Raw genomic sequence first — 114038 nt, 5'->3', positions numbered from 1 at the left:
GTCAGGCCCTGGTGTTCCGTCACACCTATAAAGTCAGCTACCCGGACGGCAAGAAAACCATCTCGCCAGCCGTCGAATACCCGTACGGCGAAACCCCGATTGCGCTGAACGAAGCGGGCGGTGCGCTGGAACACGTCAGCCTCAACGCCACCGACACCACCTTGATGCTGGTCGGCTCCTCCGGTGCGCAACTCAATGTTTTGTCGCTGACCAGCGAAGAAAACATGATGACCGGCGAAGTCACCAACGAGCAGAAGCGTATCGATCTGCCGCAGATGACCGAGCCGGTGAAGAACATCTTCGTCGATCCGCGTCAGCAATGGCTGTACGTGATCAACGGTCGTGCTCAGGCCGACGTGTTCAGCCTGCGCGACAAGAGCCTCAACGGTCGCTACAAGTTGTTGGAAAACGGTGAGACCGAAATCACCGCGGCCACCCAACTGGTAGGCGGCATCTCGCTGATCCTCGGCGACTCCAAAGGTGGTCTGGCCCAGTGGTTCATGGCTCGCGACCCGGACGGCGAACTGCGTCTGAAGCAGATTCGTACCTTCCAGATGGGCACCACGCCGATTGTTGAAATCAGCGCCGAAGAGCGTCGCAAAGGCTTCGTAGCCCTCGACGCGTCCGGCAAGCTCGGCGTGTTCCATAGCACCGCCCACCGCACCTTGCTGGTGGATCAGGTGGTCGACGGCCAAGGCATCTTCGGCCTGTCGCCAAGGGCCAACCGCCTGATCGTCGAAGCCGGCGGCAAGATTCAACCGCTGCTGCTCGACAACCCGCACCCGGAAGTGTCGTGGAGCGCGTTGTGGAGCAAAGTCTGGTACGAGAACTACGACGAGCCCAAATACGTCTGGCAATCGACCGCCGCCAACACCGACTTCGAACCCAAACTGAGCCTGTCGCCACTGACCTTCGGCACCCTGAAAGCCGCGTTCTACGCCATGCTGCTGGCCGCGCCACTCGCCGTCGCCGCTGCAATCTACACCGCTTACTTCATGGCCCCGGGCATGCGCCGCAAGGTCAAACCGGTGATCGAGCTGATGGAAGCAATGCCGACGGTGATCCTCGGTTTCTTCGCCGGCCTGTTCCTCGCGCCTTATGTGGAAGGGCATTTGCCGGGCATCTTCAGCCTGCTGATGCTGTTGCCGATTGGCATCCTGGTGGCCGGTTTCGTCTTCAGCCGCCTGCCTGAGTCCATCCGCCTGAAAGTGCCGGACGGCTGGGAAAGCGCGATCCTGATTCCGGTGATCCTGTTTGTGGGCTGGTTGTCGCTGTACATGAGCCCGTACATGGAAACCTGGTTCTTCGGCGGCGACATGCGCATGTGGATCTCCCACGACCTGGGCATCACCTACGACCAGCGCAACGCACTGGTGGTCGGTCTGGCCATGGGCTTCGCGGTGATCCCGAACATTTACTCCATCGCCGAAGACGCCGTGTTCAGCGTACCTCGCGGTTTGACCCTCGGCTCCCTGGCCCTCGGTGCCACGCCGTGGCAGACCATGACCCGTGTGGTGATCCTCACCGCCAGCCCGGGCATCTTCTCGGCATTGATGATCGGCATGGGCCGTGCGGTCGGTGAAACGATGATCGTGCTGATGGCCACCGGTAACACCCCGGTCATGGAAATGAACCTGTTCGAAGGTCTGCGCACCCTGGCCGCCAACGTTGCCGTGGAAATGCCCGAATCGGAAGTCGGCGGCAGCCACTACCGCGTGCTGTTCCTCTCGGCGCTGGTGCTGCTGTTGTTCACCTTCGTCATGAACACCCTCGCGGAACTGATTCGTCAGCGTCTGCGCAAGAAATACTCGTCGCTTTAAGAAAGGTAGAAGTCTGTGAAACAGAACTCCCTGAAAGGATGGTTCAAGAGCGGCGCCCCGGGCGTCTGGATCAGCGGTGGCGCGGTGTCCATCTCGGTCATCATGACCATTGGCTTGCTGGCGGTGATTGCCGTGCGCGGTCTGGGCCACTTCTGGCCGGCGGACCTGGTGCACGCCAGTTACGACGTGCCGGGCCAGGCCAACCACCTCGTCATCGGCGAAGTGGTGCAGAAAGAACAAGTACCCCGCGAGCGCCTGAAAAGCGCCGGCCTGCCGGTGCCCGACCAGGGCCCGGAGTTCATGACCCGCGAGCTGATCAAGGTCGGCAACCGTGACCTGAACGGCAACGACTTCACCTGGATCGTCGGCGAGTGGCTGACCAATCAGAAGACGCCACCCGAGCTGATGGCCGTCGAGCGTCGCGAGTGGGGCAACTTCTACGGCTACCTGGTCAACGTCAAGCAGGACGGCAAGGTCATTGCTGAAGGCGAAGCCGCATGGCCTGAGTTGCAGGCCCGCGTCGCTCGCGTCAACCAGCTCGCGGCCCAGCTCAAGACCCTGGAAAAGGTCGACATCGGCGCAATCAACGCCGGTCTGGAACGTGTGCGTCTGCACGGTCGCAAACTGGAACTGGCCGGCCAGCTCGACGCCGCCGCGCAAGCGGACATGGAGTCCGAGCGCGCCGAGCTCAATGCCCGTTATCAGGACATCGAAGCCCGACTGAACGACCTGCACGCCCAGTTCAACCGCGACAGCCTGACGGCCCGCGATGCGAACGGCAAAGAGATCGAGATCGGCATCGGCAAAGTGGTCCACGCCTATCAGCCGAACGCCATGGGCACCTTCACCAAGATCGGCTTCTACATCAGCAAGGTCTGGGAATTCCTCAGCGATGACCCTCGTGAAGCGAACACCGAGGGCGGGATCTTCCCGGCCATTTTCGGCACCGTCATGATGACGCTGATCATGGCGATGATCGTGACGCCGTTCGGTGTGTTGGCCGCGGTCTACCTGCGTGAATACGCCAAGCAGAACGCGTTGACCCGGATTATCCGTATCGCGGTGAACAACCTTGCAGGCGTTCCGGCCATCGTTTACGGCGTGTTCGGCCTGGGCTTCTTCGTCTATGTACTCGGTGGTTCCGTTGACCGGTTGTTCTTCCCTGAAGCGTTGCCGGCACCAACCTTTGGTACTCCGGGTCTGCTCTGGGCGTCCCTGACCCTGGCGCTGCTGGCAGTGCCGGTGGTGATCGTGGCTACCGAAGAAGGCCTGGCGCGGATTCCTCGCACCGTGCGTGAAGGCTCGTTGGCCCTCGGCGCAACCAAGGCTGAAACCTTGTGGAAGATCGTGCTGCCGATGGCCAGCCCGGCGATGATGACCGGCATGATCCTCGCCGTGGCACGCGCCGCCGGTGAAGTGGCGCCGCTGATGCTGGTGGGTGTGGTGAAACTGGCACCGTCGCTGCCGCTGGACGGCAACTACCCGTACCTTCACCTGGACCAGAAGATCATGCACTTGGGCTTCCACATCTATGACGTTGGTTTCCAGAGCCCGAACGTAGAAGCTGCGCGACCGCTGGTGTACGCCACGGCGCTGCTGCTGGTGCTGGTGATCGCGACGCTCAACCTGTCGGCCGTCTATATCCGTAACCATCTGCGCGAAAAATACAAAGCGCTGGATAGCTAATCAACGCCGCTCCCTGTAGGAGCCAGGCTAGCCGGCGAAGGCGATCTCAAGGACGCCTTCGCGGGCAAGCCTCGCTCCTACAGAACGGCAACACCGCTGGCCCATTCTGTGAGGCCAGCGGATAACCGAACCGAATTTGTCAGCACAGGGAGCCTCCCATGCAGCACGAAGCACATACCCACGGCATCAACATGTCTGCCCTGGGCCGCGACAAGCAGAGCCTGAACCTTGCGCAGGAAACCGTGGCCATCGAAGTACCGGGCCTGAACCTGTTCTACGGCGACAAACAAGCGCTGTACGACGTCAGCCTGAACATCCCGAAACAGCGCGTGACCGCCTTCATCGGTCCGTCCGGCTGTGGCAAGTCCACGCTGCTGCGGACCTTCAACCGCATGAACGATTTGGTCGATGGTTGCCGCGTAGAAGGTGAAATCAACCTGTACGGCCACAACATCTACCGTAAGGGCGAAGACGTGGCCGAACTGCGACGTCGCGTCGGCATGGTGTTCCAGAAGCCGAACCCGTTCCCGAAAACCATCTACGAAAACGTGGTTTACGGCCTGCGCATCCAGGGCATCAACAAAAAGCGCGTGCTCGACGAAGCGGTCGAGTGGGCATTGAAAGGCGCGGCGCTGTGGGACGAAGTCAAAGATCGCCTGCATGAATCGGCACTCGGCCTGTCCGGTGGTCAGCAGCAACGTCTGGTGATCGCTCGTACCATCGCCGTGGAACCGGAAGTGCTGCTGCTCGACGAACCGTGTTCGGCACTCGACCCGATCTCGACGCTGAAAGTCGAAGAGCTGATCTACGAACTGAAATCGAAGTTCACCATCGTCATCGTGACCCACAACATGCAACAGGCCGCGCGGGTTTCCGACTACACGGCGTTCATGTACATGGGCAAACTGGTGGAATTCGGCGACACCGACACTCTGTTCACCAATCCGGCGAAGAAGCAGACTGAAGACTACATCACCGGTCGTTACGGCTAGGAAGCTGTGGTTGCTCACTGAATTGACGCTGCGGTCCACCGCACCTAACCGGACGCTCCAAGGACGCCAACATGATTAGCAAAGAAGGCCTTACCCATCACATCTCCGCGCAGTTCAACGCCGAGCTCGAGGAAGTGCGCAGCCACCTCCTGGCCATGGGCGGTCTGGTGGAAAAGCAGGTCAACGACGCGGTGACCGCGCTGATCGAGGCCGACTCCGGCCTGGCCCAGCAGGTTCGCGAGATCGACGACCAGATCAACCAGATGGAACGCAACATCGACGAAGAATGCCTGCGCATTCTGGCCCGTCGTCAGCCGGCGGCGTCGGACTTGCGTTTGATCATCAGCATCTCCAAGTCGGTGATCGACCTTGAGCGCATCGGTGACGAAGCGACCAAGATCGCCCGCCGCGCCATTCAGTTGTGCGAAGAAGGCGAGGCCCCACGCGGTTACGTCGAGGTTCGCCACATCGGCGACCAGGTGCGCAACATGGTTCGCGATGCGCTGGACGCCTTTGCCCGCTTCGACGCCGACTTGGCGTTATCGGTGGCCCAGTACGACAAGATCATCGACCGTGAATACAAGACTGCCCTGCGTGAACTTGCCACCTACATGATGGAAGACCCGCGCTCTATCTCGCGGGTCTTGAGCATTATCTGGGTGCTGCGTTCGCTGGAGCGCATCGGCGACCACGCGCGCAACATCTCGGAACTGGTGATTTACCTGGTGCGCGGCACAGACGTGCGTCACCTGGGCCTCAAGCGCATGAAAGAAGAAGTTGAAGGCACAAGTGGCGAAACCGCTAATGTTCCGGGCAAAGCTGACGATAAGTAAGACTGCCCAAGAAAAACGCCCGGTCCTTTGGCCGGGCGTTTTTTTGTGTGGTTTTCGACTTCAAAAGCAGCACCCGCGAACGAAAAGTCCCGGCGTGACTGAAGGTTTTTGGCAATGTGCCATCAGCAAAACGGTATGCTTGCCGGGATTTTTTCGAGGGGTGATGGATGAGCAAGATCAGTGTGTTGGTGGTGGACGATGCGGCGTTCATTCGTGACCTGGTAAAGAAGTGCCTGCGTAACTACTTCCCGGGTATCCGGACCGAAGATGCCATCAACGGCAAAAAGGCTCAGGCCATGCTGGCCAAGGAAGCGTTCGACCTGGTGCTGTGCGACTGGGAAATGCCGGAAATGTCTGGCCTGGAACTGCTGACCTGGTGCCGCGAGCAGGACAACCTCAAGACCATGCCCTTCGTGATGGTGACCAGCCGTGGCGACAAGGAGAACGTGGTCCAGGCGATTCAGGCCGGCGTTTCCGGCTACGTCAGCAAGCCCTTCACCAACGAACAACTGTTGACCAAGGTCAAGCAAGCGCTGAACAAGGTCGGCAAGCTCGACGCCTTGATGAACGGTGCACCGACCAAAATGAACTCGGCCTTCGGCAACGATTCCCTGAGCGCGTTGACCGGCGGCAAGGCAGCCGTGATCGCAGCTCCCGCACCGGCGGCAGCCCCTTCGCGCGGTTTGCTCAACAGCCCACCGGTCAAGGCACCGGTCGCTGCTTCCGCTCCTGCCAGCGGGCGGGGTCAAGGCCAGTTGCGTTTGCCAAGCGGCATTCAGCAATGCGTGATCAAGGCCTTGAGCATCAAGGAAGCGCTGCTGGTGGTGAAGCGCACCGACACATTGCCGCAAGTGCTCGACAGCGCCGTGCTCGACCTGGAGCAGGGCGACAACGCCGAAGTCGCGCGCCTCAATGGCTACCTGCACGCCATCGTCGCGTTTGAACCGAAACCCGACAGCGACTGGTTGCAACTGACTTTCCGCTTTGTGGATCAGGACGCGCAGAAACTCGACTACATCTCCCGCCTGATTGCTCGTGGTACGGCGCAGAAGCACTTCGTTCCAGGCGCGTAACGTGTACCGCTGATCGTTCCCACGCTCTGCGTGGGAATGCCTCCCCGGACGCTCCGCGTCCGCTTCGGTGGGACGCAGAGCGTCCCTTGCTGCATTCCCACGCAGAGCGTGGGAACGATCATTTGAAACATCTGCCGACTACCCGGGTCCATTGCAGCTGCTAGGCTCCTCCCCAGGCCTTACTCGACAGACTCTTGCCCATGCTCGCGCGCCTGCTGTTTTTCTGTGGTCTTTTCATGGCCTCCACTTCGGCTGTGGCCATGACGATCTACAAGTCCAAAGACGCCAATGGCGTGGTCTCCTACAGCGACCGCCCCACCAAAGGCTCCCAGGTGTTCGTTTTTCGTGATCGCATGGTCGAGCACCTTGAGCGCCAGGTGTACCTGGAGATCAAGAAGCAGAAGGGCGTGGACAACGTGTACGTGCGCAACGACCTGTATGCGCCGGTCGAGATCGAGTTGAGCTTTGCCGGTCTGAGCAATGTCAGCGGCGCACCGAGCCGACCGATCCGCCGGGTCATGCCGGCCCGCAGCAACATCCGTCTGGCGCTGCTCACGGCGACGAAGGCCGGAATTCCGCTGGCGTACACCCCAAGGTTCGAATATTCCCTGGGCGACCCTTCAGGGGCTGCCATGGCCTATCGGTATCCGCTGCCATGGCGTGGCGGGCCGTTTCGCTTGAGTCAGGGCGCCAACGGCCAATACAGCCATTTCGGCGCCAAGAACCGCTACGCCATGGACATTGCCATGCCCGAAGGCACGCCGATCATTGCGGCGCGTGGCGGGGTGGTGGTGAAAACCGAAAATGCCCAGACCGGGCGCGGCACCGATCCGTCGGGTAATTTCGTGCGGGTGCTGCACGATGACGGAACCATGGGCGTGTACCTGCACCTCAAGCAAGGTTCGGTGGGCGTTCGCGAGGGGCAACGGATAGCGGTGGGGAATGCGCTGGCCCTGTCGGGCAATACCGGCAACAGCAGTGGGCCGCACCTGCACTTCGTGGTGCAGCGCAATACCGGGTTGGGGCTGGTGTCGATTCCGTACCAGTTCAATCAACCGGTCGGGGCGTTGCCCAACTTTGCGTTGGGCAAGCAATGAAGGCTACGCAGATCACCTGTAAACAAGGGGATCTATCTGTGGCGAGGGGATTTATCTGTGGCGAGGGGATTTATCCCCGTTGGACGGCGAAGCCGTCCCAAAGCTTCCAGATAAAGCGGGGCCGCTTCGCGACCCAACGGGGATAAATCCCCTCGCCACAAAAGCCCCCTCGCCGCCGGTATTGCGTTTAATCCAGCATCAACACCTTGGCCAGAATGATCTTCGGCCCTTTCATCTTCTTGATGATGATCCGCAAGCCTTCGACTTCCAGCACTTCTTCCTCTTCCGGTACCCGTTTCAGGGTTTCGTAGACCAGTCCGGCGAGGGTTTCGGCTTCGATGTGGTCCAGGTCGATGCCCAGCAGGCGTTCAACCTTGAACAATGGCGTGTCGCCCCGTACCAGCAGCTTGCCCGGCTGGTAAGCGAGGATGCCGCGCTCAGCCTTGCGGTGTTCGTCCTGAATGTCGCCGACCAGCACCTCAAGCACGTCTTCCATGGTCAGGTAGCCGATGATGTTGCCATCGGCTTCTTCGACCACGGCGAAGTGCGAGCCACCCTTGCGGAACTGTTCCAGCAGCTGCGACAGCGGCATGTGCCGCGATACGCGCTCCAGCGGCCGGGTCAGTTCGGCCAGGTTGAACGACTCGGGGATGTGGTCCAGGGCCGCCAGTTCCAGCAGCAAGTCCTTGATGTGCAGCAGGCCGACGAACTCCTGGCTTTCGCTGTCGTACACCGGATAACGGCTGAACTTGTGGCGACGGAACATCGCCAGGATTTCCTTGAGCGGTGCGTTGAACTCCAGCGTCACCAGGTCTTCCCGGGAATTGGCCCAGTCGACCACTTCCAGCTCGCCCATTTCCACGGCGGAAGCCAAAACACGCATGCCTTGGTCGCTCGGGTCCTGACCACGGCTGGAGTGCAGGATCAGTTTCAGTTCTTCACGGCTGTAATGGTGCTCGTGATGCGGGCCGGGTTCACCCTGGCCGGCGATCCGCAGGATCGTGTTGGCGCTGGCGTTGAGCAGGTAAATCGCCGGGTACATGGCCCAGTAGAACAGATACAGCGGCACCGCGGTCCACAGCGACAGCAGCTCGGGTTTGCGAATGGCCCAGGATTTCGGGGCCAGCTCACCGACGACGATGTGCAGGTACGAAATGATAAAGAACGCCGTGAAGAACGACACGCCTTTGACCACTTCGGCGGACTCGACGCCAACGGCGCTCAGCACCGGTTCGAGGATGTGCGCGAACGCCGGTTCACCGACCCAGCCAAGGCCCAGGGAGGCGAGGGTGATACCCAATTGGCACGCCGAGAGGTACGCATCGAGCTGACTGTGAACGGTGCGCAGGATGTGTCCGCGCCAGCCGTTTTTTTCAGCGATGGCCTCGACCCGGGTCGAGCGCAATTTGACCATGGCAAATTCCGCCGCAACGAAAAAACCGTTGAGCAAAACCAGGATCAGAGCAAAAAGAATCATGCCGAAATCGGCGAAGAGTGTCGCGAGGGTCAAGCCAGGGGAAGGGTCCATGATGGAGTTTTGCGGGTTCCGTGTATTCGAATAGGGGGTTAATGCGGTGCCTGAAGGGCAGGCACAAGTCAGCCAATGTAGCGGCTGACCGGGCGATTGCCTAGTGGCGAGTGCTGGCCGGTATCAGTCAGCGGTGCTGATGACCCGGGTTTTCGTGACCTGAGCGGGCGCGAAATGGCAGATAAACGTGCTGCCATGCCCCGGCACACTGCTGATTTCCATCCGTGCGCGGTGGCGCAGCAGCACGTGTTTGACGATCGCCAGACCGAGGCCGGTGCCGCCGGTGTTGGAGTTGCGGCTGGAGTCGACGCGGTAGAAACGCTCGGTCAGGCGCGGCAGGTGTTTGCTGTCGATGCCGATCCCGGAATCCTGCACGCTCAGGTGTGCGCCTTGCTCATCGCCCCACCAGCGAATGCGGATATTGCCTTCGGCCGGGGTGTATTTCACCGCGTTGAACACCAGGTTGGAAAACGCGCTGCGCAATTCGGCTTCGCTGCCCTTGAGCAGAATCGTCGGATCGGCTTCCAGGGTGATGCGTTGGTTTTTCTGGCCGGATAACTGCTGGGCGTCGCTCGTGATCGATTGCAGCAAGCCGTCGATGGCCACGGGCTGGTTGTCCGAGGGGTAATCGGTGGCCTCCAGTTTGGCCAGCAGCAGCAAGTCGTTGAGCAAGGTCTGCATGCGCCCGCCTTGCTGCTGCATTTGCTGCAAGGCACGGGTCCAGCGCGGGTTCACTTCCTCGACGTTGTCGAGCAGGGTTTCCAGGTAGCCGCAGATCACTGTCAGCGGGGTGCGCAATTCGTGGGACACGTTGGCGATGAAGTCTTTGCGCATCTGTTCCAACTGATGGATACGCGTCACGTCGCGCACCAGCATCAGGTGTTCGTTGTTGCCGTAGCGGGTGATGTACAGCTGAATGCGTACGCGATCATTGGTCGGCGAAGGGATTTCCAGCGGTTCGGCGTAGCTGTCCTGCTCGAAATACTCCTTGAAGCGTGGATGGCGCACCAGGTTGGTCACCGGCTGGCCGCTGTCTTGCGGCGTCTTGAGGCCGAGCAGGGTTTCGGCGGCGCGGTTCCACCATTCCAGGTTGCCGTCGCTGTCGAGCATGATGACGGCGTCTTTCAGCGCTGCAGTGGATTCTTGGACACGATCGATCACCGCTTGCAGGCGTCCGCGCACGCGTTGGTCGCGGCGTTGCAGGTGGTAGATGCTGTCGAACACTTCGCCCCACAGGCCATAGCCGTCGGGTGGTGCTTCGTCGGGTTTGTGCAGCCGCAGCCATTCGTGCAGACGCAGCAATTGCTTGAGGGTCCAGGCCAGGTAAAGGCCCAGGCCCACGGCGAGACTCCAGCCGTAATAGCCGGTAATCAGGCCGATCACCAAACAGCCGGTCACCAGCAACAGCATGTGGCGAATCAGGGTGCCATGCCAGTTTTGGTTCAATTGAACACGCGTCCTTGTCAGCTTGTCGGGCGGGAACGGTCTTGGTCAGGCTTTGGTAGAAAAGCGGTAACCGGTGCCGCGCACGGTTTGTACCAGATTCTCATAGGCATCACCGAGGGCTTTGCGCAGACGGCGGATGTGCACGTCGACGGTGCGTTCTTCAACATATACGTTGCCACCCCAGACCTGATCCAGCAACTGGCCACGGGTGTAGGCACGTTCCTGGTGAGTCATGAAAAACTGCAACAGGCGGTATTCGGTCGGGCCCATCTCGGCGGGTTTGCCATCGATGGTCACGCGGTGGCTGATCGGGTCGAGCAGCAGGCCGCCGACTTCGATCGGTGCCTCGCCGTCGGTAGGGCCGGCACGGCGCAGCACGGCTTTGAGGCGCGCCACCAGCTCACGGGGGGAAAACGGTTTGGTGATGTAATCGTCAGCGCCGACTTCCAGGCCCTGGATTTTGTTGTCCTCTTCGCCCTTGGCGGTGAGCATGATGATCGGGATGTCCCCGGTCAGCTCATCGCGCTTGAGGCGACGGGCCAGCTCGATGCCGGACGTGCCGGGCAACATCCAGTCGAGCAGGATCAGGTCTGGCTTGCGGTCGACGATGATGGCATGGGCCTGCTGGGAGTTCTCAGCCTCCAGGCAGTCATAGCCGGCCATTTCCAACGCAACGGCGATCATTTCGCGAATGGGCGCTTCGTCGTCGACGATCAGAATGCTCCTGCCAACCATGCCTTAATCCTCTTGTCATTTAACTGTCTTGCGCCGCATTAGATAACGGAATTATTGCAGTCGTGTGACAGTATTTTAGTCGACCGGCGATTGTCATGATCCTGAACTAAGCTCTAAGTCCGAATCCTGACAACCACAAAAGGAAGGTTTCCATGAAGCAATACTCGCAATCCTTCAAAGCTTTGATGCTGACGGCGGTCATGGCTTTACCATCAATGGCCTTCGCGGCTGAGCCTGCAATGATGAAAGGCGATGTGATGGTCGATCAAAAGGGCATGACGGTGTACATGTACGACAAGGATGCTGACGGCAAGTCAATGTGTAACGATGAGTGCGCCAAAAACTGGCCGCCAATGATGGCTCCGGCGGGTGCCAAGGCCGAGGGCAAATGGAGTGTCATTAAGCGTGATGACGGCAAGATGCAATACGCTTACGACGGCATGCCGCTGTATACCTTTGTGAAGGACGAAAAGCCTGGAGAAATGAAAGGTGACGGCATGAAAGATGTCTGGCACGTCATCACCAATTCCGGACCTAAGAAGTAAGCGAGTCCAGAACCACAAACCTGCCCCCGTGCCGGGAGCAGGTTTGATTCAGCGCATCCCATAATCCAGCACAATCCCCACAAAAATCGCCAACCCGGCCCAGTGGTTGTGCAAAAACGCCTTGAAGCAGCGCATCCGGTCCTTGCCGCGGGTGTACCAGAACTCCCACGCGAAACAGCCCGCCGCCGCCAACAGTCCCAAGTGGAACCAGCCACCCAGCTCGAATTTCGATCCCGCCAGCAATAGGCAACCCAGCGCCAGGCCTTGCAACGTCAGAATGATGGCCCGGTCTGCGTCGCCAAACAAAATGGCGGTGGATTTCACGCCGATCTTCAAGTCGTCGTCGCGGTCGGTCATCGCATAGTAAGTGTCGTAGCCCACGGTCCACAGCAGGTTAGCGATCCACAGCAACCATGCCGCTGCCGGTAGCTCTCCGGTTTCGGCGGTGAACGCCATCGGCATGCCCCAGGAGAACGCCGCGCCGAGCACCACTTGCGGGTAATAGGTGTAGCGCTTCATGAACGGGTAGGTGAAGGCCAGTGCCAAACCGCCGAACGACAGCCAGACCGTTGCCGCATTGGTGCTCAACACCAGCAGGAAACTCACGCCCATCAGCAATGCGAAGAACACCAAGGCTTCTTTGGAGCTGATTTTGCCGCTCACCAAAGGGCGCTGTTCGGTTCGCTTCACGTGGCCGTCGACCTTGCGATCCGCCCAGTCGTTGATCACGCAGCCGCCGGCGCGCGTCAGCACCACGCCAAGGACGAAAATCACAATGTTGGCCAGGGATGGCGAACCTTTGCCGGCAATCCACAGCGCCCACAGCGTCGGCCACAGCAGCAGATAAATGCCGATCGGCTTGTCCATGCGGGTCAGCTGAATGAAATCCCAAGCCCGAGGATTCAAGCGGTTCAGGGACTTGAGCAGGCTTTGGTACATCAGCAGTTCTCCGGGTGGGCGCGGGTGGCGAGCCACAAGGTCGGCAGGAAAATCTCGGCCACCAGCACGCTCAGGGCGCCACGGTCAAAACGCGAACGACGGCCCCACAGTTCGGGGGCCCGGGACGCCAGCGGCAGCCATTCCTGAGGATAGTGACAAACCTCGATGGCGCGCCGCTGGAACGCCTGATCGCAAAACAGCAATTCGCCCAGGGAGCGGCTGCCCAGTTCGTCCATGTGCAAGCCGTCGCCCTGCAAGGCGCTGCGCGCCGCTACGCTGCGGGCAAACACCCACGCTTCGCCGTGCCCACGCAAATACACCTCGCGCACCCAGCCTTCGCTGCCTTCGGCCAGATCCAGCGCGGCACATTCGTCGGCGCGCAGCGGTTGCCAGCCTTCAAACAGCGGCGTGACGCTGAAACCGTCATTCGACAAGCGGATCAGCCGTCGGGTCAAAGAGCCTTCGTCGAACAGCCAGTCGAGGGTAGACGTGTCGGGGAGGGGCGTCAGTTGGCTTTGAGGGAGCCAGAGCGGGGTTGCAGAGGGGGATTTTGAGTGCGGCACAGTGAGTCATTATTGGCAGCAAATGAGGCGGCGAGCTTACCATGTCAGCCAGCGATTTTGATTGATCCGGGCCGCCGTTGCGCCGAACACGCTTGCATCTGCCGGGCCCGATCAGTACAAAACGCCCCTGAGCCGGACGGCATCGCTCCACCTGGTGACCGTCCGCGCCGCAATAAGCCTGAATCCTGAGGAAATACCTGAATGAAAAAGTGGCAATGTGTGGTCTGCGGCCTGATCTATAACGAAGCCGACGGCTGGCCGGACGACGGCATTGCGCCGGGCACGCTGTGGCAAGACGTACCGGAAGACTGGCTGTGCCCGGACTGCGGCGTAGGCAAAATGGATTTCGAAATGATCGAAATCAACTAAGACATTTAGAGGAGTAGGGAATGAACGCACCTGTCGTGATCGTCGGCACCGGGCTGGCTGGCTACAACCTGGCCCGGGAGTTTCGCAAACTCGATGGCGAAACCCCGCTGCTGCTGATTACCGCCGATGACGGACGCTCCTACTCCAAGCCGATGCTCTCCACCGGCTTCGGCAAAAACAAAGACGCCGACGGCCTGAGCATGGCCGAACCGGGTGCCATGGCCGAGCAATTGAAGGCCGAAGTGCGTACCCACACGCGCATAAGCGGCATCGATCCGGGCCACAAACGCCTGTGGATCGGTGAGGAAGCGGTGATATATCGCGACCTGATCCTGGCTTGGGGCGCAGAAACCGTGCGGGTGCCCATCGAAGGCGACGCGGCTGATGTGGTTTTCCCGATCAACGACCTGGAAGACTACGCCCGCTTTCGCGCGGCAGCGGCGGGCAAGCGCCGGGTGTTGCTGCTCGGCGCCGGCTTGATCGGTTGCGAGTTTGCCAATGACCTGATCCTCGGCGGCTACGAGGTGCAACTGGTTGCACCCTGCGAGCAAGTCATGCCGACCCTGCTGCACCCGGCGGCAGCCGCTGCGGTGCAGGCCGGGCTGGAAAGCCTGGGCGCGCGTTTCCACCTTGGGCCGGTGCTCAACCGCTTGCAGCGCGTCGCAGACGGCGTGGAAGCGCATCTGTCCGATGGCCAGGTGATTCCTTGCGACGTGGTGGTCTCGGCCATTGGCCTGCGTCCGCGCATCGATCTGGCGGCGGCAGCCGGTGTGCAGGTCAATCGCGGCGTGGTGGTCGACCGCCATCTGAAAACCTCCCACGCCAATATCTACGCCCTGGGCGACTGCGCCGAGGTCGATGGGCTGAATTTGTTGTACGTCATGCCCCTCATGAGCTGTGCGAGAGCGCTGGCGCAAACCCTCGCCGGCAACCCTACCGCCGTGAGTTACGGCCCGATGCCGATCACCGTGAAAACCCCGGTCTGCCCGTTGGTGGTTTCACCGCCGCCGCGGGGTGTGGAGGGCGTCTGGACGGTCGAAGGGCAGGGCGCGGACGTCAAAGCTTTATGCCGCGATGCCAGGGGAAAACTGCTCGGCTATGCCCTCACAGGCGCGGCCGTGATGGAAAAACTGGCCCTCAACAAAGAGCTTCCGGCACTGCTGGCGTAAATACCGGTCGTTCTGTCGGAATCACCCCGCTTTTGCCCCTACAAAGGTCGCGCCGAGACTGGCGCGGCTCTTCCGTGCGTGCCATTCTCACTCCCGTCTGCCGCAGAGTAGAGCACCTGCGGCGCCTTGGGCGCTGTTCCAACGAGAACAGCACGGACATAACAACAAAAAACCGTCAAAGGGGCTTCACTAATGCGTAAACCAGAACTCGCCGCTGCAATCGCTGAAAAAGCAGATCTCACCAAAGAGCAGGCCAACCGCGTTCTCAACGCCGTTCTCGAAGAAATCACCGGCGCTCTGCACCGCAAAGACAGCGTCACGCTGGTGGGCTTCGGTACCTTCCTGCAACGCCACCGCGGTGCCCGCACCGGTAAAAACCCGCAAACCGGTGAGCCTGTCAAAATCAAGGCCAGCAACACCGTTGCGTTCAAGCCAGGCAAGTCGTTGAAAGACAGCGTTAATCCATAATTGCGGCGAACTCCCTCAATAACGGGGAGAACCGTATTGAAAAATGGGCATACCGATTGAGTCGGGTGCCCATTTTTTATGGTTGGTAGCAATGCATTAGTCAGCGACCGGACACCGCGAGTCATCGGAACCCGAAGTGATGTGCCCGTGAGGCAATACAGTCTCACGGGTGCTCATTTTTATGGATTGCGGATCAACTGGCTCGGGTGTGTTTTCTGGCGAGAATCGCCGCCATTTCCGGCTCATCGAGGTCATCCAGCGCTCGTTCTACCAACAAATGCACGCCATCGGCCATGCGGCTGAGCGCCAAGGCTATGGAGCGTTGTGGGCCGTTCACATCGTCGGCGAGTTCGGCGGCGATGGCGCTGATGGACCGTGAGTCTTCCGAAGCGTTGGCAAGCAGCGCATCAGTATTGATGTCCGGGCAGACGCTGAAGAGTTGGCCGTTGCGTTTCGGTGGTTTCTGTTCGGCTGGCGGGAAGTGATGGTCGAGGGCGCGCTCGGCGGCGTCGTTGAGTTTTTTTGAATCAGGGCTTTCGTAAGGAGAGACCGGATCGGTGTCCGGCGGATTTGGAGTTACCTTGAACATGATCTTCAATTCCATAAGTGATGCTGACACCACTTCGCCGACTAAACGAAGGGGTGGCGGCTGTACGCAGGTTAGTCGGACCGGGGAATTGAAGAAGCCGGCGCACCCGAAGGTGCCCTGCGCACAGCCACCATCAAATACAGGTAGGAGATACCTGTCTGACGGAAGCTTGTGCAACTTCAATTACCAGCGGGCGACTAAACCCGTCCACTGACGATCAGTGACAGGAACCAAGTTACCGGCCGGCCAAAAGGCGCACAAGCCGGCGGATTCTGGCGTAGCCGTAGGTAACGGCGCAAGGTGTTGTAGCTTGCAGGACGTAACCTTGAGGCGTTTTAAACGGGCGCTGTCGGGCGGCGTTTAAGTCGCAGAGAAGCAACACCTGAACATCCATAAAATCCTCACCAGACCGAGAATGTTAACGACGGCGAAAGCACGCTTTGCCGTTGCCAAAATCCACCGCGAGGCAGTCAGGCTCGATGGCGAGTCGTAGGTCCTGAAACAATAGGGACAACTCACCATTGGCGGGCACGGTGTAATCCTTCCAATCCACACGCATCCATCTCATATCAGGCAGGGTAGGAAGCCACTCGATTTCGTCCTTTGAGCCTTGAGTGTGCAAGCCGATCTTCTCCAAGGTTCTCGTGGGAGAGTAGGGCAGGGATAATCTCTCTTGCTTCGAATCCGCCCACACCTGTTGCTCGGTAGAACCATCGTCAAACCTCCAGTACACATCGACAGGCGATATGGCTGGCGTGCTGATTGGATCGAAGTGATAAACCGTGATGAGGTAATTCTTCAGAATACGACCTTGTTCGTCATCGTTCAGATCACGTTGAATTTCGGCCAGCACCTTTTCTTTACGCGGGCTAAACGCGATTGGCTGGCTCTTCTCTTTTTTCCAGCCGATACCGAACCAGCGGCTATCCGGCGAAACGTCGAACCATTGAATTGGGCCGGAATTGCGGGATGTCCCGAAGCCTATTCTTGTTAGCGTTCTTTGTGGGTCGTAAGGCAGCCAAAGGTCTGTTGTTTCATTTGACTCCAGTAACTGCTGGCTCCCGGCGCCTTCGGAAAACTCGAAATAAAGGTACACGGGGTCGATGGCTGGGGGGGGTGGGTGCCGGTCGTACTGCATCTGCAAAATGTAGTGAGTCTGGGCGTAGTTAGCCGTGTCGTTATCGATCTCGTCGTAATTGCCGTGCTGGATTCGATAACTCTCCTCCAATTCAGCCAGGTTTCTTGTTCTGGGCATTTCGAAAACTAGCTTTTTAGCTGCGTGAGGGTCAGCTTCACTCGTGAGCTTCAGCTTATTGCTCTCGATACTCCACGTTCCCATCGCAGTACCGTTGGCACTCCCGTACGCAGCGGCTGCTGCAAAAGATCCGTCTTTTTTAAGAACCAGCCTGGCGGCCATTTCCATAGCCCCGTACAAGTAATAATCCCCCTCTATTGGGCGGGGCTGCTCTGCGGCGTTAGCACAAGGCAGCCACACAAACGCTGCGAAAAATATTGTTCTTAATTCCATTGATTTTCTCTCCTTACCAGCTTCCGAACGGGATACCGAATTTGTCGATGTAGGCTTTGGACTCCTCCGTAAGTGGGTAATAGGCGCCGCCTGACTGTCCCCTATATGGGCCTTCTGGACTGATCGTGCCTTGGACACGGGTTACTTCGGTAGACTGAAGGCAGGGCCCACCCAGCCACACCTTGGCGATTCCTCCTGGCGCCAGGCCGACAATCAGTAGCTTTCGGTAATCGGTTTTCCATTTGCCTACCGCACCGCAAAAAGCTTTTTCGTCCTTAAGCATGGTGTTCCTGGCAGATTGGGGAATCTCGATATAGGCCTCGTAGGTCTGCGGTTCTGCTATGGACTGCCAGCGTACATAGACCAAACGAGGCAGGTCGGCACCCGTTACATATCGCCCTTTTCCTCCTGGATCTTTAAACCATCCTTTTGCATCGCCCTTGAAGTGAGCCGGTATGCCTTTACTTAGCCCTCGGGGATAACCAGTCGCGGGAATTCCGCGACCCGCACCCCGGAATAGACGATCGTTGATATCAACGACATCGGCCGTTTCGATCCAGACTTCCATATAGTCGGGCGCAAAAAAATTGAGGCTCCAAGCGTCGTAAGGTAATGATCTGCTCTCGTAAGAGGCACATCCTCCCAACAACGCAAAAAGCAGCGTAAAGCCGGCCTTAAGCCGGGATGAGCCCTCACGCATTAGGATGCACCACGCGTTTATAGTTTTCGGCGGGTCGATCGATAAATATGATGTTCAGGTCGCTATTGTTCCATCCTTTGGCAGCGTTCCACTTCGCAGACAGATGGATGAAACGTTGATAGAGCAACTCCTCCTCAAACACGCTCAAGCCCGCCCTGCGAGTTTCGCCCAGTGCATAAGCCATCAGTTTTTGCGCGATGGTTTGTAGCTCGCCGGGTAAAGCAAACATTGGCTCTTTATCGTTGATAACGCGAAAAGGCACGTCATTCCTCGCTGCCAACTCACGCATGATGCGCAGGTAAATCAACGCCAGATCGTTTTGTACAGTCCGCTTGCTATGGACTGCCGCATAGACACTTTTCGATTTGGACCTATCGCCTTTAACGTTGCTTGTAGTCTCTACCGTCCAGGTTTTTACCTCCAGAGTCAGCCCATTCAGATTGAGCTGGTCCTGAAGACGACCGAGTTCTTGCTGAGCCAAGCGAAAGGCGGTTGACTCTGTAGAAGGCACGTACAGTTCCATGTCGCGGCTACAGCGCGGCTTGCTAAGCAGAACTTGTTCAATGATGTTCGGAAGATATCCGCCACCCAAGTCAGAGTGAGCGCCGGGCAGCACGATATCAGCGGCACCGGCACTGTTGAGTGAGAAGTTGTGGCGGCGTTCGTCCCGTGCAACTAAATGCACGACTTTTTTTGCGATATCGGGCGCCAGATACAAATTGACGCCGGGGTTTATAGCATCATGGACGCTCAAATCGGCTTCGGAAATACTCGCAACTGCGGCAGCGGTGTCGAATATGCCGATAAAGTTGATGGAGTCATCAGTGTTGGTGCGCCAGGAAAACTCCTTGGTAAACAACGTCGCATTGGCTGGTAGCAGCACCGCCAACGGACTCTTCTCTCCTTTCTGTACTTCATTGGCAAAATGCCGCGCCGCCGCCGCCCCCCGACTGAATCCGAAAATATCGAACTCAATACCCTCAACTTTTCGGTCTGGATTCATCCGTTGAAACCTTTCTATCCCTTCAAGAATGAGTGAAGGGCTTTGCTTAACCCTTGCCAATACACCGTGTGCACCCATGCCGGTTGCTAGTGAAAAAAGTGAATCCTGTTCACCACTGCTGGTACCGATGCCGTCCAGATAGACGGGTATGTACCCTATGGTTTCGTCATCAGCCAACAGCCGCTCACTGTCATTGGTGTACAGCTCATACAGCTTCGCCACATTACTCGTGTCATTCCCATAACTATCATCCGGCGTATTCCCCAAACCGTCATACCCATACGCCTTACAAAACCGCTGAATATCCTCAGCCTCCTCCAGCAGATTTACATCCCGCGCATAACATCCAGCCGCCATCTCACTGTTGGACCGGTTATTCCCGGTCCCATCAAAAAACACCCCAATCCGCAAAGTAATCCCTTCCTCTTCGACTTCTTCCTCCTCTTCCTCCAGCTCATCCGACACATCTTCTTCCAACGGCGCAGGCACAACGGACGCCAACAACCCCGCCACCGTACCCGGCACCAATGCATGCGCCGCCATTCCTTCCACTGGTGAACCGTCTTCCTCAATCTCGCTACTGCTAAAAACCCCATCAGCATCGATCACGATATGGTGACCACCCGCCTTCAAGGTAATGCTGGCGCCCCCGTCCAGCACCAGACTGGCCCCGGCCTTGATATGAACGTGCTCACCGGCCTCGACCACGAACGCTTCGCCGATCTGTGTATGGCTGCTCCCGACTATCTGTAGATAGTCACTGGCCTTGAGCTGAACCTTTCGATCCGCCGTAACCGTGCGATGTTCTTCAGCCCCGAGCACCGCGATGCTATTGCCCTTGATGGTTTCACGGCGTTCATTGCCCACGTCCAGATGGCTGTCGTTCTCGACCTTCTGCGCCATATCTCTTTGTGCGCGCAGGTAGATCAACTCCTGCCCGGCGCGGTCCTCAATCGACAGTTCGTTGTAACCGCCTGTGCTGGGGGAACTGTGGCTGCGCAGTACGGTTCTGGTTTTGTTCTCGGGCAAGGGGTAGGGCGGCGGCGCGACCTTGTTGATGAGGCAACCGGTTATCAATGGATTATCGGGATTGCCTTCGAGGTAGGTGACGAGGACTTCCATGCCGATACGCGGAATGATCACCGCACCAAAGTTGTCCCCGGCCCAGCTTGAGGCTACCCGCAGCCAGCAACTGCTGTTTTCACTGTTGCGCTCAGCGCGGTCCCAATGAAATTCGACTTTGACGCGGCCATATTCATCGCAGTAGATCTCTTCGCCGGCAGGCCCGGTGACGCGGGCGGTCTGGCAGACGAGCGGGGTTCGTTGTGCCGGCATCGGTGGTCGAAAAAACACATCCCATGGAATCGCACTGAAACTGTTGCGGTAGCCCTGGGTAAATCCGTCCTTGGATTCGGTAGTGGTGACTGACTCTTCGAGCACCTGAGGCTGCTTTCCAGAGTGGGTGACACTGAGCAGCAGCCATAGATCGTTGTACGTATCGCGTGGGTGATCCGTCAGACTGAAAAAGTGCCCGCAGCGCAGACTGGGCTGATCGCTTTCGCCCTCGGCCAATTGGTAATCGGCACGGTGTCGTTCCAGCGCCTGCCGGGCGAGTTGCTGGCCGAGTTTTTCACTCTCGAAGAATAGTGGGTAACGATAGTCTTCAAGCTCCGGGCTGAACTCAGCAGTGAAGCGACTTTCCAGTAAAAGGCTCGGGCGCTCCAGGTCGTAGTGTCGCCGGGTAACCCTGCAGGGGCGGGTGCTGAAACCCATGGATAACTGGCTGACGACGGGATGCTCCGCCACCATTCCGGAGTCTTGCTGATAGGAAGTTTCGCCCAGTTTGGGGAAGAAAGTCTGGTCGTCAGTGAACACCAGCACATGGCCTTCCCGCGAATGCTGGTGATGCCAGGAAATGCCGTCCTCGGCGCACAACCTCTGGACGAATTCAAAATCATTTTCGCGGTATTGCGTGCAGTATTCGCGCTCGGGACTCGTTTTGACGTGGAAGGTAAACGCATCGGCCTGGATGCCATGTCCCTTGAGTACCTTTTCGATGATTTGCGGCGCTGTCTGGTGCTGGAAAATCCGTTGGTCATGGCTGAACTGCAAGAAGTGCAGGGCCGGTACCAGGTTTATGCGATAGCGGGTCAGGCGCTTACCGACATCGCCTGTGGACACCGCCGCGATATGGCCATGAATGCCTTCGCCTTTGAGGCCGAATTGGAGAAATGCAGGTTGGTTGAGCAGACTCTCCAAATCGAAGTCGGGGTCTTCGCTGACCAGATCAATGTGAATTGAGTACAAGGCGCTGATGGTTTCAGTGCCATCGAAGGCCAGTACTTTGAAGTCGTTGCGAACCGTCGGGATCACGAGAGTGAATTGAGCGGCATTAGCCGGTGCGAACATGCGCTTATCCTTTTGCTTCGTAGTCGCTCGTCCTTGAGCGCAGAGAAGTGAAGATCGCGGCGTGCAGCCATGACTTGGCCTGAGCGCGCGATGATGCTCTGCACGCTAACAAGGCAAGGCAGAGCGGTATGTAAGACCGGGCTTGAAACTCGGTCAGATATTTCTGGATGTCAGAATGTTGCGTCAGTGTCAGCGAAGTTCATGCAACCACAGGGCGTATTGCCGAAGTTGAGCATTTATTCAAAATGAAAGTGCCATCAGCTTGATGGCACTTTTTTACATCTCAATTGTCGGAATCTGTTTTTTTAAAATTTCGGAAACATTTCGGAGGTTTCCTACATTCATGCTTGAAAATTATTGGCATGCTGCGCACCTGTCGCTGGGGGTGAGGCTCATTATCCCTGTCGAATTTTACGGGTGGGTCTAGGTCGATGGTTTCAGGGTGATCAGGTGAAGAGGTGATTATTAATGCGACATCAGGGAATCCCCTTACACATATAGGGATATCTCCTACACGTAATAAACAACAGTTCGTCTTGTTGTTTAATCGGATGCTTGCTAGTGGCCATCATTGTGATTACGATGCGCCCACTTGAAAGAGCACGACCTCAATTGGATGAGATTCATCGCAGCTCTTTGATACTGTCCCGCGCCGCTGCAACTGCAATTGGCGTTCGACCGTAATCCTAATTAAAGGCCATGGATGTCCTACTCAAGCAAACTTTCCGCTCATTACCTCGAACTCGCAAAAGCCTCTGTTTCCAAAGAGAAATTCGCGGGCGAGGACGTTCGTTTTTCGAGCGAATATGAGGCACTGGAAAGCGAGCTGGCGAAAGCCTCGTCCATGCACGAAAGCGGTCAGATCGACTGGCTGAAAATCCGTGAAAACAGCGAAAACCTGCTGCGCACCCAGTCCAAGGATTTGCGAGTCGGCGCCTGGCTGACGTGGGCCTTGTACCAGCGCGAATCGTTCCAGGGCCTGTTGGCCGGCCTCGGTTTGTTGCACCACCTGTGCGAGAACCACTGGGCCGAAGTCCATCCGAACAAGGCCCGTACCCGCTCGGCTGCGATCAGTTGGCTGGTGCCGCGTCTCGAGCAGGTGCTGACCGAAAACGTTGCGATCAAAGAGCAGTTGCCGATGTTCCGGCGGCTGGTCGAACACCTTGAAGGGCTCGATGCCGCTTGCACCGAGCACCTGGGCGACGACGCGCCGCTGCTGCTGCCGATCTCCCGCCGCCTGAAAAACATGGTGCAACGCGCCGCCGACAACCAGCCGGAACCCGGCGTGGTGGGCGCTGCGGTGGCCCAAGTCAAACAGGCCGCCACGCAGCTGTTCACCCCCGGCGCACCGATCGACAACGAAAAAGAAGCCCACAAGGCCCTGCGCGCCCAGCAGGAAAGCGCCCGTCCGTTGTGTGCCTGGTGGCTCAAGCAGAAAGCCACCGACCTGCGCGCCTTGCGCCTCAATCGCACGCTGCTGTGGCTGCCCATCGACGCGGTGCCTGAGCGCAACGCCGAGCAAATCACCGTGTTGCGCGGCTTGCCCGCGGACAAGCTAAAGGCCTATCAGGACCGTTACGATCAGGCCAAATACGCCGACCTGCTGGTGGAACTGGAGGCGAGCCTGGCGAAGGCGCCGTTCTGGTTCGATGGCCAGCGAATGGTCTGGGAATGCCTCCAGGGCCTGAACGCCGAGATGGCAATGCGCGAAGTGGAAATCCACTTCGCGCTTTTGATTCAGCGCCTGCCCGGCATCGTCGAATTGCGTTTCCACGACGGCGCGCCGTTCGCCGATCCTGCCACCCGCGCCTGGATCAGCGCCAACGTCATGCCGCACCTGCAAAGCGCCAGTGCGCCGCGCAAGGTCGAAGTCGCCGACACCCAGCCAGCCTGGGAAGTGGCCCTCGAAGAAGTCTTGCCGATTTTGCGCAAGGACGGCCTCAAGGCCGCCGTGCAGATCCTCAAGCAGGGCCTGCAAAGTGCCCACGGCGGACGCGTCCGATTCTTCTGGCAGTTCGCCCTCGCGCGGCTGTGCTTCATGGCCAAGAAATACGAACTGGCCAAGACCCAACTCGAAACCCTCGACCAAACATTACAGGACTCAGGCCTGAACGCCTGGGAGCCCGATCTTGCGCTGGAAGTGCTGCATTTACTGCATAGCTGCTGCGAGTTGTTGCCGCAGAACCATGCCGTACGTGAACGCAAGGAAGAGATTTATCGCAGGCTGTGCCACCTCGACCTCGAAGTGGTACTCGAATAGGCCCCAGGGCCACAACCGCAAGGAGAAAAGCCATGGCCAAAGAAGGCTCGGTAGCCCCCAAGGAACGCATCAACGTCACCTTCAAACCTGCCACCGGTGGTGCACAGGAAGAGATCGAACTGCCGTTGAAACTACTGGCAATCGGTGACTACACCCACCGCAAGGACGAACGCAAAGTCGAAGATCGCAAGCCGATCAGCATCGACAAAATGACGTTTGACGAAGTGCTGGCCAAGCAAGAGCTGACCCTGACACTGAGCGTGCCGAACCGTCTTCAGGAAGAAGGTGACACTGAAGAACTGGCCGTGAAACTGCGCGTCAACTCGATGAAGGACTTCAACCCGGCCTCGCTGGTCGAGCAAGTGCCTGAGCTGAAAAAACTGATGGAACTGCGCGACGCGCTGGTGGCCCTCAAAGGCCCGCTGGGTAACGCGCCTGCGTTCCGCAAAGCCATCGAAGGCGTTCTCGCCGACGACGAATCCCGCGGTCGCGTACTGGGTGAGCTGGGCTTGAACGCCGCAGCCCAGGACGCCTGAGTCTCCATCAGCCAAGGAAGCCAACACCATGAGCACTAGCGCAGCACAGCAAAAGAGCAAAGAGAACGGCGAATACAGCATTCTCGACAGCATCATCGCCGAAACCCGCCTGACGCCGGACGACGAAGCCTACGACATCGCCAAACGCGGTGTGTCGGCCTTCATTGAAGAACTGCTCAAGCCCCAGAACAACGGTGAGCCGGTCAAGAAAGCCATGGTTGACCGCATGATCGCCGAGATCGATGCCAAGCTCAGCCGCCAGATGGACGAAATCCTGCACCACCCTGACTTCCAGTCCCTGGAATCGTCGTGGCGTGGTCTGCAGTTGCTGGTCGACCGCACCAACTTTCGCGAAAACATCAAGATTGAAATCCTCAACGTCTCCAAAGAAGACCTGCTGGACGATTTCGACGATTCGCCGGAAGTGATGCAGTCGGGCCTGTACAAGCACATCTACACCGCTGAATACGGTCAGTTCGGTGGTCAGCCTGTGGGCGCGATCATCGCCAACTACTTCATGTCCCCAAGCTCGCCGGACGTGAAACTGATGCAATACGTGTCCAGCGTTGCCTGCATGTCGCACGCACCATTCATTGCTGCTGCCGGCCCGAAATTCTTCGGCCTGGAAAGCTTCACCGGCCTGCCGGACCTGAAGGATCTGAAAGATCACTTCGAAGGCCCGCAATTCGCCAAATGGCAGAGCTTCCGCCAGTCGGAAGACTCCCGTTACGTTGGCCTGACCGTGCCGCGTTTCCTGCTGCGTAACCCGTACGACCCGGAAGAAAACCCGGTCAAATCGTTCGTGTACAAAGAAACCGTCGCCAACAGCCACGAGCATTACCTGTGGGGCAACACGGCCTACGCGTTTGGCACCAAGCTGACCGACAGCTTCGCCAAATTCCGCTGGTGCCCGAACATCATCGGCCCGCAGAGCGGTGGCGCAGTTGAAGACCTGCCGTTGCACCACTTCGAAAGCATGGGCGAAATCGAAACCAAGATTCCTACGGAAGTTCTGGTTAGCGACCGTCGTGAATACGAACTGGCCGAGGAAGGCTTCATCTCCCTGACCATGCGCAACGGCTCCGACAACGCGGCGTTCTTCTCCGCCAGCTCGGTGCAGAAGCCGTAGTTCTTCGGCATCAGCGCAGTAGGCAAGGCAGCAGAGCTGAACTACAAGCTCGGCACCCAACTGCCGTACATGATGATCGTCAACCGCCTGGCTCACTACTTGAAAGTGCTGCAGCGCGAGCAACTCGGTTCGTGGAAAGAACGTACCGACCTCGAGCTGGAACTCAACAAGTGGATCCGCCAGTACGTGGCCGACCAGGAAAACCCAAGCGCCGAAGTCCGTGGCCGCCGTCCACTGCGCGCTGCCCAGATCATCGTCAGCGATGTTGAAGGCGAGCCTGGCTGGTACCGCGTCAGCCTGAACGTGCGTCCGCACTTCAAGTACATGGGTGCCGATTTCACCCTGTCGCTGGTTGGCAAGCTGGACAAAGAGTAAGCGGAGCTAACTCATGACTGGATACGGCAGCCTTTTCGAACGCCTGGGTGGCGACGCGGACAAACGCGTCGGCTGGAGCCGCGAGGTCTCCGCCATGGCGTCCGTGGCTGCCCATCTGGCCAAGATGCTCAGCACCCGTGCGGGCAGCGTGCAAACGCTGTCCGATTACGGGCTACCCGATCTCAATGACATGCGTCTGAGCCTGCACGACTCCCTGAGTCAGGCCCGTCTGGCCATCGAAAATTTCATCGAAGCCTACGAGCCACGCCTGAGCAATGTGCGTGTCATCTCCCTGCCGCGTGATCACGATCAGCTTCGCCTGTCCTTCAGCATCGAAGGCCTGCTGGAAGTTGATGGTTTCAAGCGCCAGGTCAGTTTCGCCGCGCGCCTGGATGGCAGCGGTCAAGTCAAGGTCAACTAAGGAGATTCGTATGTCCGGCAAACCAGCAGCCCGCGTATCCGACCCCACCGCTTGCCCGCTCCCCGGCCACGGCACCAACCCGATCGCCGCCGGTTCCGGCGACGTCTTCTTCGACGGCCTCGCGGCCGCCCGCCAAGGCGATGCCTCGGCGTGTGGTGGTGCGATGGTTGGCGATCTTGCGACGACGGTTTTGATTAATGGGAAACCGGCGGCCACCGTGGGTTCTGTTGGCACTCATGGCAACAAGGTTACGGCTGGGTCCGGGACGGTGATTATCGGGAATTCGCATTCGCCGGTGCCGTTTGTGCCTCCTGTTCCAATGCCAGGTTACTTCAACGATTTTTTTGTGTTGCGGGATGAAGAGGGGAATCCAGTTGCAAATTATGGCTACCGATTAGAAACCGAGTCGGGTGAGGTCTATGAAGGGGTAACAGACGCCAGCGGCCATACCAAAGCTGTCAGTACTGGCAAAGCTTCTCAGATACTTAAAGTCTCTCTTCTCACTCCAGCAGGTGTTGCGAATGTCTAATGCGACGCCTTTGGCTCAAGCTTCCTCAACCCCTTCGACTAATCGTGACGGACAAGTCGCGACCGTAAAACTAGCGAAGCTATCAACGTATGAGTTCAACGTCAGGTCGTTTCATCCGGGGAAAACATTTGGCTGGAGCGGCTTTAATTTTGAAGGGGATGCGCGCGGCTTTTCGTTAAAGCCCAGCGGGCTGTCTGGTGTTCAGGGAACGCTAATAACTTCACGTGTATGGCATAAGTTTTTTGTAAAGCTGGCAACGAACGAAGTTACTGATACGCAAACGGAGTCGAATGACTCCGGAAAAGCGGGTGCTGAGCATACTCACTATGATGCAGAGCTGAAACCGAAGGGTGGAAGCTGGCCGTCAATTAAAACCGAAAAGGGTGCGGTTACTACTGTGTGGGTAGACGGTGGCTACGCGGGTGAGAATCACGCCTTTCCGTTTTCTGCGGAAACTAAGAAACTCACAGGTATGACGTTCGTACCAAGTCTAGATGTTAGTTACAAAATTATAATGACACTCGACCGAGTAGCTAAACATTTGGATGTCGTAACGTATATCACGGGTGATGGTTTTCCAAATTGTGAGGCGTTTATTTCTGATCCGTCTGGGAAGTCTATCTTTCTCGGCGTACATGTCCGAAAGGCGGCGGCCCTGATTGCCTTGTTTGGTGACAAGAAGTACCCAATGATTTCTTCGGCGATTCGCATAGAGGTTGATGGTGATGGGAACTTCAAAGAAAAGCTGGGAAATGAGATGAGAAGGCGAAAACTGAAAAAGGAACAGCTGGAAATGCGGCCGATTGAAGAGTGGAACGACTTTTTCATCAATCTCAGCCCCAACGATGGTCGTTGGATGGGTATTTGGGAGGAGCCTATGCCGGACTCCAATACCGAGTCGACATTGAAATGACATATAGGAGTTATTTCAAATTGGCAATCTGGTCGCCAGCAGTTTTGTTGCCAATTCTGTTGATGCTTGATGCTTTCTATTTTTCCAAACCCCTGCAAGGTGGAGTGGAGCAGTTCTTTCTTCTCTACGTGCTCGGTTTTGGTCTCGCCGCATATGTTTTGTTTGCAGTTTTTTCTTTACGTGTGATTTCTAAAAAAACCGAGTTGGAAGTTTTGCGGCTTGCGCGGTGGGCCCCAGTAATTTTTATTCCGTTTTATGGTGTTCCCTGGATTTTGTATGGCGTTGGATGTTTGATATTTGGCAGGCTTGCTGGTTTTGGAATGATGTTTTTGTGGTTGGCTTATACCCCCTATGTTTTAGTTGTTGGAGTGTTTTTTTCGTTTGTTACTATTTTTCTTTTTAAGGTGATGCGCAAATTTTCTCTGTTTTCCGAGAGGCACTAAAAATGTTTGTAGTAGTTTCTGCGGATGGCGTGCGGGACGCCTATGGATTGAATGGTTTCTCATTTTTCAAAAAAATGGGACTGTCCCCGCCCCCATTTTTCCTACGCCCTGCAAGCCGTCAAATGTGAGCGCAATGGTTATCAGCGCAGCTGGACCCTCAGGATGGAGCCTTTTGCCCATGATCGACGTATCAGACGAGATGCGCATGTATCTGATGTTCATCGCCGACAGCAATCTGTTCGGCGGCATCGCGATCTTGAGTTTTCTGCTGATTGTCACGGCGATCAGCAGGCGACTGCGCCAGTCATGGCTGCATCGCGCGCTGACTTTCATGGTCCTGATTTCATTGGTGGCCATCGAAATCGCGGGCAGCTGTTACTCCTCGGTGCCTCCCGCATAAACATGCTGGCCCGCATCGTCTGCGCCGGTGTGACAGTCGCGCTCTACAGGACAGTTTTTTCATGAGATCCACCACCAGGAAGGTACCCCGTGTCCTTTAACCACTACTACCAAAGCGAACTCACCGCACTTCGCCAGTTAGGTCGTCGATTCGCCGAGCGTAGCCCGGCATTGGCGCCTTTCCTTGGCCAGGCCGGGCGGGATCCAGACGTGGAGCGGTTGCTTGAGGGCTTCGCTTTCCTGACCGGCCGCCTGCGCCAGAAGCTTGATGACGAACTGCCAGAACTCAGCCATTCCCTGATGCACCTGCTGTGGCCCAACTACATGCGGCCGCTGCCGGCGTTCAGCATTTTGCAGTTCGATCCGTTGAAGCGTTCGGGGCCTGCGTTGATGGTCGAACGCGACACGCCGATTGAAAGTGTGCCGATCGATGACGTGCGTTGCCGCTTCCGCACCTGCTACCCGACCGAAGTCTTGCCGCTGGATCTGGCCGCGCTGAATTACTCGGTGAAGGGCGACGGTTCGCTGTTGAGCCTGCGTCTGGAGATGAGCGCTGACGGTCACCTCGGTGAACTGGAGTTGAGTCGCCTGCGCCTGCACTTCGCCGGTGAGCGCTACATCAGCCAGATGCTTTACCTCAGTCTGCTGCGCAATCTGGAAGGCATCGAGCTGATCCCGCTGGACGGCGCCGGCAAACCCATCAATGGCGTCAACGGCATGCCGATGGCGTTCAAGATGCCCGGCGACCGCGTGCAGCCGGTGGGTTTTGCCGAAGAAGAGGCGTTGATCCCGTATCCGCTGAACACCTTCCGTGGCTACCGCTACTTGCAGGAATATTTCGCCTTCCAGGACAAGTTCCTGTTCGTCGACGTCAACGGTCTGGACATGCTCAAGGCATTGCCGGAAGACACGCTCAAGCAAATGCGCGGTCTCGAATTGCGCTTCGACATTCGCAAGAGCGGCATCATGCGGATGCGTCCGACCCTGGACAACGTGAAGCTCTACTGCACGCCGATCGTGAACCTGTTCAAGCACGACGCCTTGCCGATCCGCCTCGACGGCAAGCAAGACGAATACCTGCTGCTGCCGGCGGAATTCGATCTGCAAAACTGCGGCGTGTTCTCGGTGGAAACCGTGACGGGATGGAAGCCCGGCGGCCTCGGTTATCAGGAATACGTGCCGTTCGAATCGTTCGAGCACGACCCGAGTTTCGACGTGCCCAACAGCCGTCCGCATTACAGCATCCGCCAGCGTTCGTCCCTGTTGCACGACGGCCTCGACACCTACCTGAGCTTCGGCATCCGTCACACCGAAGCGCACGAAACCCTGTCGATCGAGCTGATGTGCACCAACCAGAACCTGCCTAAAAAGCTCAAGCTCGGCGACATCAGCCAAGCCTGTGAAGAGACGCCGGAGTTCCTGAGTTTCCGCAACATCACCCCGGCCACGCCCAGTTATGCGCCGCCGCTGAACCGTGACTTCCTCTGGAAGCTGATCAGCAACATGTCGCTCAACTACCTGTCGCTGGCAGACGTCAATGCGTTGAAGGTGATTCTGGAAACCTACGACCTGCCGCGCTACTACGACCAACACGCTGAAAAAGTCAGCAAACGCCTGCTGGGCGGGCTCAAGTCGATCAAGCATCAACACGTCGACCGGTTGCACCGAGGGTTGCCGGTTCGCGGGTTGCGCACCGAGCTGACCATCGACCCGGAAGGGTATATCGGCGAGGGCGACCTGTTCGTTTTCGCCTCGGTTCTTAACGAGTTTTTCGCGCTTTACGCCAGTCTCAATTCGTACCACGAGCTGCGGGTAAAAAGCACACAGGGAGAGGTGTACCAATGGACACCACGTATGGGCCTTCAGCCGCTTCTCTAAGCGGACTGACCCGAGGAATACGCGAGTACTCGCTGTTTCAGGCCGTGCTGCTGGTGGTTGACCGGCTGCGCGAGGCCCACCCGCACCTGAGCCAGGACGATCTGTACGACCAGCTCGAATTCCAGGCCAACCCGAGCCTGGGCTTCCCGGGCAGTGACGTCGATCGCGTGGAGTTTTTCCACGAGCACGGGCACATGCGCGCGCGCCTGCGTTTCAACCTGATCGGCCTGGTCGGCTCCGGTTCGCCGCTGCCGGCGTTCTACGGTGAACAGGCCCTGGGCGACAGCGAAGACGGCAACCCGACCCGCAACTTCCTCGACCTGTTCCACCATCGCCTGCAACGGCTGATGCTGCCGATCTGGCGCAAGTACCGCTACCGCGCCAGTTTCGAGAGCGGCGCCCTCGACCCGTTCTCGGCGCAACTGTTTGCCTTGATCGGCCTCGGTGGCGAAGAGATCCGCAAGGCCCAGGAACTGAACTGGAAACGCCTGCTGCCGTACCTCGGTTTGCTCAGCTTGCGGGCGCACTCGGCGGCGCTGATCGAAGCGGTGCTGCGTTACTACTTCAAGCATGCCGAACTGACCATCGAGCAGTGCATCGAGCGCCGCGTGGAAATTCTCGACGAGCAGCGCAATCGTTTGGGCCGCGCCAACAGCCTGCTCGGCGAAGACCTGGTGCTGGGCGAACACGTGCGCGACCGCAGCGGCAAATTCCGCATCCACATCCGCGAGCTCGACTGGCAACGCTTCCACGAATTTCTGCCGATCGGTTTCGGCTACCAGCCGCTCTGCGCGCTGGTGCGGTTCACCCTGCGTGACCCGCTTGATTACGACATTCGCCTGGTGTTGCGCCAGGAAGAAATCCGCGAACTGCGCATCGGTGAGCAAAACGCCTGTCGCCTGGGATGGACCAGTTGGCTGGGCCGCGAAAAAGCGGACGGCGTGGTGACCCTGGGCAGCAAAATTCATTAAGGACAGATGACCAATGATCAACGTAGACCTGCAACAACTTATCCAGGCGCTGGACGCCGAAACCCGTCGTGATCTGGAAAGTTCTGCCGAGCGTTGCGTCGCCCGTGGCGGCAGCAAAATCCTCGTCGAAGACTTGCTGCTCGGCCTGCTGGAGCGTCCGCAAGGCCTGCTCGCACGCGCGCTGCAAGACGCCGAAGTGGATGCCGGCGAACTGAGCGCCGCGTTGCAATCGCGGGTCGAACACAGCGCCTCGCGCAACCCGGTGTTCGCCCCGGAACTGGTGCAGTGGCTGCAAGATGCGTTGCTGGTGGCCAACCTTGAACTGGGCCAGAGCCAGGTCGAGCAAGCCGCGTTGATCCTCGCGCTGCTGCGCAACCCGATGCGCTACGCCGGCAGCCGCTACCAGTCGTTGCTGGCCAAGCTGAACATCGAACGCCTGAAAGAATTCGCCCTGTCGCAAAAAGAGCAACCGGCCACCGGCAAACCGGCGGTACCGGGTGAATCGCTGCTGGAGCGCTTCACGCATAACCTGACGCAACAGGCCCGCGACGGCAAACTCGACCCGGTGCTGTGCCGCGATGGCGCGATCCGCCAGATGGTCGACATCCTCGCCCGTCGCCGCAAAAACAACCCGATCGTGGTCGGTGAGGCCGGCGTCGGTAAAACCGCCATCGTCGAAGGCCTGGCCTCGCGCATCGCCGCCGGTGAGGTGCCGCAAGTGCTGAAAGGCGTGGAGCTGCTGTCGCTGGACATGGGCTTGCTGCAAGCGGGCGCCAGCGTCAAAGGTGAATTCGAACGTCGCCTCAAAGGCGTGATCGACGAAGTCAAAGCCTCGCCGAAACCGATCATTCTGTTCATCGACGAAGCGCATACGCTGATCGGCGCGGGCGGCAATGCCGGCGGTTCCGACGCGGCCAACCTGCTCAAGCCAGCCCTGGCCCGAGGCGAGTTGCGCACCATCGCCGCCACCACGTGGGCGGAGTACAAAAAATACTTCGAAAAAGACCCGGCCCTGGCCCGTCGTTTCCAGCCGGTGCAACTGCACGAACCGACCGTCAGCGAAGCGGTGACCATCCTCCGTGGCTTGGCTCAGGTCTACGAGAAGAGCCACGGCATCTACCTGCGCGATGACGCGGTGGTTGCGGCGGCCGAACTGTCTGCGCGTTACCTCGCGGGCCGTCAGCTGCCGGACAAAGCCGTCGACGTGCTGGACACCGCCTGCGCCCGTGTGCGCATCAGCCTCGCCGCTGCTCCGGAAAGCCTGGAGCGCTTGCGTGGCGAACTGGCTGAAGGTGGACGTCAGCGTCAGGCCCTGCGCCGTGATGCCGAAGCCGGTTTGCTGATCGATCACGAAGCGCTGGACGCTTTGGAAGATCGTCTGGCTGCCGCTGAAGACGAGATGGTCGCGCTGGAAACCCTCTGGACCGAACAGAAAGAACTGGCCGAACGCCTGCTGGACCTGCGTCAGCAACTGGCCAAGGCCCGTGAAGTGGCTGCTGTCGAGCCAATCGTCACGGTTGAAGAAGATGCCGAAGGCACCGTGATCGAAACGCTGCCGGTGGACGAAGCGCACAGCGTCGAAACGTTGGAAACAGCACTCAACGAAACGCACAAAGCGCTGACCGAACTTCAGGTCAAAGAACGTCTGGTGAGCTTCGAAGTGTGCCCGCGTCTGGTCGCCGAAGTAATCAGCGCCTGGACAGGCGTGCCATTGGCGCAACTGGCCCGCGAGCACAACGCCAAGGTCGCGAGCTTCGCCACCGACCTGCGCACGCGCATTCGTGGTCAGGAACAAGCTGTTCACGCCCTGGACCGCTCGATGCGCGCCACCGCTGCCGGCCTGAACAAACCGGATGCGCCAGTGGGCGTGTTCCTGCTGGTCGGCCCGAGCGGCGTCGGCAAGACCGAAACCGCGCTGGCCCTGGCCGACTTGCTGTACGGCGGTGACCGTTTCATCACCACCATCAACATGTCCGAGTTCCAGGAGAAGCACACCGTGTCTCGCCTGATCGGTGCGCCACCGGGCTACGTCGGTTACGGCGAGGGTGGCATGCTCACTGAGGCCGTGCGCCAGAAACCGTACTCGGTCGTTCTGCTCGATGAGGTCGAGAAAGCCGACCCGGATGTGCTCAACCTGTTCTACCAAATCTTCGACAAAGGCGTGGCCAACGACGGCGAAGGGCGCGAGATCGACTTCCGCAACACGTTGATTCTGATGACCTCGAACCTGGGCAGTGATCGCATCAGCGAGCTCTGCGAAAACGGCGCACGGCCGACCGCCGAAGTGCTCGAAGAAACCATTCGCCCGGTCCTCAGCAAACACTTCAAACCGGCCCTGCTGGCGCGTATGCGCGTGGTGCCTTACTACCCGGTCGGCGGCCCGGTGCTGCGCGAGCTGATCGAAATCAAACTCGGTCGTCTGGGCGAGCGCCTGAACCGTCGTCAGTTGGATTTCACTTTCTCCCAGGATCTCGTCGATCACTTGGCCGAGCGTTGCACCCAAAGCGACAGCGGCGCGCGTTTGATCGATCATTTGCTCGACCTGCACGTGCTGCCGTTGGTAGCCGACCGCTTGCTCGACGCGATGGCCACCGGTGAAAGCCTCAAGCGTGTCCACGCGACGCTCGACGGCAACGCCAGCGTGACGTGCGAGTTCGCCTGAGGTGGGTGTGATGTTCACTCAAGTGCCGCAACCGCTGGTCTATGCCGAAGCCTTGCTGGCGCAATTCGCCAGCCTGTCGCGCGCGGCGGACGGTGCTGCGCTGCTGGGTGACTTCGTGCGTGGGTTGGCCGAGCTCAGTGGTTGCGAATTGACTCAGCTGTATTTGCTGGACGCAACTCACACGTGCCTGGGGATGAACGCCGAGTGCCTCAACGGCATCCTGCAACCCCGGGAAGCGGCGAGCCTGCCGGCGGATTACAACGGTGAACAACTGCTGCAATTCGCCTTGTGCCAGAACCGCGTGGTGAGCCTCAGTGAGTTGAGCGGCAGCCTGCACGAAACCAGTTTCCTGCCGCCGCAGGCCACGCCTTGGCAGTCGCTGCTGTGCGTGCCGCTGGTCAATCAGCAGAAGGCCGTCGAAGGCTTGCTGCTGTGCGCCAGTCGCCGGCACATCGACCTGCAAGGCTTCGCCGATTCCCTCGGGCAACTGGGTTCGTTCGTGCTGGGCCAACTGCATTTGCTCCAGCGTTTGCGTCAGCCCACCGGTGACGTACGTCCGATGAAGGTCAGTGTCCCAAGCGCCAGCGGTTACGGTCTGATCGGCAAGAGCAAGGCCATGCGCCAGACCTATTCGCTGATCAGCAAAGTCCTGCACAGCCCATACACCGTGCTGCTGCGCGGCGAAACCGGCACCGGCAAGGAAGTGGTCGCGCGGGCGATTCACGACTGCGGTCCGCGCCGTTCCCAGGCGTTCATCGTGCAGAACTGCGCGGCGTTCCCGGAGAACCTGCTGGAGAGCGAACTGTTCGGCTACCGCAAAGGCGCATTCACCGGCGCGGACCGCGACCGCGCCGGGCTGTTCGATGCGGCCAATGGCGGCACCTTGCTGCTCGATGAAATTGGCGACATGCCGTTGTCCCTGCAAGCCAAGCTGCTGCGCGTGTTGCAGGAAGGCGAGATTCGTCCGCTGGGGTCCAACGACACCCACAAGATCGACGTGCGCATCATCGCCGCGACCCACCGGGATTTGTCGGTGCTGGTCAGCGAAGGCAAATTCCGCGAGGACTTGTACTACCGCCTCGCGCAATTCCCGATCGAGCTACCGGCCCTGCGTCAACGCGAAGGCGACATCCTCGACCTGGCCCGGCATTTCGCCGACAAGGCGTGCTCGTTCTTGCAGCGCGATGCGGTGCGCTGGTCCGATGCGGCGCTGGATCACCTGTCCGGTTATGCGTTCCCCGGCAATGTGCGTGAACTCAAAGGCCTGGTCGAACGCGCGGTGCTGCTGTGCGAGGGCGGCGAGTTGCTGGCTGAGCATTTCTCCCTGCGCATGGAAGCCATGCCGGAAGACAACAGCCTGAACCTGCGCGAACGCCTGGAGCAGGTCGAACGCACTCTGCTGCTCGATTGCCTGCGCAAAAACGACGGCAACCAGACCCTCGCCGCCCGCGAACTCGGCCTGCCACGCCGCACGCTGCTGTATCGCCTCGGGCGCCTGAATATCAATTTGGGTGATTTCGATGGTTAACCCAAAAAAACTCCCCGAGATGAGCGGAATTCCTGTGGTGAGCGAAGTCTCTGTGGCGAGGGGATTTATCCCCGTTCGGCTGCGCAGCAGTTGCAATCCAGCCAACTCGGTCTGCCTGAATAAACGGGGTAGCCGGTTTTGGGGCCGCTTCGCGACCCAACGGGGTGGTGCGGCATTCCGACAAGTCCCCTCGCCACAGGGGATCACCATTTCCCCGGTGATTGGCTGCAGGCCCTGGAATAGAGCCTTCCAATCAACCTCATCCGCTTCTAACAGCGCCGCCCAACCGGGTCGGCGCTTTGTGCTTTGTCTACCCATGGAGACCCTCTGATGCCTGTTCGTCACTGGCAAGCCGTCCTGCTGACCCTCGTCGTTCTATGCGGCCTCGGCGGCTGTAGCGGCAATTACAAATACAACGACAACACCTATCGCCCATTGGGTGATCCGCAGGCGGTCAATCGCGGCAAGTGACCGCAAGGAGTATCACCATGGAACTGGTTTTCGAAATGCTGAACACCAAGCAGTTCGTGCCCACGGATTTGTGCCAGAAGACCTTCAAGCAGGCCGGTGGCGTGATTGGCCGGGGCGAGGACTGCGACTGGATCATTCCCGACCGCAAGCGTCACCTGTCCAACCACCACGCGTTGATCAGCTACCGCGAAGGCACGTTTTTCCTGACCGATACCAGCAGCAACGGTATCCAGGACAGTGAAAGCGGCGCGCGCCTGCGCAAGGGCGAAGCGATGCGCATCGAACACGGCAGCGTGTATGTGCTGGGTGATTTCGAGATCCGTGCGCGGCTGGTGCGCGACCCGGCGACCTTCGACGTGGAAGTCGGCCGTCCGCAAGCGGCGGGCAGCATCATTCCGGACGATGCGTTTCTCGATCTCGACCCGCTCAATGCCCTCGATCAGCAAGAGCGCGTGTACTCGGAAATCGACGAGCTGATCTCCCCGAGCACCACCATCGAGGACACCCGTCAGCGCGCCGACTATGCGCGCATCGATATGGAAAGCCTGATGGTGCCGGAGCTGATCAACGCCCCGGCCGAGCCAACACCCGCGCCACCGCCGAAAGCGGTCGAGCGTCAGAGCGAAGGTTTCTGGGAGCACTTCGGCGCGGCACTGGGCGTGGACCTCATAGGCCTCGACCACGACGCCCGCGAAGCGCTGGCGCTGAACGCTGCACGCCTGCTCAAGCAAAGCGTCGGCGGTTTGCAGCAGAGCCTGCGCACCCGCAGCGAACTGAAAAACGAACTGCGCCTGGCCCAGACCACGGTGCAAGGCACCCACAAGAACCCGCTGAAATTCGCCGTCGATGCCGGTGAAGCGCTGGGCATTTTGTTGCAGCCGAACAAACCGGGTCAGTTGCCGGCCGAGCAGGCGATCTCTCGCTCGTTCCGTGATTTGCAGGCGCACCAAGTGGCCTTGCTCACCGCCAGCCGCGCCGCCGTTCGCGGCACGCTGGAGCACTTCTCGCCAGAGCAATTGACCCTGCGTTTCGAGCGCGACAACAAGCCGATCATGGCCACGTCCGGCAGCCGCTGGAGAGCCTACGGCCGTTATCACCAGGCCCTGCGTCAGGACGATGACTGGAGCGAGCGTCTGTTGGCCCGCGACTTTGCCCAGGCCTACGAAGAACAGATCCGCCTGATTTCCACCCTTCACACCGACCACCAAGGATGATGCGCATGTCTCGCTGCTCGACCGCTTTTTTCAAGACGCTGACGGCGTTCGCGGCCCTGGTGCTGCTGGCTGGCTGCTCGTCGCTGTCGCCGTATTCCCACGTCACCAAACTCAACCTGAAGCTGACCGCCAGCGATCAGCTGAACCCGGACCTCAACGGTCGTCCGTCGCCGATCGTCGTGCGCCTGTTCGAGCTCAAGCACCCGGTGACCTTCGAGAACGCTGACTTCTTCAGCCTGTACGAGCGCGCCAAGGAATCCCTGGCCCCGGACCTGGTGGCCAGCGAAGAAATTGAACTGCGTCCAGGTGAAACCGTAGAGATGAAACTCAGCGTGGAGGAGGGCAGCCGCTACGTCGGCATCCTCGCCGCCTACCGCGACCTGCCGGAAACCAAATGGCGCTACACGGTGCAAGTCACCCCGGTGGAAGTCACCAACGCTGATCTGACCCTCGACCAGGCCGGTATTCGCAATAGCAACGAAACGCTCGCCAAGGCGGATGACTGAACATGAATTCCCATAAAGTCATTTGGCAGGAAGGCATGCTGCTGCGTCCGCAGCACTTCCAGCATAACGACCGCTATTACGATCACCAGATGAAGACCCGCACCCAGTTGCTGGGCAGCTACACCTGGGGCTTCCTGAACCTGGACATCGACTTGCAGTTCCTCAACATGGGCAAACTGGTGATCAGCCAGGCCTCGGGGATTCTGCCGGACGGCAGCCTGTTCGAACTCGGCGGCAACACCGAGCCGCTGGCGCTGGACGTGCCGCCGAACACCGGCAACACGCCGATCTACCTGGCGTTGCCGCTGGTCACCGGCAACCACATCGAGTCCCGCCGCCCGGAGCAATCCGACGTGCTGGCGCGCTACACCGCGTATGAAGCGGAAGTGGCCGACTCCAACGCCGGCGACGATTCCGCCAGCCAGGTCAGCTGCGGCCGCCCGGACTTCAAACTGTTGCTCGGCGAGCAACAGAGCGACCAGGCCTACGTGAAACTGAAGATCTGCGAAGTGCTCGACACCACGCCCGACGGCGTGATCAGCCTCGATCCGGACTTCGTGCCGACCTACATTCAGGCGCATGCCTCCAGCTACTTGCTGTCGTGCCTGAAAGAAGTGATCAGCATGCTCGGTCACCGGGGCGACACCATCGCCGAGCGCATCCGTTCCAACGGCAAGGTCGGTGGCGCGGAAGTCGGCGACTTCATGATGCTGCAACTGATCAACCGCACCGAACTGCTGCTGCGCCACTACCTCGGTCTGGAACAGGTTCACCCGGAAGAGTTGTACCGCACGCTGCTGACCATGCTCGGCGACTTGGCGACCTTCTCCAGCGACAGCAAACGCCCGCGTCTGGACAGCCGTTACCAGCACAGCGACCAGGGCGCGAGTTTCCGCAAACTGATGGAAGCGATTCGTCAGGTGCTGTCGATGGTGCTCGAACAGCACGCCATCGAACTGGTGCTGCAAGCGCGTCAGTACGGGATCATCGTCTCGCCGTTGCACGACCACAAACTGCTGGGCTCGGCGTCGTTCGTGCTCGCCGCCAGTGCCAACTGCGACTCCGAAGAACTGCGCCACCGCTTGCCGGCGCACCTCAAGGTCGGCCCGGTGGAGCGCATCCGCCAACTGGTCAACCTGCATCTGCCGGGCATCAAGGTCAAACCGTTACCGGTGGCCCCGCGGCAGATCGCGTTCCACTCCAACAAAACCTATTTCATTCTCGAACTCAGTTCCGAAGACCTGGCACAACTCGAGCGCTCCGGCGGCTTCGCGTTCCACGTGTCCGGCGAATTCGCCGAGCTTGAACTGAAATTCTGGGCCATCAGGAACTGACCGACATGATCAAGGACATGGAACACAACCAGGACGATAAAACCGTCCTGCTCGACCGCCAGGGCCACGGCCCGGCGCAGAGTCCGCTCACCGATTTCGCCGCACCGCCGCGTTTCGAACAGCTTGAAGAACGGATGATTTATGCCGCGCGCCTGCGCCCGGCCGAAGCGTTCAACATCAGCCTCAATTCGCTGGTGGCCGCCGCCTCCGACCTGTTGTCGGAAGTGGTGCGCCTCAAGCACAGCGACACTCGCGAAGACATGTACGCGCTCAACGAGCGACTGACTGCGGGGTTGAAACTGTTTGAAGTGCGCGCGCTGCACAACGGCGCCGAAAGCAGCCAGGTGATGGCCGCGCGTTACGTGCTCTGCACCGTGGTCGACGAAGCCGTCGTCACCACGCCGTGGGGCAACGAAAGCGAGTGGTCGCAAATGAGCCTGCTCAGCAGCTTCCACAACGAAACTTTCGGTGGCGAGAAGTTCTTCCAGCTGCTGGATCGCCTGTCGAAAAACCCGGTCAAGCACCTGCCGATGCTGGAGCTGATGTACCTGTGCCTGTCCCTCGGTTTCGAAGGCAAGTACCGCGTGCAAGCCCGCGGCATGCTCGAACTCGAAGGCATCCGCGACGCCTTGTATCGCCAGATTCGTCAGCTGCGCGGCGACGTGCCACGCGAACTGTCGCCGCACTGGGAAGGCTTGAACGATCAGCGCCGCAGCCTGGTGCGCATCGTCCCGGCGTGGATGGTGGTGCTGTTCACCGTGGTGTGCCTGGTAGTGATGTATTCGGGTTTCGCCTGGGTCTTGGGCGAGCAACGCGAAACCGTTCTGCAACCTTTCCAGCAGCTAGATCCGGCCGCGGTCCAGCCGCAGTCGCAGCCGTAAACAGGGACGTGTGATGAAAAAGTTTTTCAAGAAAGTCGGCGCATTCTTGCGCAAGACCTGGGTCTGGACCTTGCTGGTGGTGCTGTTTGTCGCGCTGCTGGTGTGGTTCGTCGGGCCGCTGCTGGCGGTGGATGACTACAAGTTCTGGGAAGGTTCGACCTCCCGCTTGCTGACCATCAGTGTGCTGTTCCTGATCTGGGGCCTGACCATGGTCTTCGTCAGCTGGCGCGCTGGCGTGCGCAAGAAAGCCGTCGAAGACACCGAAGACGGCCAGGACCGCATCCGCCGTGAAGAGCTGATCGACGAAGAGCAGAAAGAACTTCGCGTACGCTTCAAGGATGCGTTGAAAACCCTGAAGACCTCGAGCCTGTATCGCGGTCGCAGCGAACGTTGGCGCAGCGATTTGCCGTGGTACTTGCTGATCGGCCCGCAGGGCAGTGGCAAGACCAGCCTGCTGGACTTCTCGGGCCTTGAGTTTCCGATCAACAAGATCGACCGCAAGCTGACCCGCGACACCCTCGGCACCCGGCATTGCGACTGGTATTTCGCCGACCACGGTGTGCTGATCGACACCGCTGGCCGCTACCTGACCCAGCCGGATGCCGAAGTCGATGGCAGCGCCTGGAGCACCTTGCTCGACCTGCTGCGCAAGCGTCGCCGCAACCATCCGTTGAACGGCGTGCTGGTGACCATCCCGGTTGAACTGCTGCTGGGCAACACCGAGCAGGACCTCGACACGTTGGCTCGCCAGGTGCGTGCTCGCTTGCAGGATGTGCATCAGAAATTGCACGTCGATGTGCCGGTTTATCTGGTGCTGAGCAAGGCTGACAAGCTGCTCGGTTTCGACGAGTTCTTCGATCAACTGACCCGCGAAGAAAGCGATCAGGTGCTCGGCACCAGCTTCCGCAAAGAGCAGAGCGGCACCGACGTCGCCGTCCTGCGCGCCGAGTTCGAAGAGCTGCTGCGTCGCCTGAACAGCCAAGTGATCATGCGCATGCACCAGGAGCGCGACACCCAGCGCCGTGGCCGCATCCTCGACTTCCCGCATCAACTGGGGCAGATCGGCGAGCGCCTGTGCCTGTTCGTCGACATGGCGTTCACCGGTAACCGCTACCAGCGTGTCAGCCAGTTGCGTGGTTTCTACCTGACCAGCGCACCGCATTTGACCCAGGAAATGGACCAGACCACCGCCGGCATCGGCGCCAGTCTGGGCATGAGTGCCGGCATGCTGCCGACCTTGCGCAGTGGCCGTTCGCGGTTCATTCACCATTTGCTCAGCCGGGTGATTTTCCCCGAGGCTGATCTGGCCGGTCTGGACAAGCGCGAACGCAGCCGCATCCATTGGGGCCAACGTGCGCTTTACGTGGGCGCACTGGCTGCGTTGGCACTGTTCGGCATGCTGTGGGCGGGCGGATTCTCGGCCAACTACGAGCGTCTGGAAAACCTGCGCAACCTGGCCACCAACTGGACTCAACAGCGCTCAGCCCTGACCGCGCGTGATGATTCCATGGCGGTGCTCAAGACCCTCGACACCAGCTACGCGGCGACTCAAGTCTTCCCGAAAAAAGGTGACGTGTCGTACCACGAGCGTGGCGGCCTGTACCAAGGTGAAGAGGTCAACCCGGTGGTCAAGGACGCGTACGAGCGTGAGCTCGAAGCGCAATTGCTGCCGAAGGTCGCGACCCTGCTGGAAGGGCAGATCCGCGCCAACATGAAGGACCGCGAACGCCTGCTCAACAGCCTGCGTGCGTACCTGATGCTGAACATGAAAGATCGTCGCGATGCTGCGTGGCTCAAGGATTGGGTCGCCACTGACTGGTCTCAGCGTTACGCCGGCAACACGTCGGTACAGAACGGCTTGAACACGCACTTCGAGCGTTTGCTCAAGCAGCCGTTTATCTACCCGCTGAACGATCAACTGGTGGCCCAGGCGCGTCAGGTGTTGCGCAGCGAGTCGCTGGCCAACGTGGTTTACCGGATGCTGCGCGAGCAGGCCCGCAACCTCCCGGAGTACCGCTTGAGCCAACACATCGGCCCGCAGGCTTCGCTGTTTGTCGGCACCGATTACGTGATCCCGGGCTTCTACACCCAGCAGGGTTATCAGCAGTACTTCTCGGTTCAGGGCTCTGCGCTGGTTACCGACATCCTGCGTGACAACTGGGTGCTGGGCGAAGGCTCGGGCATCAGCGGCATGGACTTGCGTCGCCTGATGGTCGAACTGGAGCAACTGTACTTCCGCGACTACGCCAACTTCTGGAGTGAAGCGGTCGGCCAGGTTGCCCTGCCACCGATCAACGATGCGGGCGAGGGCGCCGAGCAACTGGCGGGCCTGACTTCCGCCAACTCCCCAGTGCTGCAACTGCTGGTGGAAGTGCGCGAGAACACCCGGTTCCCGGCAGAAGCCGAACCGGCTGATCAAGCGGCTGATGCCGCTGGCGCACTGGCGGATCAGAAAGGCAAGTTGGGCAAGCTGGGTAAACTGGCGTCTGCCGCAGCGGACCAGGCCTCGGAAATGGCGGCGATGAAAAACCTGCCGGACACCGCGAAGAAATCCCTGCAACGTCGCTTCGAACCGCTGCACCGTCTGCTGGATGACAACAACGGCCCGGCCGCTGATTTGACCCCGGCACTCGCAGCGCTCAACGACCTGCAACTGCAACTGGCGAGCCTGGCGCGTGCCAGTTCCCCGGATCAGGCCGCGTTCGAAATGGCCAAAACCCGCATGAGCGGCCAGCGTGATGCGCTGAGCAACTTGCGCAATGCCTCCAACCGTCTGCCGCGTCCGGTCAGCGTGTGGTTCAACGTGCTGGCCGAAGACACCTGGCGTCTGGTGCTGAACGATTCCTACCAGTACCTGAACCAGCGTTATCAGAGCGAGCTGTACAGCTTCTACGGCAAGGCGATCAACAAGCGTTACCCGTTCAGCGCCCACAGCACCAGCGACGTCGCGATCAGCGATTTCCGCGAGTTCTTCAAGGCGCAGGGCATCAACGATCGCTTCTTCGAGACCTACATGCGTCCATTCGTCAGTGGCGATCCAGGCAACTACCGCCTGCGCACCATCGACGGTCACAGCATGCCGATCTCCAAGGTCTACCTCGACCAGATGGCCGCGGCCCAAGTGATTCGCCAGAGCTTCTTCTCGGTCAACCCGGCCGAACCGCAAGTGCAGTTCAAGCTGGAGCCGTACACCCTCGACCCGGCCGTCAGCCGTTCCGAGTTCAAGTTTGGCGACAAGACCATCGAATACCGTCACGGCCCGATCGTGCCGGTGTCGTTCAAATGGCCGACTGACGCTGAAGACGGTCGCACCAGCCTGGTCCTCGACAAAATGGCCGGCCGCCCGATCGGTATCGAAAAGAACACCGGCCCATGGTCGCTGTTCCGTCTGTTCGACCTGATGCAGACCGAGTACCTGAGCGGTCGCGACGTGCTGGTGCTGAAAGCTGATGTGGGTGGCCTGCGCGCCAATTACCTGCTTAGCAGCCAGCGCACGCCGAACCCGTTCGACATGGGCGTGCTACGCACCTTCCGTATGCCGGTGCAGCTCTGATGCTGGTTGCCAGTCCCTGGCGCAGCGCTGCGCGTACCGATCCGGGCAAGGTTCGGGCGCGCAACGAAGATGCCTTCCTCGACTGTCCACAGCAGGGGCTGTGGGTGGTCGCGGACGGCATGGGCGGTCATCAGGGTGGCGACATCGCCAGCCAGTTGATCGTCGCCAGCCTGGCGGAATTGCCGGTGCAGGACGACTTCGACGAACGACTCAAAGGCATTCGCCAGTGCCTGCACTGGTTAAATCGCCGCTTGGGCCAGGAGTTGACCGTCACCGCCGGGCGCCATGACAGCATCATGGGCAGCACCGTCGTGGCGCTGCTGGTGGAAGGCAATCGCGCGGCCTGCATTTGGGCCGGTGACAGCCGTTGCTACCTGTGGCGCGGCCAGCGTTTGTATCAGCTGTCCAAGGACCATTCGCTGCAACAGCAACTGATCGACGAGCAAAACATGAGCGTCGAAGACGCCCGTGCGCATCCGTCGGCCCATGCCCTGACCCGTGCGGTCGGGGCCGCCGATGTGCTGACGCTGGACGTGCTCGAACTCGAGGTTTACCCCGGCGATACGTTTCTGTTGTGCAGCGACGGTTTGTACCAAGGGCTCAGCAGCGATGCCTTGGGCAACGCCCTGAGCCTGACCGCGCCGCACGTTGCGCTGGAGCGTCTGTTCGACGGCGCCCTGCGTGGCTCGGCCCGGGACAACCTGACCGCCGTGGTGATCCGACAATGACCCAACTCATGCCGCCGCTCGACGACCTGCTGGTGACCGACGAGGAAGCCAATAACCTGACTTACTTTGCGTTTGCCAAATCGCACAAGGCTGAGCCCGCACTGGCGCCAACCAAGGCCAGCATCGGCGAAATGCCCGACGTGCTCGCAGGCCGTTACCGCATCGAGCGCCTGCTCGGTGCCGGCGGCATGGGCGCGGTTTACCGCGCACGGGACTTGCTGAGCGAACAGTTCGGCGATCCCGACCCTTACATCGCGCTGAAAATCCTCAGCGAAGAATTTGCCGAATCGCCGGACGCCAGCGCCTTGCTCTACAGCGAGTTCGCCCTGACCCGACGCCTGCGCCACGACAACGTGCTGCGACCGCACACCTTTGAAGTGGACACCGACTGCCAGCGCGCCTTCATCACCATGGAACTCATGCGTGGGCTGACCCTGGATAAATTACTTTGCGAGCGCCCCTTGGGCCTGCCGTGGAAAGAACTGCGTGACATCGCGCTGCCGCTGCTCGACGCGCTGGCCTACGCCCACGCTCGCGGCGTGCTGCACGGTGACATGAAGCCGAGCAACGTGATGCTCAGCGAAGAAGGCGTGCGCCTGTTCGACTTCGGCCTCGGCCAGGCCGAAGAGGGCATCTTGCCCGGCCTGCCACACCTGAGCCGCGACCGCTTCAACGCCTGGACCCCGGGCTACGCCGCCGCGGAACTGCTCGAAGGCCAACCGCTGTCGGCCAGTGCCGATGTGTACGGCGTGGCCTGCGTGCTCTACGAACTGGCGGGCGGCAAACACCCGTTCCGCCGCTTGTCGTCGGTCGAGGCCCGCGACGCGCAGCTCGATCGCGAGCTGCACGCTCCACGGAATCTACCGAAACACTGCTGGCCAGCCCTGCGAACGGCGCTGGCTTTCGATGCGGCCAAGCGCACCATCACCGCCGCCCAATTGCGTGACGCCCTGGGCGCCACTTCGTCTTTGCTGCAACGCCTGCGACTGCGGGCGTAACGGATGACTACCGAACAGGGAGCAAGCAATGTTCAACCTCGCTAACGAAACCCACTTCAGCCTGACCGTCGACGGTTCTCAAGGCGATCAGGTGGGCGACCTGCAAGTGCTGTCGTTCACCGGCACTGAAGGCATCAGCCAGCCGTATCGCTTCGACCTGGAACTGGTCAGCGAAAACCCCGATCTGGACCTGGAAAAGCTCCTGCACAAACAGGCGTTCCTGGCGTTCGATCCGCAAGGCTCCGGCATTCACGGCCAGATCTACCGCGTCGCCCAAGGCGATGCCGGCAAGCGCCTGACCCGCTACAAAGTCTCGTTGGTGCCGCAGCTGCAATACCTGCATCACCGCACCAACCAGCGCATCTACCAGCAGATGTCCGCACCGAAAATCATCGCGCTGATCCTCGACGAACACGGCATCAAGGGCAACGCCTACCGCTTCCAGCTCAGCCAGCCCTGCCCGGACCGCGACTACTGCGTGCAGTACGACGAAACCGACCTGCACTTCGTCCAGCGCCTGTGCGAAGAGGAAGGCATTCACTACCACTTCCAGCACAGCGAGAAAGGTCACCTGCTGGTGTTCGGTGATGACCAGACCGTGTTCCCGAAACTCGGCCAGCCAACGGCCTACGTACAAGGCAGCGGCATGGTCGCTGACGAACCGGTGATCAAAGGCTTCAAACTGCGCCTCGAAACCCGCACCGGCCGCGTCACCCGTCGCGACTACGACTTCGAAAAACCACGTCTGCAACTCGAAGCCGCCTACAAGCCCGACGGCGAAAGCACCGAACCGGATCTGGAAGACTACGACTACCCCGGTCGTTTCCTCGACCGCGCGCGCGGAAAATTCCTCAGCCAACGCGCCCTCGAACGCCACCGCGCCGACTACCAGCAAGCCGAAGGCAAAAGCGATCAGACCACCCTGGTCAGCGGCCACTTCCTGGAAATGTCCGACCACCCGCGCACCGAGTGGAACGACCTCTGGCTGCTCACCGAAATCGTCCACGAAGGCAAACAACCGCAAGTCCTCGAAGAGTCCGTGACCAGCGACACCACCGACAACAAAGACGACTTCCACCAGGGCTACCGCAACCGCTTCCTCGCCACCCCATGGACCGTGTTCTACCGCCCCGCGCTGCAACACCCGAAACCGCGTGTGCTCGGCAGTCAGACCGCCATGGTCACCGGGCCTAAAGGTGAAGAGATTCACTGCGATCAGTACGGCCGCATCAAGGTGCAGTTCCACTGGGACCGCGAAGGGTTGGCGGATGACAAAACCAGCTGCTGGATGCGCGTTTCGTCGAGTTGGGCTGGCGACCGTTATGGCGCCATCGCCATTCCGCGGATCGGTATGGAAGTGCTCGTCACCTTCCTCGAAGGGGATCCTGATCAGCCGTTGGTGACGGGGTGCCTGTACCACAAGGAAAACCAGGTTCCCTACGAATTGCCGGCGAACAAGACTCGCACTGTGTTCAAAACCCTTAGCTCACCGGGGGGCGGTGGGTTCAATGAACTGCGGATTGAAGACAAGAAGGGAGCCGAGCAGATCTTTATTCATGCCCAGCGGGATTGGGATGAAAACATTGAGCATGATCAGAAGATTCGCGTGGGTAACGAACGCCACGATACGGTGGTCAAGAACACCTACACCGAACTCAAGGCTGAAGAGCATCGCACCACGATTGCCGATCGCAAGGTTGAAACGCGGCTGGATGATCACCTGACGATTGGGCAGAACCAGCATGTGAAGCTGGGGACTGCGCAGCTGACGAGTGTCGGGAAAGAGATTCATCTGAAGGCTGGGGCGAAGATTGTTATTGAAGCTGGTACTGAGCTGACCATTTTGGGGGGTGGCAGCTTTATCAAGCTGGATGGCGGCGGGGTGACGGTTGTTGGGCCGGTGGTGAAGATTAATGCCGGCGGTTCGGCGGGCAGCGGCACCGGGATTGGCATCAAGCCACCGCGTCTGCCGGGCGCTGCAGATTCAGACATCGCTGGCGCGGTGCCGCCACAGGCGCTCGGCAATGCGCCGATGCCGCCACCGCCAGTCTGCAAGGAATGTCTGGCCCGAGCCAAACGTAACGCCCAAGCTCTGGCCGCGAGATAAAGGACGACTTTATGTACACAAGCAACGTGCACTGGCTCGACGAGTTATGGGTCAACGCCCAGCAACTGCAACACCAGCACCTCGACCTGCTGATCGACGCCACCAGCCTCGACTACCCGCTGCTGCAAGAACTGGCGGAGCAACCCGAAGCGGCCAAACTGGCCAAGCTGTTCGAAAACACCCCGGAAGTCGCCATCGCCGATTTCGGTCCGCTGCTGCTGCGCGTAGACAACGCCCAACGGCCCTGGCTGAAAACCTTCATCAGCGCCGTCGACTGCAACAAACACGTCGTCGCCCTGTTCAGCCCTTGGGCATTCGAAGCGCTGGCCGATCATCTGCGAGGCTTCCTCCAGGCGCAATGGAATCAGGGCCGCTCCGAAGGCGTTTTGCGTTACTACGACCCGCGCATGCTGCTGCCAGTCGCCGAAACTTTGACCCCCGCGCAAAGCAACGCCTTCCACGCCGCCGTGATTTCCTGGCACTGGCTCGACCGCGACCAACACCCACAAAGCCTGCCCGGCAACTACGTGCGCCACGCACCGACACCGGCCAGCGGCCCCGTAATGTTCGACCACCCGCAAGTGGCCAACCTGCTTGCCTGGACAGAGGCTGATGCTTACCGGGTTGATCGCTGCGCCGTGCCGCAGAACTATGGTTTGAGCCGTAATGAGAGCCTTATTCGTCATTTGTATCGCAGCCAATTGGCGGCGAATCAGAAGGGATTGAAAGAGCCGGAGGAACGGGAGCCGTTTATTGAACAGTGGTTGGTGGAGAACTCGCCGTTTGTGATTGATGAGCCACCGAAGGCGTTGATTTGATGGGGGTGAGTGCTCGTAGCCCGACGGAATTTTCAGGGAAGGTGATGTTTTCCTGGCTGGTTCGTGAGTGGATTAAACCCGGCTCTCCGGGTGTTTTATTAATTGCCCGATGAACATGGAGGAACCGAAGGTATGTCAATATTAACAGGCGTTATTAAGTCAGTTCGCTGCTGCGCGACGTTGATGGTAGAGCTGTTTGTAGGAAGGCAGTATTTAGAGCGGAAAAATATTAACTCTAATAGGCTTGGAAAATTATTAATCCTATCAGTCGGAATGCTTTGCGTAAGCGCGTGCAACGCTGGTCCGGAAATGGTGTCTGCACCGGTTACTGGTTATAACCATACCTCCGCAGAAATTATAAGATTTAGTATTAACGGTGCCGGTGGTCCACGGATTCCAGCAAATCAAGGTGGAGGTGAAGTTTGCTGTGGCGCACTACCCGTTCAGTGGAATCCTGGAATTAGAGCGATTATCGAGTGGGACAAAGATCCAAAGCCATACCAATCCCTCAAACGTGATCAGTATGGGCAAATTGTTAAAGAGGCTGCAGTTCGTCACTCCTCTGGTTACTCTCACCATACAGCTACGGTTGAGATTCCCAAGTACGCCGAAAAACTATGTGCGTTACAGGTTCACTTTCTTCCCTGCGACCAGGTAAAAGTATCCACGACTTGCTTCACACCCGGCAATCCAAATTATCCAGATAAAGCGTACTTTCAAGCTAAGGAGCCGACCTCATGTTCGAATCATTGATGGCAAATGGTGCTCCTCCGCCGGAGGGAGCACTAATTGCCCCAAGCTTTCCTCTTACGCGTCGGTTGCCAAATGATCCGGGACAGTTGTCGAAGAACATACAACAGCAGAAAAAAGACGAAAGAGTATTTGGTAATAATCAACGCAAGCTTGCTCAAACTAAGGGGCAGGCGAATAGCGGGACGCCTTGCTGTAAAACATTACATATCACATTGGCTTTTGATGGCACCAATAACAACGACCAAGCAGACGGCTCGTCAACGCCCAATTCTCGAAGCAATATCGCTCGGCTTTTTCACGCAAGTTTAGGGGCAAACCCTGATACGCAGAGTGAGGGGTTTCTAAAATATTATTGTCCCGGTGTCGGGACAGTTTTTCCTGACGTCGACGAATACACTCCAGATCAAAATGGCCTTGTTGGAGCTAGCGGTGGCGAAAACCGTATTAATTGGGCTCTAACGAGGCTGCTTGATGCATTAAAACGAAATTTAGGAGAAGAAAGGTTAGATATCGTTGAAGCGAAAACGATGTTAAAAGCCATGGCCACTAACTGGTTTGGCAACGTTCTTAGTGCAGGAATACTCCAGAATGGAGAAAAAATGCGCGAAGCAACGTTGCGCCCGGAAATAGAAAAGTTGGAGGGTGAGCTAAAACAGAAGCTCGACGCTGATGAAAAGCCGAACATATTGGCCATGCGACTTTATGTTTATGGGTTCTCTCGAGGAGCCGCAGAAGCTAGGACTTTCGTTAATTGGTTACAGGCACTGGTTCGCTGTAACGGGGCGAGTGGCGAAGTTGAGTATCGCTTCGCCGGACTGCCGATTTCCGTAAATTTTCTAGGTGTATTTGATACCGTTGCGGCGGTTGGTCTTGCCGACAGTGCTCCATTTGCGGCAGGGCATATGGACTGGGCTGATGGGACCATGCGATTACCTGATGAGGCTGCATCCATTTGCCAGAACACGGCGTTGCCCGACGACTGTTCTTTTCTAAAACGTTGTGTGCATCTTGTTTCTGGCCATGAACAGCGAGCAAGTTTTCCACTGGATTCTATCCGACGGCGCCCCAAATCGCCTGATGGTAACCGTGACAAAAGTAAAGCATCAGGTTATCGGCAAGGAACGGCCGAATACATATATCCAGGCGTTCACTCGGACGTAGGTGGGGGGTATTCTCCGAACGATCAGGGTAAGGCCACAGCCGGCTCCGATCATGTGTTGTCGCAAATTTCTTTACAGCACATGTATGCGGAGGCATTCATGGCAGGTGCGCCATTATTGGTGCCGGAGCCAGCGGTGCAAAAAGAGGTTCACGACCAATGGAGAGCAATGAGTGCGGATCTTGAACTTGAATTTTCAGTCTCTGAAACTCTCATCAAACGTTTCAATGCCTGGCAAGCACAGGGCCAAAGTGGGCCATTAGAAGAAATGATGAAGCGTGAGCACGCTCTCATTACTGCTTGGCGAATCGATCGATATGCTGGCGGTGTAGAAAAACAATCGTTCTTTAAAAATGCTGCTCCGGATATGCCTAAAGCCAAAATAGATGCTTGGCAGGCCATCGAAAAACGTAACAATGCCGATGTAACCGCCGCTTCCAAGGGGCTTCCTAAGCCGGTTTACACTGAAGCTCAAGAGAAAGAGCATCAACTAAATATACAAATTGTTGGTGGGCAGGAAAAAGTCGACAAGATGCGCGGGGAGAAGGTATTCGAACCACCTTTGGACCATAGACAACTGAGTGGAGCGGCGGCTGAGTTTCGTCATGACTACCGACAAGAATGGGGCATGGTAGACGATGGCCTCACCGTTGGTGGCGTCGCCGATATGTTGCTGGGCGGCACGGTCTACCTGATCAACGAGGAAGACGAAGCCGAGGAATATGCATACCTTCATACAGAGGGAACCAAGCGCTACAACAAGATGTTCAGTGCGCCTAATAAGCCTAGGCAGGGAGAAGAGGACCTCGTGGCATTGTTCGATGAACAGGTTCATGACTCTCGAGCCTGGTTCATGAACTTTTCTGCCATTGGCCCACGTGAACCCTTTACTGACTATTTCCGCATTCGACTGGTCCATTTCGATACCGAATCGAACAAGCAATTGTCCCTTCTGGTTAGCGCCGGGCGAGTGATCGGACTTGGTATTGCCCTGGCGAGCGTCGGGCTCAGTATCAAGAAAAAAGATCCGCGTATGTTGCTAGGCCTGTTCTTGCCATCCTTGGCTCGTCCTGTTCTGAGTGGAAAAGTAGGTCTGCCGGAAATCAGCGCTTTCGACCCGCTTACTGGCATTGCGCTTCCAGTAGCAAGCAATCTGGATGCTCTGCGAGCATTCACTAAGACTCCGGGCGACATGGTGGCCAAAGTTGCTGCCTTGCCACCGCTGAAGCCGTTGACTACAGCCACCGCTAACACCCCGGCTCTGCAGAAAATCCTGGTAGCCCATCAGGCGCTTGAAGCAGTCGAAGCTGCTCGCAAGAAGGACGCTGGTGCTTTGGCCAGTATGGTGGCGAAAGCGGCTAACGATGAAGAAAAGCCCGGTGGCTGGCTCGACTTGGTAGCCGATCAGGCCAGCAACTTGAAGTCGTCTGAAAAGAACGTGTAATTGCAAAACGATAAAAAGGGCGATTCTGAAATGAGCCGCCCTTTTCGTGATTCGCCTACACCTTAGCGAAATGGGGCTAGCGAAACTGGTGCGAAATGGGAACGGATTTATTTTTTTGGGTTTATTTTTTGGCTGTAGCGGTTCGAAAACTGGTAATCAGTCCGTGGATCGAGAGTCAACCGTGATAACGAAGCTTAGGAGGTTCGCCGTAGCAGTGGCGAGCGTCGCTTCAGCGGCGTCGATGGTTTCGGCTCATGCACAGGAAACCTGCAACCACGACAGCTTTACCAATCCTGATTTGATCATCTGCGGCCAGCAAAGCTTCGAAAAAGTCGACGCTGTGTTGAATGAGCAATACAAGAAAACCCTGGCCAGCTTGTCTCCCGCAGACAAGAAGCAACTGACCGATCTGCAAAGAAGGTGGGTGCGCTTCAAAGAAGCGTATTGCGAGGATCTGTATCAAGCGATTTTGCCGGGAGCGGAGGCGCCCATCGAGAAGCTCGCGTGTTTGGCGCAGACAACCACTGCCCGGTTGGGTGAGCTCATTTATCTACAGACAGGTATGCCGAATGATGGCTTTTACAAAGCTGCTTCGTTGATGGCAGGGCAGGATCGTGAAAGCGGTCTGAAGGCCTCGATCAATCTGCTCGGAGGGGGTGACTTCGACGATCCGGTTTGGAAGCAATATGCGGACGGACAGTGCGAGATGAGTTTTCGTTTGTTTCGTGAAGACCTCGCTTATTGCGCTGTGCGAATGCGCTTTCAGTTACCTATGAACCGCTAAAGGAATGACCGGTTTGAAATTTTTTTCTTCGTTTTTTGTAGCTTTGCTGCTCCTCTGTCCGATGGCGGCTCACAGCGAAGTCACCACTGAGGTTTCTTGTTTCCGTTCGCTGGAAGGCAAAAACATCAATTTCGAATTCAGAACCTATTACGACTCGGTCACCAAATGGAGCGGCGCGGGGGTTAGGTATAGCAAGTCGAAGAAGGCCATTCCTCTCGTTTATCGGAACACGGAGGAAGAAGTCATGACGGAAGACGGGCCGTATCAGTTCACGACGACTTGGGTGGAGGTTTCTGACGGTGTGATGACGGGGGAGTATGAAAGGGCAACTCAGGGGGCTCGGGTAAACTCGATGTACTACACGAATTACAAATCCGGTAAGAAGTATTCGTTCGATCAAGATATCAGCATGGAAGCGTCACCAGAGACAGGTTGTCAGTGGTGAGTCGAGATCATCAAGAAAGGGGACTCAACGTCCCCTTTTTTATCCCGTGGCTCCGTTACACCTTCGCCCGATGTTCCGCCGGATTGGGCGAATCAATGTGATCCAGCGCTCGCTCCACCAACAACCGAACCCCATCCGCCAATCTGCTTAGCGCCAAGGCTAAGGAGCGTCGTGCACCGTCCACGTCGTCGGCCAGGTTAGCGGCGATGGCGCTGATGGACAGCAGGTCTTCCGAGGCGTTGGCCAGGAGGGCTTCGGTGTCGATGTCGGGGGAGACGGCGAAGAGGTTGCCTTTGCGAGGCTTGGGTTTATCGCCGGGTGGTGGGGCGAAATGGTGGTTGAGCGCGCGTTCGGCGGCTTCGTGGAGTTTCTTCGAATCGAAGGATTCGTAGGGGGATGTGGCTTCGTTTTCGGGTGGATTCGGTGTTGGCTTGATCATTCAGTATCTTCCGGAAATTGGAGCTGACACCGTTTCGCTCGCACTTCGAAAGAGGTGGCAACTGTGTATAGGTGTGCAAGACCGGTCCGGAACTCCGGCAGACCCGAAGGTCTCCCACACACAGCCGCCATAACGATTCGCGAGCATAAGAAAATGCTCGTTCAATAGCCATAACGAATGTGTTCCAGATCGGACTTGCACGTCCGTGTCACCGATTTTGCGGCGACGAACAAAGCCTATCGGTGAAGCCCAGGCCTGCCTAGTTCACGAACAGCACCACGTATCGAAGGAAATATCCGACGAAGTCGAACGTAGAAAGATCAAAATCTTCACGCTTTTAAACACCCTCGTTTCGTCAATGACTTGGTAGTCATCAGCGTCAAAAACCACGGCATCTTCTTCCATCACTGCACAACAGTGGCGTTCTCGCTTGAAGCCGCTACACTGCGCCGGCCGTTCACTTTTCTCTTGAGGCTGTGCGCATGAAATTTCGTTTTCTTCTGTGGATGCTGGGTTTGTTGATGGGTAAGGCCAGTCGGACTAATCCTGCGTTTCAGCAGCAGTTGGGTGACAAGGAATTGGTGTTCCAGCTACAGACCCTGGACGGGAAAGTGGCGCGGCATTTCTTTGTGAAGGATCAGCGTATTACCAGCAAGTCGGGCGTGTATGCCGAGCCGGCGTTTGCGATTGCCTTTAAAGACGCGGCGTATGGCTTTGCCACGATGCAGGCGAAGAACAAGCAGTTGGCGTTTATGACGGGGATTCAGGACAAGTCGATTCAGATCAAGGGCAATCCGGCGTTGGTGATCTGGTTTCAGGGGTTGACCAAGTATTTGAAGCCGCGGAAGGCTAAGCCGAAGGCATAAGTCTTTCAGGTAGCTCGCCGGGACTCTTCGAGAGCAAGCTAGCCTTTACTGCCATTCGACTGAGAAGGTTCGCGGGCGTCGCGTGGCTGTGCCGCTAAGTCGCTGAACGGATCAAGTGTCATGCGCTACGTTTCTGTGCACGCCTTTCCTGTAGATAGCGTCCTTGCAGCGCCAGGATCTCAGTCTTGCTTAGAACACCTTTTCTCTTGAGATTGACGAGCAACTGTTCAATACCATCCAACTCGACGACGTCACCAGCCAGACGGGTAATGCTCACGGCCATACGACTCATGCCGTCCCGTTCAGCTGTAACCTTGTGACTTTTAGCAAGCGTGCGGATTTGACTGGCAACACTGGCAGCCGCTATTCGGGTCATTGGAAAGCCCTCTATTTGTAATCGAATCATAGTGGGGGCAGGTTTGAAGTGGTCAGTCAGACCGAGTTGGATTCATCGCGGGCAAGCCTCGCTCCCACAGGGATTGCGTAAATCCTGTGGGAGTGGGCTTGCCCGTAGTGCTTTAGGCCTGGCTGAATTGCGAAGCGAGTTCACGCAGCAGCACTTCAGCTTCAAGCACTTTGCTGACGACGTCGTTGGCTTTGTCGCGGGTCAGGCCGACGCGTTCCAGCAATGCGTCGGGGATGTCTTCATCCGGCCCGGAGCCGATGCCGCGGCTGCGCAGCAGGCGTACGGATAGGCAGACGAGGTTCGGGTATTCGGCGTAGTCGCCGTCGTAGTGCGGGTCGTGCTGGAAGCGCAGCGCGGTGGCGAGTTCGTCGGGCATGTCCCAGTAGCGCATCAGCCAGGAGCCGATCTGTTCGCGGCTGATGCCGAGCAGGTGTTGCTCGACGTAGCTGTGGCACAGGTGTGGGTTGACCTCCAAATGGCGGCAGATCAGCGAGAAGTGCGGCGGGAACACGTGGGCCAGCAGCAAGTAGCCGAAGTTGTGCAGCAGGCCGGCGAGGTAGGTCAGGCCGGCTTCCGGGCGCTGGGCGCGGGGCATGGCGCGGGTCAGGCCTTCGATGACGGCGGCGGTGTAGATCGATTGCTGCCAGTACGGCGTGGTGTGTTGCGGGTGGTCTTTGGGCAGGCTCAGGGTTTTGCCCAAGGCCAGGCCCAGCGCGAGGTTGATCACCAGGTCGAAACCCAGCACGCGCACGATCGCATCTTCCACTGAACGAATCTTGCCCGGCGAGGCGTAGTACGGCGACGCGGCCCAGCTGACGACCTGGGCGGCCAGCGCCGGGTCGGTTTCGACCACGCCGGTGATGTCGTCGATGGTGGCGTTGGGGTCGACGCGCAGTTTGATGATTTTCTGCGCGGTCTCGGCCAGCGGCGGAATTTCGATGGTGGCTTCCAGGCGTTGCTGGATGCGCCGCGCGGTGAACGCCTGGACGGCCTGGGTGATTTCCTCGCGGTCATCGTCGGGGCGGTCGAGGTTCGGGCGGATGCTGGTCAGGTTCTCGCCGAAGTTCGCGGCACTGGCCTTGGTCAGCATGGTCTTGAAATCTTCGCTGGTGATTTCCAGCAGCAGGCCCGGCTCGCCCGAGTTGATCAGCAACTTCGGTTCGCGCAGCAGGCTTTCTTCGTACAGGCACGGCGAACTGGTCAGCGCCGGCAGGCCGGGCAGCAGGCTCAGGTTGTGCTTGCCGAGCATTTTAACCAGGCGTTCGGTGGGCACGGCGGTGAGGCGGCGGCCGGTCAGTTCGGCGAGGCGATTGAGGTCCAGCAACTGGCTTTGCGGGAACAGCACCATCAGGGCGCCGACCGCGTCGTCCACCAGAACCGCCTGCACTTTGCGCGAGGCGTTGAGGCCGTGGTGGTCGAGCACTTCTTCGTAGGCAATGCCCAACTTGCCCAGCAGCAGCCGAATAACAGACGGAGCGTGCAGGGGTTCCGGGGCGAGGGCAGCTTCAGTCATGGTCTGTATCCGTATTCAAACAATTGCAGGAGTATAACCAGCTTGTTTCAAAGCTTCGTCCACAAACTGCGACGGTGCTCACACTTGGCCGTATTGCTGCCCATGGCGGAGCCAGCGGTCGAGCAACGGGCTGACGTGGTCCGGCCAGCGCTCCAGCAAAGCCTGGGCGGCGTCGCGCACGGCGGGTAGCAAATCGGCGTCGCGCATCAGGTCGGCGACCTTGAATTGCAGCAGACCGGTCTGGCGCGTGCCAAGCATTTCGCCGGGGCCGCGCAGTTCGAGGTCTTTTTCGGCGATGACAAAACCGTCGTTGGTTTCGCGCATGATGCCCAGGCGCTGACGGCCGATCTGCGACAACGGCGGATGGTAAAGCAACACGCAATGGCTGGCGGCGCTGCCTCGACCGACACGTCCGCGCAATTGGTGCAGCTGCGCGAGGCCAAGGCGCTCGGGGTTTTCGATGATCATCAGGCTGGCGTTCGGTACGTCGACGCCTACTTCGATCACGGTGGTGGCGACCAGCAGTTGCAGGTTGCCGGCCTTGAATTCGGCCATGACGGCGGCTTTTTCGGCAGGCTTCATGCGGCCGTGGATCAAGCCGACCTTCAGCTCGCCGAGGGCGGCGGTGAGGTCTTCGTAAGTGGTTTCGGCGGCCTGACAGGTCAGCTCTTCCGATTCTTCAATCAGCGTGCACACCCAATAGGCCTGACGACCTTCGGCACAGGCGCCGCGCACCCGCTCGATGACTTCCACGCGCCGGGTGTCGGTGACCAATACCGTATTGACCGGGGTTCGGCCGGGCGGCAATTCATCGAGGATCGAGGTGTCGAGGTCGGCGTAGGCGCTCATGGCCAGTGTTCGCGGAATCGGCGTGGCAGTCATGATCAGCTGATGCGGGCACATCCGCCCGCCGACGCCTTTCTGCCGTAACGCCAAGCGCTGCTGCACGCCGAAGCGGTGCTGTTCGTCGATGATCGCCAGTGCGAGGTTTTTGAACTGCACTTCGTCCTGGAACAGCGCGTGCGTGCCGACTACCATCGGTGCGCCATTGGCGATCTGCTCCAGCGCGGCCACGCGGTTTTTGCCCTTGAGCTTGCCGGCCAGCCACGCGACTTCAATGCCCAGCGGTTCGAGCCAGCGCTTGAAGGTGATGAAGTGCTGTTCGGCGAGGATTTCGGTGGGCGCCATCAACGCGACTTGATAACCGGCCTCCAGCGCCTGAAGCGCGGCGAGGGCGGCGACCACGGTTTTGCCCGCGCCGACGTCGCCCTGAATCAGGCGCAACATCGGTTCGTGCTGGCTGAGGTCGTAGGCGATTTCGTTACCGACCCGTTGCTGTGCACCGGTTGGGGTAAAGCCCAGATTGGCGAGGTATTGCGCTGGCAGTTTGGTGGCTTTCGGCATCGCCGGCGCGCGCAGGGAGCGCATGCTTTCGCGCAGACGCTGCTGAGACAGTTGATGGGTCAGCAGTTCTTCGAAGGCCAGACGGTGCTGCGCCCAGTGATGGCCGAGGGCGAGTTCGTCGACATCGGCATCGGCGGGCGGGTGATGCAGGTAGCGGATCGCGTCGGCCAGCGGCGCCAGTTGGTAGTCCCGGGCCAGTTCAGTCGGCAGCCAGTCGGGCAGGCTGGTCGGGCCGAGCATGGTCAGGGTTTGCATGCACAACTGGCGCAAGCGCTGCTGGGTCAGGCCTTCGGTGAGCGGGTAGACCGGGGTCAGGGTTTCATCCACGGGCGGTGGCTCGTCACCGGTGATGGCGCGGTATTCCGGGTGATAGATTTCCAGCCCGGAGGCACCGGGCCGGGCTTCGCCGTAGCAGCGAATCCGCGTGCCGCGTTTGAGGCCTTCTTTCTGCGCGTTGCTGAAATGGTAGAAGCGCAGGCTGAGCCCGCCGGTGCCGTCTTGCAGACGCACGACGAGGCTGCGGCGACGGCCCATGACCACGTCGGCGCCGCTGACGGTGCCTTCGATCACGGCGTCTTGCCCCGGTCGCAAATGGCCGATCGGGACCACGCGAGTGCGGTCCTGATAACGCAGCGGCAGGTGGAACAGCACGTCCTGGAGATTCTCCAGGCCGACCTTGGCCAACTTCTCGGCCATGGCCTCGCCGACACCCTTGAGTGCCGTGACCGACACTTGCGACAACTCGGTCATGGCAGCGACTTAGGCCGCAACCACCGGTGCTTGCGGCTTGGCCACCGAGCACAGGCGAATGGAGTCAGCGAGGATTTCAATCGCCTTCGGCCGCGGGAAGCTCGCGCGCCAGGCGATGGCCACGGTGCGGAACGGCACCGGAGGCGTCAGTGGACGCACTTCGATCACGCCGGGGGCGTAGTGATGGCTGTCGACTGCCGACAGCGGCAGGATCGAGATGCCGAGGCCGGACGCGACCATGTGGCGGATGGTCTCCAGGGAGCTGGATTCCACGGTGGTGTGCTTGGCGCCGTCGTTGCCTTTGGCCAGGGTCGGGCAGGCTTCCAGCACTTGATCGCGGAAGCAGTGGCCTTCGCCGAGCAGCAGCAGGCTCTTGTCGTTGAGCAGCGCGGCGTCGATGGATTCTTTTTGCGTCCACGGGTGCTGGGCCGGCATCAGGACATAGAACGGCTCGTCGTAGAGCTGCAGGGTCAGAACGTCGGCTTCGTTGAACGGCAGGGCGATGATGATCGCGTCGAGCTCGCCGTTGCGCAGTTTGTCGCGCAGCACGTGGGTGAAGTTTTCTTCGATGTACAACGGCATCTGCGGGGCGACCCGGTGCAGTTGCGGAATCAGGTGCGGAAACAGGTATGGGCCGACGGTGTAGATCGCGCCGACTTTCAGCGGGGCGGTCAGCTGGTTTTTGCCGGCCTGGGCCAGTTCACGGATGCCTTGGGCCTGCTCCAGGACTTTCTGCGCCTGGGCAACGATGCCTTCGCCGACCGGAGTCAGGCGCACGGCACTCTTGCTGCGCTCGAAAATCAGCACACCGAGTTCGTCTTCAAGCTTTTTCACGCCCACCGACAGGGTCGGCTGGCTGACATGGCAACGCTCGGCCGCGTGGCCGAAGTGCTGCTCTTGGGCGAGGGTAACGATGTAGCGTAATTCTGTGAGAGTCATAGCAAGCGTCCATGAAGTTGCGAGCCAAGCATACCGGCTGCAATCGATAGACGCACGTTATCAGACTGAGTGTGCTGAGTGACACTGGGTAATGCCGATTTGCCGCTGGCAGATACGCAAAAGGCACCTTTCGGATGCCTTCATTTTCCGCGCTGTATCTGTACCAGGTGATCGTCCCGAGGGGCTTGCCCCCGTTGGACTGCGCAGCAGTCCCAGAAGGCAAATGCGGTATATCTGGAGAAACGCGGACGCCGCTTTGGGGCCGCTTCGCGACCCAACGGGGGCAAGCCCCCTCGCCACAGGGGGCGGTGTTGCTTTTAGCGACGGCGTTTTTCCAGTGAGTAGAGGAACGGCGCCGTGATTTCGATGGTGCCATTGGTCAGCATGTCGGCCGGTGGCTTGGGCAGTGGTTGGGCGAGGCGGATCATTTCCAGGGTGGCCCGGTCCAGATCGGCAGTGCCTGAACGGCCCACCAGTTCGTACGACAACACATTACCTTCGCCATCAACGATAAAGCGGAGACGGTTGGTGCCTTGCTTGCCCCGATTCTGTGCGCTCGCCGGGTACTTTTTGTACTTGCCCAAGTGCGCGAGCAGGGTGCCTTCCCAGCTGGCCTTGGCAGCCTGTTGCGCCGGCGATGGACCCGGTGCCGGTTGTGCGGACTTCTCCGTCGGTGCCTGAGTCGGTTGCGCGTCGCTCGGTTTTTCCTCGGACGGCTTCTCCTTCGGCGGCTCCGGCTTTTTCTCCACCGGCTTGGGCGGTTGAGGCTTGGGCTTGGGTTTGACCGGCTTCGGCACGGCAATCTCGGCCTTTGGCACTTCAGCCAGTTTCGGGATCGGCAGTTCTTCCACCGGGGCCGGTGGCTGTGGCGGCGTTATGACTTTCGGCGGTGCCGGCGGTGGCGGGGCTGGAACCGGTGCCAACTCGACCATCATCGCCTGCGGCGGCAGCTCGATCGGTGGGCGCGACGTCCAGTTCAGCGCCAGCGCAATGGCCAGCGCATGGACGCCCAGCACCACGGCCAGGCTCGCGCTGTAACGCGTCAGCTTATGGCGCGTCGTGATCATTTCTTGACTGCCGTCTCGAGCCCGACCAGACCTACCTTCAGGTAACCGGCGGAGCGCAGGTTGTCCATCACGCTCATCAGGTCGCCGTAATCCACGCCTTTATCGGCCTGGAAGAAGATCGTCGTGTCTTTCTTGCCTTGGGTCCTGGCGTCGAGGGTGGCGCCGAGTGCCTCGGCCTTCACTTCGTCGTCACCGAGGAACAGGCGCTGGTCAGCCTTGACGCTGAGGAACACCGGTTTCTCCGGCCGCGGCGCCGGTTTGGCGCTGGAGGCGGGCAGGTCGACCTTGATGTCGACGGTGGCCAAAGGAGCGGCCACCATGAAGATGATCAACAGCACCAGCATCACGTCGATGAACGGCGTGACGTTGATTTCGTGGTTCTCGGCCAGATCGTCGTCTGCGCCTTCTTTCAAATGCAAGCCCATGGCTGATTACCCTACTTTGACCATGTGCGGTTGCGTGGAGCGCTCGGTGGTCGGCAGGTGATCGAGGTCACGGCTGACCAGCAGCAGGACTTCTGCCGAGGCATCTGACACTTGCGCCTTGTAACCCGCGATGGAGCGGGCGAAGACGTTGTAGATCACAACAGCAGGAATCGCCGCAACCAGACCCAGTGCGGTGGCCAGCAGGGCTTCGGCGATGCCGGGGGCGACGACGGCGAGGTTGGTGGTCTGGGTTTTGGCGATGCCGATGAAGCTGTTCATGATGCCCCACACGGTGCCGAACAAACCCACGAACGGCGCGGTGGAACCGATGGTGGCGAGGACGCCGGTGCCGCTGCTCATGTTGCGACCGCAGGCGGCTACCAAACGCTCGAGACGGAACGCAACACGTTCCTTGATGCCTTCTTTTTCGCGGCTGTTGACCGACAAACGCATCTCTTCCAGGGCGTCATGCACCAGCAGGTTGGCGAGGGTGCCTTGCTGGGTGGCGGTCACGCTGGCTTCTTTGAGGGTGGTGGCTTTTTTCAGGTGGACGATTTCGCTGCGCAGACGACGCTTGGCGCCCATCAGCTCGAAACCCTTGGCGATCCAGATGGTCCAGGTGATGATCGAGGCGATGGCCAGACCGATCATGACGATTTTCACGATAATGTCTGCGTTCTGGTACATGCCCCAAGGCGACAGGTCGTGGGCCATGCCCAGCGAGTTTTCCTCTTCTTGGGGGGCGTTCATCTTCTTCGCCGCTTCGCCGAACTCGGCTAATGCTTTTTGTACTTCCGGAGGCAGGGACGAAGTATCGACGCTACCGTCAGGATTTCTCGGTACGTCAGGTGTTGCTTGAACCGAAGGCTCATGGGCGGCGGGTGCCGAGGCTTCATCTGCGAAGGTAGCGACCGGTGCAAGCAACAGGGTAAGCAGCAGGGCGGCCACTGCGCTCCAGGCGCGAGGTCGTTTGGTTGGCGAAGCGAGGGATTGATTGCGTGTCATGCTGGCCGGACCTGAGAGAGAAAATAGGGTAAATGTTCTTCCAGGCCTCGTAAGGCCGAGAACAAAAGTGGCTGGCATTATTGCAATTAATTCTTGTTAACAAAAGTAATAGAGTCTCTTTTTTTCCTTCATTGCTAGCCGCTCGTCCTTTGCCGGCGCTAGTCTGTGCCTTTCTGATGGGAGTTTTCTGATGTCTGCGCCTTCTGTTTTGATTGCCGGCTGTGGTGATGTCGGCAGTCGTCTGGCTACGCAATTGGTGGCTTGCGGGTGGGAAGTTCATGGTCTGAGGCGTGACGTCTCACGCCTGCCCGAGGGGGTCATTGGCGTTGCCGGCGACTTGTTCAATAAGGACTGTCCTGAGACGTGGCCCATCGGTGCGGTGGATTACCTCGTGTATTGCGCGGCCGCTACCGATCACGATGAAGCCGGTTACCGCGCTGCCTATGTCGAGGGCTTGCAGCATGTACTGGAATGGCTGAACGACTACGGGCAGGTGCCCAATCGTCTGCTGTTCGTTTCCAGCAGCAGTGTGTATGGCCAGCAGGGTGGCGAGTGGATCGACGAGACTTCGCCGACTATTGCCGAAGGTTATTCGGGCCGATTGATGCTGGAGGCTGAGCAAGTGGCGCTGCAGAGCGGCATCCCGGCCAGCATCGTGCGCTTGACCGGCATTTACGGCCCCGGCCGCGAATGGCTGCTGACTCAAGTGCGTCGCGGCTATCGCGTGGCCGTTGACCCGCCGCTGTATGGCAACCGCATTCACGCCGACGACGCGGCGGGCTTGATGGCGTTTTTGCTTGAAGCGGATCGACGCGGGGTGGCGCTGGATGACGTCTATATCGGCGTGGATGACGCGCCGGCGCCGTTGGCCGAAGTGGTGGGCTGGTTGCGCGAGTATCTGGGCGTGACTGAATGGGCTGACGATCAGAGCGTACGGCGTACGGGCAGCAAGCAGTGCAGTAATGCACGGGCGAAAGCCTTGGGCTGGTCCCCGAAGTACCCGACCTATCGTGAAGGCTACGCCGCCATTCTCGAAGGCCGCGGCTGACTTCCATACGCCCAAAACATGTGTAGGAGCGAGGCTTGCCCGCGAAGGCGATGTAACAGCCAATATAAATGTTGGAAGTTATGACGCCTTCGCGGGCAAGCCTCGCTCCTACAATTGGATTTTTGTTGGCTGTTAGGGCCGGGTTACTGCTTTTCCAGCAACCACTTGCGATCACCTGGCGTGAACTGAGGCATTTCATCCGCCTGAGCCGTGTTCACCGCCTGCAGAATCTCCAGTTCCTTGCCCTTGCGCGCAAAGATCCAGGTATTGCCCTGGCCGTTCACTTGCAGCCACATGTTGTCATTGCCGCCGCTCATCGATGCGCAATCGCCCGCCAGGCACAGGGCATAACGATCGGCACCCGGCAGGCCGGCAACCTGGCCATCGGCCTGGAATTGCACGGTATTGCCTTCGCCCGGGCCGTTGACGATTTTCCAGCTGCCGCCCATGTAGGCGGTGTACAGCGCGCGTTCGAAGCTCGCGCCAATCGGTGCGCCATCCGGGACCGGAATCAGCGCGCGGTCAAAGACCTGCTCCGGCTCGTTTTCGCTGGCAGCCTGGCTCAGTTGCTTGCCGTCACGCTTCAGTTCGCTGGCGGAGCTGCCATAAAAGTCGACTTTCCAGGCGTCGGACTCTTCGCCCAGCAACTTGCCTTCGACGTTTTCAAAACCGTTGGTGTAGCGGGCCTGGGCGGCCTTGGTGTTGACGTCCCATTCCAGGTTCGGGCCATAAGCCTGGAGCGCTTCACGCAGGGGGCCACCTTTGGACGCAGCGTCGATCGCCACCTGATTGATCCAGGTGCCGCTGATGTCACGATCGGCAGGGTTGCTGGCACAACCGCCCAAGAGTAGGGCGACCAGCGAGAGAGCTAGCGCATGGCGCATGGTGGAATCCTTTCAGAAACGAAGTCGACGCAACCTTGAAAGGCTGCGCCGGATGTATTACTCGATGACCAGAATGGCATCCATTTCAACCTGCGAACCCTTTGGCAGGGCAGCTACGCCGATGGCGGCGCGGGCAGGGTATGGCTGGTCAAAGTACTTGCCCATGATCTCGTTGACCTTGGCAAAGTGGCTCAGGTCGGTGAGGAAGATGTTCAGTTTGACGATGTCCTTGAACGAACCGCCAGCCGCTTCGGCCACAGCTTTGAGGTTCTCGAACACCTGGACGGTCTGGGCTTCGAAGCCTTCAACCAATTCCATGGTTTTTGGGTCCAGAGGAATCTGGCCCGACATGTAGACGGTGTTGCCAGCCTTGATCGCCTGGGAGTAAGTACCGATGGCGGCCGGGGCCTTATCGCTGGTGATAACAGTCTTGGTCATGAATGACTCCTTGTAATAGTGGGCTTAGGCGCGCATGCGGGTGATGCGAATCACCCCGGTCAACGCGCGCAGTTTCTTGATCACGCGGGCCAGGTGCACGCGGTCGTGCACGCTGACCACCAGTTGGACCACGCTGATGCGACCATCGCGTTCGTCCATGCTGATTTTCTCGATATTGCCGTCGGCCGCGTTGACGCTGCTGGCCAGCAGGGCGATCAGGCCGCGCTGATGTTCCAGTTCGACGCGCAGCTCGACGTTGAATTCGCCGGTGACATCCTTGGCCCACGAGAGCTGGATGCACTTTTCCGGGTTGTGACGGATTTCGCTGATGTTGCGGCAGTTGTCCAGGTGCACGACCATGCCTTTGCCGGCGGACAAGTGACCGACAATCGGGTCGCCCGGAATCGGTGTGCAGCACTTGGCGTAGCTGAGGACCAGGCCTTCGGTGCCGCGAATCGCCAGCGGGCCTTCCGGACTTGGCAGCTGTTCGCCTTCGCCCAACAGGCGGCGGGCGACCACGTAGGCCATGCGATTGCCCAGGCCGATGTCTTCCAGCAAATCTTCGATCAGTTCGAGACGGTATTCGGCGAGCATCGCCTTGACGCGATCGGCTGCTACTTTTTCCAGTGAACTGTCGAAACCGTTGAGCACTTTGTTCAGCAGGCGTTCGCCGAGGCTGATGGATTCGGAGCGGCGTTGCAGTTTCAGCGCATGGCGGATGTGGGTCCGCGCCTTGCCGGTGACCACGAAGTTGAGCCACGCCGGGTTTGGCCGCGCGCCGGGAGCGCTGACGATCTCGACCGTGGAGCCGCTTTGCAGCGGTTCGGACAGCGGTGCGAGACGACGATTGATCCGGCAGGCGATGCAGCTGTTGCCTACGTCGGTGTGCACCGCGTAAGCGAAGTCGACCGCCGTGGAGCCTTTGGGCAGCTCCATGATCCGGCCTTTGGGAGTGAACACGTAGACCTCGTCCGGGAACAGGTCGATTTTCACGCTCTCGATGAATTCCAGCGAGTTGCCCGCTCGTTGCTGCATTTCCAACACGCCTTTGACCCACTGGCGGGCACGGGCGTGAGTGCCTTTTGGCTGCTCGTCGCCGCTGGATTTGTACAGCCAATGGGCGGCGATGCCGTTGTTGGCCATCTCTTCCATTTCACGGGTGCGGATCTGAATCTCGATCGGTACACCGTGCATGCCGAACAGCGTGGTGTGCAGCGACTGGTAGCCGTTGGCCTTGGGGATCGCGATGTAATCCTTGAAGCGTCCCGGCAACGGTTTGTACAAATTGTGCACAGCACCCAGCACGCGGTAGCAGGTATCGACCTTGTCGACGATGATCCGGAACGCGTAGACGTCCATGATCTCGTTGAAGGCCCGACGCTTGCCGCGCATTTTCTTGTAGATGCCGTAGAGGTGTTTCTGACGACCGCTGACCTCGCCCTGGATGCCATCGATGGCCAGACAGTGGCTGAGGGATTCTTCGATCTTGTTGACGATTTCCTTGCGGTTGCCCCGGGCGCGTTTGACTGCCTGGTTGATCCGCGCGGAACGCATCGGGTGCATGGCCTTGAAGCCGAGGTCTTCGAACTCTATGCGGATGGCGTGCATGCCCAGCCGATTGGCGATGGGCGCATAGATTTCCAGGGTTTCCTTGGCAATCCGCCGGCGCTTTTCACCGGAGAGGACTTCCAGGGTGCGCATGTTGTGCAGGCGGTCGGCCAGCTTGACCAGGATCACGCGAATGTCGCGCGCCATGGCCATGGCCATTTTCTGGAAGTTTTCGGCTTGCGCTTCGGCCTTGGTCTCGAAGTTCATCTGGGTCAGTTTGCTGACCCCGTCGACCAGTTCGGCCACGGTTTCGCCGAACTGCGCTTGCAGCGCTTCCTTGGCAATACCGGTGTCTTCGATCACGTCATGCAGCATCGCCGCCATCAGGCTCTGATGGTCCATGTGCATGTCGGCAAGAATATTCGCCACGGCAAGAGGGTGCGTGACGTACGCCTCACCGCTACGGCGGCGTTGGCCGTCGTGAGCTTGTTCGGCGTAGAAGTACGCTCGGCGAACCAGGTTGACCTGGTCCTTGCCGAGGTAGGTCGATAAGCGATCGGCGAGGGCGTCTATGCTCGGCATGATAACTCCTGCCGTTCGCTGTGACCCCGCGCCGTGCTACGTCGACCAGGCATAGGCTTAGACGGCCTCGTTGGACTCGTCCTCGAACGCTGCGAACAGCGGTTCGTCTTCGACGATTTCAGCATTGGCGATGAACTCGTAGCTCATCAGGCCTTCGGCGATTTCACGCAAGGCTACAACGGTAGGCTTGTCGTTTTCCCACTGGACCAGTGGCTCTTTGCCGCCGGTGGCCAGTTGACGGGCACGCTTGGTGGACAGCATGACCAGTTCAAAACGGTTTTCCACGTGGTTCAGGCAGTCTTCAACGGTTACGCGGGCCATGGTATTCCTCGGAGCGAATGCAATATGCGCGCTGCCCGGGTGGGCGAGCGGACTCAACAGTTTAAAAAATCACCAGCGATTAGGGAAGCGCTGATTTTTTGACCAAGCCCTTCAACGCGCTGCAAGTGCCAATGTAAAGCCCTTGCAGCGGTTTTGGGAAGCGCTGTTTAGGACAGCAATTCAGCCAAAAGTTTTCCGTTACGCTGCTGCTGACGCTTCTGATGCAGCTGATTGGCACGGAAAATCGCCTGCAAATCCTTCAGCGCGTGGGCAAAATCGTCATTGATGATCAGGTAGTCGTAATCGACGTAGTGGCTCATTTCGCTGACAGCTTCACGCATCCGGCCTTCAATGACCTCGTCACTGTCCTGGCCGCGATTGTTCAGGCGCTGATGCAAGGCTTGCAGCGACGGCGGCAGAATGAAGATCGAACGGGCCTGGGGCATCAACTTGCGCACTTGCTCGGCACCCTGCCAGTCGATTTCCAGAATCAGGTCGTGGCCTTCGTCCAGGGTCTGCTGCAGGTGGCTTTGCGAAGTGCCGTAGAGGTTGCCGAACACTTCGGCGCGCTCAAGGAAATCCCCATGCTCGATCATCTTCACGAACTCGCCGCGTTCGACGAAGTGATAGTTCACGCCGTTCACTTCACCGGGGCGCATGGCGCGGGTGGTGTGGGAGACCGAGACACGGATCTCCTGATCAGCGTCGGTCAGGGCCTTGACCAGGCTGCTCTTGCCCGCGCCCGAAGGGGCGGAAATGATGTACAGGGTGCCGGTGCTGTGGGTCATGTCAGGGTTGCCTTACTCAATATTCTGCACTTGTTCGCGCATCTGCTCGATCAACACTTTGAGGTTGACCGCCGCCTGGGTGCTGCGCGGGTCGAAGGCTTTGGAGCCCAGTGTGTTGGCTTCGCGGTTGAGCTCCTGCATCAGGAAGTCCAGGCGCCGACCGGCAGCGCCGCCGGATTTGAGCACCCGGCGAACTTCAATGATGTGAGTGCTCAGGCGATCCAGTTCTTCGGCGACGTCGCTCTTTTGCGCGAGCATTACCATTTCCTGCTCCAGCCGCTGCGGGTCCATCTCGGCTTTCATGTCCGCAAAACGGTCGAGGACTTTCTGGCGCTGGGTGGCGAGCATCTGCGGGACCAGTTCGCGCAGGGTCACCACATCTTCTTCAATGGAGGTCAGGCGATCGTTGATCAGCCGGGCCAGCTCCGCGCCTTCGCGCTCGCGGCCGGCCTTGAGTTCCTTCAAGCCTTCGTTGAACAGCGCCAGTGCTTCGGCATTCAGGGCTTGCGGGTCGGTGGCGTCACCCACCAGCACGCCGGGCCAGGCCAGGACTTCCAGCGGGTTCAGCGCAGCCGGATTCTTGATCAGGCTGGCGATGGTCTCTGCGGCAGCGACCAATTGCGCGGCGCGCTCGCGGTCCACTTGCAGGGGTTTGTCGGTGTTTTCTTCGGTGAAGCGCAGGGTGCATTCGAGCTTGCCCCGGGAGATGCCCTGGCGCAGCGCTTCGCGGATCGCGCCTTCGAGGTCGCGGAACGACTCCGGCAGGCGCAGGTGGGGTTCCAGGTAACGGCTGTTGACCGAGCGCAGTTCCCAGCTCAGGGTGCCTTGGGCACCGGCTTTTTCAACGCGGGCGAAGGCGGTCATGCTGTGCACCATGGAGGTACCTCGCAATTCGGGTTTGCGTTACCAAAGGTTTCGCGAGACCCGATATCTGTGAATTAAAGCCGACAGGCAGCAAAGGCGCAGGATTGTAGCGCAGTGGGGCGGATGCGCCCAAACACACGGTGTGACAAAGGGCTGCAGGCCGTCGGTAAAGCGCTGTTCTAAGCTCTAGTGAGCGCCTTCAATCGTCGGGTGGATTTTTTAGAAGTGCCCAGTCTTGGCGCGCGGCTCTATAATGCTCGGCAGTTTTCCGTCCCCCGTACAGGTATTCCCTATGAAACGTCCAAGTGGTCGCGCTGCCGATCAGCTCCGCTCGATCCGCATTACCCGCAACTACACCAAACACGCCGAGGGATCTGTACTGGTCGAGTTCGGTGATACCAAAGTCATCTGCACCGTCAGCGTCGAGAACGGCGTGCCGCGTTTCCTCAAGGGGCAGGGCCAGGGCTGGTTGACCGCCGAATACGGCATGCTGCCGCGCGCCACCGGCGAGCGTAACCAGCGTGAAGCGAGCCGTGGCAAGCAAGGCGGCCGCACCCTGGAAATCCAGCGTCTGATCGGTCGTTCCCTGCGTGCTTCGCTGGACATGTCCAAGCTGGGCGACGTCACTCTGTACGTCGACTGCGATGTGATCCAGGCTGACGGTGGCACCCGCACCGCATCCATCACCGGCGCCATGGTTGCATTGGTCGACGCGTTGAAAGTGATCAAGAAGCGCGGCGGCCTGAAAGGCGGCGACCCGCTCAAGCAAATGATCGCTGCTGTTTCCGTTGGCATGTACCAGGGCGAGCCTGTACTCGACCTCGACTACCTGGAAGACTCGGCTGCCGAGACTGACCTGAACGTGGTGATGACCAGCACTGGCGGCTTTATCGAAGTCCAGGGCACCGCCGAAGGCGCGCCGTTCCAGCCGGAAGAGCTGAACGCTATGCTTGAACTGGCGAAGAAAGGCATGACCGAGATCTTCGAACTGCAAAAGGCCGCACTGGCCGACTGATCGGATGTTCCACGCAAGGAGGACACCATGAGTGACGAGCAGCAGCTACTTCCCATCCCGAGCAAAGAGGTTCGGCAGTGGGCAATGTTTTGTCACTTGTCCGCCTTGCTGGGGATCTGGATTCCGTTCGGTACGCTGATCGGCCCGCTGATCCTCTGGCAGATGAAGCGCGAGATGGACCCGTTTGTCGATGCGCAGGGCAAGGAGGCGCTGAACTTTCAGATCACCGTCGCTATTGCCTCCGCCATCTGCTTCCTGTTGATGGTGGTGATCGTCGGGTTCTTTCTGTTGGGTCTGGTGGCGATTGGTGCGTTGGTGTTGACGATCATCGGTGGTGTGAAAGCCAATGAGGGGGTGCCGTATCGGTATCCGTTCACCTGGCGGTTGATCAAATAAACACCGCGTCCCCTGTAGGGGCGAGGCTTGCCCGCGAACAGGTCGGCACATTCAGCATCCGTGTTGGCTGTTAGATCGCTTTCGCGGGCAAGCCTCGCTCCTACAGAAAATCATTGCGCACAAAAAAGCCGACAGCGATGTCGGCTTTTTTGTGTCTGCGAAAAGACGCTTAGATGGTCAGCGTCCAGTCGTAGTCCACGATCAGCGGTGCGTGTTGCGAGAACCGTGGCTGGCGTGGCAGGCGCGCGCTGCGAACAAAGCGGCGCAGGCCAGGGGTCAGCAACTGGTAGTCGAAACGCCAACCGAGGTTAAGCATTTCCGCCTGTTCGTTGTCCGGCCACCAGCTGTACTGGTCGCCTTCACGGCTGACTTCGCGCAGGGCGTCGACATAGCCCATGTTGCCGACAATCTCGTCCATCCAGGCACGTTCAGGTGCCAGGAAGCCCGGGGATTGCTGGCTGTCGCGCCAGTTCTTGATATCCAGCTTCTGTTGCGCCACGTACAGCGAGCCACAGTAAATGTACTCGCGACGTTTGCGTCGCTGTTTATCCAGATAACGGGCGAAATCGTCCATTAGCTTGAACTTCTGGTTCAAGTCTTCATCGCCGTTCTGCCCCGAAGGGAGCAGCAAGGTCGCGATGCTGACCTTGTCGAAATCGGCTTGCAGGTAGCGCCCGTAGCGGTCGGCCGTCTCGAAGCCGAGACCGCTGATGACTGCCTTCGGTTGCAACCGCGAATACAAAGCCACGCCACCCTGGGCGGGAACTTCGGCTTCGCAGGCATAAAGGAAGTAGCCATCCAGTTGGAAGGCTGGATCGTCCAGTTCAAAGGCGGAGGCGCGGGTGTCCTGCAGGCAGATGACGTCGGCATTCTGTGCTTGCAGCCAACTGAGCAAACCTCGCTCCACTGCAGCCTGAATACCATTGACGTTCACACTGATGATCCGCATAAATGGCCCCAAAAATCGCGTGCGTGTATGATACACGGCGTCAACCTAATTAGCTAAATCCGTTGTATTTGGGGTTTTTTTCATGCAAGCGTATCAGCGCGATTTCATTCGTTTTGCCATCGATCGCGGCGTTTTGCGCTTCGGCGAGTTCACCCTGAAGTCCGGGCGCACCAGTCCTTACTTCTTCAATGCCGGCCTGTTCAACTCGGGTTCGGCCCTTGCGCAGCTGGGTCGTTTCTACGCGGCAGCCATCGTCGAGAGCGGCATTTCGTTCGATGTATTGTTTGGTCCGGCGTACAAAGGCATCCCGCTGGCGGCGACCACTGCAGTGGCCCTGGCCGAACATCACGGCCGTGATTTGCCGTGGTGCTTCAACCGCAAGGAAGCCAAGGCCCACGGCGAAGGCGGCAGTCTCGTTGGCGCACCGTTGACCGGTGAAGTGTTGATCATCGACGACGTGATCACCGCTGGCACTGCCATCCGCGAGGTGATGCAGATCATCGCTTCCCAGGATGGCGCCAAGGCCAAGGGCGTGCTCATCGCCCTGAACCGTCAGGAGCGTGGCAACGGCGAGTTGTCGGCGATCCAGGAAGTGGAGCGTGACTTTGGCATTCCGGTGATCAGCATCGTGTCGCTGAATCAGGTGCTGGAATTCCTGGCGGATGATCCGCAGCTCAAGCAGCATTTGCCGGCAGTTGAAGCCTACCGAGCGCAGTTCGGCGTCTAAAAAAGGCCCTGTGAAAACAGGGCCTTTTTGTTAGTGCTGGTGTCGGGGAGGCTGTTACTCCCGCAGATGCAACGCACGCAACAAGGCATCAACCTGCCCAAAGGCGTCCTGTTGCCACTGATCCGGTGTGCGATCCCCAAGGATTTGGCTGTCTTCGACGAAACGTCTTACTGAAGTCGGGCCATAGCCCTTGACGATATCGAACTTTTCGCAGATGAACTGAAAACCCTGTTCGCCACTTCCCATTTCAAGTACGGGTCGACACTCTTCTGCAAGCGCTTCTATGCCCCCGGGATAATTACGAACGCAATAGTAGATGTCATACGCATCCTTCTGTTTATGCCGTCCGTTCAGGGCGTATCCCTTCATCGCAATCAGTGCTGGGATCGAGCACACAGCGACCTCTACACGATTGATGCCGCCTGTAGGCATCGGACCCTCAATTGCAACCATCTGATAGAAACGCATGGCCAAGTCGGCACCGTCTGCGCGTTGAACTGCAAAGTCGTTGAGAATGGGTGGCTTGTTTTGGATGATTTCGGCGTCGCGCGGCATCAAGAAATCCACGATCACATCTATCGCAGCTCCACCGTCCTGCACGGGAACCTGGCGAACGAGTTGGAATCGCCGAAGTTCCCCTCTTTGCTCGTACCCATTACCCATCAGTGCTTCGATCAGTGTCGCGTACTCGCCATCACCGAGAGCCTCTGCGTCGAGGCTCAAATCGACATCAAGGGTACCGACATGTTGCATATCGTCATTCGCAAGCAGAAGCCACGGCACCGCTCCACCGATCACTGCAAACTTGCCTCTGAAGGAACCAAGAATTTGACCCATTTCAACTAATACCGCCTTCACTGCAGTCGTCGTTCTGTCGTCATAATCTGAAGCGGATTGAGGCTCCTGAGGTACTAGCGGGGCCATGTCAATTTTTCCTGTCGTAGATACTCGGCGGCTTCCTTTCCTCGCTCTCCTGCTACCGATAGATCCAGATAGGTCTGAACTGGACTGGTGCATATGGCGCCCGGCGCGGCTTCAACGGTGTCCAGTAGAAGGCCTTCGTCCTTTGGCAAAGTGATCACTACGTTTTCTCCCTTTGATGCGGGAACCAACTGTAATGCTTCGACCAATGTATCTAGACCTTGAACGTCCGCATAAAAGTAGTTCGTGCTGACTCGAGCATAGGGCGCGAGCCATTGAGCGGCAGAAAATGAGGAAAAAAGCGCGTGTCCGCTGCTCCTTTCTCCAATAGCGTTGCGCACCGCATTTTCCAATGCGCTGCCATGTAAGGTGGTATAGAACTTTTTACGGTCCCCTGATGGAAGCTCATATGTTTCGACCCATGCATCCAAAAGAGCTTGAGGGTCGGATAGACATACACCCTCGTTTGTAGCTTTTGCCCATTCGCGATTCAGCAGCGCGGTGCGGACATTGCTGACTTGACCCAGACTCGCTCCGGCAGCTTCGGAAAGTTCCATCACCCGCCAGGCTCGGTCCGGTTCCCGAAGCATGATACGAATGATCTGAGCCGACTTTGGTTTGAAGAGAGACTTCAGCTCTCTGTTCTCCGAGGGAGGCTTGTCAGCAACTTGGTGGTCAATGAATACACCATCGAACGAAATCCAGGAATTGCCCTCCAGGTCCAGATACCCCACACCTTTTTCCCGACACGCTTGTCTGGCAACGGGTGAAAGATAAGGTGCGACCACGATAGGCGTAGCCTCTGTGTTCCGCTCGTTCACGTAGTCGCGAAGCTGAAGGATGGCTGCGTTTATGAACCTGGGCTGACCACTTGCTTTCACCTCGCAGACCAGAGAGTGCGATTTCCCTGACGTGTTTACCTCGACAATGAAGTCGGGAGTCCAGGCTTTTGAAAGCGGGACAGAGTTCAGGCTTTTAATGTCGAGGATCGGTATTTTACTCAAGAGGTTTCGCAGCGCATCCCTTGAGTGCATTTCGAGCTCTTTCATTGATTTGACCCTTTTCAACGAATGCTGAAAATAGCCATTCAGGTGAAATCTGTCGAGGATTTTCACTAAATATGGTGATTTCAGCATTCGTTGAAAACAGCGTTAACATTGAAATGTTAGAGCTGCATAATCCGCCGGTGATCACTTGCCGGACTTTTGCGGGTAAGGGTCTTGTTCTGCGTCGCCTTGGCCGGTGAGGATTTTCCAGCCATTTTGCAGGTGCACTGAATCCAGGCGTTGTGGGCAAGGAGGCAAGGATTTTTTCGATTGGTTGGAATATTCGTAGCCGCAGTCGGCGCATTCGTAGGTGCCTGCGGATACGTCGCTGCCATTAGGTACGTAAATTTTTTGCATGGGTAGTTCTCCTGTGGATACAGGGAAGATCCTATGCGGATTGTTGCAGGTGGGATGTCGGACGTTTCGCTGAGTCAGGTCGGATGTTTCCGGCGCGCATAAAAAAGATCGCAGACTTCATCAACGCCTACGGAATATTCGTACATTCGTAGGTGCTGCCGAAGGCTGCGATCTTTTGCCGTTCTTGACTCAGTGACGCTTGCGATTGCTGATCAAAGTACCCACACCGGTATCGGTGAAGATCTCCAGCAGAATCGCATTCGGCACGCGGCCATCAATGATCAACGAGCTGCCCACGCCGCCCTGAACCGCTTCCAGCGCGCAACGGATCTTCGGCAGCATGCCGCCGTAGATGGTGCCATCGGCGATCAGGTCGTCGACTTGCTGGGTGGTCAGGCCGGTGAGGACCGTGCCGGACTTGTCCATCAGGCCGGCGATGTTGGTCAGCAGCATCAGCTTTTCAGCTTTCAGCGCTTCGGCGACTTTACCGGCCACCAAGTCAGCGTTGATGTTGTACGACTCTCCGTTGGCGCCAACGCCGATCGGTGCGATCACCGGAATGAAATCACCTTTGACCAGCAGGTTCAGCAGGTCGGTGTTGATGCCGACCACTTCGCCCACTTGCCCGATGTCGATGATTTCCGGCTGAGTCATCTCTGGCGTCTGGCGTGTCACGGTCAGTTTCTTCGCCCGAATCAACTCGGCGTCTTTACCGGTCAGGCCGATGGCGCTACCGCCATGACGGTTGATCAGGTTGACGATGTCCTTGTTCACCTGGCCGCCGAGGACCATTTCCACCACGTCCATGGTTTGCGCGTCAGTCACGCGCATGCCATCGATGAAGTGGCTCTCGATCGACAGACGCTTGAGCAGGTCGCCGATTTGCGGGCCGCCGCCGTGAACCACCACCGGGTTAATGCCGACGGCTTTCATCAGCACGATATCGCGGGCGAAGCCGGTTTTCAGCTCCTCGCTTTCCATCGCGTTGCCGCCGTACTTGATCACCAGCGTCTTGCCGACATAGCGGCGAATGTAAGGCAGCGCTTCGGACAGGACCTTAGCGGTGTTGGCGGCGGCTTCGCGTTCGAGGGTCATTCAGGGCTCCGGGTGCTTCGTTAAATCAAAACGGTAGTTGGAGATCAGGTGCAACACGCTTCAACTGGACTTTGAAAACATCCTTGATGCGCTGCAATTCAGCCTCGTCATCGGCCTCGAACCGCAGTACCAAAACCGGTGTGGTATTGGACGCGCGAACCAGGCCCCAGCCTTTGGCGTAGTCGACTCGCACGCCGTCGATGGTGGTCAGGTCGGCGCCTTCGCCCCACTTCGCGTCGTGCAATGCATCAATGATGCTGAATTTGCTCTCTTCGGTCACATGGATATTGATTTCCGGCGTAGAAATATCGTTCGGGAAGGTCGCAAACAGCTCTTCCGCGGTGGATTTTTCTTTGCTGAGGATCTCCAGCAGACGCGCAGCGCTGTAAATGCCGTCGTCAAAACCGAACCAGCGCTCCTTGAAGAAGATGTGCCCGCTCATTTCGCCGGCCAACAGGGCACCGGTTTGTTTCATTTTCTTTTTGATCAACGAGTGACCGGTCTTCCACATTAGCGGACGACCGCCGTATTCCTTGATCAGCGGCGTCAGGCGGCGGGTGCATTTGACGTCAAAGATGATCTCCGCGTCAGCGTTGCGCGCCAGTACGTCACGGGCGAACAGCATCAGCAGGCGGTCCGGGTAGACGATGCTGCCTGTGTTGGTCACTACGCCGACGCGGTCGCCGTCGCCATCGAAGGCCAGGCCGATGTCCGCGTTGGTTTCCTTGACCTTGGCGATCAGGTCGACGAGGTTTTCAGGCTTGCCCGGGTCCGGGTGGTGGTTCGGGAAGTTGCCGTCGACCTCGCAGAACAGCGGGATGACTTCGCAGTTCAACGCTTCGATCAATTGCGGGGCGATCACGCCGGCCGCGCCGTTGCCGCAGTCGACCACTACTTTCAGGCGACGAGCCAGTTTGATGTCCTGGACGATTTCGGTGTTGTAGCGATCGAGGATCTCGACCTGGGTGATGCTGCCCTTGCCGCTGCTCAGGTTGTTGGTCTTGAGGCGGTCGTGCAGGGCCTGGATCTGTTCGTTGGCCAGGGTGTCGCCGGCGATCACGATCTTGAAACCGTTGTAGTTCGACGGGTTGTGGCTGCCGGTCAGCATCACGCCGGATTTGCCGGCCAGGACGTTGGCGGCGTAGTACAGCGCTGGCGTGGGCACGAGGCCGACGTCGCTGACGTGGCAACCGCTGTCGGCGAGGCCTTTGATCAATTGTTCGACCAGTTCAGGGCCAGAGAGGCGGCCGTCGCGGCCAACGGAAACGTTCGGTTCGTCCTGGGCCAGGCTCTGGGCACCGATGGCGCGGCCGAGCCAATAAGCGGTCTCAGCGTTCAGGAATTCCGGGACGGTGCCGCGTATGTCGTAGGCGCGGAAGATGCTGTCCGGGAACTTGGGTGCGACTGTGGCTGGGGTGCTCATATGTGGGAATGCTCCATCTCGAAAGTGACTGGACCTGTCCGCGAAGATTTCGTCGGCTGGCTCAAACTGAAGGGTATGACGGCGTTTTCCACTGAGAGTTCGTGGTGTGTAAAGGCCATGCCACCTGCGTTTGCGGGGTAATGACCGGTCAATGCCTTGATTTTGGGCGGTAAACCTTCCAGATGAACGTTGTGAGAATTGTGGCGAGGGAGCTTGTCGAATCGTCGCACCGTCCCGCTTGGGTGCGCGGCACTCACAAGAGCTGCTGCGCAGCCCAACGGGGGCAAGCCCCCTCGCCACAGGGATCTTTATCGGATCAGTGGCTGCCGGAATGCCCGAAACCACCAGCGCCGCGCTCGGTTTCAACAAACTCTTCGACCATCTCGAAGTGGGCCTGGACCACCGGTACCAGAACCAGCTGCGCCAGACGCTCACCGACCACCATGTTGAAGTCAGTCTGGCCACGGTTCCAGCACGAAACCATCAGCGGACCCTGGTAATCCGAGTCAATCAAACCGACCAGATTGCCCAGCACGATGCCGTGCTTATGGCCCAGGCCGGAACGCGGCAGGATCAGCGCGGCCAAGCCTGGATCGCCAATGTAGACGGACAGGCCGGTCGGAATCAGCAGGGTTTCGCCCGGCTTGATGACAGTGTCTTTTTCCAGCATGGCGCGCAGGTCGAGGCCGGCGGAGCCTGGCGTGGCGTACTGCGGCAGCGGGAATTCGGTACCGATGCGGGGGTCGAGGATCTTGGCTTGCAAAGCGTGCATGTAAATTAAACCTGGTTCAGACGTTCGGCGATAAAAGTGATCAGCTGGCGAGCGATTTTGCTCTTGCTGGTCTGGGCGAAAAGTGTGGCGTGTAGCTCGCGGTCGATCACGCTGCAGGCGTTTTCTTCGCTGTTGAAGCCAATACTCGGGTTGGCGACGTCGTTGGCGACGATCAGATCGAGGTTCTTGTCTTTCAACTTGCGTGCAGCGTAATCGAGCAGATGTTCGGTTTCGGCGGCGAAACCGACACTGAACGGACGGTCGGGGCGCGTGGCGATGGTGGCCAGGATGTCCGGGTTACGCACCATCTGTAGCAACAAGCCGTCGCCGTTCGTAGGGTCTTTCTTGAGTTTCTGTGGGGCGACGACTTCCGGGCGGTAGTCCGCGACCGCTGCCGAGGCGATAAACAGATCGCAAGGGATCGCGGCTTCGCAAGCAGCGAGCATGTCGCGAGCGCTGACCACGTCGATGCGCGTGACACGGTCTGGCGTTGGCAGGTGCACCGGGCCGGTAATCAGTGTGACTCGGGCGCCGGCTTCCACCGCGGCTTCGGCCAGGGCAAAGCCCATTTTCCCGGAGCTGTGGTTGGTGATGTAGCGCACCGGGTCGATGTTTTCCTGGGTCGGGCCGGCGGTGATCAGCACGTGTTTGCCGGTCAATGCCTGGCGCTTGAAGCAGTCCGCCGCGCATTGGGCGAGCTCGACGGCTTCGAGCATGCGACCCAGGCCGACGTCACCGCAGGCCTGGCTGCCGGAGGCCGGGCCGAAGGCTTTGATGTCGCGGCTTTCGAGGATTTGCAGGTTGGCCTGGGTCGCCGGGTCGCGCCACATGGCCTGGTTCATCGCCGGGGCAACCGCGACCACCGCGTCGGTGGCCAGCACCAGCGTGGTCAGCAGGTCATTGGCAATGCCTTGGGCCAGACGGGCGATCAGGTCCGCAGTGGCGGGGGCGATCAGCACCAGATCGGCCCACTTGGCCAGCTCGATGTGGCCCATGGCAGCTTCAGCCGCCGGGTCCAGCAGGTCGAGATGAACCGGGTGGCCGGACAAGGCCTGCATGGTCAGCGGGGTGATGAACTCGCTGCCGCCACGGGTCATGACCACGCGCACTTCGGCACCCTGGTCGATCAGGCGGCGAACCAGGTCGGCGCTCTTGTAGGCAGCAATGCCGCCGCCGACGCCCAGAACGATGCGTTTCCGATACAGCCGCTGCATAGGTCTGCCTTTCATTTCGTTGATGACTGCGTGGCGATACCCCCTCCCCAGGAGTGAAATCGCTCGCAAAAAAGATGGGCTACGATATCACAGCGACCGCTATGGAACAGCGGCGCACAAAGACCAGGGAGGTGCTATGAGTATTCGGGATTGGCCGGCGGCGGAACGGCCGCGAGAGAAGTTACTGGAGCAGGGGGCGGCGAGTCTTTCGGACGCCGAGTTACTGGCCATCTTTCTACGAACCGGTGTATCCGGCAAAAGCGCGGTGGATCTGGCGCGACACCTGTTGCAGCAATTTGGCAGCCTGCGCACATTGCTTGAGGCCGACCTTCGGACCTTCAGCGGCGAGCTCGGACTAGGGCCGGCAAAGTTCGCGCAGTTACAGGCAGTGCTGGAAATGGCCCGCCGGCATCTGGCAGAACGGTTGCGGCGTGATTCAGTGATGGAGAGTCCTTTGGCAGTGCGTGACTACCTCAAATCGATGCTGCGTCACGAGCCGCATGAGGTCTTCGGTTGCCTGTTTCTGGATTCCAAACATCGGGTACTGGCGTTTGAAGTGCTGTTTCGCGGCTCCATTGACAACACCAGCGTTTACCCGCGGCAGGTGGTCAAGCGCGCATTGGCACACAACGCCGCCGCGTTGATCCTCTGCCATAACCATCCGTCGGGCAATTCCGATCCCAGCCAGGCTGATCGAGTGCTGACCAAGCGCCTGCAAGAGGCACTGGTGCTGATTGATGTGCGGGTGCTCGACCATTTCATCATTGGCGATGGCGATCCGCTGTCGATGGCTGAGTATGGGTGGATGTGAAGGAGAGGCATACGAAACCCCATGTGGGAGCGGGCTTGCCCGCGATGGCGTCGGCACAGTCAGCTCCTATGCTGAGTTTTCCGGCGTCATCGCGGGCAAGCCCGCTCCCACAGGGTTTCGTGTCGGGTCGGATTACTTGAGGTTGACCTTCGAGTAATCCTGACGCCCAAACGGGCTCACCGAGTAACCCTCGACGTCCTTGCGCGTCAGCGCAAAAGCAGTCGGATGCGCCAGCGGCAGCCACAACGCTTGCTGCTGAATCTGCGCCTGGGCCTGTTCGTAGAGCTTGGTGCGCACCCCTTGCTCGCCGGTGGTCTTGCCGGCGCTGATCAGCTTGTCCAGGTCCTGGTTGCAGTAACGGGCGAAGTTGGTGCCGGACTTGACCGCGGCGCAGGAAAACTGCGGCGTGAGGAAGTTGTCCGGGTCACCGTTGTCGCCGGCCCAGCCCATGAACAGCAGGTCGTGCTCGCCGGCCTTGGCGCGGCGAATCAGCTCGCCCCATTCGATCACTCGAATCTCGGCCTGAATGCCGATTTCCGCGAGATCCGATTGCAGCATTTGCGCGCTGAGGCTCGGGTTCGGGTTGAGCAGACTGCCGGAAGGTCGGGTCCAGATGGTGGTCTGGAAACCGTCCTTGAGCCCGGCCTTCGCCATGAGTGCCTTGGCTTTTTCGACGTCATGCGGATAACCCGGCAGGCCTTTGGCATAGCTCCAGGTGTTCGGCGGGTAAGGACCGTTGGCGGGCTCGGCGGTGTCTTCGAACACGGCTTTGACGTAGTTGGCCTTGTCGAACGCGAGGTTGATCGCCTGGCGCACTTCAGGTTTGTCCAGCGGTGGATGCTGGCTGTTGATGCCGACGAACGCGGTCATGAAGGCGTCAGTCTTTTCCACTTTCAGGGTCGGTTCTTTCAGCGCGGCCTGTACGTCCAGAGGCTTGGGCGACAGGGCGATCTGGCACTCGTTGCGACGCAATTTCTGCAAGCGCACGTTGGCGTCCGGCGTGATGGCGAAGATCAGCGGGTCCACCGACGGTTTGCCACGGAAGTAGTCCGGGTTGGCCTTGTAGCGAATCGAGGCATCTTTCTGAAAGCGCGTGAACACGAACGGGCCGCTGCCGATCGGCTGGCTGTTGAGCTTCTCGGGCGTACCGGCTTTCAGCAGTTTGTCGGCGTATTCGGCGGAATAGATCGAGGCGAAGCCCATGCTCAGGGTCGCGAGGAAGGTCGAGTCCGGGTGATCGAGGGTAAAGCGCACGGTCAGCGGGTCCAGTGCGTCGATCTTCTTGATCAGCGCCGGCAGCTGCATGGACTGGGCGTGCGGGAAGCCGCTCTGGGCGACTTTGTGCCAAGGGTTTGCCGGGTCGAGCATTCGATCGAAGCTGAATTTCACGTCTTCGGCGGTCAGTTCACGCGTCGGGCTGAAATATTCGGTGCGGTGGAATTTCACCTGTGGGTGAAGCTTGAACACATACGTCAGGCCGTCGGGCGTGACTTCCCAGCTGTCCGCGAGGCTGGCGACCACTTTGCCGCTGGCCGTGTCGAAGTCCACCAGGCGGTTCATCAGCACGTCAGCCGAGGCGTTGGTGGTGGTCAGCGAGTTGTATTGCACCACGTCGAACCCTTCCGGGCTGGCCTCGGTGCAGACGCTCAGGGCGGCGGCATGGGCCAGCGGGCTCAGCAGGAGCGGGGCGAGCAACAGCGGTAGGGCAGCGAGGCGCATGGTCGGATTCCTTTACAGATCGAAGGCCCATCTGCAAGTGCAGTCTGGAAAAGGCTTACCCTAGTGGGCTCTTTTGCAAATGACTATCCCCTTTTTCATTTTAAGGGGACTATGTGCGCTTGTTTTCGGTGATGCGGGCCGAGGAAAACCCGGAATCGGTCGGTTGACCGATTCTCTGCGACGAGCGGTCTTAATCGGCCACAGCCTTTATCCAAGGCGTTCGGCGCCGAAAAAATGGGGAATTTATCAAGTCCGCGCACACGGAATGTTGTTGCTCTTCAGTCTTTCTGGTATAAAGCAGCGCTCTTTTCTAGGGGCCCGGTTCCTTCACTGTAGGTGTAGCCGGTAAGACCTCTAAAGAAACGCGGCGCCTGGCGCCAAATGACTGAGAGATTAAGCGGCCAACCCATGCCGGGTTGGGCATGTGGTTTTAGAGGGCTGAGGCATGTCGAGAGTATGTCAAGTTACCGGTAAGGGTCCGGTGACTGGGAATAACATTTCCCACGCAAACAACAAAACCCGTCGTCGTTTCCTGCCGAACCTGCAGCATCACCGCTTCTGGGTTGAAGAAGAGAAACGTTTCGTGCGTCTGCGCGTATCTGCCAAAGGCATGCGTATCATCGACAAGCGTGGCATCACTGTCGTGCTGGCCGAAATCCGCAAAGCTGGCAAGATCTAAGGGAGCTAATCATGCGTGAATTGATTCGTTTGATTTCGAGCGCCGGTACTGGTCACTTCTACACTACCGACAAGAACAAGCGCACTACTCCGGACAAAATCGAGATCAAGAAATTTGATCCGGTTGTTCGCAAGCACGTGATCTACAAAGAAGGCAAAATCAAGTAATTGATTTTTCCCTCTTACGAAAAAGGCCCGTATCGTGAGATACGGGCCTTTTTTGTTGCCTGCGGGTTATGTGTTGCCTGTTAGTGCCCTTCGCGGGCAAGCCTCGCTCCTACAGAACAGACGCCATTCACCGTAGGAGCGAGGCTTGCCCGCGATGAGGCCGGCCGGGATAACACAAATCTTCAAGCCTTCTGTTCAAACGCCACATAGATCTTGCGGCACGTTTCCAGCACTTCCCAAGTGCCGCGGAACCCGGCCGGGATCACGAAGCGATCGCCTGCGCGCAGGGTCTTGCCGTTACCTTCGTTGTCACGCAGCACTGAAACGCCCTGAATGATTTCGCAATACTCATGCTCGGTGAAGTTCACATGCCACTGGCCAACAGCGCCTTCCCACACGCCTGCATTCAACTGGCCGCAAGGGCTGTTGTAGTGGTTGTAGACCACTTGCTCGGGATCGCCCTTCAGGATTTTTGCCTGGTCCGGCTTATAGCGCTCGGGCTCGGTAGTGGCGAGGCTGAAGTCGACGACATCCTGGATATTCATTGTTGTAAGTCCCCGTGATTGCGGCGCGATGGCTGGAAAGACCCAAAGTCTATGTTTATTAAAATGAACATCGCAAGGCCGTTTGCCGGCCTTATGTCAAATATATTGAAACTTCACCTGCCGCTAGTTTAGGGTGGCGGTTGCCTTGGGCCGAAAAATCAGGCTGGCTGGGCAGAATTCCTGACAGCGCCCGCGAAGATCGCGGGGCGCTCGTATTCAATAAGAGGAGGACACTCGTATGACCACCCTGACTCGTGCCGATTGGGAGCAACGGGCTCGCGATCTGAAGATCGAAGGCCGCGCCTACATCAATGGTGAATACACCGATGCCGTCTCCAGCGAGACCTTCGAGTGCATCAGCCCGGTCGATGGCCGTCTGCTGGGCAAGATTGCCAGCTGTGATGCCGCCGACGCCCAGCGTGCTGTTGAAAACGCCCGCGCCACGTTCAATTCCGGCGTCTGGTCGCGCCTGGCGCCGACCAAACGCAAAGCCACCATGATCCGTTTCGCCGGCCTGCTCAAACAGCACGCCGAAGAGCTGGCCCTGCTTGAAACCCTGGACATGGGCAAGCCAATCAGCGACTCCCTGTACATCGACGTTCCCGGCGCGGCGCAAGCCCTGAGCTGGAGCGGTGAAGCCATCGACAAGATCTACGACGAAGTGGCCGCGACCCCGCACGATCAGCTGGGGCTGGTCACTCGCGAACCCGTCGGCGTAGTCGGCGCGATCGTGCCGTGGAACTTCCCGCTGATGATGGCGTGCTGGAAACTCGGTCCGGCACTGTCCACCGGTAACTCGGTGATCCTCAAGCCATCGGAAAAATCGCCGCTGACGGCTATTCGCATTGCTGCGCTGGCCGTTGAAGCCGGCATTCCGAAAGGCGTGCTCAACGTCCTGCCAGGTTACGGTCATACCGTCGGCAAGGCCTTGGCCTTGCACAACGACGTGGACACCCTGGTGTTCACCGGTTCGACCAAGATCGCCAAGCAATTGCTGATCTACTCCGGCGAATCGAACATGAAGCGCGTCTGGCTCGAAGCGGGCGGCAAGAGCCCGAACATCGTGTTTGCCGATGCCCCGGATCTGCAAGCCGCAGCCGAAGCGGCGGCCGGCGCCATTGCCTTCAACCAGGGCGAAGTCTGCACCGCCGGTTCGCGTCTGCTGGTCGAACGTTCGATCAAGGACACCTTCCTGCCGCTGGTGATCGAAGCGCTGAAAACCTGGAAGCCGGGCAACCCGCTGGACCCGGCGACCAACGTCGGCGCACTGGTGGACACCCAGCAGATGAACACCGTGCTGTCCTACATCGAATCCGGGCACGCCGACGGCGCCAAACTGGTGGCTGGCGGCAAGCGCACGCTTCAGGAAAGCGGGGGCACTTACGTTGAGCCGACGATTTTCGACGGCGTGACCAACGCGATGAAAATCGCTCAGGAAGAAATCTTTGGCCCAGTGTTGTCGGTGATCGCGTTCGATACCGCCGAAGAAGCCATTGCGATTGCCAACGACACGCCTTACGGCCTGGCTGCTGCGGTGTGGACCAAGGATATTTCTAAGGCCCATCTGACTGCCAAGGCACTACGCGCTGGTAGCGTGTGGGTCAATCAATACGATGGCGGCGACATGACCGCACCGTTTGGCGGTTTCAAGCAATCGGGCAACGGCCGCGACAAGTCGCTGCATGCGTTCGACAAGTACACCGAGCTGAAGGCGACCTGGATCAAGTTGTAAGTCAGTGAAGGGGGCCTGCCAAATCAGGCTCCCGAATACAGAAATCCCTGTGGGAGCAAGCCTTTGTGGTGAGGGGATTTATCCCCGTTCGGCTGCGAAGCAGTCGCAAAACCCATGCACGCGGTGTATCTGATACTCCGTTGTTGCAGGTTTTGGGGCCGCTGCGCGACCCAACGGGGATAAATCCCCTCGCCACAAAGGCTCGCTCCCACAGTGCTTTGTGGTCTGAAAAATAATATCCACAGGAGCGTGGGAAATGCGTTGGGCGACTTATTTCGCCGTGTTGGCGTCTGTCTTGAGTGTCGGCCTGGCCCTGGGTGTCAGCATGCCGCTGGTGTCGTTTCGCCTGGAAGGCTGGGGTTACGGTTCGTTCGCCATCGGCGTGATGGCAGCGATGCCGGCCATTGGCGTGCTGCTCGGGGCGAAGATCTCCAGCCATCTGGCCGCGCGTCTGGGCACCGCTAATCTGATGCGCCTGTGCCTGTGGGCTGGTGCAGTGTCCATCGGCTTGCTGGCGCTGTTGCCGAGCTATCCGGTGTGGTTGGTGTTGCGGCTGATGATCGGGGTGATCCTGACCCTGGTGTTCATCCTCGGCGAAAGCTGGATCAATCAGTTGGTGGTCGAACAATGGCGCGGGCGATTGGTGGCGCTGTACGGCAGCAGCTATGCGCTGAGTCAGCTGGCCGGGCCGTTGTTGCTGGGTGTTCTGGGCACCGAGCACGATTACGGATTCTGGGTTGGCGTCGGCTTGCTCACGACGGCGCCATTGCTGTTGCTGGGCCGTAGCGGCGCACCGTCCAGTGAGGCTGCCAGCGTGACCTTCAACGACTTGTGGGGCTTCTGCCGGGGACTGCCGGCGATTGCCTGGGCGGTGTCGCTGTTCGCAGCGTTTGAGGCGATGATCCTGACTTTGTTGCCGGTGTATTGCCTGCGTCAGGGCTTTACCACGGAAATCGCGCTGGCGATGGTCAGCACCGTGGTGGTGGGTGATGCCTTGCTGCAACTGCCGATCGGCGCGCTGGCGGATCGCCTGTCGCGACGCACGCTGTTCACCGGTTGTGCGGTGGTGTTGCTGATCTCGAGCCTGGCGATCCCGTTGCTCATCGACACGTTGTTGATCTGGCCACTGTGGGTGCTGTTTGGCGCCAGCGCCGGGGGATTGTTCACCTTGTCGCTGATCCTGATCGGCGAACGCTATCGCGATGATGCGCTGGTGCGAGCCAACGCACATATTGCGCAGTTGTGGGGCATTGGTTGCCTGGTTGGACCGTTGGCCGCCGGTGCTGGCAGCCAGTGGATCAGCGGGCATGCGTTGCCGTTGTTGATGGCGGCGGGGGCGTTTGGGTTGGTGATTCTATTGATGCGTCAGGGTGCGTTTGGCACGGTTGCTGAACCTGCTTAAGGCCAAACTGCCAGCGAGCTTTTGTGGCGAGGGGGCTTGTCGGAATGCCGCATCACCCCGTTAGGTCGCGAAGCGGCCCCAAATGGGTCATCCCATTTTGCCCTGATACTCCGCGTTGAATGGTTCACGACTGCTGCGCAGCCGAACGGGGGCGAGCCCCCTCGCCACAATGGGTCGGCGAACATCCTGCTACAACATCCGCTCCAGCCCGACCGCCGTGCTGAACCAGGAATTGAAGCGGCGCCACAGGCTCCCGGGTTCTTTGGTTAGCGTGTGCATTTTGCCGTTGTCCTCCGTCTCCCAGACGATCCGCTCGTTTTCCAGTTTCACCTGATAACTCAAGGGCGGCGCCATACCTTCCATGGCCGCTTTGCGCACATGTGCGGCGAGTTCGGGGCTGTCCACCAGCACGCCGACTTCGGTGTTCCACAGCACCGAGCGTGGGTCGAAGTTGAACGAGCCGATGAAGGATTTCTGCTGGTCGAAGATCATCGCCTTGCTGTGCAGGCTGGAGTCGGAACCCCGGTAGGACTTGCTGTAAAAAATATGCGGCCCACTGCCGCCGCCTTCGCCGGGCTGGCGGCGCAATTCGTACAACTTCACGCCATGTTCCAGCAGCGCCCGGCGATAAGGCGCGTAACCGCCGTGCACGGCCGGCACGTCGGTAGCCTCCAGCGAGTTGGTCAACAAACTCACCGACACCCCGGCGTCGGCCCGGCCGGTGAGGTAGACCAGCCCCGGCTGCCCCGGTACGAAGTAGGCCGAGATCATGATCAGTTCTTTGCTGACCCCGGTGAGCTCCGGCGCCAGTTGCGTGGTCAGCAGCAAGTGGGGGTCAGGCTCGCCGTCTGACAAGACCTTGCTCGGTGCATCCCACAACGCCTGGTTCCAGGCCCAGATCAGCTCCCGGCGCCAGATGTCCATGCGCGGCTTGGTGGTGTAGGTCATCAACTGCTGATACAGCGCATGATTCTGCTTGCGGGTCTCTTCCAGCGATTCTTCCAGACGCGTGCGGGTATTTTGCAGGTCCTTTTGCGTCGGTTTGCTCGACAGGAATTCGTCGATCGGCTTGCTCAGCGCGCTGTTCCAGTACTGGTCGAAGCTGTGGCCAAGCTGTTCCGCCACTGGCCCGACGCCGAGCATGTCGATGTCAGTGAAATTCAGGTTGGGCTCGGCGTCGAAGTATTCGTCTCCCAGGTTACGGCCGCCGACGATGGCCGCGCTGTTGTCCGCCAGCCATAACTTGTTGTGCATGCGCCGGTGTTGCAGCGACAGGTTGAACAAGCGACCCATGGTTCGCGTCACGCCCGTGGCACGGCCCAGGTGCAGTGGGTTGAACAGACGGATCTGGATCTGCGGGTGCGCGGCAAGGGTTGCGATGATCCAGTCCAGGCCATCGCTGGTGGTGTCATCGAGCAGAATCCTCACCCGCACGCCACGGTCCGCCGCCTTGAGTAATTCGTCCACCAGCATCCGCGTGCTGATGCCGTCATGCACGATGTAATACTGCAAGTCGAGGCTGCTTTGGGCGTTGCGGATCAGCTCGGCACGGGCCATGAAGGCTTCGTCGCTATTGGACAGCAAACGAAACCCGGACTTGCCCTCATGGGGCGCGGACTGGGCCTGAATTGAACGACCGAATGCCGAATCGCTGGCGGGCAGCGCCTGGCTCGGCTCGCGTTGAACATCGAAGCTGGCGCAACCGCCCAGGAACGAGGCGAGTAACAGAAGAGCGAGCAGGGGCTGTCTGACTCTCACGTGGGAACGTTCCGATTGGCGGCAAATGTCGGCATATGGACGCTGGATTCCTGAGAAAGGTCAGTCAGTGATGTAATCCGTTTCCGCCAGCAGTTTGATCGCCGCGGCGCCGACCTTGCGCACAGCCTCTTCGATCAGCGGTGTTGACTTGGCAGCGTAGTTCATCCGCAGGCAGTTGCGGTACTTGCCCGAGGCGGAAAAGATGCTGCCGACGGCAATCTGTACGCCTTGGTCGTGCAGGGCGCGATTCAGTTTCAGGGTGTCGAAGCCGTCCGGCAGCTCAACCCACAACATGAAGCTGCCCTGTGGGCGACTGGCGCGGGTGCCGGCGGGGAAATAGCGCGTGACCCAGTCGATCATCAGGTCGCGATTGCGTTGGTATTGCGTGCGCATCCGCCGCAAGTGCGGTTCGAAATGCCCGGCTTTGAGGAATTCGGCAATCGCAATCTGCGGTTGTGGCGCGGTAGAACCGGTGCTGATGTATTTCATGTGCAGCACCCGTTCCAGATAGCGTCCCGGCGCGACCCAACCAATGCGCAGGCCGGGCGCCAGGGTTTTGGAAAAGGAACTGCACAGCAGCACGCGGCCGTCTTCGTCGAAGGATTTGATCGTGCGTGGGCGCGGGTAGCTGTAGGAAAGTTCGCCATACACATCGTCTTCGATAATCGCCACGTCGAAACGCTGTGCGAGCGTCAACAACGCGCGTTTGCGCGATTCCGGCATGATGTAGCCCAGCGGGTTATTGCAGTTGGGCGTCAACTGTATGGCCTTGATCGGCCACTGTTCCAGGGCCAGTTCGAGCGCGTCGAGGCTGATCCCGGTGATCGGGTCGGTAGGGATTTCCAGGGCTTTCATGCCCAGGCCCTTGAGGGTCTGCATGGCGCCGTGAAAGCTCGGCGAGTCCACCGCCACGATATCCCCCGGCTCGCAGATGGCGCGAATGCTGGTGGACAGCGCTTCGTGGCAACCGGTGGTCACCACCAGGTCGTGGGCCGTCAACTGGCAGCCGGAATCGAGCATCAGGCGGGCGATCTGTTCGCGCAGTTCGAGGGTGCCGTAGATGTTGTCGTAATACAGACCGGGCATGTCCTGCCGACGGCTGATGCGCGCCAGGTTGCGCAGCAACGGTTTCATGGTCGGCGTGGTGATGTCCGGCATGCCGCGGCCCAGTTGCACGACGTCCTTGCGCGGGACGGCGCGGATCAATTCCAGCACCTGATCCCATTGCGAAATATCCACCGGACGCTGGGCCGGGCGGCCGATGGCCGGCAGCTCCGGCAGCTCGCGACCCACCGGCACGAAGTAGCCGGATTTGGGTTTGGGTGTCGCCAGTCCGCTGTCTTCAAGTACGCGATAGGCCTGCTGCACCGTGCTCAGGCTGACCCCGTGCTCGACACTCAACGCCCGTACCGACGGCAGCCGGTCACCGGGGCGGTAGAAGCCCTGTTCGATACGCGTGCCGAGCAGTTCGGCGAGGTTGACGTAAAGGGTCATGGCGCAGTCTCGGTGTAGGTGATTCGGTTAACCAGTACAGATGGGGCGAAATTATAGGATTCAGACGCTAAATCGTTAATTCTGTATGGAGTTAATACAGGCTTGTTGAATCTGTAATGCTTTTCGCCGTCCGCGCATCATGAAAGCTCTGGCTACCCAAGTAAACAGGAGCAATCAAAATGAACGGCTTGAGTGATGTGCGGCTGACGATACACAGTCAGGAACTGGCGGCAGGGCAAATCAACGGAGCACGCGAGGCGGTCATGCGCAACGCACCGTCCGGCCTGAGTCGCTGGGGTCTGTTCTGGCATCGTCTGCACACGCGCAAGGCGTTGCTGACGCTCACGCCGGAGCAGCTCAGGGATGTCGGATTGAGTCGGGAGCAGGCGCGGGAGGAGGGGCTCAAGCCTTTCTGGCGGATCTGAGTCTTGCGCTGTTCTTGCGGGCCTCTTCGCGGGCAAGCCTCGCTCCTACAGGGTTAGCGTTGATCTTCCGACCGACACTTGTAGGAGCGAGGCTTGCCCGCGAAGGCGTCCGCAAGGACGCAACAAATCCCTCAGACCAACTCTTTAAGCCGATGCCACAACATCCCCAACGCCAGCAACGGCGAACGCAAATGCTTGCCCCCGGGGAAGGTGATATGCGGCACCTTGGCAAACAGATCAAACCCGCCACCCTGTTGACCGCTGATCGCCTCGGCCAACAACTTGCCCGCCAGATGCGTGGCATTCACCCCATGTCCGGAATAAGCCTGGGCGTAATACACATTCGGCTGATCCTTGAGCCGGCCGATCTGCGGCAATCGGTTGGCGCCGATGCCGATCATTCCGCCCCATTGATAATCGATCTTCACCCCGCCCAGTTGCGGGAAGACTAACAGCATCTTCGGCCGCATGTATGCGCCGATGTCCTTCGGATCACGACCTGAATAGTGGCAGGCACCGCCAAACAGCAAGCGTCGATCCGCCGAGAGTCGGTAGTAATCCAGGGCCACCCGTTGATCGCAGACCGCCATGTTCTGCGGCAGGATCGAATGCGCGAGCTCTTCACTCAATGGCTCGGTGGCAATGATGTAGCTGCCAGCGGGCAGCACTTTACCGCTGAGCTGCGGGTTGAGTTGGTTGAGATAGGCGTTGCAACCCAGGACCAGCGTCTTGGCGCGGACCGAGCCTTGTGCGGTATGGACCTTGACCTCGGGGCCGTAGTCGATGCGAGTCACCGCCGAGTGTTCGAACAGCTTCGCGCCCAGCTGCTGCGCGGCGGCCGCTTCGCCCAGGGCCAGGTTAAGCGGGTGAAGATGGCCCGAACCCATGTCGATCAGGCCGCCGACGTAGCGGTCCGAACCCACCACCGAGTGCATTTCATTGGCTTGCAGCAGCCGGGTTTCGTAGCGGTAGCCGAGGTCGCGCAGCTCTTCGGCGTCTTCGGCGAAACCTTCGAGGTCGCGAGGTTTGTTTGCCAGGTCGCAGTAACCCCAGGTCAGGTCGCACGGGATCTGAAAACGCTCGACGCGCTGGCGGACGATTTCCACCGCTTCCAGGCCCATGAGTTTCATCTGGCGCACGCCGTCTGTACCGATCACGTTGGCGAACTGATCGAGGCCATGGCCGACGCCACGAATCAATTGCCCGCCATTGCGTCCGCTGGCACCCCAGCCGATCTTGTGTGCTTCCAGCAAGATCACGCTGAGGCCGCGTTCGGCCAGCTCAAGCGCCGTGTTCAACCCGGAAAACCCGCCGCCGACCACGCACACGTCCGCCACCAGGTCGCCTTGCAGCACCGGATGATCGGGCTGCGGCAGGCTGCTGGCGGCGTAGTAAGAGGCAGTGTGCTGGGCACGGGCATTCATGTGAGCGTCCCTGATTCGTGCGTCTGGAAAATTTGACGGAGCATAAGCCGGACCTTCCGGCACGGGCAACATTGGTCGGTTGATGCTGTCTGGATTGCGGCTTTTGCGTCAGACTCCCGGTCTATCCCGCTTTTGGTTACCGCTTCGATGAGCTGCAACAGTCAGAAAATCCGCACGCTGCGCCAGCAGATCCCCTCGTTCGAGTGCGTGCCCGGCTGCCATGACTGCTGTGGGCCGGTGACCACCTCACCGGAAGAAATGTCCCGCCTGCCGCGCAAGACCCGGGCCGAGCAGGACGCGGCGATGGATGAGCTCAACTGCGTGCACCTGGGGCCCAACGGCTGCACGGTGTATGACGAGCGGCCGCTGATCTGCCGGTTGTTCGGGACCACCAAGACCTTGCCGTGCCCGAATGGGCGGGGGCCGGTGGAGCTGATTCATCCGCGGGTCGAGAAGCAGATTCATGAGTACATGGCCAGCACCCGGCAAGTCCTCGTTTGATCGTTCCCTCGCTCTGCGTGGGAATGCAGCCCGGGACGCTCTGCGTCCCAAAAGCCGAACGCGGAGCGTCCGTTGAGGCATTCCCACGCGGAGCGTGGGAACGATCGCAACGCACCGCAAAAACCTCAATCCGGAATCGGCAGGCACAAACTCTCTTTCACCTCTTCCATCACGATATAGCTCTTGGATTCGCGCACATGCGGCAGCTTGAGCAGGATGTCGCCCAGCAGCTTGCGGTACGAAGCCATCTCGGAAATCCGCGCCTTCACCAGGTAGTCGAAATCCCCTGACACCAAATGGCACTCCAGCACATGGGGCAGTTTCAGCACCGCACGTCGGAACTCTTCGAAAGTATCGCCGGATTTGTAGTCGAGGCTGATCTCGACGAACACCAGGAGACTACCTTTGAGGTGCTGCGGATTGAGCCGGGCGTTGTAGCCCATGATGATCCCTTCGCGCTCCAGGCGCCGGACCCGCTCGGTACACGGCGTGGTCGAGAGCCCGACCTTTTCCCCAAGCTCGGTAAAGGAGATGCGCCCATCCGCTTGCAGAATCCGGAGGATGTTGCGGTCGATCTTGTCCAGCTCACGTTTGGTCTGAGTGTTGGTACGCATAGGGGATGCGCCTCCGTGAAAAGGGTTTTTGCCGAGAATTCTCGCCAAATATAGGCAGTTATATAGTGAAAAGCACTGCCTAATCTTTTTTACACTGCGCACATCAATGCTCGACAACTACGAACGTCAGCGGCAAGCCGCGATGAGGGATATGAAAATGCGCGTTATGGTCTTGGGTAGCGGCGTCATCGGTACCACCAGTGCTTATTATCTGGCGCGTGCCGGGTTCGAAGTGGTGGTGGTGGACCGTCAGCCGGCCGCTGCCATGGAGACCAGTTTCGCCAACGCCGGCCAGGTGTCGCCGGGTTATGCCTCGCCGTGGGCCGCACCGGGTGTGCCGCTCAAGGCCATCAAGTGGCTGCTGCAGCGCCACGCACCGCTGGCAATCAAGGCCACCGCCGACATCGACCAATACCTGTGGATGGCGCAGATGCTGCGCAACTGCACCGCCAGTCGTTATGCGGTGAACAAAGAGCGCATGGTCCGTCTGTCTGAGTACAGCCGCGACTGCCTCGACGAACTGCGCGCTGAAACCGGCATTGCCTACGAAGGCCGCAGCCTCGGTACGACCCAACTGTTCCGCACCCAGGCTCAACTGGACGGCGCCGCGAAAGACATTTCCGTACTGAAAGAGTCCGGCGTGCCGTTCGAGCTGCTCGACCGTGCTGGCATTGCCCGCGTTGAGCCGGCCCTGGCCAGCGTCACCGATATCCTCGCCGGTGCCTTGCGCCTGCCGAACGACCAGACCGGCGACTGCCAGATGTTCACCGTTCGACTGGCCGAAATGGCCGTGAAACTGGGCGTGGAATTCCGCTTCGGTCAGGATATTCAGAAACTCGACTTCGCCGGTGATCGCATCAACGGCGTATGGATCGACGGCAAGCTGGAAACCGCTGACCGTTACGTGCTGGCACTCGGCAGCTATTCGCCGCAACTGCTCAAGCCGCTGGGCATCAAGGCCCCGGTGTATCCGCTCAAGGGTTACTCCCTGACCGTGCCGATCACCAACCCGGCGATGGCTCCGACCTCGACCATTCTCGACGAGACCTACAAGGTCGCGATCACCCGTTTCGACAACCGTATCCGCGTCGGCGGCATGGCTGAAATAGCCGGTTTTGACCTGTCGCTGAACCCGCGTCGGCGCGAAACCCTGGAGATGATCGTCAACGACCTTTATCCTCAGGGCGGCGATCTGGCCCAGGCGAGTTTCTGGACCGGTCTGCGTCCGACCACCCCGGACGGCACGCCGATCGTTGGCGCCACCCCGTTCAGCAACCTGTTCCTGAACACCGGTCACGGCACGCTCGGCTGGACCATGGCGTGCGGCTCCGGCCGTTTGCTGGCTGACCTGATGGCGAAGAAAACGCCGCAGATCAGCGCCGAAGGCCTCGATATTTCCCGTTACGGCACCAAACTTCAGGAGTCCGCAAAACATGTCAATCCAGCGCCAGCTCACCAATGAGCGCATGAGCCAGATCGTTGTCCACAGCGGCACCGTCTATCTGGCAGGGCAAGTCGGCGACGACATGAGTGCCGGGATTGAACAGCAGACCCGTGAAACCCTCGCCAACATCGAACGTTTGCTCGATCTGGCCGGCACCGACAAGAGCCGTTTGCTGTCGGTCACGATTTACCTGAAAGACATCGACGCGCATTTCGAAGGCATGAATGCGGTGTGGGACAAGTGGCTGCCAAAAGGCGTCGCCCCGGCCCGCGCGACGGTTGAGTCGAAGCTGTGTGAACCGGAAATCCTGATTGAGCTGTCGGTTGTAGCCGCTCTGCCGTAAGCCTGTCAGAAAGATCCCTCTCCCGGTGCTGTTGGCGGTTCACGCCGTCAGCCAGCGCCGGTTTTTATTCCCATGACCGCCTAGAAGCCTGCCGCCATGCGTCCAGCCCGTGCCCTGATCGACCTTCAAGCCCTGCGTCACAACTACCGGATCGCCCGTGAAGTCACGGGGGCCAAGGCCCTCGCCGTGATCAAGGCTGACGCCTACGGCCACGGCGCGGTGCGTTGCGCCCAGGCACTGGAAGCCGAGGCGGACGGGTTTGCCGTGGCCTGTATCGAAGAGGCTTTGGAGCTGCGGGCCGCCGGTATTCGTGCGCCGGTGTTGTTGCTGGAAGGTTTTTTCGAGGCCGATGAGCTGTCGCTGATCGTCGAGCATGATTTCTGGTGCGTGGTGCATTCGTTGTGGCAGCTCGAAGCCATCGAGCAAGCCGCATTGAGCAAACCGATCACGGTCTGGCTCAAACTCGATTCGGGCATGCACCGGGTTGGTTTGCATCCAAAGGATTACCAGGCGGCCTATCAACGGCTACTGGCCAGCGGCAAGGTGGCGAAGATTGTGCTGATGAGCCACTTCGCCCGGGCCGATGAGTTGCACGAGCAGGCCAGTGCCGAGCAGGTCGCTGTATTTGAAGCGGCGCGTAAAGGGTTGTCCGCCGAGATCAGCCTGCGCAACTCGCCAGCGGTACTCGGTTGGCCGCAGATTCAGAGCGATTGGGTGCGCCCGGGCATCATGCTCTACGGCGCCACACCGTTTGAAGAATCCAACGCCGTGGCCTCCCGTTTGCAGCCGGTGATGAGCCTCGAATCGAAAGTGATCTGCGTGCGCGAACTGCCGGCCGGCGAGCCGATCGGTTACGGCGCCAAATTCATCACCCCCAAGCCGATGCGTGTTGGTGTGGTGGCCATGGGGTATGCCGATGGTTACCCGCGTCAGGCACCGACCGGCACGCCAGTGTTGGTCGCCGGGCAGCGTAGTCAGTTGATCGGCCGCGTGTCGATGGACATGCTCTGCATCGATCTGACCGATGTGCCGCAGGCTGGTCTGGGTTCGACCGTCGAGTTGTGGGGCAAGAACATCCTCGCCAGCGAGGTGGCTGCCGCCGCAGACACGATTCCCTATCAGATCTTCTGCAACCTGCGCCGGGTGCCAAAGCTCTATTCCGAGGGTTAGCGGTCAGCAGTCCGTACCGGAAGTCGCCTCGCTGAACAGGATTCAGGCCAAAGTGTTGTAAATACTGAACGCTGTCGCCATGATAACGCTCAATATTTCTACAACCTGAATCTTGGAGGCGCAAGCTTGGACGTCGGTGAACGACTGCAATCCATCCGTAAGCTCAAAGGTCTTTCCCAGCGTGAGCTCGCCAAACGCGCGGGTGTCACCAACAGCACGATTTCCATGATCGAGAAGAACAGCGTCAGTCCCTCGATCAGTTCGCTGAGGAAGGTACTGGGCGGGATTCCCATGTCCATGGTCGAGTTCTTTTCCGAAGAAATCCTGCAGGAAAAACCGACGCAGATCGTCTACAAGGCCAACGAGCTGATCGATATTTCCGATGGCGCAGTGACCATGAAACTGGTCGGTCGGGCGCACCCGAGCCGGGCTATCGCATTCCTCAATGAAATCTACCCGCCTGGCGCCGACACCGGTGACGAGATGCTCACCCATGAGGGCGAGGAAACCGGCATTTTGGTGGAAGGCCGACTGGAACTGGTGGTCGGGCTCGAAACTTTTGTGCTCGAAGCCGGCGACAGCTACTACTTTGAAAGTACCAAGCCACACCGTTTTCGTAATCCGTTCGATGCGCCGGCGCGACTAATCAGCGCAGCCACGCCCGCGAATTTCTAAGAGAAGAGGCGTCCTGCCAGCACGGCAGAGGCACCCGAAGCGTTTTTCCGCCGCGCAACAAGACCCCTTCGACTTTGGGGTTGTTTCAGTGCGGCGGGCTTACCGTTATACTTGCGCCCGCCTGCGAACCGTGGCCGTGGGCGTGACTAGCCACCATTGAGGGTGAACGCGTGAATCTAATTATGAAAATGCTGGCTGCACCAGCAACCGTATTGGCCCTATGGGCTGTCAGCGCACAAGCTGCGACCACCGATGACATCGCTAAACGCCTTGAGCCAGTCGGCCAGGTTTGCGTTCAGGGTAAAGAGTGCAAGGGGATGGAAGTCGCTGCTTCGGCGGGTGGCGGTGATGCCAAGACCCCTGACTCTGTAATTGCGAAACATTGCAACGCTTGCCACGGTACAGGCCTGCTGAACTCGCCAAAAATCGGTGATGCCGCAGCTTGGGGCGAGCGCGCGAAGAAAGAAGGCGGCCTTGACGGTTTGCTCGCCAAGGCGATCTCCGGCGTCAACGCCATGCCTCCAAAAGGCACCTGCGCCGACTGCTCTGATGCCGATCTCAAAGGCGCCATCCAGAAGATGTCCGGCTTGAAATAAGCGACATCTCCAGCGAAAAAGCCGCTCACGAGCGGCTTTTTTGTGCCTGCGATTTGCCTTGGGGGCTATTCTTTGCAGCAAAGGCCCGGCAAGTTCGGTCCAACCCCAATTCACGGAATGTAAGGGAGGATCAGATGGTGCAGCTGTGTTCTATCGAGCAGGCGGTCGATGATGTGCTGGCACGGTTGCCGGCGCATATCCACATGGGCTTGCCCCTGGGCCTGGGCAAACCCAACCACTTCGTCAACGCGTTGTTCCAACGCGTCGCGCAACTGCCCGAACGGCGGCTGACGATCTACACCGCCCTGTGCCTGGGCCGTCCTGCCTTGGGCGACGGTTTGCAAAAGCGCTTCCTTGAACCCTTCATCGAGCGTGTGTTTGGCGATTACCCAGAACTGGATTTCCTCGCCGACCTGCACAAGGACAGCCTGCCGGCGAACATCCACATCCAACAATTTTTCATGCAGCCCGGCAGCCTGCTCCACAGCGTGTCCGCTCAGCAGGATTACGTGAGCAGCAACTACAGCCACGCCGCGCGGGACATCAACGCTGCCGGTTTGAACCTGGTCGCTCAGTTGGTGGCCAGCCACGCCGAGCACCCGGATCGCCTCAGCCTGAGCTGCAACCCGGACATCACCCTCGACCTGTTCCCGATGATCGCCAAACGCCGAGCGGCGGGGGAGACGATCCTGCTGGTGGGCCAGGTACATAACGACTTGCCGTACATGCCCGGTGACGCCGAAATCGGCATCGACGCATTCGACCTGCTGATCGACGAGAAGGACAACACCACACTGTTCTCCACGCCGAACATGCCCGTGGGTTTCCAGGATCACTTCATCGGCCTGCACGCCAGTACGCTGGTGCGCGATGGCGGCACCTTGCAGATCGGCATTGGCGCCATGGGCGATGCCCTGACCGCAGCGTTGCTGGCGCGTCAGGCCGACAATGCCGGGTACAAGGCATTGCTGACGCAGATCAATCTCAGCCAGTGGGCGCAGTTGATCGACCGCGAAGGCGGCATCGAACCGTTTGCCAAGGGTCTTTACGGTTGCAGCGAGATGTTCGTCAACGGCTTGCTGGTGCTGGCCGACGCCGGAATCGTGCGGCGCAAGGTCTACCCGGACGTGCCGACCCAGCAACAGGCCAACGCCGGCACCCTCGACGAGGCCGCGCAAACCGACGGCATCTCGGTGCATGGCGGGTTTTTCCTCGGGCCGCGCAGTTTCTACGAGCGCCTGCGCGAGCTGCCGCAAAACAAACGGCTCGAATTCAACATGACCCGTATCAGCTACATCAACGAGCTCTACGGTCAGGAAGAACTCAAACGCTTGCAGCGCCTGGATGCGCGCTTCATCAACACCGTGTTTACCATGACCTTGCTGGGTGCAGGCGTGGCCGATCAGCTCGAAGACGGGCGAGTACTCAGCGGTGTCGGCGGGCAGTACAACTTCGTTGCGCAAGGACATGCGCTGGAAGGGGCGCGTTCGGTGTTGCTCCTGCGCAGTTGGCGCGAATCGGGCGGCGAGGTCAGTTCGAACATCGTCTGGGAATACGGCCACTGCACGATCCCCCGGCATCTGCGCGACATCGTCGTCACCGAGTACGGCATCGCCGATCTGCGGGGCAAGACCGATGCGGCGGTGATCGAGGCGTTGCTGAACATCAGTGACTCACGTTTCCAGCCGGGGTTGATCGAACAGGCTCAGGCAGTCGACAAGTTACCGAAGAGTTTCCGCATTGATCCACGCTTCGCCGACAACAGTCCGCAGCGCTTGCAGGCCATTCAGGCGCGGCATCCGCAGTTGTTTCCGGAGTATCCGTTGGGCTGTGATTTCACCGCAGAGGAGAAGGATCTATTGCGGGCGCTGAATTGGCTGAAGAGCAAGTTCAAGCTGACGGAGATTCTGGAGCTGGGCAAGGCTGCGCTGGATGCTCCCGAGGTTTCGGCGTTTCCGGAGCATCTGGAGCGGATGCAGCTGACCAATCCGGAGGGGTTGAAAGAGGAGTTGTTTCAGCGGCTATTGCTCACCGGCCTCAAGGCCACCGCGCAAACCTGATCGTTCCCACGCTCCGCGTGGGAATGCCTCAAGGGACGCTCCGCGTTCCAGCTTTCGAATGGGACGCAGAGCGTCCCGGGCTGCATTCCCACGCGGAGCGTGGGAACGATCATCGGCGGGGGTTATTCGATGAAGGTGACGACGCCGTCTTTCAGCGATTGCACGCGAGCCAGGGATTCAACCCGATAACCCTGCGCATCCAGTTCCGCACGCCCGCCCTGGAATGACTTCTCGATCACGATCCCCAAACCGGCCACGGTGGCGCCAGCCTGTTTGATGATCGAGATCAGCGCCTGGGACGCCTTACCGTTGGCCAGAAAGTCATCGATGATCAGCACTCGGTCGCTGCTGGTCAGGTGGCGCGGGGAGATCGCCACGGTGCTTTCGGTCTGCTTGGTGAACGAGTAAACGGTCGCCGACAGCAGGTTTTCGGTCAGGGTCAGGGACTGATGCTTGCGCGCAAAAATCACCGGCACGCCGAGGTTCAGGCCGGTCATGATCGCCGGGGCGATGCCTGAGGCTTCGATGGTGACGATCTTGGTGATGCCCGAGTCCTTGAACAGCGCAGCGAATTCATCGCCGATCAGCTTCATCAGGGCCGGGTCGATCTGGTGGTTCAAAAAGGCGTCGACCTTCAAGACCTGATCGGAAAGCACGATGCCTTGTTCGCGAATTTTCTGGTGCAGTGCTTCCATGAAGCGTTCCTCTACTGGCGCCGTACGCGCCTAGCTTGTCAAAAATGCTTGGTTAAAAATGCTTTGCTAAAAAGTATTCGGTTAAAAAGTGCTCAATTCTAGCGCTTTAACATCGCCCGTATATCCGCCAATGCGGTATTGCCGCGAACGGCTTTGACTTCAACGGGGGTGTCGTCGTTGCCTTCCCACGCCAGATCGTCCGGCGGCAGCTCATCCAGGAAGCGGCTCGGCGCGCAGTCGATGATCTCGCCGTATTGCTTGCGCTTGGCGGCGAAGGTGAAGGCCAAGGTCTGACGCGCCCGGGTAATCCCGACGTAAGCCAGGCGGCGTTCTTCTTCGATGGTGTCGGCTTCGATGCTGGAGCGGTGCGGGAGGATTTCCTCTTCCATGCCCATGATGAACACGTAAGGGAATTCCAGACCCTTGGAGGCGTGCAAGGTCATCATCTGCACACCTTCGGCGCCGTCTTCCTCTTCCTGCTGACGTTCGAGCATGTCGCGCAGGACGAGTTTGCCGATGGCGTCTTCGACGGTCATCTCGCCTTCTTCGTCTTTCTCCAGGGTGTTCTTCAACGCCTCGATCAAGAACCAGACGTTGCCCATGCGGTAGTCGGCGGCCTTGTCGCTGGAGCTGTTGGTGCGCAGCCAGTTCTCGTAGTCGATGTCCATGACCATGCTGCGCAGGGCCGAGATCGGGTCTTCGCCGGCGCACTGCTCGCGGACCTTGTCCATGAAGCGCTTGAAGCGCGACAGGCGATCGGTGAAGCGCGCATCCAGGTGTTCGCCCAGGCCGATTTCGTCAGTGGCGGCGTACATCGAGATTTTTCGCCCGGTGGCGTAGTTGCCCAGCTTCTCCAGCGTGGTCGAACCGATCTCCCGACGCGGCACGTTGATCACCCGCAGGAAGGCGTTGTCGTCGTCCGGGTTCACGATCAGGCGGAAGTAGGCCATCAGGTCTTTCACTTCCTGACGTCCGAAAAAGCTGTTACCGCCAGACAGGCGATACGGTATCTGATGGTGCTGCAGCTTCAGCTCGATCAGCTTGGCCTGGTAGTTACCGCGATACAGAATCGCGAAATCGCTGTACGGCCGGTCCGTGCGCAAGTGCAGAGTCAGCAGTTCCACGGCCACGCGCTCGGCTTCAGCGTCTTCGTTGCGGCAGCGGATCACGCGGATCTCGTCGCCGTGGCCCATTTCGCTCCACAGCTGTTTCTCGAATTCGTGTGGGTTGTTCGAGATCAGCACGTTGGCGCAGCGCAGGATGCGGCTGGTGGAGCGATAGTTCTGCTCCAGCATCACCACTTTCAGCGACGGGTAATCGTCCTTGAGCAGCATCAGGTTTTCCGGCCGCGCGCCGCGCCAGGCGTAGATCGACTGGTCGTCGTCGCCGACCACGGTGAACTGGTTGCGCGTGCCGATCAGCAATTTCACCAGCAAATACTGGCTGGCGTTGGTGTCCTGGTATTCGTCCACCAGCAGGTAGCGGACCTTGTTCTGCCATTTTTCGAGGATGTCGGCGTGTTCCTGGAACAGCTTCACCGGCAGCAGGATCAGGTCGTCGAAGTCCACCGCGTTGAACGCCTTGAGCGTGCGCTGGTAGTGGGTGTAGACGATGGCGGCGGTCTGTTCCTTGGGGTTACGTGCGTTTTCCAGAGCTTCGGCGGGCAGAATCAGGTCGTTTTTCCACGAACCGATCATGTTCTTGATCTCGTCGACGCCGTCGTCGCCCGAGTATTCCTTCTGCATGATGTCGGTCATCAAGGCTTTGACGTCGGTTTCGTCAAAGATCGAAAAGCCCGGCTTATAGCCCAGGCGAACATGTTCCTTGCGGATGATGTTCAAGCCCAGGTTGTGGAAGGTGCACACCGTCAGGCCACGGCCTTCGCCGCCCTTGAGCAGGGTGCCGACCCGTTCCTTCATCTCGCGCGCGGCCTTGTTGGTAAAGGTCATGGCGACGATGTACTGGGCGCGGATGCCGCAGTTCTGGATCAGATGCGCAATTTTGCGGGTGATCACGCTGGTCTTGCCGGAGCCTGCGCCGGCGAGCACCAAAAGAGGGCCGCCGACGTAGCTCACGGCTTCTTGCTGCCGGGGATTGAGTCGGGACATACGAAATCAGGGAGTCGTTTGTGAAATGGGCCGGCATTTTAACAGGCTCAGCGAATTGTGCTGCTCTCTCCGACTTGTGACGCACCACGCGATCTCTATTTGCCGGTTTTGATACTTTCAAGCAGGATGCGCGGTGAGTTTGCGGCTAATGTTCGTATTCCAGACACAACGCCACGTTTGATAACTGATGTCGTTTGGTCATTGGTTACGGGCGCGGCATAATGTCCGCCGCCTACATCTTTGCAGAGTCTAGGGAGCTAGCTTGTCTACGCCTGTCGAACCCTTGCGTTTGCTGCTACTGGCCGAAGAGCCGGCGTGGGCGGCGTTGTTGCGCGAGTGTCTGGCTCCGATGGGGAGCTCGGCCGTGCTCATCAGCGCGCCGAGCTGGGAGTCGGTCAGCAGTCTGTTCGATGACAACCGCAGCGCGGTGTTGTTGACGATTCCTGCGCTTCAGCCGCTACCTGGCCGTTGCAACCTGCCGACGGTGTTGTTGCTCGAGCACGAGCCACTGACGCCGCCCGATGGGGTGAGCGACTGGCTGGTGCGCGATCACCTCGATCCCGGCATGTTGCGCCGCTGCCTGCGCCATGTGCGCGAACGCGGCTTGCTGGAGCACACCCTGCAACGCCTGGCCGAGCAAGACCCGCTGACCGGCATCGCCAACCGCCAGGGTTTTCAGACCTTGCTGGCCGCGCGTCTGGCGGAAAACGACGGCCGCGGCCTGGCCCTCGGTCACCTTGATCTCGACAACTTCCGTCACGCCAATGATGCCCTCGGCCACCAGGCCGGCGACCGGTTGATCCTGCAAGTGGTCGCGCGGTTGAAAAGCCAGCTTGAGGCTGGTGATCAACTGGCGCGGCTGGGCAGTGACGAATTTGCCCTGCTGATCGACACCCGTCGCGCGCCCCAGCGCGCCGAATGGATGGCCGAACGCATCACCGAAGCCCTGGCCGAGCCTTACTGGGTCGACGGCGAAAGCCTGTTGATCGGTTCCAGCCTGGGCATCGCCCACGCCCGGGCCCAGGCCGGCGCCGACCCGCTGATGTGGCACGCGCACATTGCCATGCAGCAAGCCAAGAGCACTCAGGGCTGCACCTTTCATATCTTCAACGAACGCATCAACCGCAATGCCCGCAGCATGGCCGACCTCGAAAGCGAGCTGCGCCGGGCCTTGCGCCGTGACGAGCTGGAGTTGCATTACCAGCCGCGCCTGAACCTGGAAGACGGCCAGATCGTCGGCCTCGAAGCCCTGGTGCGCTGGCGGCATGCCGAACGTGGCTTGCTGGCGCCCAGCGAGTTTGTGCCGCTGGCCGAACAAAGCGGTTTGATCGTGCCGCTGGGTTACTGGGTGATTTCCCGGGCCCTGCGGGACATGCAGGCGTTGCGCGAGCGTGGTTTACCGGCGCTGCACATGGCGATCAACTTGTCGTTCCGACAGTTTCAGGACAGCCAATTGTTGTCGACCCTGAGCCGGCTGATCGCCGAGCGCGGCGTCGAGGCGCAATGGCTGGAGTTCGAGCTGACCGAAACCGCCGTCATGCGCCGCAGCGATCTGGTCAAGCAGACCATGGACGCCCTCGGGCGCCTGGGTGTGCGTTTCTCGCTGGATGACTTCGGCACCGGGTTCTCGTCCTTCGTGCACCTCAACAGCCTGCCGATTGCCTTGCTCAAGGTCGACAAGAGCTTTGTCGGCGGCATGGAAGAGCGCGAAGAGAACCGCAAACTGGTGCACGCGATGATCAACCTGGCGCACAACCTCAATCTTGAAGTGGTGGCTGAAGGCGTGGAGACGGCGGAGCAACTGGATTTATTGCGCGGGTTTGGCTGCGATCAGGTGCAGGGTTATCTGATCAGCAAGCCGCTGCCGTTGGCGGAGTTGATTGAGTATCTGACGTTCGGCAGCAGCCAGCAGCCCGCCCTGGAAGTCGTGGTTTAACGACGCCGAACCTGTAGGAGCGAGGCTTGCCCGCGAAGGCGGCGTGTCAGTCGACATTGTTGTTAACTGATGCGCCGCCTTCGCGGGCAAGCCTCGCTCCTACAGGGATCTCACTCGGTCTGGGCGATCTCGAAACGCTCTGACGCCGGCTCGCGCCGAATCATCCGCTTCATCTTCCACTCAAACGCCAGCGTCAGGCTCACCGCCGCGCACGCCAACCCCAGCGCCAATCCCCACCAGACGCCCGTCGGCCCCCAGTTCAAGTTGAACGCCATCCACCACGCCGCCGGCGCACCGATCAGCCAGTAGCAACCGAGCCCGACCAGGAACGTGGTCTTGGCATCCTTGAGCCCGCGAATGCAGCCCATGGCGATGGTTTGTGTGCCGTCGAACAGCTCGAACCACGCCGCCACCGCCAGCAGGCTCACGGCCAGATTGATGACGTCTCGAAACGCCGGGTCGTTGTGGTCCAGGAACAAGCCGATCAACTGATTCGGCAGGAACCAGAAGACCATGGCAAAACCCAGCATCGCCGCCGCGCCAAAGGCGATACCGACCCGACCAGCCAGCCGCGCGTACAGCAACTGTCCGGCGCCGTAATGCTGGCCGATGCGCATGGTGATGGCGTAGGAAAGTCCCGCCGGAATCATGAACGCCACTGAAACAATTTGCAGGGCGATCTGGTGCGCCGCCAGTTGCGTACTGCCCATGGTGCCCATGCACAGCGCGGCGAACGCAAACAACCCGACTTCCACCGCGTAGGTGCCGCCGATGGGCAGGCCGAGGCGCCACAGCTCTTTCAGGTACTGCCGGTTCGGCCGCGACAGCCCCTGGCGCAGCGGATAAGCGTCGTAAGCCGGATGCCGACGGATATGCAGCGCCAGCGCCACGGCCATCAGGTTGGCGACGATCGCCGTGACCAGGCCGATGCCCACCAGGCCCATTTTCGGCAGGCCGAACATCCCGGTGATCAACGCATAGTTGAGCAGGAAGTTGGCGACGGTGCCGCCGAGGCTGATGACCATCACCGGCGTCGCTCGGCCGATGGCGCTGGTGAAACCACGCAGGGCCATGAAGCTCAGGTAGCCGGGCAGGGCGAACGGCAGGATCAGCAGGAACTGTCCGGCGGCCTGGACGTTGGTTTCGGTCTGGCCAAACAGCAGCAGCACCGGTTTGAGGTTCCACAGCAGCAGACCGGCCACCAGCGCCATCAACCACGCCAGCCACAATCCGGCCTGGGTCAGTCGCGCGGCGCCGACGATATCGCCCGCGCCCTGACGGATCGCCACCAAGGTGCCGACCGCCGCGATCACGCCGATGCAGAAGATCGACACGAACGAGTACGTCGCCGCGCCCAGGCCACCACCGGCCAGCGCTTCCGGACTCAGGCGCGCCATCATCAAGGTGTCGGTGAGGACCATCAGCATGTGCGCCAACTGCGAGGCAATCAACGGCCCCGCCAGCCGCAGGATGGCCCAGAGTTCGGTACGTGCTGGATGCTGCATGGTCATCACGCCTCGATTTTAATGTAAACAGGAGAGAGCCGATTCTCGGCGCTCTGCGGGGTTTTCACAAAGGGATAAAAAGGATGGGTGGCATGAGTCAAACTCATGCTGACAAGTTTCTGCTAACGTGGCGTAACCGCGCTATAGGAGCTTTCCGAATGTCCCGTCGTCTTCCTCCCTTGTATGCCCTGCGCGCATTCGAAGCGGCGGCGCGGCATAGCTCGTTTACTCGCGCCGCTGAAGAATTGTCGATCACCCAGAGCGCGGTCAGCCGACACATTCGTACCCTCGAAGAGCATTTTGCCTGCCGACTGTTTCACCGCAGCGGGCGCAACCTGCAACTGACCGAGTCGGCGCGGCTGATCCTGCCCGGCATTCGTGAAGGTTTTACCGCGCTCGAACGCGCCTGCAACACCTTGCGTGCCGAAGACGACATCCTGCGCATGAAAGCCCCGTCGACGCTGACCATGCGCTGGCTGTTGGCGCGCCTCAGCCGCTTCCGGCACTTGCAACCGGGCAACGAAGTGCAATTGACCAGTGCCTGGATGGACATCGACACCGTGGACTTCAACCACGAACCCTTCGACTGCGCCGTGATCCTCAGCAACGGGCATTTCCCGCCGGATTGGGAAGCGACGCTGTTGTTTCCAGAGGAGTTGATTCCAGTGGGCGCACCGAATCTGCTGAGGGATCAGCCGTGGGACGTGGCGCGTCTGGCGAGCACCGAACTGCTGCACCCGACGCCGGACCGCCGCGACTGGCGAACATGGCTGGCGCGCATGGGGCTGGCCGATGATGTATCGCTCAAGGGTGGCCAGGTGTTCGACACGCTGGAGCTGGGCATGATTGCAGCTGCGCGGGGCTACGGCGTGTCCATGGGCGATTTGCTGATGGTGGCGGAGGATGTCGCTCAGGGTCGCCTGAGTTTGCCCTGGCCGACGGCTGTCGCCAGCGGAGAGAATTATTACCTCGTCTGGCCGAAAACCCGCCCGGGAGGTGAACGTTTGCGCCGCCTCAGCGATTTCCTGCAAGGCGAGGTCCGGACCATGGATTTACCGGATGTCGAGCGCTTGAGCTGAATCGTTAGAGCCTCTGCAATAGAGGCCTTGCGCCATATCCCCGCTAATTACTCAAGTATTCAGGTTTGCCGCCGAAAATCTGCAGGTGGAACCTTCGTTCAGGTTCGTCGCAATTCCCATTTGAATTTTTGCCGAGTGCGCATCGTGATCAGGATGATCCGGTCGCTCGGCCAGGAGCTGTCATGTCTCAACCACGTGCCCGGATCGCCTCACAGCTTGGTCTTGCGCTTGCCGTGATACTGGCGATTGTCATCACTGGCAGCACCGTATTCGCCCTGCGTTCGCTGGATTCCGCCAACCTCGCCACCCGCGAAGAGCACTTGGCCAGTGAGGCCCGGTTGCTGGCCGATCAGTTGAGTACCTTTCACGGCACGTTGCGTGAAAGCACTCAGCGTCTGGCCGGGTTGTTCGAGAAGCGCTTCAGCGCGGGCCTGAGCGTGCACCCGGACGAACCGGTGGCCGTGGCCGGTACCCAGACCCCGGGTCTGCACCTGGGCAGCGAAGTGTTGAACAACAACTTCAAGGAAGTGGACGAGTTCAAGCAAATGACCGCGGGCGTTGCGACCGTGTTCGTGCGCAGCGGCGAAGACTTCGTTCGGGTCAGTACTTCCCTGACCAAGCAGGATGGCAACCGTGCCATCGGCACCTTGCTGGATCACGCTAACCCGGCCTACTCGCGCTTGATGGCGGGGCAGAGCTATGTCGGTCGCGCCTTGTTGTTCGACCGCTCCTACATGACTCAGTACACGCCTGTACGCGACAGCAGCGGTAAGGTGATAGCCGTGCTGTTCGTAGGATTCGATTACACCGACGCGCAAAACGCGCAGTTCGAGAATCTGAAACGCTTCCGTATCGGCCAGACCGGTTCGCTGGCGTTGCTCGATGAGCAGAAGAAGTGGTTGGTGCCGATTGCCGGCGTGCAAGCGCTGGATCAAGCGGTCCCGGCCATCGTCGATCTGGCGAAAACGCCGGGCAAGGGTGACTTCTGGAGCGACAAGTCCGAAGACTTCTACAGCGTGGCCGTGCCGTTCGACGGCGGCCCGTGGTCGGTGGTGGCGAGCATGCCGCAAGCCGAAATCAGTGCCGTGACCTGGAGTGTCGGCATTCAGTTGGCAATCGGCAGTCTGCTGGCGATGTTGATTGCGGTGGGTTCGGCAGTCTGGCTGCTGCGCAGCAAACTCGCGCCGCTGGGGGATCTGGTGCGTCAGGCAGAAGCTTTGGGCGCCGGTGATTTGAGCGTGCGCCTGAGCGTGTCGAGCAACGACGAAATCGGTCAGCTGGCCCGTGCCTTCAACCAGATGAGCCAAGCCTTGTCGACCATGGTCGAGCACATTCGCAAGGCCTCGGGCGAGGTCAACAGCCGTGCCCAGGCGTTGTCCGGCCTGTCCGGTGGTGCCTATGAAGGGATGGAGCAGCAGTCGGGCGAAATCACCAGCATGGCCGGCGCCGTGGAAGAGTTCAGCGCGACCTCGCTGAATATTGCCGACAACATGGGCAGCACCCAGCGTTTGGCCCAGGAAAACGCACAGCAAACCCAGATCGGTCGCACATCGATGGACGAGGCTTCCTCGTCTCTGGAACAAATCGCGGGCGCGTTGAACAGCACCGCCACAGTGATCAATACCTTGGGGCAGCGTTCCCAGGAAATCGGCGGCATCGTCGGTGTGATTACCTCGATCGCCGATCAAACCAACCTGCTGGCGCTGAACGCGGCCATTGAAGCGGCCCGTGCCGGTGAGCAAGGGCGTGGTTTTGCGGTGGTAGCCGACGAGGTGCGTAACCTGGCTTCGCGTACACGTCAGGCCACTGACGAAATTTCCGGGATGATCCAAAGCATCCAGCAGGAAACCGGCAATGCCATCAGCACCATGGAACAGGGCAATGTGCTGATGCAGGAAGGTTTGTCACGCAACGCCAACGTGGCCTCGGCCCTGGCGCGGATCGATGAGCAGAGCCGTTCGGCTGGCCAGCAATTTGCGGCGATCACCACCGCGACCCAGGAGCAGAGCAGCACCGCGACATTGCTCAGCAGCAACCTGCAAAGCATTGCGCTGGCAAACAGCGAGCAGCGGGAAGTGGTGTCGAACCTGGCCGTGACCGCTAAAGAGCTGGAGAAGCTGGCGGCGGACTTACGCCAAGAGGTTGACCGGTTTCGTTGAGTCGCCTCTGAAATAGCCTTCGCGGGCAAGCCTCGCTCCTACAGGTTTTGTGTCGTTCACAAAAGAGTGGAACGACACAAAACCTGTAGGAGGGAGGCTTGCCCGCGAAGGGCTCACCTCAATTTGTGATCAGACGATCAGTCGCACTTGGCATTGCTCGACACTTCCTTGCTCGCCAGTTTCAACTGCTTGCCCAGCTCCGCCGCATTGGTGCTGCTGTAAACCCGGCCGCCGGTGTTTTCAGCGATGCACCGTGAAGGGCCACCAGCACCGATTTTCACCACGTTGACCCGCAGGCGCGGTTGATCCCTGGCGATTTGGCGGGAGACCGCGCACACGTCTTTCTGACAACCGTCCTCACCGTCGACGAACATCACGATCACGGCATCGTTATTGCGCCCGTCGACGGTGCTTGCTGCGTGGGCCAGGCTGTCGGCCAGCGGTGTGCCGTCGTTGGGGACCAGGCCTCGAATCCCGTTGATCAGCCGCTGACGGTCGCCAAACTTGAACACGCCCTGGTCCGGCGTTCTTTCGCAGCCGGCGAAGGTGATGAGGCGCGTGTCGATCTTCGGGTCGAGCCCGTTGATCATGCCGGCCAGCGAGTCCTTGGCGACGTCCATGCGGCTAGGCTTGGCGAAAATCTGCGTGGTGCGGTTCACATCCAGGTATTTGTTGAGCTCATTGCCGAAGAACCAGTCTTCGTCGGCTTTCACGGACTTGATGTTCAAATCCATCGAGCCCGAGGTGTCGAGCACCACGACGAATTGCGGGATCTCCGCGTTTGGCGCTTTTTTGCGGCAGGCGAAGTTGTCCAGCGTCGGGGCCGGTGGCGGTGCGGCCACAACCGGTTTTGGCGGTGGGACTGGCTTGGGTTCCGGCACCGGCACCGGCACCGGCACAGGTTCTGGCACAGGTTCTGGCACAGGTTCCGGTTCGGGTTCTGGAACCGGCTCGGGTTCCACGACAGGCTCGGGAACAGGCTCGACCGGTTTCTCGACCGGTGTCACCACGGGCGCTACAGGTGGGACCACGACGACGGGTTCGCGGTGCATAAACCACCAATAAGCCCAGAGCGCCAGAAGCAGCAACAGCAGCGCCAGCAAGGCCGCCGCGATCCACCAGCCGCGACGCGACGGCGGCACTACCGGCACCACCGGAACAACGGGTGGCACGATCGGTTTGGGCGGACGCTGGTTCCAGCGCACCACCAGCGGTTCGCCGTTGAGGCTGTAGAGTTTGTCCAGCTCGGGGGTGCCGAGCAGGCTGCGCAGGTCATCCGCTACCGTGGGCTGACCGCGTTTTTGCAGTTCGTCCGCCAGCTGTCCCAGGGACGTCTGACGCACTTCATAGGTTTCCAGCAAACGTCGTTGCGCGTCCTCGTTGAGGTCGGCATAGGGCGTGGGTTGACCACCCAGTTCGGTCCACCATTCCAGCACGTCACCGCTGCCCATTCGCGGGATGGCGAAGAGGCTGGCGACGGTCGGCGGAAAGTGTTTCTGGATGAGGGCGACTTTGGCTTGCAGCGCACTCATCCCCTCTGGTGTGGCTTGCGCATCCCTGATGACCCGCTGCATGACGACGATTCCTGAAAAGGGGGCAGGCCGCCATCGGCAGGCCTGCGGGGTGAAAAGTTACTCTTCGTAACCGAGGCTGAATTGCAGCTGATTCACTTTCTTCTGCAACGCCTTCAGTTGTTCCTGCTTGGCGGCCAGCGTAGCGGGTGAGGCCTTGGTCACGGGCGCCGCCTGCGAGGCCTTGAGCTGCTGCTCAAGCCCGGCAATCTGCTTCTGCACCTGACTTTTATTGCCATGCCGGGCCTTGAGCGAGGTCAGCAATTGGCTCAGCGACTGGTTCAGCGCCGCCTGGGACTTCTGCTGGCTGGCCAGGTCGGTCTTGGTGCTGAGCTGCTGGGCCTGAATGTTCTCGTACACCTGGCGGAACATCGCGTTTTCCTGACGGGACGTGGTCAGGGCCAGTTCCTTCTGCTTGACCTGATCGCTGTAACCACCGGAGTAGTCGCAGTTCATCTTGGTCAGCATGCTGCTGTCGCGATTGGTCGCATCGCATTCGCCCGGCTTGGTCGCGCAACCGCTCAAGGCCAGGACGGCGGTGAGGAGCGCCAGTTGTCGTAAAGTCATGTGCTTAGCCCAGGGTGATCGCGGAGCGCTGGTTGTACAGACCGTCGACTTCCTTTTGCAGGGCGGCGACTTTCTGGTTCATTTTCATAATGTTCATGTCCACCTGCTTGATTTCGGCGCCGGCGCCTTGTGCACGCTCGGCGTCTGCCACTTTGGTGTACTCGGTGACTTTGGTGCGCATGTTGCCGAGGTCTTTACGCAGGCGTGCGATGTTCTGGTCGATCTCGGCGATCTGCGCCTGGGCCTTGGTCTTGTCGACTTTCTTGTTGGCGATGTCCTTTTTGATCTGGGCGATTTGCGCCTGGTCATCATTGATGACTTGCTGAGCGGTCGCGGTACGGGCGATCACGTTCTGGGTGTCTTGCTCGACATCGCTGTTCATCTTCGCCAAACGGGTGGCGGTGTCGGCGTATTCGGTGCGACGTTGATCCAGGTAGTAGTTCGCGCCCATGGCCACGCCACACGCGGTAACCCCGGCAGCGATGGCGCAGACCGCCTTGTTGCTGCTGTTGGACAGCGCGCAACCGAGGATGCCGACACCGGCGCCGACGGCGCAGGCCTGGTAGCCGGACTTACTGAAGAACTCTGCGTCATTGCCTTGGGTCAGGCGCGGGTCGGCACCCTCGCTGCCACCGAGCATCGAGCTGCCGGTGTTGGCGCAACCGGTCAGCAGCAGGCTGCCGGCGACAACGAAAGCGATCTGTAACTTGAAGCGAGTCCAAAGGCTGCGCGACATGGTGAAACTCCTAGGTGACGGTGTTGGCGTGTTGTTATTGAGAGAGTTATTGAGTGACGGTTTTGCAGCTGGTCAGCCAGGCTTCAGTGTCGATCTTCTGCTTTTGCAGGAACGCCTTCTGATTGACCCAGTGGGTGCGCAAATAGGGTTTGAGTTCTTGCAGCTGTTTGTTGCGGGTGATGATTTCCTCCATTACCGGGACCTGCGCTTCCAGCAGTGGCTGGCCGTACAAGGTCGCCGATTCCACCAGGCTGCTGGCGTAGTAACGGCTGAGTTTGTGCAGGCGATCCTTCTGCTCATCGAGCTTGCCTTTGCGCATGTCGCAACTGGCGTCTTTGTCGGCGGATTCGCAGTTGAGCTTGTAGTTCTTCTGCAGGAAGTCCACGTACTGGCCGTCGTCGAGCATCTTGGTGCACAGGAACGCACCGAGGTTGAGGCTGGCGCGGATCGCCTGGTCGCGGGTTTCTTCCTGCTGCTGATTGCTGGCACGCAATTGGTTTTCCAACGCCTGAAGCTTTTCCTTGAGCGCCTTGTCTTCGACGCCCGAGGCCAGGGTGTTCAGCGACTGAACGGTGCCTTTATCGGCCGACTCGGTTTCCTTGCTGCCGGTGCCGAGTTTCTTCCAGCTGCTTTCGATGCTGGCGACGCGTTCGCGAGAGGTGAGGGTCGGTGAGACCAGCACCAGTCGCAGGCCGGTGGTTTTGTTTTTTACCTGGCCTTCGGCGTTGTAATACGGCTCTTCCTTGCGCAACCCGGTACGCAGGTCGGCTTGAGCGGTCAGGTAGTTGCCGCCGCGTACCACATAGCCACCGGCCTGACCGTGCTGGCGGTCGAGTTTGTTCAGGCGAAACGGTTCAAACATCATCTCGTCGACGTTGCCGAGCATGTCGTGCAGGCCCAGTGGATTGGGCTTTTGCAGGCCGGACAATTGCAGTTTGCCGTTGGACGATTGCGCCCCGGCGAACCACTCGTAGGCGTTGATGCCGTCGGGCATCGGGTAGCGCGTATCGCGGAATTCCGCCGCGCCGACTTCCAGGCCACCGCGCGCCGCAAACTCCCACTCGACTTCCGTCGGCAGGCGCAGGAAACCCATTGCGCCGTCTTCTTTCGGCAATTTGCCGGCCGCGTTTTTGCGCAGCCACAGGTTGTATTTGTCGGCCGCTTCGACGGCTTGCACCCAGCTCAAGGACACTTGCGGCAGGCGCATTTTGGTGGCGGCAGTGGGGCAGATTTCTTCGGTCAGCGCGGCGTATTGGAGCTGACTCATCTCGTACTTGGCCATCAGGTAGTAGCGGGATTTGTCGTTCTTGGCACCGGTGAAACTGCCTGCGATAAACGTCGGCCGGGTCTGTTCGACGTAGCCGTATTCCGCGCCGTCCTGACCGATGTTGATCGGGTAGTCGTCGAGCGGCCCGGCGACCGGAATGAACACCTTGCGAAACACCATCGATCCTTCGCACGGCATTGGCAGCACGACGTCGCTGGCCTCGGGCATCGGGTTGTAATACTTCTCTTCCCAGCCCGCCGCCGAAGCGTCGAGCAGGTAGCCGAGGCTCAGGGGCAACAGCAAGCCAAAACGTTTATAGCTCACGCAGACTCTCCGCAGGTTGGATGTTGATCGCCCGCACCGCGCCGATCACGGCCACCAGCGCAGCGACCAGAAAGGTCAGGAGCAGGGCGGCGAGGCCGTGCCAGATTGTGATGTGGCAAACGAAGGTGCCGGTGGCCTGGCTGCTGCCGAGCAGGTAGTCGAACAAATGGCTGCCGACGGCGTAAAACCCCAATCCGCCGAGGTAACCAGCGAGGCTCAGCACCAGTGCTTGCAGGACCACGAACCCGGCGACCGCCGTGCGCTTGAAACCCAACAGGCGCAGGACCGCGAGGCTTTTGCGCTTGCGGTCGATGTTGGCCAGGAACGCGCCGACCATCGACGCCACACAGCCGATCAAGGCCGCGAGGGCGATCACCCCGAAGATCAGCCCCAGCACATGGTTGATGGCTTTGACGTTGTCGATGTCGGCCAGTCGGCTCGAGGTCTCGATGTGTTGTTCGTTGAGCCAGCGTTCCAGCGGCGCGACCTGATCGATGTCGCGGGCATAGAGGCGGGCGCGGGCATACAGCGGTTGCAGATCGCCCAACGGCTTGCCGGTTTCGATGCCGAATGCGCTGACCTGATAACCGTCGCGAAAGCGCTCCAGGTCCAGCAACAACGGCGGGGCGACGAACCCGGCCGCGCGGCCGAAACGCGCACCGTCGAGCACCCCCAGCACCGTCAGCGTCATCTCGCCGCGCTCGTTGACGCCTTCCAGTCGGCGCAACACACGCAGTTGCACGCGGTCGCCGACCTTGGCCTGCAAGCGTTGCGCAGCGCGGGCGCTGAGGATCACTTGGTCGCCGATGGGGTTGAGTTGCGGCAGGTTCAGCTGCGGATCACCGGGTTCGGTGGCGATAATTTCCGCGCCTTCGACAAACCGTTGCATACCGATCAGCAAGTCGGCCTGGGTGTTGAGCGAGCGGGTCTGGCCGAGGGCAAAACCGGTCTCGGGACGCTGGCGCACACGCTCGATCCAGGCGCTGTCGTAATTGCCGTTGCTGAGCATCTTCACTTCAAGGTTGCGCGGGTCACGCAGCAGTTCGTCCTGCAACTGGCTGACCACCCCGTGCTTGAGGCCGAACAGCAGCAACAGCGGCGCGATCACCGCCACCAGCGAGGCGGCGATGCACAACGACACCTTGCGGTCGTGCCAGAGGTCTTGCAGGGCCAATGAGCCCAACAGGTGCAGTCGGTCAGTCCATCGGTTCAAACAGAGTCTCTCCCTGATGGCTGATAGCGCCGAGTCGCGGCAAGCCGAAATCCTTCAGTAAGGCCCAGTCATGGGAGACCACCAAGGCACTCAGGCCCATGTTGGATACCAGGCTCAGCAGCAATTCGAACAAGCGCCGGGCGCTGTGCGGGTCGAGTGCCGCTGTCGGCTCGTCGGCCAAAAGCAGCAGCGGTTCATGGGCAATCGCCCGCACGCAGGCCACGCGCTGGCGTTCGCCGATCGAGAGTGCCTGCGGTTGTTTATCCAGCAAGCCTTGCAGGCGCAACACTTCAACCGCGTGATCGACATGCGCGCTCTTGACCGGCATGCCGAGCAATCGGCGCGGCAGGCTGATGTTGTCGCGCACGCTCAAAAACGGCAGCAAGCCGCCGCTCTGCAAAATGAACCCCAAGTGCCGCGAACGCACCGCCGCCAAGGCCGGTTGGTCATCGGTAGCAAGCAATTGCGCGATGTCCTGATCCTGCGCTGCGCCCAAGCGAAAGCGTTCGAGTTCCACCGGCGCCAGCAACAGGCCGATGGCTTCGAGCAACGTGCTTTTGCCGCTGCCGCTCTCACCGGTGATGGCGAGGATTTCCCCGGCACCGATCTGCAAGCGCGGCAGGCGCACGTGATGGGCCAGCGCGCCTTCACCACGGCGCACCAGCAGGTTCTTGATATCGAGCATCGGCGTCTCGTTAAGGCATCATTTCCAGTGGCACGGGGTACACGTTGTCCCGTGCATCACTGTCCTTGGCTAAAGCCACCCAGCGGTCGACGTCAGCGTTGTAACGCTGGTAGTGCCGCAGTTTGGTATTGAGCGTGCGGATGAATTTCTCCTGCGCCAGGCCATCCCAGCTCTTCCAGGTTTCTTCGTCCAGGTTCAGCACTTCGCTCTGATACGGCAGGTCTTCGAGGTACTCACCGAGCACGCCCATGTCCGCCAGTTTGGCGTTGCCATTCTGCTTGAGCTGGTTCGGGTCGGCGCCCATGGTGGCGGCGACCGAGCGCAGACGCTCGAACATTTCCGTCGGCGAGATCAGGCCTTCGTTGGCCGCGTCGAGAATCTTCTTCATCACGTCGCTCAAGTCGCTGAGCTGGGACTTGGTCAGCAGCACCCGCACGTCGGTGGTCGGGATGTTCTGCTTGATCAGGTCACGGTCGGTGATCCACGCCTTGAACACCGGCGGCGCCTTGCTGTTGGTCTTCTCGCCCAGATAGGCGAGTTGCATGGCGTGGCCGATCAGCGCCGCGTCTTCGAGCATTTTCTTCTCGGCCGGGTCCTGCTTGGCATTCACCGCGCTACCGATGGCGTCTTCACCCATGTAGGCGGCTTTCACCTGGGAAGTGATCGCGGTGGCCAGCGAATCCACCTTGCGCCCGAACTCC

General features: G+C 59.6%; 102 protein-coding genes and 2 pseudogenes (2 of these 104 running past the window's edge). 57 read left to right on the top strand and 47 right to left on the bottom strand.

Annotated elements, in window-relative coordinates; all coding sequences use genetic code 11:
- The 6 genes from ACIQV9_RS07920 to ACIQV9_RS07895 form a co-directional block, all read left to right on the top strand.
- Window positions 1–1820: the 3' portion of an ABC transporter permease subunit gene (locus ACIQV9_RS07920; protein WP_403100025.1), read on the top strand. 214 nt of this gene lie to the left of the window's left edge; 1820 of the gene's 2034 nt are visible here — the last part of the coding sequence; its start codon lies off the left edge, out of view; the stop codon is at window positions 1818–1820.
- Window positions 1821–1835: 15 nt separating this feature from the next.
- On the top strand, window positions 1836–3506 hold the full coding sequence (gene pstA, locus ACIQV9_RS07915; protein ID WP_403099890.1) for a phosphate ABC transporter permease PstA: 1671 nt from the start codon (window positions 1836–1838) through the stop codon (window positions 3504–3506).
- Between the two features lie 158 nt (window positions 3507–3664).
- On the top strand, window positions 3665–4498 hold the full coding sequence (gene pstB / locus ACIQV9_RS07910; RefSeq protein ID WP_403099889.1) for a phosphate ABC transporter ATP-binding protein PstB: 834 nt from the start codon (window positions 3665–3667) through the stop codon (window positions 4496–4498).
- 71 nt (window positions 4499–4569) lie between these two features.
- A complete protein-coding gene (gene phoU, locus ACIQV9_RS07905) occupies window positions 4570–5331 on the top strand; it encodes a phosphate signaling complex protein PhoU (protein WP_008150055.1) in 762 nt (253 codons plus the stop codon).
- A 167-nt stretch (window positions 5332–5498) separates the two neighbouring features.
- The gene (locus ACIQV9_RS07900; protein WP_403099887.1) at window positions 5499–6404 is read left to right on the top strand and encodes a response regulator; all 906 of its coding nucleotides are present in this window, start codon (window positions 5499–5501) and stop codon (window positions 6402–6404) included.
- Between the two features lie 200 nt (window positions 6405–6604).
- On the top strand, window positions 6605–7501 hold the full coding sequence (locus tag ACIQV9_RS07895; protein WP_403099885.1) for a peptidoglycan DD-metalloendopeptidase family protein: 897 nt from the start codon (window positions 6605–6607) through the stop codon (window positions 7499–7501).
- A gap of 187 nt (window positions 7502–7688) precedes the next feature.
- On the opposite strand, the gene ACIQV9_RS07890 is transcribed toward ACIQV9_RS07895, so the two are convergent.
- From ACIQV9_RS07890 to phoB, 3 genes are all read right to left on the bottom strand, one after another.
- Window positions 7689–9029 carry a hemolysin family protein gene (locus ACIQV9_RS07890; protein ID WP_403099884.1) on the bottom strand — a complete coding sequence of 447 codons (1341 nt, stop codon included), beginning with the start codon at window positions 9027–9029 and terminating at the stop codon, window positions 7689–7691.
- 123 nt (window positions 9030–9152) lie between these two features.
- Window positions 9153–10439: a phosphate regulon sensor histidine kinase PhoR gene (phoR, locus tag ACIQV9_RS07885; RefSeq protein WP_403100024.1), complete on the bottom strand. Its 1287-nt coding sequence runs from the start codon at window positions 10437–10439 to the stop codon at window positions 9153–9155.
- A gap of 81 nt (window positions 10440–10520) precedes the next feature.
- Window positions 10521–11210, bottom strand: coding sequence for a phosphate regulon transcriptional regulator PhoB (gene phoB / locus ACIQV9_RS07880; RefSeq protein WP_007896474.1), 690 nt, complete (start codon window positions 11208–11210; stop codon window positions 10521–10523).
- Between the two features lie 152 nt (window positions 11211–11362).
- Here phoB and ACIQV9_RS07875 point away from each other — a divergent pair, with 152 nt between their 5' ends.
- Complete coding sequence (locus tag ACIQV9_RS07875) at window positions 11363–11755, top strand: hypothetical protein (protein ID WP_403099883.1); 393 nt, start codon at window positions 11363–11365, stop codon at window positions 11753–11755.
- A 48-nt stretch (window positions 11756–11803) separates the two neighbouring features.
- Here the strand turns inward: ACIQV9_RS07875 and ubiA are convergent, their stop codons facing one another.
- The gene (ubiA, locus tag ACIQV9_RS07870; RefSeq protein WP_403099881.1) at window positions 11804–12694 is read right to left on the bottom strand and encodes a 4-hydroxybenzoate octaprenyltransferase; all 891 of its coding nucleotides are present in this window, start codon (window positions 12692–12694) and stop codon (window positions 11804–11806) included.
- Window positions 12694–13257, bottom strand: coding sequence for a chorismate--pyruvate lyase family protein (locus ACIQV9_RS07865; RefSeq protein WP_403099879.1), 564 nt, complete (start codon window positions 13255–13257; stop codon window positions 12694–12696). The genes ubiA and ACIQV9_RS07865 overlap by 1 nt, the downstream gene beginning before the upstream one ends.
- Before the next feature lie 201 nt (window positions 13258–13458).
- Here ACIQV9_RS07865 and ACIQV9_RS07860 point away from each other — a divergent pair, with 201 nt between their 5' ends.
- From ACIQV9_RS07860 to ACIQV9_RS07850, 3 genes are all read left to right on the top strand, one after another.
- A complete protein-coding gene (locus ACIQV9_RS07860) occupies window positions 13459–13626 on the top strand; it encodes a rubredoxin (RefSeq protein ID WP_007954349.1) in 168 nt (55 codons plus the stop codon).
- Between the two features lie 20 nt (window positions 13627–13646).
- The gene (locus ACIQV9_RS07855) at window positions 13647–14795 is read left to right on the top strand and encodes an NAD(P)/FAD-dependent oxidoreductase (protein WP_403099877.1); all 1149 of its coding nucleotides are present in this window, start codon (window positions 13647–13649) and stop codon (window positions 14793–14795) included.
- A gap of 192 nt (window positions 14796–14987) precedes the next feature.
- Window positions 14988–15263 carry an HU family DNA-binding protein gene (locus ACIQV9_RS07850; protein ID WP_003213368.1) on the top strand — a complete coding sequence of 92 codons (276 nt, stop codon included), beginning with the start codon at window positions 14988–14990 and terminating at the stop codon, window positions 15261–15263.
- Window positions 15264–15456: 193 nt separating this feature from the next.
- Here ACIQV9_RS07850 and ACIQV9_RS07845 read toward each other — a convergent pair whose 3' ends face one another.
- From ACIQV9_RS07845 to tssI, 4 genes are all read right to left on the bottom strand, one after another.
- On the bottom strand, window positions 15457–15852 hold the full coding sequence (locus ACIQV9_RS07845) for a DUF6124 family protein (protein ID WP_403099876.1): 396 nt from the start codon (window positions 15850–15852) through the stop codon (window positions 15457–15459).
- A gap of 418 nt (window positions 15853–16270) precedes the next feature.
- Complete coding sequence (locus tag ACIQV9_RS07840) at window positions 16271–17380, bottom strand: hypothetical protein (RefSeq protein WP_403099874.1); 1110 nt, start codon at window positions 17378–17380, stop codon at window positions 16271–16273.
- A gap of 13 nt (window positions 17381–17393) precedes the next feature.
- Entirely contained in the window at window positions 17394–18080 is a 687-nt protein-coding gene (locus ACIQV9_RS07835) for a DUF2931 family protein (RefSeq protein WP_403099872.1), read from the bottom strand.
- Complete coding sequence (gene tssI, locus ACIQV9_RS07830; protein WP_403099871.1) at window positions 18073–21492, bottom strand: type VI secretion system tip protein TssI/VgrG; 3420 nt, start codon at window positions 21490–21492, stop codon at window positions 18073–18075. The genes ACIQV9_RS07835 and tssI overlap by 8 nt, the downstream gene beginning before the upstream one ends.
- A gap of 703 nt (window positions 21493–22195) precedes the next feature.
- Between tssI and tssA the strand changes: the two genes are divergently transcribed.
- The 26 genes and pseudogenes from tssA to ACIQV9_RS07700 all read left to right on the top strand — a co-directional run bounded on the left by tssA (window position 22196) and on the right by ACIQV9_RS07700 (window position 52731).
- Complete coding sequence (gene tssA / locus ACIQV9_RS07825) at window positions 22196–23752, top strand: type VI secretion system protein TssA (protein ID WP_403099870.1); 1557 nt, start codon at window positions 22196–22198, stop codon at window positions 23750–23752.
- 32 nt (window positions 23753–23784) lie between these two features.
- On the top strand, window positions 23785–24288 hold the full coding sequence (tssB, locus tag ACIQV9_RS07820) for a type VI secretion system contractile sheath small subunit (protein ID WP_403099869.1): 504 nt from the start codon (window positions 23785–23787) through the stop codon (window positions 24286–24288).
- A 28-nt stretch (window positions 24289–24316) separates the two neighbouring features.
- Window positions 24317–25792 (top strand): annotated as a pseudogene (tssC, locus tag ACIQV9_RS07815) (type VI secretion system contractile sheath large subunit).
- A gap of 13 nt (window positions 25793–25805) precedes the next feature.
- Window positions 25806–26213: a type VI secretion system baseplate subunit TssE gene (gene tssE / locus ACIQV9_RS07810; protein ID WP_008150080.1), complete on the top strand. Its 408-nt coding sequence runs from the start codon at window positions 25806–25808 to the stop codon at window positions 26211–26213.
- A 10-nt stretch (window positions 26214–26223) separates the two neighbouring features.
- Entirely contained in the window at window positions 26224–26742 is a 519-nt protein-coding gene (locus ACIQV9_RS07805; protein WP_403099868.1) for a PAAR domain-containing protein, read from the top strand.
- On the top strand, window positions 26735–27655 hold the full coding sequence (locus ACIQV9_RS07800; protein WP_403099867.1) for a hypothetical protein: 921 nt from the start codon (window positions 26735–26737) through the stop codon (window positions 27653–27655). The genes ACIQV9_RS07805 and ACIQV9_RS07800 overlap by 8 nt, the downstream gene beginning before the upstream one ends.
- A 20-nt stretch (window positions 27656–27675) precedes the next feature.
- Window positions 27676–28098, top strand: coding sequence for a hypothetical protein (locus ACIQV9_RS07795; RefSeq protein WP_403099866.1), 423 nt, complete (start codon window positions 27676–27678; stop codon window positions 28096–28098).
- A gap of 178 nt (window positions 28099–28276) precedes the next feature.
- The gene (locus ACIQV9_RS07790) at window positions 28277–28498 is read left to right on the top strand and encodes a hypothetical protein (RefSeq protein ID WP_084317734.1); all 222 of its coding nucleotides are present in this window, start codon (window positions 28277–28279) and stop codon (window positions 28496–28498) included.
- Window positions 28499–28587: 89 nt separating this feature from the next.
- A complete protein-coding gene (tssF, locus tag ACIQV9_RS07785; RefSeq protein ID WP_403099863.1) occupies window positions 28588–30375 on the top strand; it encodes a type VI secretion system baseplate subunit TssF in 1788 nt (595 codons plus the stop codon).
- On the top strand, window positions 30339–31346 hold the full coding sequence (gene tssG / locus ACIQV9_RS07780) for a type VI secretion system baseplate subunit TssG (protein ID WP_401355008.1): 1008 nt from the start codon (window positions 30339–30341) through the stop codon (window positions 31344–31346). The genes tssF and tssG overlap by 37 nt, the downstream gene beginning before the upstream one ends.
- A 13-nt stretch (window positions 31347–31359) precedes the next feature.
- Window positions 31360–34008, top strand: coding sequence for a type VI secretion system ATPase TssH (gene tssH / locus ACIQV9_RS07775; RefSeq protein WP_403099861.1), 2649 nt, complete (start codon window positions 31360–31362; stop codon window positions 34006–34008).
- 10 nt (window positions 34009–34018) lie between these two features.
- The gene (locus tag ACIQV9_RS07770) at window positions 34019–35536 is read left to right on the top strand and encodes a sigma-54 interaction domain-containing protein (protein ID WP_403099859.1); all 1518 of its coding nucleotides are present in this window, start codon (window positions 34019–34021) and stop codon (window positions 35534–35536) included.
- Between the two features lie 330 nt (window positions 35537–35866).
- On the top strand, window positions 35867–36007 hold the full coding sequence (locus ACIQV9_RS07765; protein ID WP_007894589.1) for a hypothetical protein: 141 nt from the start codon (window positions 35867–35869) through the stop codon (window positions 36005–36007).
- A gap of 17 nt (window positions 36008–36024) precedes the next feature.
- Entirely contained in the window at window positions 36025–37221 is a 1197-nt protein-coding gene (gene tagH / locus ACIQV9_RS07760) for a type VI secretion system-associated FHA domain protein TagH (protein ID WP_403099857.1), read from the top strand.
- Window positions 37222–37226: 5 nt separating this feature from the next.
- Window positions 37227–37727, top strand: a complete 501-nt coding sequence (gene tssJ / locus ACIQV9_RS07755) for a type VI secretion system lipoprotein TssJ (protein WP_129439950.1) — start codon at window positions 37227–37229, stop codon at window positions 37725–37727.
- A gap of 2 nt (window positions 37728–37729) precedes the next feature.
- Window positions 37730–39061, top strand: a complete 1332-nt coding sequence (gene tssK, locus ACIQV9_RS07750) for a type VI secretion system baseplate subunit TssK (protein ID WP_403099854.1) — start codon at window positions 37730–37732, stop codon at window positions 39059–39061.
- A gap of 5 nt (window positions 39062–39066) precedes the next feature.
- Complete coding sequence (gene icmH / locus ACIQV9_RS07745) at window positions 39067–39942, top strand: type IVB secretion system protein IcmH/DotU (RefSeq protein ID WP_403099852.1); 876 nt, start codon at window positions 39067–39069, stop codon at window positions 39940–39942.
- A 13-nt stretch (window positions 39943–39955) separates the two neighbouring features.
- Window positions 39956–43495 (top strand): type VI secretion system membrane subunit TssM, encoded by a 3540-nt coding sequence (tssM, locus tag ACIQV9_RS07740; RefSeq protein WP_403099850.1) that lies wholly within the window; start codon window positions 39956–39958, stop codon window positions 43493–43495.
- Window positions 43495–44223: a PP2C family serine/threonine-protein phosphatase gene (locus tag ACIQV9_RS07735; RefSeq protein WP_010465258.1), complete on the top strand. Its 729-nt coding sequence runs from the start codon at window positions 43495–43497 to the stop codon at window positions 44221–44223. Before tssM ends, ACIQV9_RS07735 begins: the two co-directional genes overlap by 1 nt.
- Window positions 44220–45221, top strand: a complete 1002-nt coding sequence (locus tag ACIQV9_RS07730) for a serine/threonine-protein kinase (protein ID WP_403099848.1) — start codon at window positions 44220–44222, stop codon at window positions 45219–45221. The genes ACIQV9_RS07735 and ACIQV9_RS07730 overlap by 4 nt, the downstream gene beginning before the upstream one ends.
- A gap of 28 nt (window positions 45222–45249) precedes the next feature.
- Complete coding sequence (locus ACIQV9_RS07725) at window positions 45250–47328, top strand: type VI secretion system tip protein VgrG (protein ID WP_403099846.1); 2079 nt, start codon at window positions 45250–45252, stop codon at window positions 47326–47328.
- Between the two features lie 11 nt (window positions 47329–47339).
- Complete coding sequence (locus tag ACIQV9_RS07720; protein ID WP_403099844.1) at window positions 47340–48146, top strand: DUF4123 domain-containing protein; 807 nt, start codon at window positions 47340–47342, stop codon at window positions 48144–48146.
- Between the two features lie 273 nt (window positions 48147–48419).
- Entirely contained in the window at window positions 48420–48899 is a 480-nt protein-coding gene (locus ACIQV9_RS07715) for a DUF3304 domain-containing protein (RefSeq protein WP_403100023.1), read from the top strand.
- Window positions 48884–51502 (top strand): T6SS phospholipase effector Tle1-like catalytic domain-containing protein, encoded by a 2619-nt coding sequence (locus ACIQV9_RS07710; protein WP_403099843.1) that lies wholly within the window; start codon window positions 48884–48886, stop codon window positions 51500–51502. The genes ACIQV9_RS07715 and ACIQV9_RS07710 overlap by 16 nt, the downstream gene beginning before the upstream one ends.
- Window positions 51503–51743: 241 nt before the next feature.
- Entirely contained in the window at window positions 51744–52286 is a 543-nt protein-coding gene (locus tag ACIQV9_RS07705; RefSeq protein ID WP_403100022.1) for a lysozyme inhibitor LprI family protein, read from the top strand.
- 13 nt (window positions 52287–52299) lie between these two features.
- Window positions 52300–52731 (top strand): hypothetical protein, encoded by a 432-nt coding sequence (locus ACIQV9_RS07700; protein WP_403099842.1) that lies wholly within the window; start codon window positions 52300–52302, stop codon window positions 52729–52731.
- A gap of 55 nt (window positions 52732–52786) precedes the next feature.
- Here the strand turns inward: ACIQV9_RS07700 and ACIQV9_RS07695 are convergent, their stop codons facing one another.
- Complete coding sequence (locus ACIQV9_RS07695; protein WP_403099841.1) at window positions 52787–53170, bottom strand: DUF6124 family protein; 384 nt, start codon at window positions 53168–53170, stop codon at window positions 52787–52789.
- Between the two features lie 482 nt (window positions 53171–53652).
- Between ACIQV9_RS07695 and ACIQV9_RS07690 the strand changes: the two genes are divergently transcribed.
- Window positions 53653–54036, top strand: coding sequence for a helicase (locus ACIQV9_RS07690; protein ID WP_123408677.1), 384 nt, complete (start codon window positions 53653–53655; stop codon window positions 54034–54036).
- Between the two features lie 118 nt (window positions 54037–54154).
- Here ACIQV9_RS07690 and ACIQV9_RS07685 read toward each other — a convergent pair whose 3' ends face one another.
- From ACIQV9_RS07685 to exbB, 7 genes are all read right to left on the bottom strand, one after another.
- Window positions 54155–54412, bottom strand: coding sequence for a hypothetical protein (locus tag ACIQV9_RS07685; protein WP_403099839.1), 258 nt, complete (start codon window positions 54410–54412; stop codon window positions 54155–54157).
- Window positions 54413–54554: 142 nt separating this feature from the next.
- Window positions 54555–55955, bottom strand: coding sequence for an aminoacyl-tRNA deacylase and HDOD domain-containing protein (locus ACIQV9_RS07680; RefSeq protein ID WP_403099838.1), 1401 nt, complete (start codon window positions 55953–55955; stop codon window positions 54555–54557).
- Between the two features lie 78 nt (window positions 55956–56033).
- Window positions 56034–58109 carry an ATP-dependent DNA helicase RecG gene (gene recG / locus ACIQV9_RS07675; RefSeq protein ID WP_403099836.1) on the bottom strand — a complete coding sequence of 692 codons (2076 nt, stop codon included), beginning with the start codon at window positions 58107–58109 and terminating at the stop codon, window positions 56034–56036.
- Window positions 58110–58118: 9 nt separating this feature from the next.
- Window positions 58119–59048: a hydrogen peroxide-inducible genes activator gene (locus ACIQV9_RS07670; protein ID WP_008150125.1), complete on the bottom strand. Its 930-nt coding sequence runs from the start codon at window positions 59046–59048 to the stop codon at window positions 58119–58121.
- A gap of 317 nt (window positions 59049–59365) precedes the next feature.
- Complete coding sequence (locus ACIQV9_RS07665; protein WP_403099835.1) at window positions 59366–60115, bottom strand: energy transducer TonB; 750 nt, start codon at window positions 60113–60115, stop codon at window positions 59366–59368.
- Complete coding sequence (gene exbD, locus ACIQV9_RS07660) at window positions 60112–60540, bottom strand: TonB system transport protein ExbD (protein WP_403099833.1); 429 nt, start codon at window positions 60538–60540, stop codon at window positions 60112–60114. Before exbD ends, ACIQV9_RS07665 begins: the two co-directional genes overlap by 4 nt.
- A 6-nt stretch (window positions 60541–60546) precedes the next feature.
- Window positions 60547–61545 (bottom strand): tonB-system energizer ExbB, encoded by a 999-nt coding sequence (gene exbB / locus ACIQV9_RS07655; RefSeq protein ID WP_403099831.1) that lies wholly within the window; start codon window positions 61543–61545, stop codon window positions 60547–60549.
- 190 nt (window positions 61546–61735) lie between these two features.
- Between exbB and ACIQV9_RS07650 the strand changes: the two genes are divergently transcribed.
- The gene (locus ACIQV9_RS07650) at window positions 61736–62593 is read left to right on the top strand and encodes an SDR family oxidoreductase (protein WP_403099829.1); all 858 of its coding nucleotides are present in this window, start codon (window positions 61736–61738) and stop codon (window positions 62591–62593) included.
- Window positions 62594–62736: 143 nt separating this feature from the next.
- Here ACIQV9_RS07650 and ACIQV9_RS07645 read toward each other — a convergent pair whose 3' ends face one another.
- From ACIQV9_RS07645 to ACIQV9_RS07620, 6 genes are all read right to left on the bottom strand, one after another.
- Window positions 62737–63477 carry a hypothetical protein gene (locus tag ACIQV9_RS07645; RefSeq protein WP_403099827.1) on the bottom strand — a complete coding sequence of 247 codons (741 nt, stop codon included), beginning with the start codon at window positions 63475–63477 and terminating at the stop codon, window positions 62737–62739.
- A gap of 57 nt (window positions 63478–63534) precedes the next feature.
- On the bottom strand, window positions 63535–63915 hold the full coding sequence (locus tag ACIQV9_RS07640) for a RidA family protein (RefSeq protein ID WP_003229509.1): 381 nt from the start codon (window positions 63913–63915) through the stop codon (window positions 63535–63537).
- Window positions 63916–63939: 24 nt separating this feature from the next.
- On the bottom strand, window positions 63940–66045 hold the full coding sequence (gene spoT, locus ACIQV9_RS07635) for a bifunctional GTP diphosphokinase/guanosine-3',5'-bis pyrophosphate 3'-pyrophosphohydrolase (protein WP_403099825.1): 2106 nt from the start codon (window positions 66043–66045) through the stop codon (window positions 63940–63942).
- 57 nt (window positions 66046–66102) lie between these two features.
- Window positions 66103–66366 (bottom strand): DNA-directed RNA polymerase subunit omega, encoded by a 264-nt coding sequence (gene rpoZ / locus ACIQV9_RS07630; RefSeq protein WP_007894670.1) that lies wholly within the window; start codon window positions 66364–66366, stop codon window positions 66103–66105.
- A 167-nt stretch (window positions 66367–66533) separates the two neighbouring features.
- Window positions 66534–67154, bottom strand: a complete 621-nt coding sequence (gene gmk / locus ACIQV9_RS07625) for a guanylate kinase (protein WP_403099823.1) — start codon at window positions 67152–67154, stop codon at window positions 66534–66536.
- Between the two features lie 12 nt (window positions 67155–67166).
- Window positions 67167–68030, bottom strand: coding sequence for a YicC/YloC family endoribonuclease (locus ACIQV9_RS07620; protein ID WP_403099821.1), 864 nt, complete (start codon window positions 68028–68030; stop codon window positions 67167–67169).
- A gap of 280 nt (window positions 68031–68310) precedes the next feature.
- Between ACIQV9_RS07620 and rph the strand changes: the two genes are divergently transcribed.
- Window positions 68311–69033, top strand: a complete 723-nt coding sequence (gene rph, locus ACIQV9_RS07615) for a ribonuclease PH (protein WP_010465211.1) — start codon at window positions 68311–68313, stop codon at window positions 69031–69033.
- A gap of 27 nt (window positions 69034–69060) precedes the next feature.
- Entirely contained in the window at window positions 69061–69429 is a 369-nt protein-coding gene (locus ACIQV9_RS07610; RefSeq protein WP_094469980.1) for a DUF4870 domain-containing protein, read from the top strand.
- A gap of 169 nt (window positions 69430–69598) precedes the next feature.
- On the opposite strand, the gene ACIQV9_RS07605 is transcribed toward ACIQV9_RS07610, so the two are convergent.
- Entirely contained in the window at window positions 69599–70378 is a 780-nt protein-coding gene (locus tag ACIQV9_RS07605) for an exodeoxyribonuclease III (RefSeq protein WP_007934608.1), read from the bottom strand.
- Between the two features lie 82 nt (window positions 70379–70460).
- On the opposite strand from ACIQV9_RS07605, the gene pyrE reads away from it, so the two are divergent.
- Window positions 70461–71105 (top strand): orotate phosphoribosyltransferase, encoded by a 645-nt coding sequence (pyrE, locus tag ACIQV9_RS07600; RefSeq protein WP_219094641.1) that lies wholly within the window; start codon window positions 70461–70463, stop codon window positions 71103–71105.
- Window positions 71106–71159: 54 nt separating this feature from the next.
- Here pyrE and ACIQV9_RS07595 read toward each other — a convergent pair whose 3' ends face one another.
- The 7 genes and pseudogenes from ACIQV9_RS07595 to coaBC form a co-directional block, all read right to left on the bottom strand.
- Window positions 71160–72029: a hypothetical protein gene (locus ACIQV9_RS07595; RefSeq protein ID WP_403099819.1), complete on the bottom strand. Its 870-nt coding sequence runs from the start codon at window positions 72027–72029 to the stop codon at window positions 71160–71162.
- A complete protein-coding gene (locus ACIQV9_RS07590; RefSeq protein WP_403099818.1) occupies window positions 72017–73075 on the bottom strand; it encodes a type IV toxin-antitoxin system AbiEi family antitoxin in 1059 nt (352 codons plus the stop codon). Before ACIQV9_RS07590 ends, ACIQV9_RS07595 begins: the two co-directional genes overlap by 13 nt.
- A 141-nt stretch (window positions 73076–73216) precedes the next feature.
- Window positions 73217–73429, bottom strand: coding sequence for a hypothetical protein (locus ACIQV9_RS07585; RefSeq protein WP_403099817.1), 213 nt, complete (start codon window positions 73427–73429; stop codon window positions 73217–73219).
- Window positions 73430–73618: 189 nt separating this feature from the next.
- Window positions 73619–74524: an acetylglutamate kinase gene (argB, locus tag ACIQV9_RS07580; RefSeq protein ID WP_008007602.1), complete on the bottom strand. Its 906-nt coding sequence runs from the start codon at window positions 74522–74524 to the stop codon at window positions 73619–73621.
- A gap of 25 nt (window positions 74525–74549) precedes the next feature.
- A pseudogene (locus ACIQV9_RS07575) lies at window positions 74550–75953 on the bottom strand (phosphomannomutase/phosphoglucomutase); the annotation flags it as partial.
- 310 nt (window positions 75954–76263) lie between these two features.
- Window positions 76264–76719, bottom strand: a complete 456-nt coding sequence (dut, locus tag ACIQV9_RS07570; protein ID WP_010465200.1) for a dUTP diphosphatase — start codon at window positions 76717–76719, stop codon at window positions 76264–76266.
- A 5-nt stretch (window positions 76720–76724) separates the two neighbouring features.
- Window positions 76725–77933 carry a bifunctional phosphopantothenoylcysteine decarboxylase/phosphopantothenate--cysteine ligase CoaBC gene (coaBC, locus tag ACIQV9_RS07565; protein ID WP_403099812.1) on the bottom strand — a complete coding sequence of 403 codons (1209 nt, stop codon included), beginning with the start codon at window positions 77931–77933 and terminating at the stop codon, window positions 76725–76727.
- A 136-nt stretch (window positions 77934–78069) separates the two neighbouring features.
- Here coaBC and radC point away from each other — a divergent pair, with 136 nt between their 5' ends.
- Complete coding sequence (radC, locus tag ACIQV9_RS07560) at window positions 78070–78744, top strand: DNA repair protein RadC (RefSeq protein ID WP_403099810.1); 675 nt, start codon at window positions 78070–78072, stop codon at window positions 78742–78744.
- Between the two features lie 132 nt (window positions 78745–78876).
- Here radC and ACIQV9_RS07555 read toward each other — a convergent pair whose 3' ends face one another.
- Complete coding sequence (locus ACIQV9_RS07555) at window positions 78877–80463, bottom strand: ABC transporter substrate-binding protein (protein ID WP_403099808.1); 1587 nt, start codon at window positions 80461–80463, stop codon at window positions 78877–78879.
- Window positions 80464–80908: 445 nt separating this feature from the next.
- Between ACIQV9_RS07555 and rpmB the strand changes: the two genes are divergently transcribed.
- Both rpmB and rpmG read left to right on the top strand, forming a co-directional pair.
- A complete protein-coding gene (rpmB, locus tag ACIQV9_RS07550) occupies window positions 80909–81142 on the top strand; it encodes a 50S ribosomal protein L28 (RefSeq protein ID WP_007894701.1) in 234 nt (77 codons plus the stop codon).
- An 11-nt stretch (window positions 81143–81153) separates the two neighbouring features.
- Window positions 81154–81309, top strand: coding sequence for a 50S ribosomal protein L33 (gene rpmG, locus ACIQV9_RS07545; RefSeq protein WP_007894709.1), 156 nt, complete (start codon window positions 81154–81156; stop codon window positions 81307–81309).
- A gap of 182 nt (window positions 81310–81491) precedes the next feature.
- Here rpmG and ACIQV9_RS07540 read toward each other — a convergent pair whose 3' ends face one another.
- Window positions 81492–81854: a cupin domain-containing protein gene (locus ACIQV9_RS07540; RefSeq protein WP_109626712.1), complete on the bottom strand. Its 363-nt coding sequence runs from the start codon at window positions 81852–81854 to the stop codon at window positions 81492–81494.
- Window positions 81855–82092: 238 nt separating this feature from the next.
- On the opposite strand from ACIQV9_RS07540, the gene ACIQV9_RS07535 reads away from it, so the two are divergent.
- Entirely contained in the window at window positions 82093–83586 is a 1494-nt protein-coding gene (locus tag ACIQV9_RS07535; RefSeq protein WP_403099804.1) for an aldehyde dehydrogenase, read from the top strand.
- A 256-nt stretch (window positions 83587–83842) separates the two neighbouring features.
- A complete protein-coding gene (locus ACIQV9_RS07530; RefSeq protein ID WP_403099801.1) occupies window positions 83843–84988 on the top strand; it encodes an MFS transporter in 1146 nt (381 codons plus the stop codon).
- Between the two features lie 189 nt (window positions 84989–85177).
- On the opposite strand, the gene ACIQV9_RS07525 is transcribed toward ACIQV9_RS07530, so the two are convergent.
- Together ACIQV9_RS07525 and ACIQV9_RS07520 are read right to left on the bottom strand one after the other, a co-directional pair.
- Window positions 85178–86746 carry a phospholipase D family protein gene (locus ACIQV9_RS07525; RefSeq protein ID WP_403099799.1) on the bottom strand — a complete coding sequence of 523 codons (1569 nt, stop codon included), beginning with the start codon at window positions 86744–86746 and terminating at the stop codon, window positions 85178–85180.
- Window positions 86747–86806: 60 nt separating this feature from the next.
- Window positions 86807–88240 (bottom strand): PLP-dependent aminotransferase family protein, encoded by a 1434-nt coding sequence (locus ACIQV9_RS07520; RefSeq protein WP_403099797.1) that lies wholly within the window; start codon window positions 88238–88240, stop codon window positions 86807–86809.
- A gap of 179 nt (window positions 88241–88419) precedes the next feature.
- On the opposite strand from ACIQV9_RS07520, the gene ACIQV9_RS07515 reads away from it, so the two are divergent.
- On the top strand, window positions 88420–88665 hold the full coding sequence (locus tag ACIQV9_RS07515; RefSeq protein ID WP_109626702.1) for a DUF1127 domain-containing protein: 246 nt from the start codon (window positions 88420–88422) through the stop codon (window positions 88663–88665).
- Between the two features lie 131 nt (window positions 88666–88796).
- Here the strand turns inward: ACIQV9_RS07515 and ACIQV9_RS07510 are convergent, their stop codons facing one another.
- Entirely contained in the window at window positions 88797–90089 is a 1293-nt protein-coding gene (locus tag ACIQV9_RS07510) for an NAD(P)/FAD-dependent oxidoreductase (protein WP_403099795.1), read from the bottom strand.
- Between the two features lie 147 nt (window positions 90090–90236).
- On the opposite strand from ACIQV9_RS07510, the gene ACIQV9_RS07505 reads away from it, so the two are divergent.
- Complete coding sequence (locus ACIQV9_RS07505) at window positions 90237–90590, top strand: YkgJ family cysteine cluster protein (RefSeq protein ID WP_007947437.1); 354 nt, start codon at window positions 90237–90239, stop codon at window positions 90588–90590.
- A 125-nt stretch (window positions 90591–90715) separates the two neighbouring features.
- Here the strand turns inward: ACIQV9_RS07505 and ACIQV9_RS07500 are convergent, their stop codons facing one another.
- Window positions 90716–91204 (bottom strand): Lrp/AsnC ligand binding domain-containing protein, encoded by a 489-nt coding sequence (locus ACIQV9_RS07500; RefSeq protein ID WP_010465173.1) that lies wholly within the window; start codon window positions 91202–91204, stop codon window positions 90716–90718.
- 157 nt (window positions 91205–91361) lie between these two features.
- On the opposite strand from ACIQV9_RS07500, the gene dadA reads away from it, so the two are divergent.
- The 6 genes from dadA to ACIQV9_RS07470 all read left to right on the top strand — a co-directional run bounded on the left by dadA (window position 91362) and on the right by ACIQV9_RS07470 (window position 97492).
- Complete coding sequence (dadA, locus tag ACIQV9_RS07495) at window positions 91362–92666, top strand: D-amino acid dehydrogenase (RefSeq protein WP_403099793.1); 1305 nt, start codon at window positions 91362–91364, stop codon at window positions 92664–92666.
- A complete protein-coding gene (locus ACIQV9_RS07490; protein ID WP_403099791.1) occupies window positions 92638–92991 on the top strand; it encodes a RidA family protein in 354 nt (117 codons plus the stop codon). The genes dadA and ACIQV9_RS07490 overlap by 29 nt, the downstream gene beginning before the upstream one ends.
- Before the next feature lie 96 nt (window positions 92992–93087).
- The gene (gene alr / locus ACIQV9_RS07485; RefSeq protein ID WP_403099789.1) at window positions 93088–94161 is read left to right on the top strand and encodes an alanine racemase; all 1074 of its coding nucleotides are present in this window, start codon (window positions 93088–93090) and stop codon (window positions 94159–94161) included.
- A 126-nt stretch (window positions 94162–94287) separates the two neighbouring features.
- Complete coding sequence (locus tag ACIQV9_RS07480) at window positions 94288–94836, top strand: cupin domain-containing protein (protein ID WP_007947433.1); 549 nt, start codon at window positions 94288–94290, stop codon at window positions 94834–94836.
- A gap of 182 nt (window positions 94837–95018) precedes the next feature.
- Complete coding sequence (locus tag ACIQV9_RS07475; RefSeq protein WP_403099786.1) at window positions 95019–95432, top strand: c-type cytochrome; 414 nt, start codon at window positions 95019–95021, stop codon at window positions 95430–95432.
- A 134-nt stretch (window positions 95433–95566) separates the two neighbouring features.
- Window positions 95567–97492, top strand: a complete 1926-nt coding sequence (locus tag ACIQV9_RS07470) for an acetyl-CoA hydrolase/transferase C-terminal domain-containing protein (RefSeq protein ID WP_403099784.1) — start codon at window positions 95567–95569, stop codon at window positions 97490–97492.
- Window positions 97493–97614: 122 nt separating this feature from the next.
- Here ACIQV9_RS07470 and ACIQV9_RS07465 read toward each other — a convergent pair whose 3' ends face one another.
- Complete coding sequence (locus ACIQV9_RS07465; protein ID WP_109626693.1) at window positions 97615–98187, bottom strand: xanthine phosphoribosyltransferase; 573 nt, start codon at window positions 98185–98187, stop codon at window positions 97615–97617.
- A gap of 98 nt (window positions 98188–98285) precedes the next feature.
- Window positions 98286–100295, bottom strand: coding sequence for a DNA helicase Rep (rep, locus tag ACIQV9_RS07460; RefSeq protein WP_403099782.1), 2010 nt, complete (start codon window positions 100293–100295; stop codon window positions 98286–98288).
- A 262-nt stretch (window positions 100296–100557) separates the two neighbouring features.
- Between rep and ACIQV9_RS07455 the strand changes: the two genes are divergently transcribed.
- Window positions 100558–102231 (top strand): putative bifunctional diguanylate cyclase/phosphodiesterase, encoded by a 1674-nt coding sequence (locus tag ACIQV9_RS07455; RefSeq protein WP_403099780.1) that lies wholly within the window; start codon window positions 100558–100560, stop codon window positions 102229–102231.
- 110 nt (window positions 102232–102341) lie between these two features.
- Here the strand turns inward: ACIQV9_RS07455 and ACIQV9_RS07450 are convergent, their stop codons facing one another.
- Window positions 102342–103736, bottom strand: coding sequence for a NorM family multidrug efflux MATE transporter (locus tag ACIQV9_RS07450; protein ID WP_403099779.1), 1395 nt, complete (start codon window positions 103734–103736; stop codon window positions 102342–102344).
- A gap of 158 nt (window positions 103737–103894) precedes the next feature.
- Between ACIQV9_RS07450 and ACIQV9_RS07445 the strand changes: the two genes are divergently transcribed.
- Both ACIQV9_RS07445 and ACIQV9_RS07440 read left to right on the top strand, forming a co-directional pair.
- Window positions 103895–104815: a LysR substrate-binding domain-containing protein gene (locus ACIQV9_RS07445; RefSeq protein WP_403099777.1), complete on the top strand. Its 921-nt coding sequence runs from the start codon at window positions 103895–103897 to the stop codon at window positions 104813–104815.
- Between the two features lie 182 nt (window positions 104816–104997).
- Window positions 104998–106974: a methyl-accepting chemotaxis protein gene (locus ACIQV9_RS07440; RefSeq protein WP_403099775.1), complete on the top strand. Its 1977-nt coding sequence runs from the start codon at window positions 104998–105000 to the stop codon at window positions 106972–106974.
- 137 nt (window positions 106975–107111) lie between these two features.
- On the opposite strand, the gene ACIQV9_RS07435 is transcribed toward ACIQV9_RS07440, so the two are convergent.
- The 7 genes in view from ACIQV9_RS07435 to ACIQV9_RS07405 are tightly spaced (at most 57 nt apart) and all read right to left on the bottom strand, a layout consistent with a single transcriptional unit that may run on beyond the window.
- A complete protein-coding gene (locus ACIQV9_RS07435; protein ID WP_403099773.1) occupies window positions 107112–108548 on the bottom strand; it encodes a VWA domain-containing protein in 1437 nt (478 codons plus the stop codon).
- Window positions 108549–108605: 57 nt separating this feature from the next.
- The gene (locus ACIQV9_RS07430; RefSeq protein ID WP_403099771.1) at window positions 108606–109112 is read right to left on the bottom strand and encodes a hypothetical protein; all 507 of its coding nucleotides are present in this window, start codon (window positions 109110–109112) and stop codon (window positions 108606–108608) included.
- A 4-nt stretch (window positions 109113–109116) separates the two neighbouring features.
- Entirely contained in the window at window positions 109117–109848 is a 732-nt protein-coding gene (locus tag ACIQV9_RS07425; protein ID WP_403099769.1) for a hypothetical protein, read from the bottom strand.
- Window positions 109849–109894: 46 nt separating this feature from the next.
- Entirely contained in the window at window positions 109895–111439 is a 1545-nt protein-coding gene (locus ACIQV9_RS07420; RefSeq protein WP_403099768.1) for a formylglycine-generating enzyme family protein, read from the bottom strand.
- Window positions 111429–112652, bottom strand: a complete 1224-nt coding sequence (locus ACIQV9_RS07415; protein ID WP_403099766.1) for an ABC transporter permease — start codon at window positions 112650–112652, stop codon at window positions 111429–111431. Before ACIQV9_RS07415 ends, ACIQV9_RS07420 begins: the two co-directional genes overlap by 11 nt.
- Window positions 112636–113337, bottom strand: a complete 702-nt coding sequence (locus ACIQV9_RS07410) for an ABC transporter ATP-binding protein (protein WP_403099764.1) — start codon at window positions 113335–113337, stop codon at window positions 112636–112638. The genes ACIQV9_RS07415 and ACIQV9_RS07410 overlap by 17 nt, the downstream gene beginning before the upstream one ends.
- 10 nt (window positions 113338–113347) lie before the next feature.
- Window positions 113348–114038: the final stretch of a vWA domain-containing protein gene (locus tag ACIQV9_RS07405; RefSeq protein ID WP_403099762.1), read on the bottom strand. The gene runs 1301 nt beyond the window's last position; the window shows 691 of its 1992 coding nt (coding positions 1302–1992); its start codon lies off the right edge, out of view; its stop codon occupies window positions 113348–113350.

The sequence above is a fragment of the Pseudomonas sp. NPDC099000 genome (assembly GCF_044759925.1).
In the GTDB taxonomy this organism is placed as follows: domain Bacteria; phylum Pseudomonadota; class Gammaproteobacteria; order Pseudomonadales; family Pseudomonadaceae; genus Aquipseudomonas.
The sequence above is the reverse complement of the archived record's forward strand: the minus strand, read 5'-3'. Positions and strand labels throughout refer to the sequence as shown.

Bases quoted from the DNA above. Each gene is read 5' to 3' on its own strand.
- pstB (WP_403099889.1), top strand. From the start codon at position 3,665: ATGCAGCACGAAGCACATACCCACGGCATCAACATGTCTGCCCTGGGC.
- phoU (WP_008150055.1), top strand. From the start codon at position 4,570: ATGATTAGCAAAGAAGGCCTTACCCATCACATCTCCGCGCAGTTCAAC.
- ACIQV9_RS07900 (WP_403099887.1), top strand. From the start codon at position 5,499: ATGAGCAAGATCAGTGTGTTGGTGGTGGACGATGCGGCGTTCATTCGT.
- ACIQV9_RS07895 (WP_403099885.1), top strand. From the start codon at position 6,605: ATGCTCGCGCGCCTGCTGTTTTTCTGTGGTCTTTTCATGGCCTCCACT.
- ACIQV9_RS07890 (WP_403099884.1), bottom strand. From the start codon at position 9,029: ATGGACCCTTCCCCTGGCTTGACCCTCGCGACACTCTTCGCCGATTTC.
- phoR (WP_403100024.1), bottom strand. From the start codon at position 10,439: ATGCTGTTGCTGGTGACCGGCTGTTTGGTGATCGGCCTGATTACCGGC.
- phoB (WP_007896474.1), bottom strand. From the start codon at position 11,210: ATGGTTGGCAGGAGCATTCTGATCGTCGACGACGAAGCGCCCATTCGC.
- ACIQV9_RS07875 (WP_403099883.1), top strand. From the start codon at position 11,363: ATGAAGCAATACTCGCAATCCTTCAAAGCTTTGATGCTGACGGCGGTC.
- ubiA (WP_403099881.1), bottom strand. From the start codon at position 12,694: ATGTACCAAAGCCTGCTCAAGTCCCTGAACCGCTTGAATCCTCGGGCT.
- ACIQV9_RS07860 (WP_007954349.1), top strand. From the start codon at position 13,459: ATGAAAAAGTGGCAATGTGTGGTCTGCGGCCTGATCTATAACGAAGCC.
- ACIQV9_RS07855 (WP_403099877.1), top strand. From the start codon at position 13,647: ATGAACGCACCTGTCGTGATCGTCGGCACCGGGCTGGCTGGCTACAAC.
- ACIQV9_RS07850 (WP_003213368.1), top strand. From the start codon at position 14,988: ATGCGTAAACCAGAACTCGCCGCTGCAATCGCTGAAAAAGCAGATCTC.
- ACIQV9_RS07845 (WP_403099876.1), bottom strand. From the start codon at position 15,852: ATGTTCAAGGTAACTCCAAATCCGCCGGACACCGATCCGGTCTCTCCT.
- ACIQV9_RS07840 (WP_403099874.1), bottom strand. From the start codon at position 17,380: ATGGAATTAAGAACAATATTTTTCGCAGCGTTTGTGTGGCTGCCTTGT.
- ACIQV9_RS07835 (WP_403099872.1), bottom strand. From the start codon at position 18,080: ATGCGTGAGGGCTCATCCCGGCTTAAGGCCGGCTTTACGCTGCTTTTT.
- tssI (WP_403099871.1), bottom strand. From the start codon at position 21,492: ATGTTCGCACCGGCTAATGCCGCTCAATTCACTCTCGTGATCCCGACG.
- tssA (WP_403099870.1), top strand. From the start codon at position 22,196: ATGTCCTACTCAAGCAAACTTTCCGCTCATTACCTCGAACTCGCAAAA.
- tssB (WP_403099869.1), top strand. From the start codon at position 23,785: ATGGCCAAAGAAGGCTCGGTAGCCCCCAAGGAACGCATCAACGTCACC.
- tssE (WP_008150080.1), top strand. From the start codon at position 25,806: ATGACTGGATACGGCAGCCTTTTCGAACGCCTGGGTGGCGACGCGGAC.
- ACIQV9_RS07805 (WP_403099868.1), top strand. From the start codon at position 26,224: ATGTCCGGCAAACCAGCAGCCCGCGTATCCGACCCCACCGCTTGCCCG.
- ACIQV9_RS07800 (WP_403099867.1), top strand. From the start codon at position 26,735: ATGTCTAATGCGACGCCTTTGGCTCAAGCTTCCTCAACCCCTTCGACT.
- ACIQV9_RS07790 (WP_084317734.1), top strand. From the start codon at position 28,277: ATGATCGACGTATCAGACGAGATGCGCATGTATCTGATGTTCATCGCC.
- tssG (WP_401355008.1), top strand. From the start codon at position 30,339: ATGGACACCACGTATGGGCCTTCAGCCGCTTCTCTAAGCGGACTGACC.
- tssH (WP_403099861.1), top strand. From the start codon at position 31,360: ATGATCAACGTAGACCTGCAACAACTTATCCAGGCGCTGGACGCCGAA.
- ACIQV9_RS07770 (WP_403099859.1), top strand. From the start codon at position 34,019: ATGTTCACTCAAGTGCCGCAACCGCTGGTCTATGCCGAAGCCTTGCTG.
- ACIQV9_RS07765 (WP_007894589.1), top strand. From the start codon at position 35,867: ATGCCTGTTCGTCACTGGCAAGCCGTCCTGCTGACCCTCGTCGTTCTA.
- tagH (WP_403099857.1), top strand. From the start codon at position 36,025: ATGGAACTGGTTTTCGAAATGCTGAACACCAAGCAGTTCGTGCCCACG.
- tssJ (WP_129439950.1), top strand. From the start codon at position 37,227: ATGTCTCGCTGCTCGACCGCTTTTTTCAAGACGCTGACGGCGTTCGCG.
- tssK (WP_403099854.1), top strand. From the start codon at position 37,730: ATGAATTCCCATAAAGTCATTTGGCAGGAAGGCATGCTGCTGCGTCCG.
- icmH (WP_403099852.1), top strand. From the start codon at position 39,067: ATGATCAAGGACATGGAACACAACCAGGACGATAAAACCGTCCTGCTC.
- tssM (WP_403099850.1), top strand. From the start codon at position 39,956: ATGAAAAAGTTTTTCAAGAAAGTCGGCGCATTCTTGCGCAAGACCTGG.
- ACIQV9_RS07735 (WP_010465258.1), top strand. From the start codon at position 43,495: ATGCTGGTTGCCAGTCCCTGGCGCAGCGCTGCGCGTACCGATCCGGGC.
- ACIQV9_RS07730 (WP_403099848.1), top strand. From the start codon at position 44,220: ATGACCCAACTCATGCCGCCGCTCGACGACCTGCTGGTGACCGACGAG.
- ACIQV9_RS07725 (WP_403099846.1), top strand. From the start codon at position 45,250: ATGTTCAACCTCGCTAACGAAACCCACTTCAGCCTGACCGTCGACGGT.
- ACIQV9_RS07720 (WP_403099844.1), top strand. From the start codon at position 47,340: ATGTACACAAGCAACGTGCACTGGCTCGACGAGTTATGGGTCAACGCC.
- ACIQV9_RS07715 (WP_403100023.1), top strand. From the start codon at position 48,420: ATGCTTTGCGTAAGCGCGTGCAACGCTGGTCCGGAAATGGTGTCTGCA.
- ACIQV9_RS07710 (WP_403099843.1), top strand. From the start codon at position 48,884: ATGTTCGAATCATTGATGGCAAATGGTGCTCCTCCGCCGGAGGGAGCA.
- ACIQV9_RS07705 (WP_403100022.1), top strand. From the start codon at position 51,744: ATGGTTTCGGCTCATGCACAGGAAACCTGCAACCACGACAGCTTTACC.
- ACIQV9_RS07695 (WP_403099841.1), bottom strand. From the start codon at position 53,170: ATGATCAAGCCAACACCGAATCCACCCGAAAACGAAGCCACATCCCCC.
- ACIQV9_RS07690 (WP_123408677.1), top strand. From the start codon at position 53,653: ATGAAATTTCGTTTTCTTCTGTGGATGCTGGGTTTGTTGATGGGTAAG.
- ACIQV9_RS07685 (WP_403099839.1), bottom strand. From the start codon at position 54,412: ATGACCCGAATAGCGGCTGCCAGTGTTGCCAGTCAAATCCGCACGCTT.
- ACIQV9_RS07680 (WP_403099838.1), bottom strand. From the start codon at position 55,955: ATGACTGAAGCTGCCCTCGCCCCGGAACCCCTGCACGCTCCGTCTGTT.
- recG (WP_403099836.1), bottom strand. From the start codon at position 58,109: ATGACCGAGTTGTCGCAAGTGTCGGTCACGGCACTCAAGGGTGTCGGC.
- ACIQV9_RS07670 (WP_008150125.1), bottom strand. From the start codon at position 59,048: ATGACTCTCACAGAATTACGCTACATCGTTACCCTCGCCCAAGAGCAG.
- ACIQV9_RS07665 (WP_403099835.1), bottom strand. From the start codon at position 60,115: ATGATCACGACGCGCCATAAGCTGACGCGTTACAGCGCGAGCCTGGCC.
- exbD (WP_403099833.1), bottom strand. From the start codon at position 60,540: ATGGGCTTGCATTTGAAAGAAGGCGCAGACGACGATCTGGCCGAGAAC.
- exbB (WP_403099831.1), bottom strand. From the start codon at position 61,545: ATGACACGCAATCAATCCCTCGCTTCGCCAACCAAACGACCTCGCGCC.
- ACIQV9_RS07650 (WP_403099829.1), top strand. From the start codon at position 61,736: ATGTCTGCGCCTTCTGTTTTGATTGCCGGCTGTGGTGATGTCGGCAGT.
- ACIQV9_RS07645 (WP_403099827.1), bottom strand. From the start codon at position 63,477: ATGCGCCATGCGCTAGCTCTCTCGCTGGTCGCCCTACTCTTGGGCGGT.
- ACIQV9_RS07640 (WP_003229509.1), bottom strand. From the start codon at position 63,915: ATGACCAAGACTGTTATCACCAGCGATAAGGCCCCGGCCGCCATCGGT.
- spoT (WP_403099825.1), bottom strand. From the start codon at position 66,045: ATGCCGAGCATAGACGCCCTCGCCGATCGCTTATCGACCTACCTCGGC.
- rpoZ (WP_007894670.1), bottom strand. From the start codon at position 66,366: ATGGCCCGCGTAACCGTTGAAGACTGCCTGAACCACGTGGAAAACCGT.
- gmk (WP_403099823.1), bottom strand. From the start codon at position 67,154: ATGACCCACAGCACCGGCACCCTGTACATCATTTCCGCCCCTTCGGGC.
- ACIQV9_RS07620 (WP_403099821.1), bottom strand. From the start codon at position 68,030: ATGGTGCACAGCATGACCGCCTTCGCCCGCGTTGAAAAAGCCGGTGCC.
- rph (WP_010465211.1), top strand. From the start codon at position 68,311: ATGAAACGTCCAAGTGGTCGCGCTGCCGATCAGCTCCGCTCGATCCGC.
- ACIQV9_RS07610 (WP_094469980.1), top strand. From the start codon at position 69,061: ATGAGTGACGAGCAGCAGCTACTTCCCATCCCGAGCAAAGAGGTTCGG.
- ACIQV9_RS07605 (WP_007934608.1), bottom strand. From the start codon at position 70,378: ATGCGGATCATCAGTGTGAACGTCAATGGTATTCAGGCTGCAGTGGAG.
- pyrE (WP_219094641.1), top strand. From the start codon at position 70,461: ATGCAAGCGTATCAGCGCGATTTCATTCGTTTTGCCATCGATCGCGGC.
- ACIQV9_RS07595 (WP_403099819.1), bottom strand. From the start codon at position 72,029: ATGGCCCCGCTAGTACCTCAGGAGCCTCAATCCGCTTCAGATTATGAC.
- ACIQV9_RS07590 (WP_403099818.1), bottom strand. From the start codon at position 73,075: ATGAAAGAGCTCGAAATGCACTCAAGGGATGCGCTGCGAAACCTCTTG.
- ACIQV9_RS07585 (WP_403099817.1), bottom strand. From the start codon at position 73,429: ATGCAAAAAATTTACGTACCTAATGGCAGCGACGTATCCGCAGGCACC.
- argB (WP_008007602.1), bottom strand. From the start codon at position 74,524: ATGACCCTCGAACGCGAAGCCGCCGCCAACACCGCTAAGGTCCTGTCC.
- dut (WP_010465200.1), bottom strand. From the start codon at position 76,719: ATGCACGCTTTGCAAGCCAAGATCCTCGACCCCCGCATCGGTACCGAA.
- coaBC (WP_403099812.1), bottom strand. From the start codon at position 77,933: ATGCAGCGGCTGTATCGGAAACGCATCGTTCTGGGCGTCGGCGGCGGC.
- radC (WP_403099810.1), top strand. From the start codon at position 78,070: ATGAGTATTCGGGATTGGCCGGCGGCGGAACGGCCGCGAGAGAAGTTA.
- ACIQV9_RS07555 (WP_403099808.1), bottom strand. From the start codon at position 80,463: ATGCGCCTCGCTGCCCTACCGCTGTTGCTCGCCCCGCTCCTGCTGAGC.
- rpmB (WP_007894701.1), top strand. From the start codon at position 80,909: ATGTCGAGAGTATGTCAAGTTACCGGTAAGGGTCCGGTGACTGGGAAT.
- rpmG (WP_007894709.1), top strand. From the start codon at position 81,154: ATGCGTGAATTGATTCGTTTGATTTCGAGCGCCGGTACTGGTCACTTC.
- ACIQV9_RS07540 (WP_109626712.1), bottom strand. From the start codon at position 81,854: ATGAATATCCAGGATGTCGTCGACTTCAGCCTCGCCACTACCGAGCCC.
- ACIQV9_RS07535 (WP_403099804.1), top strand. From the start codon at position 82,093: ATGACCACCCTGACTCGTGCCGATTGGGAGCAACGGGCTCGCGATCTG.
- ACIQV9_RS07530 (WP_403099801.1), top strand. From the start codon at position 83,843: ATGCGTTGGGCGACTTATTTCGCCGTGTTGGCGTCTGTCTTGAGTGTC.
- ACIQV9_RS07520 (WP_403099797.1), bottom strand. From the start codon at position 88,240: ATGACCCTTTACGTCAACCTCGCCGAACTGCTCGGCACGCGTATCGAA.
- ACIQV9_RS07515 (WP_109626702.1), top strand. From the start codon at position 88,420: ATGAACGGCTTGAGTGATGTGCGGCTGACGATACACAGTCAGGAACTG.
- ACIQV9_RS07510 (WP_403099795.1), bottom strand. From the start codon at position 90,089: ATGAATGCCCGTGCCCAGCACACTGCCTCTTACTACGCCGCCAGCAGC.
- ACIQV9_RS07505 (WP_007947437.1), top strand. From the start codon at position 90,237: ATGAGCTGCAACAGTCAGAAAATCCGCACGCTGCGCCAGCAGATCCCC.
- ACIQV9_RS07500 (WP_010465173.1), bottom strand. From the start codon at position 91,204: ATGCGTACCAACACTCAGACCAAACGTGAGCTGGACAAGATCGACCGC.
- dadA (WP_403099793.1), top strand. From the start codon at position 91,362: ATGCGCGTTATGGTCTTGGGTAGCGGCGTCATCGGTACCACCAGTGCT.
- ACIQV9_RS07490 (WP_403099791.1), top strand. From the start codon at position 92,638: ATGTCAATCCAGCGCCAGCTCACCAATGAGCGCATGAGCCAGATCGTT.
- alr (WP_403099789.1), top strand. From the start codon at position 93,088: ATGCGTCCAGCCCGTGCCCTGATCGACCTTCAAGCCCTGCGTCACAAC.
- ACIQV9_RS07475 (WP_403099786.1), top strand. From the start codon at position 95,019: ATGAAAATGCTGGCTGCACCAGCAACCGTATTGGCCCTATGGGCTGTC.
- ACIQV9_RS07470 (WP_403099784.1), top strand. From the start codon at position 95,567: ATGGTGCAGCTGTGTTCTATCGAGCAGGCGGTCGATGATGTGCTGGCA.
- ACIQV9_RS07465 (WP_109626693.1), bottom strand. From the start codon at position 98,187: ATGGAAGCACTGCACCAGAAAATTCGCGAACAAGGCATCGTGCTTTCC.
- rep (WP_403099782.1), bottom strand. From the start codon at position 100,295: ATGTCCCGACTCAATCCCCGGCAGCAAGAAGCCGTGAGCTACGTCGGC.
- ACIQV9_RS07450 (WP_403099779.1), bottom strand. From the start codon at position 103,736: ATGCAGCATCCAGCACGTACCGAACTCTGGGCCATCCTGCGGCTGGCG.
- ACIQV9_RS07445 (WP_403099777.1), top strand. From the start codon at position 103,895: ATGTCCCGTCGTCTTCCTCCCTTGTATGCCCTGCGCGCATTCGAAGCG.
- ACIQV9_RS07440 (WP_403099775.1), top strand. From the start codon at position 104,998: ATGTCTCAACCACGTGCCCGGATCGCCTCACAGCTTGGTCTTGCGCTT.
- ACIQV9_RS07435 (WP_403099773.1), bottom strand. From the start codon at position 108,548: ATGCAGCGGGTCATCAGGGATGCGCAAGCCACACCAGAGGGGATGAGT.
- ACIQV9_RS07430 (WP_403099771.1), bottom strand. From the start codon at position 109,112: ATGACTTTACGACAACTGGCGCTCCTCACCGCCGTCCTGGCCTTGAGC.
- ACIQV9_RS07425 (WP_403099769.1), bottom strand. From the start codon at position 109,848: ATGTCGCGCAGCCTTTGGACTCGCTTCAAGTTACAGATCGCTTTCGTT.
- ACIQV9_RS07410 (WP_403099764.1), bottom strand. From the start codon at position 113,337: ATGCTCGATATCAAGAACCTGCTGGTGCGCCGTGGTGAAGGCGCGCTG.